This is a genomic window from Caballeronia sp. GAWG2-1, from assembly GCF_023631405.1.
Taxonomy (GTDB): domain Bacteria; phylum Pseudomonadota; class Gammaproteobacteria; order Burkholderiales; family Burkholderiaceae; genus Caballeronia.
In genome coordinates this window covers 1-103,228 of sequence record NZ_JALQDD010000001.1, presented here as the reverse complement: position 1 = coordinate 103,228, position 103,228 = coordinate 1, and the positions used below count along the sequence as shown (strand labels likewise).

The window sequence follows — 103,228 nt, the reverse complement described above, 5'->3', positions numbered from 1 at the left end:
GGGGGGGGGTGGGGCGGCGGGGGTCTATTGGGTTGAGGGAGCGGGGGGGGGGGGCGGCGCGGTCGTGGCGGGCCGGGGGGCCCGGCCCCCCCCCGCCCCAGCGCGGCAACAACGAAGCGTGGATGTTGATGGCGCCGCGCGGCGGAATGTCGAGCACTTCCTGCGGCAGGATGAGCCCGTAAGCGGCGACCACCATCACGTCGTGCGGCGTGGCGCGCAGCAACTCGATGGCATCGGCGGCTTCTTGCGGATACTTCCCCGCGCGCCTGAGCGACGTGGGCTGCGCGACCGTAAGCCCGTGTTCGACGGCAAAACGCTTGACGGGGCTGGCAGTCAGCTTCATGCCACGGCCAGCAGGCCGATCGGGCTGGGTCAGAACCAGCGGCACGGGAAATCCGGCCGCGTGGATAGCCGCGAGCGCGGCGGCGGCAAATTCCGGCGTACCGGCGAAAACGACACGCAGCGATTGAGTCATCGATTGTTACTACCCTTGAGACAACATAAAGCGCTTTACAGCGCCTTTTCGAGCTTCTTCATCTTGCCGCGAATGCGCGTTTGCTTGAGCGTCGAGAGATATTCGACGAACACGTGACCCGCCAAATGATCCATTTCATGCTGGATGCACACGGCAAGCAGGCCATCGCAGTCCAGTTCGTAGCTTTCGCCTTTCTCGTTGAGCGCCTTCACGCGCACCTTGTCCGGCCGTTCGACGAAGTCGTAGATGCCCGGCACCGAGAGGCAGCCTTCTTCCCACTCTTTCTTGACCTCGCTCGCCCAGACGATCTCCGGGTTGATGAAGACGAGCAGTTCGTCGTGTGCATCCGATACGTCGATGACGATTACCCGCTCATGGACGTCCACCTGAGTCGCGGCGAGGCCGACGCCGGGTGCCGCGTACATGGTTTCGGCCATGTCGGCGACGAGCTTGCGAATGCGGTCGTCCACGACGGCGACGGGCTTCGCCACCTTGTGCAGCCGCTTGTCCGGGTAGTTCAGTATCTTGAGCAGAGCCATGATTCGGATTATCTACGCGCGCCGCGACGCGTGTGAAGTCGGCCATTCGGCCAGGTTGCGGGTGGATGGCGGCATGCCGAAGATATGCAGATGAATCCGCTGGATTCAACGCCGCCGGCAAGCGGCCAACCGGCGTCGCTCGGCCTGAACACACGGGCGGGCGACACTTCTTAATTACGTTCCGGGACCAAAAATCTTAACATGACGACCGCCTTACCGCCGACCGAGCCTCAACCGGAGGCGCTCACCACGGACCTCGACGAACTTTCCGCCTGGCTGCGGCTCACGCATGCAAAGGGACTGCGTCCCGCCGCCCTGCGCGCGCTCTTGAGCGCGTTTGGCGGACCGAATGACGTTCTAGCCGAAAGTTTCGCCTCGCTCGCCGAAGTCACCAACACCGATGCCGCGACCGCCGCGCTCGCGCCGCCCGCCGAAGTCGAAGGCGTGCCATTCGGCAACTATATTGAACGCGTGCTGGAATGGGCCGCCGAACCCGGCAATCACATTCTCACTTTCGCCGATACCGCGTATCCGCAAGCGCTCCTCACCATGCCCGATCCGCCCGCGCTCTTGTACGCGAAAGGGCGAACCGACTTGCTGCAAGCGCGCGCGGTGGCGATCGTCGGCAGCCGGAACGCCACGCCGCAAGGACTCGAAGACGCGCGCCGGTTCGCGCGCGCGCTCTCGGACGCCGGCCTTGCCGTGGCATCGGGGCTCGCGCTCGGCATCGATGGCGCGGCGCATCGGGGTGCGCTGGACGGCGCCACAGGCACGATCGCCGTCATCGGGACGGGCGCGGATCTCGTGTATCCGTCGCTGCATCATCAGCTCGCGCACGAAATCGCCCGCGATGGCGTGATCGTGTCCGAATGGCCGCTCGGCACGCCCGCGCGCTCCGCCAACTTTCCGCAGCGCAACCGGCTCATCGCGGGCCTGGTGCAGGGCGTTTTGATCGTCGAGGCGGCAATGCGCTCCGGCTCGCTCATCACCGCGCGGCTTGCCAACGAAATGGGCCGCGATGTTTTCGCCATGCCCGGTTCGATCCACGCGCCGCTGTCGCAGGGTTGTCATCGCATCATCAAGCAGGGCGCGAAGCTCGTGGAGACGCCGGAAGACGTGCTGGAGGAATTCGGCTTTCCCGCCACACCTCGCAAAAAGCGCGGCAAGGCACCGGCTCCGGCAAACGCCTCGTGGGCTTCGGCGCGTCTGCCCGGCAAACCCGAGACCGACGAAGCCGCCCGCGTGCTCGCCGCGCTCGGCCATGCACCCGCGACGCTTGAAAATCTCGCTGCCCGCACCGATCTCGACGGAGCCGCGCTGCAAAGCGCCCTGCTGCAACTCGAATTATCGGGCTTGATCGCGGCCTTGCCGGGCGGACGCGTGACGGCGCTCGAACGCTCGTGAAGTGGCGTCGTGCTACATTCGCGAAAAATGAGTACGACGCCAAACCCCAGACGAAAGGACGCCAGAAACGCCATGTCCGCGCTGAATCTCGATACCGATGCCGATGAGATCGCCGAGCGCATCGCCGTGCCCGGCACCATGTTCGTCGCCTGTCTGTGCGCCGAATGGTGCGGAACCTGCCGCGAATACCGCGAAGGTTTCGACAAACTGGCGGCGGCGCACCCGGAAATCTGCTTCGCGTGGATCGATATCGAAAATCACGCGGACCGTTTCGATGACCTCGATGTCGAGAATTTCCCGACCATTCTCATCGAGGACTCGGTGACGACCCGCTTCTTCGGCACCGTGTTGCCGCAGGCTTCCATCGTCGAACGCATGCTGGTCGATCTGACCGCGCTGCCGAACATGGCGGGCGCGCCGAAACTGCGTCCGGCGCTTGCCACGGCGTAGAAAGTGCGGGTGCGCGGCGTCGCGAACCGAAGCTCGCGGAACTAAACGGCGAGCGTCGCAATTCGTGCTTCGGCGCGCATCGAACAAAGCCTGTGCTATAAAGCGGCGTTAATGCAGTCCAAATCGGACCGCTGCCAAATACCTACTATATTGAGTCATGTCCAAAGCCCTGATCATCGCTGAGAAGCCTTCCGTCGCGAACGACATCGCGCGTGCGCTGGGCGGCTTCACGAAACATGACGAGTATTACGAGAGCGACGACTACGTGCTCTCGTCCGCGGTCGGCCATTTGCTCGAAATCGCGGCCCCGGAGGAATACGACGTCAAGCGCGGGAAGTGGAGCTTCGCCAATCTGCCGGTCATTCCGCCGCATTTCGACCTGAATCCCATCGCGAAAAGCGAATCACGGCTGAAGGTTCTGACGAAGCTGCTCAAGCGCAAGGATGTCGACCGGCTCATCAACGCCTGCGACGCGGGGCGTGAGGGCGAACTGATCTTCCGTCTGATTGCGCAGCACGCGAAGGCGAAGCAGCCGGTCCAGCGCCTGTGGCTGCAGTCGATGACGCCCGCCGCCATCCGCGACGGATTTGCGCATCTGCGTAGCGACGCCGACATGCAACCGCTCGCCGATGCCGCCCGTTGCCGCTCGGAAGCGGACTGGCTCGTCGGCATCAACGGCACGCGCGCGATGACCGCGTTCAACAGCAAGGGCGGCGGCTTCTTCCTGACCACCGTGGGCCGCGTTCAGACGCCAACGTTGTCTATCGTCGTGGAACGCGAGGAAAAGATTCGCCGCTTCGTGCCGCGCGACTACTGGGAAGTGCGCGCCGAATTCGTCGCGGCGAAAGGCATTTACGAAGGCCGCTGGTTCGACCCGAAGTTCAAGCGCGTCGAGAACGATCCCGAACAGCGCGACTCGCGTCTGTGGAGTCTCGCCGCGGCCGAGTCCGTGGTGGCGGCTTGTCGCGACAAGACCGGCACCGTGACGGAAGAATCGAAGCCGTCCACGCAAATGTCGCCGCTGCTCTTCGACCTGACGAGTCTTCAGCGCGAAGCCAACAGCCGCTTCGGCTTTTCGGCGAAGAACACGCTCGGCCTCGCGCAAGCGCTGTATGAAAAGCACAAGGTCCTGACCTATCCGCGTACCGATGCACGCGCGCTGCCGGAAGACTATCTCGGCACGGTCAAGGACACGCTGACCATGCTCAAGGACAGCAACAACTATCTGCCGTTCGCGAAGCAAGTGCTCGACAAGGGCTGGGTGAAGCCGAACAAGCGCATCTTCGACAACTCGAAGATCAGCGATCACTTTGCCATCATCCCCACGCTTCTGGCGCCCAAGGCGTTGTCCGAGCCCGAGCAGAAGCTGTATGACCTCGTGGTCAAGCGCTTCCTCGCCGTGTTCTTCCCGGCGGCGGAATATCTGGTGACGACGCGGATCACCGAAGTCTCGGGGCATCACTTCAAGACCGAGGGCAAGGTGCTCGTCGAGCCGGGCTGGCTGCAGGTCTACGGTCGCGAAGCGGCGGGCGAGGAAGGCAATCTCGTGCCGGTGCAGAAAAACGAACAGGTCGATGTCGACAAGGTCGCCGCTCACGGTCTCGTCACCAAGCCGCCCGCGCGCTACAACGAAGCGTCGTTGCTCTCTGCCATGGAAGGCGCGGGCAAGCTCGTCGAAGACGAAGAGTTGCGCGAAGCGATGGCTGCGAAAGGGCTCGGCACGCCGGCCACGCGCGCGGCGATCATCGAAGGTCTGTTGGGCGAGAAGTACATGGTGCGCGAAGGCCGCGAACTGATTCCGACTGCCAAGGCATTCCAGTTGATGACGCTCCTGCGCGGTCTGGGCGTGGAGGAACTGACGGCGCCGGAACTGACCGGCGAGTGGGAGCACAAGCTGTCGCAAATGGAGCGCGGCAATTTGCATCGCGATGCGTTCATGCAGGAAATCGCCCGCATGACGCAGACCATCGTCAAGCGCGCGAAGGAGTACGACTCCGACACGATCCCAGGCGACTACGCCACGCTCGAAACGCCGTGTCCGCACTGCGAGTCGCAGGTGAAGGAGAACTATCGCCGCTTCGCGTGTACCAAGTGCGAATTTTCCATCTCGAAGATTCCTGGCGGACGTCAGTTCGAGATTCCTGAAGTCGAGGAGTTGTTGCGCGAGAAAACCATCGGACCGCTGTCGGGTTTCCGCAGCAAGATGGGCCGTCCGTTCTCGGCCATCCTGAAGCTCGCTTTCGACGACGAGATCAAGAACTTCAAGCTCGAGTTCGATTTCGGTCAGGACAACGGCGGCGAAGACGGAGAACCGCCCGACTTTTCCGAGCAGACGCCGGTCGGCGCGTGCCCGAAGTGCCAGTCGCGCGTGTACGAGCACGGCATGAGCTACGTCTGCGAGAACTACGTCGCGAATCCGAAGACCTGCGACTTCCGCTCGGGCAAGGTCATCCTGCAGCAGGAAATCGCGCGTGAGCAAATGGAGAAGCTGCTGAACGAAGGACGCACCGACTTGCTGACCAACTTCAAGTCGTCGCGCACGGGCCGCAACTTCAAGGCGTTTCTCGTCAAGCAGCCGGACGGCAAGATCGGCTTCGAATTCGAGAAGAAGGAAGCCAAGCCCGGCGCGAAGACGGCAGCGAAACGCGGCGCGGCAACGGAAGCGCCAGCCGATAACGGCGACGAAGGCGATAGCGATGTCGCCGTAGCCGCCAAGACGACGCGCGCCAAGCCCGCGACCAAGACGGTCGCGGCGAAGAAAGCGCCTGCGAAGAAAGCCGCGGTGAAAAAGACCGCTGCGCGCAAGACGAGCTAGCTTTAGCTCGCGTCGAAAAGAAAAAGCCCCGCGAAGCAATTCGCGGGGCTTTTTGTCATTGGCGGCGCAGCCGTGTTCAGTATGGCGACGCCGCCGGCAAGCGGCCACGCGGACGCGTCGGCTTGGCCAGCTTCGGGCCGAGTTCACTCTGATTCGAACGCGAACGCGACGCCACTTCCTCTTCGGCGCGCCCGTAGTGCGGCGGCGGCGCAGTCGATACCGCGGGCCGGCCCATGCCATCGCGAATCCACTGTTCGCCGAGCTGATGATTCGGCGTCTGGCTGAAATACTCGACGAGGTGATCGATGAACGTGCGCACCTTCGCCGGCAGATGCCGACGGCTCGGATAAGCCACGTTGATCTCCACTTGCGGCAACTGGAAGTCGCCGAGCAGGCGTACGAGCTGGCCGCGCGTCGTATCGTTGCCGATCAGATAGCTCGGCAAAATCGCGATGCCCATGCCGAGCAGCGCAAACTGGCGCAGCATTTCCGTGTTGTTCGCGATGATCACGTTGGTCGGCCGCACCCGCACTTCGCCGTCCGGGCCGGTGAACACGCGTTCATCGCCCCAATACTCGGCGGGCAAGCTCAGACACGGATGCTCGAGCAGATGTTCGGGGCGCGTTGGCGTGCCGTGCGATTCGAGGTAAGCGGGCGTGGCGCAAACGGTCATGCAGCCGGTGGTCAGACGCCGCGTAACGACGCTCGCGCTTTTCACTTGCCGCGCGATCACGATGCCCACATCGAAACCTTCCTCGACCAGATCGACCTGACGATCCACGAGCGTCACGTCGGGTACGACTTTGGGATAGCGCTGTGCATATGTCTGTAACACGGGCGCGAGATTATGCAGACCGAACACCACCGGGGCGACAATTCTCAACGAACCCATTGGCTCGTGATTCCGCGCAACCACCATTTGCTCGACATCTTCCAGTTCATCGAGAATCTGCCGCGCACGCTCCAGATAAACCTGCCCGGACTCCGTGAGCGAAAGGCTGCGCGTCGTGCGGTTTAGCAAACGCGTGCCGAGGCGACCTTCGAGGTCGGCGACATGGCGCGTTGCCACCGCATTGGAGATATCCATCGCGTTCGCCGCGCGGGCGAAGCTGCCGAGATCGGCCACGCGAATGAATACTCTCATCGACTGCAAATGATCCATGGGACAACTCCTGCCGCGAGGCGGCTTTCAATTTCTGCTGAAAAGCTATTCAGAATTATCCTAGGACTAGCGATTTCGTGCAGAAGTTGCGAGGGCGCGGAGTTTTTTCGGAAATTTCCGATGAAAATCATGGCTTACGCGAACGAAAGATCGCCGATTGTTGTCGGCCGCACAACACTCGAACGCACGCGCCACAAGCCGAGATTTTTGGTCAAGCTGGCCGCGCCAATTTTGGCGGGTTAGCGGAAGAAAATGCGAACCGGCATCGGCAGATTCGCATTTAGGGATTGATGCGCTCCGTGAGCGTAATCACGGAGCGCTTGCAACGACGGAAATCAGGCTGCCAGACGCCGTTCGATATCCGCCTTGGCCTCCGGAAGCGCATCCGGCAAGCCTTGATGCAGCTTCGCGAAAAGCTCGTCGTGTAGGGCAAGCTCGTCGCGCCAGGCGGTATCGTTGACGGAAATGACCTGCTCGAATTGCTCGCGCGTAAAGTTCATGCCGCCCCAGTCGATGTCCTCGTAACGCGGCGAGATGCCGAACGCGTGTTCCTCGCCCGCCGCCGTGCCTTCAATACGCCCGACCATCCAGTTCAGCACGCGCATGTTTTCACCGAAGCCGGGCCACGCGAACTTGCCGTCCGCGCCCTTTCTGAACCAGTTCACACAGAAGAACTTCGGCGACCTCGCGTTCATGCCTTCGAGGCGCTCGCCCATCTTGAGCCAGTGATCGAAGTAGTCGCTCATGTTGTAGCCGCAAAACGGCAGCATCGCGAACGGATCGCGGCGCACGACGCCTTGCTGGCCGGCAGCGGCCGCCGTGGTTTCGGAGCCCATGGTCGCGGCCATGTAGACGCCCTCTTTCCAGTCGCGTGCCTCGGTCACGAGCGGCACCGTGTTCGAACGCCGGCCGCCGAAGATGAAGGCATCGATTGCGACGCCTGCTGGATTTTCCCAGTCCGCGTCGATCGACGGACATTGCGATGCCGACACGGTGAAGCGCGCGTTCGGATGCGCGGCTTTAGCGCCGGTTTCCTTCGCGAGTTCCGGCGTCCAGTCGCGGCCTTGCCAGTCGGTGAGATGCGCGGGCGGCTTATCGGTCATGCCTTCCCACCACACGTCGCCGTCATCGGTGAGCGCGACATTGGTGAAGATCACGTTTTCCTTGAGCGTCGCCATTGCGTTGAAGTTGGTCTTCTCGCTCGTGCCCGGCGCGACGCCGAAATAGCCGGCTTCCGGATTGATCGCGTAGAGACGGCCATCGCGGCCGGGCTTGATCCAGGCGATGTCGTCGCCGATGGTCGTCACCTTCCAACCGTTCATGTCTTGCGGCGGAATCAGCATCGCGAAATTGGTCTTGCCGCACGCCGAAGGAAACGCCGCCGCGACGTGGTACTTGCGTCCGGCAGGCGATGTAACGCCGAGGATCAGCATGTGTTCGGCGAGCCAGCCTTCGTCGCGGCCCATCGTCGATGCGATACGCAACGCGAAGCACTTCTTGCCGAGCAGCGCGTTGCCGCCGTATCCCGAGCCGAAGCTCCAAATCTCGCGCGATTCCGGAAAGTGCACGATGTACTTCGTGTCATTGCACGGCCAGGGCACGTCCTTGCGGCCATCCGAAAGCGGCGCGCCGACCGAATGCACGCACGGCACGAACTCGCCGTCGTCGCCGAGCACGTCGTACACTTCGCGGCCCATGCGCGTCATGATCCGCATGTTCGTGACCACATACGGGCTGTCCGACAACTCCACGCCGATGTGCGCGATCGGCGAACCGAGCGGACCCATCGAGAACGGCACGACGTACATCGTGCGGCCACGCATCGAGCCGTCGAAGAGGCCATCGAGCGTCACGCGCATTTCCTGCGGGTCGATCCAGTTGTTCGTGGGACCAGCGTCTTCGGGGCGTTGCGAGCAGATGAACGTGCGGTCTTCGACGCGCGCCACATCCGTGGGATCGGAACAGGCTAGAAAAGAGTTGGGGCGTTTGGCGGGGTTCAGTTTCTTCATCGTGCCGGCGGCGACCATCTGTTCGCAAAGGCGGTCGTATTCCGCTTGCGACCCATCGCACCATTCGATGCGATCCGGCTTCGTGAGGGCCGCGACCTGCTGCACCCAATCGATCAATCTTCGATGTCGTACATAGGCCGGTGCTTCAAGATCTGCGGCGGTTTTGTTGTCTTCGACTACTGCGGGCTGGTTCATCAAGCTTCTCCGTTCTCTGCAATGAAAACCGGTAGCCCAACGACGCTGCATGCGAGAGGCTTTTTGCGACTGAACCGCCGGGCGCTTCATGCGCGTTGGCGCATGAAGAACGGTTCGTGAGCCGTTTGCGCGTCGTGGGCGTGTGTCCCTCAGGCGCTCAAGCGAGCGACTTTGCGCCTTGCGCCTTAAAGGAACAAACTGTTAAAAAGAGATACTAAGTGGCCTGTCTCCTCCTGCCTAACCGCGTTTTCCGCAGTGTGCGCTGTGATTCTTTATTTTTAGCGCATTCGTTCGCGGTCGTTCAAAAATTGGGAGTCAAGCATAACACCGCGTCACACTCCTACCGTGATGCAGCGCGTACATGGATGAAGCGCATATTTATCGGTAGTTACCCGAAGTTAGTGCGTGATTCATTGTCTCGCGAGTTCAATCGAGCAGCACGTTTGATGCCCAACAAAAGCTAATCAATGCACATGAAAATCGCCATTCTCGACGACTACCAGGACGCCGTTCGGAAGCTCGATTGCTTCCATTTGCTCGATGACCATGAGGTGAAGGTCTTCAATAACACGGTGCGCGGGCTCGGACAGTTGGCTAGCAGACTGTCGGAAACAGATGCCCTCGTGCTCATTCGCGAACGCACGCGCATCAGCTCCCAGCTTCTCGACAAGTGCCCGAAGCTGCGCATGATCAGCCAGACCGGGCGCGCGGGCGGCGGACATATCGACATCGACGCTTGTACCGAACGCGGTATCGCCGTACTCGAAGGCACGGGTTCGCCGGTCGCGCCGGCCGAGCTTACTTGGGCGCTCATCATGGCGGCACAGCGGCGCATTCCTCAATACGTCGCGAATCTCAAACAGGGCGCGTGGCAGCAATCTGGATTGAAAACCTCTGCACTGCCGCCGAACTTCGGCTTGGGACAAGTGCTGCGCGGACAGACGCTCGGCATCTGGGGATACGGCAAGATCGGCCAGTTGGTCGCGGGCTACGGCAAGGCGTTCGGCATGAATGTGCTGGTGTTCGGCCGCGAGCATTCGTTGCAGGCAGCACGCGACGATGGCTTCGCCGTCGCCGAAAGCCGCGAAGCGCTCTTCGAACAGAGCGACGTGCTCACCGTCCATCTACGTATGAGCGATGAAACGCGCGGCATCGTTCGAACGGAAGACCTCATGCGCATGAAGCCGACCGCGCTCTTCGTCAACACGAGCCGCGCCGAACTGCTCGAAGAGAACGCGTTGCTCAATTCGCTGCATCACAACCGGCCGGGCATGGTCGCCACCGATGTCTATGAAAGCGAGCCGATTCTGCAAGGCTACGGACTCTTGCGCATGGAGAACGTGATCTGCACGCCGCACATCGGCTACGTCGAGCGCGAGAGTTACGAGCTCTACTTTGGCGCGGCGTTCAGGAACATTCTGGCCTTCGACGCCGGCGACAAGTCGAGCGTGTCGAACCCGGAAGCGTTGCAGCACGCGCGGCGGCGTTGAGCGCAAGAGCGAACGGCCGCGAGGCTTTCGCTAAAGCGTCGATACCTCGATCGAAGGCTCGCATCGAACCGGAAAATTCACCGAGTTCGCGATGAAGCAATAGCGATGCGCGTCTTCATGCAGACGCGCGGCTAACTCGGCGTCGTTCCCCGCGCCGATGGTCACGCGCGGATGCAGCGTCACGTCGATGAAACGGCCGCTGCCGTCCTTGTCTTCCTGCATCGTGCCGATGGCTTCATCGACATATCCAGTCACGACGATCTTGTTGGTCGCGCACAAATGCAAGTACCAGAGCATGTGACACGACGACACCGACGCCACGAATAACTCCTCCGGATTGTGGCGCGCGGGATTGCCGCGAAAGGCTGGATCGCTCGACGCTTCTATCGCGGCCTTGTTCGCGACGCGCACGAGATGGTCGCGCGAATAAGCGTCGTAGGCGGACGTGCCCGAACCGAGATCGCCCGTCCACGCGACGCTGAGCGTATAGGTGTGCTTCTTCGCCACGTTTTGCTCCTTGGCTCTAGTCGAGATGTGAAGCTGCCTCCAGAAGACGCGGCAGATGCGCGAGGAAATCGTCGGCATCGGCGCGGCCCAGATCGTACGCGTGTTGCATCTGCGCGGGGCTCGTATAGTCCCAGCTCGAAATTGGCACCTTGCGCGACGGCTGAACGTAGATGCGTCGCTGCTCGCCATGCGGCACCACGAACATGCGCTCGTGCGGATACAGCCGCGTGACCATGACGAGCACCGTTCCCGGCGATGCATCGAGCGCGGAGACGGGCACGTTATCGACCATGCCGCCATCGAGCACGGGACGACCGTTGCGCCGCAAAATCGGCGTGAAAGGCGGCGTGCTCGACGACTGCAGGATGAGGTCGGCGAGATCCTCCAGCGTCGCGCACTCTTGCGCGGTGACGAACTCCGGATGAAAACCGAGCGCGGTGCCGAGCGTCGGATGCAGCGTCTTGCGCACGTACTTTTCGATGTTATACGCGATGATGCCCGCCGCCACCGCGCTGCGCGCCCCGAGCCAGCGCGGCAGATGCGACACGCCGATGCGAATCTCCGGCGCCGTTTGCAGCGCGCCGAAGCGTTCCGCGAAAATATCGAGCAGCGCCTGACGGTAGATGCGGTAATGCGGGAACACGGACTGACCGCGCAGCACGTTGCCCCAATAGGCGTTCTTCGTGTTGCCGCTCAGGGCTTTTGCGTAGTACTTCATCACCCATTGCGCGTTGTTCGTGTAGAGCATGCAGGCGGTGGCCGCGCCCGCCGAGATGCCCGCGATGATGCGCGGCTTGAGATCGAGTTGCGGCTGGATGACGTCCCAGAAACCTGCCTGCCACCAGCAGCGATTGCCGCCGCCTGCGAATACGACTTGATCGAACATGTCTGCTGCTTAAGCCTTTTGCTGATGCGTCGGGTTGATGAGTGCGTAGGTCGTGGTCGCGTGAGCGGCGAGTTCGCCGTCGTCGCCGCGAAGCTCGATTTCGCCGAAGACGAGATTGCGGCCGCGTCGCTGGATTTTCGCGGTGACGAGGACATCGCCGGACTTGACCGGGCGCATGAAGGTCGTGTTGAGCGAAACGGTGGTCATGGGAACGAAGCCGCCCATTGCATGGGAGATGGCGACGACCATCGCGGTATCGGCGGCGGCCATGAAGACCTGACCGCAGATGACTCCGCCCGCGTGCCGCAGATGATCGGCGTGCGGCAGACGGAGCGTGATCGAATCTTCCGTGGAAGATTGCGGCGCGAGATGCAGTTCGCGGACCCACGGTGCGAGGATCGTGTCCAGCAGATTGCGAATGGCGGAGTCGTCCATGGCTGTGAGTTTTTATGTTGTGTGCGTGATGATACCGGGCGGAACGTTTTTGATTCGCCGGCTGGCCGTTGGTGCGATGCGAAAATTTTCGGGCTAAGGACTTGCGCTTTTCGAAATAACCCCGCTATAATTTCATTTCTGTGTTGGGGGCGTTAGCTCAGTTGGTAGAGCAGCGGACTCTTAATCCGTAGGTCGAGTGTTCGAGTCACTCACGCCCCACCAAAGAATTAATGCAAAAAGCCCGGTCCTCGTGACCGGGCTTTTTGCATTTCGAGCCTTGCGACTCTCTCACTCGCATCCGCAGCGGACGGTCGGCCATGTCTGCCGCTTCCACCTCATCGCGCCAAAAATTAAGAATTTTCGCGCTAGCCCTCGCTTTCAAATCGCTGAACAATCCTTGCCTCTTTCGCTCTCGATGCAACAAGGGCGCTGGTCGATCCGTTACCGTTCACACGAGTCCGCGAACGCAACTGTCGAAACATCGTGACGCGAAAACCCGCGCTGTTCGTCACCGCATCGAATGCGTCCGGCACGCTGTCTCGCAAGGTTCCAATGGTCTTCACAAAACAACACTTAGTAGTCGCCCTCGCTTCCGTTACCGTCCTCCTGAGCGGATGTGCGACGGAAGCATCCAAATCACTGCCCGTTCAGGCGGTCAGCATCGCTCAGACGCCCTATGCGGGCATGCCGGTAGCCGTCGCCGTTGGCAAATTCGACAACCGTTCGAGCTATATGCGCGGCCTTTTCTCCGATGGCGTCGACCGCGTCGGCAGCCAGGCCAAGACCATTCTCGTCACGACGCTGCAACAGAGCCGGCGCTTCTCCGTCCTCGATCGCGAGAACATGAACGAGACCAAGCAGGAAGCCGCCATCGCAAACAAGCAGCAAGCGCTTAAAGCGGCCAACTACGTCATTACCGGCGACGTCACCGAATTCGGGCGCAAGGAAGTCGGCGATCGCGAGTTGTTCGGCATTCTCGGCAGCGGCAAGAGCCAGGTAGCCTACGCCAAGGTGAGCCTGAATATCGTCGATACATCGACCTCCGAAGTCGTCGCGTCGAGCCAGGGCGCCGGCGAGTACAGCCTGTCCAACCGGGAAATCATCGGCTTCGGCGGCACCGCGAGTTATGACTCCACGCTCAACGGCAAGGTGCTCGACCTGGCAATTCAAGAAGCGGTGAACCACCTGTCCGAACAAGTCGACGCGGGCGCGCTACGAGCCTCCAAGTAAGCATCACTCATCAACACTCAGAAGCATGAATCACAAGAAACTTTTCTCGACCGGCATTCTCTTGCCGGTCGCGGCAGCGTGCGCGCTGCTGACCGGTTGTGCCACGCAATCCACGCCGCCGCTTTACCAGTGGGACGCGTATCAACCGCAGGTGTATGCCTTCTTCACGGGCGACAAACCCGTCCCCGAGCAGATCGACGCGCTCGAAAAAGCGCGCCAGCAAATCCTTGCGAAGAATAACGCTCTGCCGCCCGGCTTCCGTGCCCACATCGGCGCACTGTATGCAAGCGTCGGCCGTTCGGATGAAGCCAGAAAGGAACTCGAAGCCGAAAAGAACGCGTTCCCCGAGTCGTCCGCCTACATGAACCTTTTGTTGAGCAAACTTCATTAAACGCCGGCCATGATCAAGTTCCTCTCTCATAAACTCTTCGCGGCGCTGTCGGTTTTGTGCCTGTTGAGCGCGTGCGCTTCCACTCCGCAACAGAGCGACTACACCGCATTTCGCAACAGCAAGCCGCGCACGATTCTCGTGTTGCCGCCGGTCAACGAGACGTCGGATATCAAGGCGACATACGGCATGCTCGCCCAAATGACGATGCCGCTCGCAGAAGCGGGCTACTACGTCGTGCCGGTCGCTGAAATGGACGAGACGTTCAAGCACAACGGCCTGACTACGCCTACGGACATCCAGAATGTCGCGCCGGCCAAGCTGCGCGAGATTTTCGGCGCGGATGCGGCGTTATACACGACGGTCACGAACTACGGCACCAAGTTCGTGGTCTTCGACAGCAGAACCGTCGTCACCGCAAACGCGAAGCTCGTCGATCTGCGCTCAGGCGACGAACTCTGGAAAGGCTCCGCGAGCGCGAATGGCAAGGAAGTGGGCGTAAGCTTGGGCGTAGGTTACGGGCTCATCAGCGCGATTGCGCAGAGTGTCGTGACGCAGGTCGCGCATACCTTAACCGACAAGTCCTTCGACGTGGCAGGCCTCACGAGCCAACGTCTTCTGGCATCGGGCGGCAAGACGACCGTACTCTACGGACCGCACTCGCCTAAATACGGCACGGACTGATCGCATGCTCGCCTGAGCCCCACAGCCCAGGCGAGCTAAATCACCACCGCGCCTCTTTCCGCCAGCAACTCCCGCAGCACCGAACGGTGGCACCGCGACTCGTCCTCGCAATAACATCCGACCGACAAATTCGTCGAACGCGATAACGCCGCAAGCAAGTCCAGCGATCGGCTCGCTTCGGAAACCGCCATCTCCGCCTTGAATTTCCTCACGAACGCGCGCCATTGCTTCTCGTCTTCGGCCGCGAGCGCTTCGGCGACAAGTTCTGCCGACGGCGCCAGATTCGGATACCACACATCGTAAAAGTCGCGGCTCGCGAATTCGGCTTTCGGCACGCCGCGCGGCGGACGCCGAACCGTGCCGATACGCAGCCCTTCGTCCACCGCGCGCGGCGTGCCGAGCCGCACGATTCGAATCGCCATGATCGTTTTCCTTCGAATGTCACCGGCGAAGGATAACCGCGCCGAAGCAACGCGCGATACACGCTGACAACGCTTTGAAAGCTCCCGCGACCGTGGCGAGCGGAATGCGCCGGGTTCCCGTATCGTTTCGGATTATTCCTCTTCCGCTTACATCCGGAACCGCCGACGTGCCCTCCGAAGAACATCCCCAAAACGCGCCCCGTAACCCCGACGCACCCATGTCCTCGCTCGAGCGCCGCGGCATGCTCGCGATCCTGCTGTCCGTCGCGCTCGCCACGCTCGATACCGCCATCGCCAACACGGCGTTGCCGGCCATCGCGGCCGATCTGCATACGACACCCGCCGCGTCGGTCTGGATCATCAACGCGTATCAGCTGGCAATGGTCGCCACGCTGCTGCCGCTTGCCGCGCTCGGCGGCATCCTCGGACACCGGCGCGTGTACCTCGGCGGGCTCGTCGTGTTTCTCGTCGCGTCCGCGGTCTGCGCGTTCTCGTGGTCGCTGCCGACGCTCGTCGCCGCGCGCCTGCTGCAAGGGCTCGGCGCGAGCGCGATCATGAGCGTCAACGCGGCGCTCATCAGCGCGATTTTTCCGCCGCATCGGCTGGGGCGCGGCGTGGGACTCAACGCGCTCGTCGTGGGGATCGCGTTCGCGGTCGGGCCGACGGTCGCATCGATCGTGCTCTCGCTCGGCACGTGGCCGTGGCTTTTCGCCGTGAACTTGCCGATCGGCGTCTTCGCGCTCGCCATCGCGGTGCGGTCGTTGCCGCAGACCAAGCGCGCCGAACACGGCTTCGACCGTGTCGCCGCCTTGCTCAACGTGATCACGTTCGCGTCGCTCATCTTCGCGCTCGGCGAAGCGGCCCAGCGCGCGCCGGCGCATACCGTGCTCGCGTCGTTCGGCGTCACGTTGATTGCGGGCGTTCTGCTTCTGCGACGCGAGCGCGGTCATCCCGCGCCGATGCTACCCGTCGATCTCTTCCGCCGCCCGATGTTCGCGCTCTCCACGATGACCGCGATCTGCTCGTTTGCCGCGCAAGGGCTCGCGTTCGTGTCGTTGCCGTTTTTCTTCGAAAGCGTGCTTGGTCGCAGTCAGGTGGAAACCGGCTTTCTGATGACGCCGTGGTCAGCGCTCGTCGCGTTGATGGCGCCGATCGCCGGACGCTTGTCGGATCGGCACGCGCCGGGTTTGCTGGGCGGCGTCGGGCTCGCGATTCTATGTGTGGGAATGGTGTCGCTCGCGATGCTGCCAGCGCAACCGCATGTGCTCGAAATCTGCATCCGCATGGCGATCTGTGGCGCGGGCTTCGGCTTCTTTCAGTCGCCGAACCTGAAGGCGTTCATGTCGAGCGCGCCGCGCGAACGCGCGGGTGGCGCAAGTGGCACGATCGCGACTTCGCGGCTGATCGGACAGGCCACCGGCGCGGCGCTCGTCGCGTTGTGCTTCAGCATCGCGGGGAAGCATGGTCCGGCGCTCGCGTTGTCGCTTGGAGCGGCGTTCGCGGGCGTGGGAAGTGTGGCGAGCGGATTGCGGCTGGTGACGGCGAGAACGTCGAAGGTGACGTCGTCGGATGGGATTTCAGTCGAGCCGCAGAGGAAGATCTGAGAGTCGAGCACGGCGCCGTTGCACCGCACGTTTGCAGTTGCTTGGAAACCCGCGCGAAGGCCGGGATACGCTGAATCTGCAAAGCTTTCGCGCGCGCGGCTCGCTTCCGTGAATTCGCGGTGCGGCGCTGCGGGGCGCGTCGGGCGGGCTCGCTTGGAGGACAACCCTTCACGCTACATTTCCTTGACTAGCTCGTTGGCGACTCACCGGACTCACATCCGCCGCACCTTGACCTTCCGCCCCTTCAACTTCCCCGCTGCCAGCTTGCGCTCGGCAGCATCGGCGATACCGCGTTGAACGGCCACGTACGTGACCATGTCCATCACGTTGATCTTGCCGATCTCCTCGCCCTTGAAGCCCGCTTCGCCGGTCAGCGCGCCGAGCACATCGCCGGGACGGATCTTGTCCTTGCGGCCGCCGAGGATCTGGAGCGTCGCCATGGGCGGCTTCAGATGCCCAGGTTCCGCCGATGTCAGCTCCGCCAGCGGATACCATTCCACTTCCTTGCGCTGCGCCACTTCGATCGCGCCGACGCGTCCCATCTCGTCCATGCTCGCAAGCGACAGCGCCCAACCTTCCTCGCCCGCACGCCCCGTGCGCCCGATGCGATGCACGTGTACCTCAGGGTCCGGCGTCACATCGACATTGATGACCGCTTCGAGTTGCGTGATGTCCAGCCCGCGCGCGGCGACATCGGTCGCGACCAGCACCGAGCAACTGCGATTGGCGAATTGCACGAGCACCTGATCGCGTTCGCGCTGTTCGAGTTCGCCATGCAGCGTGAGCGCCTCGAAGCCTTGCGCGCGCAGTACGTCGAGCAAGTCGCGGCATTGCTGCTTCGTGTTGCAGAACGCAAGCGTGCTGACGGGACGATAGTGGTCCAGCAGCAAACCCACTGCATGCAGACGCTCGTGATCCTCGACCTGATAGAAGCGTTGTTTGATCTTCGCGTTGCTGTGCTGTTCGGTGAGCTTGATCTCGCGCGGATTGCGCAGGAACTGCTGACTCAATTTCGCGATGCCCTCGGGATACGTCGCCGAAAACAGCAAGGTCTGACGATCTTTCGGACACAGACGCGCGACTGAAGCGATATCGTCGAAAAAGCCCATGTCGAGCATGCGGTCGGCCTCGTCGAGCACGAGCGTGCGTACGCCATCCAGCGAAAGCGTTTCGCGCTGAAGGTGATCCATGATGCGTCCCGGCGTGCCCACGACGATATGCGCGCCGTGTTCGAGACTCGCGATCTGCGGACGCATGGGCGTGCCGCCGCATAGCGTGAGCACCTTCACGTTGTCTTCTGCCCGAGCCAAGCGGCGAATTTCCTGCGTGACCTGATCGGCGAGTTCGCGCGTCGGGCAAAGCACGAGCGCTTGCACGGCGAACTGACGCGCATCGAGTTTGGCGAGCAGCGGCAACGTGAAGGCGGCGGTCTTGCCGCTACCCGTTTTCGCCTGCGCGATGAGATCGTGACCGGCGAGTGCGAGCGGCAGGCTCGCGGCCTGGATCGGCGTCATCGATGTGTAGCCGAGCTGCTGCAGATTCGTCTGCATCGCTTCGTTGAGCGGCAGGCTGCTGAATGAGGTATCGGTCGCCATGGTTATTGCGCGCCTCGCGGCGGGGTTTCGGTGACCTGCTCGTAGGTGATGACGCCATCGGGTGCGTCGTGGCGCGTCACGTAATTGCGCGCGCCGCACATCGGGCAGCGGAACAGCAGGCCCTGACCTTCATTCTTGATGACGACGTCTGAGACGTCCCACGTTGCGTCGCAGGACTGGTTTCGGCAGGTGAACATGTCGGATTTCTCGTTGTTGCGTGATGCACGTAGCCGCGATGGAATGCGGCGAAGTGGTTTTCGGTTCAAACCGAAAGTGTACGCGGGTCTGCGGGTGGCGCGGCGGAACCAGGTCCGTGCGTTTTGGGCGGGGGTATGGCGTTGGCGTTCAATAAAAAAACCGTAAGTGCCAGCGCGTGAGACCTCGCGCGCGGTACTTACGGTTTCGGAGAGATAGCGTCGCGCTACCTACCCCTCAAACATCAATATTCCCCGCCCGCAACGCGTTACTCTCGATAAACGCGCGTCTCGGCTCCACATCGTCGCCCATGAGCGTCGTGAAAATGCCATCGGCCGCAATCGCGTCCTCGATCTGCACACGCAGCAAACGCCGCACGGCCGGGTCCATCGTCGTTTCCCAAAGCTGTCCGGGATTCATCTCGCCCAAGCCCTTGTAACGCTGCTTGCTGACGTTGCGTTCCGCATCCGCGATCAGCCACTTCATCGCGCTCTTGAAGTCCAGCACGGCCATCGAGCGCTCGCCGCGCTTGATCAACGCGCCTTGGCCAATCAAGCCCTTGAAGGTATCGGCAGTGGAAACGAGTTGCTTGTAGTCGGCGGTCAATTGAAGATCTTCATCGAACACCGAAACCTTCACGTTGCCATGGTGACGCCGCTTGATATGCAACGAACGCAGCTCGCGAACCTGATCGTATGCCGCCTCGACCGTCACCTCCGGCTTCAACGGGTCCGAACGCAACTTCGTTTCGAGCGCCTTCGCCGATGCCTCCGCCGCTTCCTGCGTCGACAAATCGATGACCGTGCCATCCATCACCGCTTCGAGCGAGGCGGCATCGTAAATACGGCTGATACGATCGATCACCGCCTGGGCCAGCAAATACGCACGCGCAAGTTCGCCCAAGGCATCGCCCGAAATCGGGTCCGCGCCTTCGCTCGGCACCAGTTCAGAACCCTGCAGCGCGAGCTTCAGCATATGCTGGTTGAGCTCGTGCGCGTCCTTCATATACCGCTCGTCCTTGCCCGCCTTGATCTTGTAAAGCGGCGGCTGCGCGATATAGATGTACCCGCGCTCCACGATCTCCGGCATCTGCCGATAGAAGAACGTCAGCAGAAGCGTGCGGATGTGGGCGCCGTCCACGTCCGCGTCGGTCATGATGATGATGCGGTGATAGCGCAGCTTGTCCAGGTTGTAATCATCCTTGCCGATGCCGCAACCCAGCGCCGTCACGAGCGTCACGATCTGCTCGGATGAAATCAGCTTGTCGAAGCGCGCCTTCTCAACATTCAGCACCTTGCCGCGCAACGGCAGGATTGCCTGGAACTTCCGGTCGCGCCCTTGCTTGGCCGAGCCGCCCGCCGAATCTCCCTCGACGATATAAATTTCCGACTTCGCCGGGTCCTTCTCCTGGCAATCCGCGAGCTTGCCCGGCAAGCCGACGCCGTCGAGCACGCCCTTTCGCCGCGTCATCTCGCGCGCCTTGCGAGCGGCATCGCGCGCACGCGCGGCATCGACGATCTTGCCCGTGATGATCTTCGCGTCGATCGGGGTCTCTTGCAGATAATCTTCCAGCGCCTTCGCGACGATTTCCTCGACCGGCGCGCGCACTTCCGACGACACCAGCTTGTCCTTCGTCTGCGAACTGAACTTCGGCTCAGGCACCTTCACCGACAGCACGCACGACAAGCCTTCGCGCATGTCGTCGCCGCTCGTCTCGACCTTCGCTTTCTTCGCGATGTCGTGGTCGGCGATGTACTTGTTCATCACGCGCGTCATCGCGGCGCGTAAGCCTGTCAGGTGAGTGCCGCCGTCGCGCTGAGGAATGTTGTTGGTGAAGCAGAGCACGCTTTCGTTGTAGCTGTCGTTCCACTGCATGGCCACTTCGACGGTGACGTTTTCACGCTCGCCCGTTGCATGGAACACGTTCGGATGCAGCACCTGCTTCTGCTTGTTGATGTATTCGACAAAGCCCTTCACGCCGCCCGCAAAAGCGAAGTCGTCTTCCTTGCCGGTGCGCAAGTCGGTCAGGCGAATGCGCACGCCGTTGTTCAGGAACGAAAGCTCGCGCATGCGCTTGGCGAGAATGTCGTAGTGGAATTCGACATTGCCGAAGATGGTCGCGTCCGCCAAAAAGTGCACTTCGGTGCCGCGATTCTCGGTGTCGCCGACTACCGGCATGGGCGAATACTGCACGCCGTTCTCTTCGATAAGCTCGCGGTTCTGCACCACGCCGCGCGCGAACTCCATGAAGTGTTTCTTGCCGTCGCGGCGCACGGTGAGGCGCAGCCATTCGGACAGCGCGTTCACGCACGACACGCCCACGCCGTGCAGGCCACCCGACACCTTGTAGCTGTTCTGGTCGAACTTGCCGCCCGCGTGGAGTTCGGTCATCACGATCTCGGCGGCGCTGCGCTTCGGGTCGTGCTTGTCGTCGCGTTTCAGGCCGGTAGGCACGCCACGGCCGTTGTCCGTCACCGAAATGGAGTTGTCCGCGTGAATGGTCACGTGGATGTCGTCGCAATAGCCGGCCAGCGCTTCGTCGATGGAGTTGTCCAGCACTTCGAAAACGAGGTGATGCAAACCGGTGCCATCCGACGTATCGCCGATATACATTCCCGGGCGCTTGCGCACGGCCTCCAGACCTTCGAGGATCTGAATGGACGATGCGCCGTAGCTGTTGTCGGGTTGCGAATTTGTGTTTTCAGTCATGGAATTTTCCGGTTCTGCGTCGCTGCTTCGGTTACTGCTCGAAACTTTTCAAAACACCTTAAAAACGCCAAAGGGGCGAGCCGCCCCTTGGTGTGTTCGTGGTACCTGAACGCGTCAGATGCGCATCGGCATCACGACATACTTGAATTCCTCGTTTTCCGGAATTGTGATGAGCGCGCTGGAGTTGGCGTCGCCAAGGCTCACTTGCAGCGTGTCGACCTTCAGATTCGCAAGCACGTCGAGCAGATACGTGACGTTGAAACCGATGTCGACGGTATCGCCCTGATACGCGATTTCCAGTTCTTCCTGCGCTTCTTCCTGGTCGGCATTGGTCGACATGATCTTGAGCTGACCCGGCTCGACCAGACACCGCACGCCCTTGAACTTGTCCGACGTGAGAATGGCCGCGCGCTGCAGGGAGCGCTGCAGTTCTTCGCGACCGATTTCGAACGTGTTCTTGTGCGCCTTGGGAATCACGCGCTGGAAGTCGGGGAACTTGCCTTCGACGAGCTTCGACACGAGTTCGACTTGGCCAAAACTGAACTTAACCTGCGTCGCGGCGATGTCGATCTTGAGCGTGTCGTCGATGTCTTCGAGCAGACGCTGCAATTCGAGGATGGTCTTGCGCGGGATGATGACTTCCTGACGCGGGAACGTGCCGCCGTCGATCTTCATGGACGAGAACGCGAGACGGTGACCGTCCGTTGCGACGGCCATCAACTGGTCGCCATCCACCACGAGCAACATGCCGTTCAGGTAATAGCGAATGTCCTGCTGGGCCATGGCGAAATACACCATGCCGAGCAACTGGCGAAACGTTTTCTGCGGAACCGAAAGGCTCGCGCCGAAGTCTGTAGCCTGGTTGACGGTAGGAAACTCGTCCGCGGCGAGCGTCTGCAGCGCGAAGCGGCTCTTGCCGGAGCGCACGGTCAGGCGCTTGTCGGACAAGTCGAGCGCAACCTCACCCGGCGGCATGGCGCGCAGAATGTCGAGCAACTTGCGCGCGGCGACCGTGGTGGCGATCTGGTCGCTGCCGACGCCGAAATCGGCGCGGGTGGTGATCTGGAGTTCGAGATCCGTCGAGAGGAACGACACATCGGCGCCGTTCTTGGTGATCAGCAGATTGGCGAGGATCGGCAAGGTATGGCGGCGTTCTACGATACCGCTCACGGTTTGCAGCGGCCTTAGAAGATTGTCTCGTTCGGTCTTGACCAGTTGCATAGAGTTCCTTCGTTGATGTGACGGCCTGTCCGCCGGTTTTGCCACCACTGGTTTTGTCACCAGCGGTTGGTTCGCCGCGCTCGCCGGACAACCTCGTAACACGCGTTGCCGGCCCCCGCCGGTCACTCGCGAATGCTTGACGCCAGCCGCCCAGGCCACGGACAGCTAAACCTATATTGTGCCTTAAAACGGAACCGCCCCCGAAAATTGGGGGCGTTTTTACCAATAAACAGGTCCGGTGGCGCAATAATCGACGCGTTCGCGCCGGCTCAACCCTTCAGCGTTTGTTCGAGCACGTGAAGTTCGTGATTGAGCTGCGCATCCGTGCCGCGTTCGGCCGCGATCTTGCGCACGGCGTGCAGCACGGTGGTGTGATCGCGACCGCCAAAAAGCTCGCCGATCTCGGGCAGACTCTTCTGCGTCAGTTCCTTCGCCAGATACATCGCGATCTGGCGCGGGCGCGCGATATTGGCCGGCCGCTTCTTCGAATACATGTCGGCGACCTTGATGCTGTAAAAATCTGCGACGGTCTTCTGAATGTTCTCTACCGAGATCTGGCGGTTCTGCACCGTCAATAGATCCTTGAGCGCTTCCTTGGTCAGCTCGATGGTGATGTCGCGGCCATGGAACTTCGAATAAGCGAGGATCTTGCGCAGCGCGCCTTCGAGTTCACGCACGTTCGAGCGCAGATGCTTCGCGACGAAGAACGCGACGTCTTCGGACAGACTCACGCCTTCGGACTGCGCCTTTCTCATCAGAATGGCGACGCGCATTTCCAGCTCGGGCGGCTCGATGGCGACCGTCAAACCGGAATCGAAGCGCGAGATCAGACGGTCGTCGATACCGGAGATTTCCTTCGGATACGTGTCGCTCGTGATAATGACTTGCGCCTTGTTCGCGACCAGCGCCTCGAACGCGTAGAAGAACTCTTCCTGCGTACGCGACTTGCCCGAGAAGAACTGAATATCGTCGATCAACAAAAGATCGAGCGAATGGTAGTAACGCTTGAAGTCGTCGAACGCCTTGCGCTGATACGCCTTCACCACGTCGGAAACGTACTGCTCCGCGTGAATGTAGCGGATGCGCGCGCCCGCCTTGTCCATCAGCAACTGATTGCCGATAGCGTGGATCAGATGCGTCTTGCCCAGGCCCACGCCTCCGTAAAGAAAGAGCGGGTTGTACGAGATGCCGGGATTGTCGGCGACCTGAATGGCGGCCGCGCGCGCGAGCTGATTCGCCTTACCGGTGACGAAATTGTCGAAGGTCAGCACGGGGTTGAGCTTCGAACGTTCGTAAGCGGAATCGGTTTCACCGCCGGCCGATGGGTTGCCGCCCGGACGCCACGTGCGCCGGCCAGCGGCGGCTTCGTTGGCGTCGAGGCTCGGCAAGTCGAGATCGGCTTGTTCGTCCTGCATGGCCTGAGCTTGCTGGGCGGCTTCCGCCGCCAGCGCGTTCACGTGCGCGGCAGCGTTCGCGTGCGCGACGACCGAGGGCGCTTGCGGTGCGGCGGCCGGCGCGGGCGGACGCGGCGCGCCGTCGGCGACACCCGCGCCGGCCGCCGGCCGCGGCGCGGCGTTCGGCGCTTGACCGATGGCGCTGCGCGCGGTCGCTTTCGGGTCGAGTACGAACTGGACGTCGATCGTCGCGCTGAAGTATTCGCGCGCCATATCGGCAATGCGTCCCGAGAACTGGCTCTTCACCCAGTCGAGCTTGAAGCGATTGGGAGCGGCTATGCGCAAGGTGCTCGCGTCGGCATCGAAGTCGACCGGGGCCAGCGGCTTGATCCACGTGACGTACTGCTGCGGCGTGAGTTCACGCTCCAGCAATGCCGAACAGTGTTCCCAGAAATCGTTCATCGAATGCGGTCGTTTTATGGTTGGCTCCGCGCTCCTGACGGCCGTGCTTGCCGGATGCGCAAGCGCCTCGGCAAGTCCCGGCACAGCCATGCAGGCATGCTCCGGAGGCTTACGCCGCAAGGGTTTGCGGGCGAACGGCGGGCCGAAGCAGTAGGCGGATATTTGGGAGTAAGGCGAGATTCTAACGCCAAACGGGACCGGCGCGCGAGTTATCCACAGGGTCAAATCAGCGCGTCCGACAGGCTGGAAATGAACATGATGCGAGCATGGCGAGCTTCACTATTACGCTAACCTATTGACGGTCAATAGGAAAACGGTTTAAATAGCGGGTTCCGCGAAAACAGAATTCCTGAACCTCCGGTCGTTGCGCCCGTTGTGCCTCTCGTGCCTGCGGTTATCCACAGTCGGAACACGGTGGCGCCAAAGCCCGCGCGGTCGATCAATACTCAAGTGAGAGCATCATGAAACGTACTTACCAACCTTCCGTGACGCGCCGCAAGCGCACCCATGGCTTCCGCGTTCGCATGAAGACCGCTGGCGGCCGCAAGGTCATCAACGCTCGCCGTGCGAAGGGTCGCAAGCGCCTGGCAATCTAAGGCTTTCCGGTGGCTGGTCGCGCACGCGTGGTACAGGCCGTATCTGTCCTGAAGCCGGGCGCGCATCACGAACCGGCAGGCTGCTTTAGCGCCGCACAGAAGTCTTGAAACAGGACATCGTTCAGTTGCCGGCGCAGGCCGCGTTCCCCAAGGCCGCAAGGCTACTGAAAACGGATGAGTTCTCATCCGTTTTTCGTTTGCGCCCATGGCGACGTTCGCCGCATTTCGTGCTGTACGGGAAACCGACTGGGCAGGAGGCGCGTCTCGGCCTCGTGATCGGCAAGAAGCAAGCGCCGCGTGCAGTCACGCGCAACCTGATCAAGCGGCACGCGCGTGACGCGTTTCGGTTGCGTCGCGAAGCGTTGAGCGGTTTCGATATCCTCGTGCGCTTGCACGCGAAGATCGACCGCAAGGCCATGCCGAGCGCCAGTTCGCCGCCGCTCGGCGCGCTCGTGCGAGGCGAACTTGAAGCATTGCTGGACCGTGCCGTGCGCGAAGTCGCGCGCCGTGCGGCTGAAACCGTGGCGGCGCCGCCTGGCGTGCCCGCCGTAGACGACACCTCCGGCCCTTCCGGGTCATGAAGCGCGGTCTGCGTCTCGAATCGCCGGACACGGCGAACGGGGCGCGCGGCGCGAAGCTTATGCAAACGGCACTAATCGCGTTGTTGCGCTTCTACAAGGTTGCTGTGAGCCCGCTGCTCGGCAGCCGGTGCCGTTTTTATCCCTCCTGTTCCGACTACGCGCGCGAGGCAATCCAGTATCATGGCGCCGCGCATGGCACGTATCTCGCCGCTAAAAGGCTTTGCCGCTGCCATCCGTTCTCGGCGGGCGGCGTCGATCTCGTGCCGCAGCCTTCCGATTCGCGATCAGATTCCACGCGGGTTTCCGAGCCGGCCGCGGAATTCGCTCAAGAAAAGCATTCACCACTAAACGGCGCTGATGCGCTTACCGATCGACACTGAGACAACGCATGGATATCAAACGCACCGTCCTATGGGTCATCTTCTTCGTGTCAGTTGTCATGCTGTTCGACAACTGGCAGCGCGACCATGGGCGCCCGTCGATGTTCTTCCCGAGCGCGACGCAGCCGGCCAAGACCGCCAGCAACCCCGCGCCGGGCACGGCCGCATCGGGCGCGCAGCCTTCCGAATTGCCCAACTCGCCGGCCGGTACCGCCGCGCCGGGTTCGACGACGCCGCCCGCCACGGCGGCCGCGCAACTCGTCAAGTTCACGACGGACGTGTATTCCGGTGAGATCGACACGCGCGGCGGCACGCTTTCGAAGCTCTCGCTCGTGAAGGAAGGCGACGGCAAGCAGCCCGACCTCTACATCACCCTCTTCGATCACACGCCGACCCACACGTATCTCGCGCGCACGGGCCTGCTCGGCGGCGACTTCCCGAACCACAACGACATCTTCACGGCGGTGCCGGGCCAGACGTCCTTGTCGGGCGACGCCAAAACGCTGACGCTCGCGTTCGAATCGCCGGTTAAGGGTGGCGTGAAGGTCGTAAAGACCTACACGTTCACGCGTGGCAGCTACGTGATCAACGTCGATACGAAAATCGAGAACGTCGGTAGCGCGCCGGTCACGCCGAAGCTCTACATGGAACTCGTGCGCGACAACACGCCGGTGGAGACGCCGCGCTTCTCGCATACGTTCATCGGGCCGGCGGTCTACACGGACCAGCATCACTTCCAGAAGATCGACTTCAGCGATATCGACAAGAACAAGGCTACGTTCGCGCCTTCCGCCGACAACGGCTGGATTGCGATGGTGCAGCATTACTTCGCGTCGGCGTGGATTCCGCAGCAGGGCGCGAAGCGTGACATCTACGTGCAGAAGATCGATCCGGATTTGTATCGCGTGGGTGTGCAGCAGGCCGTGCAGACCATTGCGCCGGGACAGACCGCGACCGTCGATGCGCGTCTTTTCGCGGGTCCCGAAGAAGAGCGCATGCTGGAAGGTATCGCGCCGGGGCTCGAGCTCGTGAAGGATTACGGCATGGTGACGATCATCGCCAAGCCGCTTTTCTGGCTGCTCGAAAAGATCCACAGCTATGTCGGCAACTGGGGCTGGGCGATCGTGCTGCTTACGCTGCTCATCAAGGCTGTGTTCTTCCCGCTGTCGGCGGCGAGCTATAAGTCGATGGCGCGCATGAAGGAAATCACGCCGCGCATGCAACAGATTCGCGAGCGCTTCAAGAGCGATCCGCAGAAGATGAACGCGTCGCTGATGGAGCTTTACAAGACCGAGAAGGTGAATCCATTCGGCGGCTGCCTGCCGGTCGTGGTGCAGATTCCGGTGTTTATCTCGCTGTACTGGGTGCTGCTGTCGTCGGTGGAAATGCGCGGTGCACCGTGGATCGGCTGGATTCACGATCTGTCGCAACAAGACCCGTACTTCATCTTGCCGGTGCTGATGGCTGTATCGATGTTCCTGCAGACCAAGCTGAACCCGACGCCGCCGGACCCGGTTCAAGCCAAGATGATGATGTTCATGCCGATCGCGTTTTCGGTCATGTTCTTCTTCTTCCCGGCTGGTCTCGTGCTGTATTACGTCGTGAATAACGTGCTGTCGATCGCGCAGCAGTATTACATCACGCGCATGATGGGACAGCGGAAGAAGAAGGCGGCTTGAGGTTTCTTTAGGTTTGATGTGGAAGTGGACTTGAAAACGCCCGGCATGCCGGGCGTTTTTGTTTGCTGTCGATCTTGTAGGTTCAGGTCAGCTTCACCGCTTCGCCGCCCCATAAAACTGCTGCACGAGCTCCTCGACCAGATACCGATGATGCGGCGACAACGCCTCGATCTTCGACACGAGCTCGAGCGTTTCCCCGGACGCCGGGTATTGCTCATCCCGTACGAGCGGCTTAGGCGTCCCCTGAGCGATACCGCCCGGCGACGGTCCATAGTGCAGCCAGTGCAACTCCACCTTGAACCATTCGGCCAATACTTCCAGCTTGTCGATGGTCGGAATCGAACGCCCGGTGAGCCACTTGTGCGCCGTTTGAGGGGAAACCGCCTCGCCGTGGTAACGAAGACTGAATTTTTTGGCGAGATCGGTCGCGCCGCGCAACTTCTCAGGTGCGCGGGTCATCGAGAACTTAAGCCGCTCGGAGAAATCGGCTTTTTCTTGTGGTGTAGGCATAGTGCAATTGTGCGAGGCAACCGTTGCCTATGCGTCAACCAATCGCGTTAGAAGTGGCGGAAATATTCGTCGTTTTATCTTGCGTAAGCGTTACTGGTCACTGCCAAAAGGCAATCAAACTTCGCTCTCAGACCTTCGTCAGTGCTGCCTAAGCCGCGAATTTGTTGTAGAAAACAGCGTGAGTCGCATGCGTTCGTCCGTATCTCAAATAAGATACGTCAAGAATTTTCCTAAGGCGCGTCTTATCGGCAGCTACGCGTCACAGCGCGATACAATCCCCGGACCCGAAATCCCTGCTTTCCTCACATGCTCAGCAACGACTCCGATCCGATTGTCGCCATCGCCACCGCGCCCGGACGCGGCGGGATTGGCGTCGTGCGGCTGTCGTTCGGACGCGCGGGTGAGCGCGCCGCGCACCTCGCGATGTTCGCGCTGTGCGGCCAATCGTTGAACGCGCGCCACGCCAGCTACGTGCCGTTTCTCGACGGCAACGGCGAGGCGCTCGATCGCGGCATCGCGCTCTACTTTCCCGCGCCGCACTCATACAGCGGCGAATACGTGCTCGAATTGCAGGGTCACGGCGGGCCGATCGTGCTTCAACTCGTGCTGCAACGCGCGCTCGACGTCGGACGCGAGTTCGGCCTGAGACTTGCCGAGCCCGGTGAATTCACGCGACGCGCGTTTCTCAACGACAAGCTCGATCTCGCACAGGCCGAAGCCGTCGCCGATCTGATCGAGGCCAGCACGGAAGCCGCCGCGCGCTCCGCGGGCCGCTCGCTCGAAGGCGCGTTTTCGCGCGAAATCCACGCGCTCGTCGAAGACGTCATCAATTTGCGGATGCTGGTTGAAGCGACTCTGGACTTCCCCGAGGAAGAGATCGACTTCCTGGAAGCAGCGGACGCGCGCGGCAAGCTCGCACGCATTCGCGAGCGCTTGAACACCGTCCTCGCCGATGCCCGGCAGGGCGCCTTGCTGCGGGAAGGCTTATCGGTCGTGCTGGCCGGGCAGCCGAACGTGGGCAAATCGTCGCTGCTGAACGCGCTGGCCGGCGCGGAGCTCGCTATCGTCACGCCGATTGCCGGCACCACGCGCGACAAGGTCGCTCAGACCATTCAAGTGGAAGGCATACCGCTGCATATCATCGATACGGCGGGGCTGCGCGACACCGAAGACGAAGTCGAGCGAATTGGTATCGAGCGGACTTGGGGCGAGATCGAGCGCGCCGACGTCGTGTTGCATTTGCTCGACGCCCGCAGCGGGATGACGAGCGAAGACGACGCGATTGCCGCGCGTTTCCCCGATGGCGTGCCGGTCGTGCGCGTGCTGAACAAAACGGACCTGGCGGGCGCACCAGCCGCAAGCCGCGACGCGGACGGCGACGCGCGCCAAGTCAATCTCTCGGCGAAGACGGGCGAAGGCATCGCGCTCTTGCGAGAAATGCTGCTCAAGATTGCCGGATGGCAGGCAGGCGCGGAGAGCGTGTATTTGGCGCGCGAACGGCATCTCATCGCGTTGCGGGCGGCGCGCGAACATCTGGCGCTGGCGGCCGCCCACGCCGATCAAAACTCACAGGCGCTTGATTTATTCGCTGAAGAGCTGCGCCTCGCTCAAGAAAATCTCAATGCAATCACGGGTGAGTTCAGTTCCGATGATCTGCTGGGCGTGATTTTCAGCCGGTTTTGCATCGGAAAGTAACTCAAGCGAGTTTCGGTTTCCCTATCTCCCGCAACTCGGCGCTCAGTTTGTCGCTTTCCTGCGGCCTTCCATGAAACGCGGCCGGCGTGTTCTGGAACAGCTCGATGCGATACGCCCCGTCGCACATCGACAGAACCATGGTCTGAATCGCGTTCAGACTCGGATCGAGCGCCGCCGTACCCCGTGGCCACATGCCTGCAACCGCACGCAAAAGCAAAGTCTGCCCGCTCGCCATGCGTCTGACTTCCCGCACCTTGGCCACGAAAAGCGGCGTCGGATGCTGCGCGAAAATCGGTTGCAGATGCGCTTCGATGCACGCGCGGCCATCGATCGTGCTGCCGTCGAATCCAACTAGACTGCCGCGCTCGGCGAAACGCGCGGCCATTGCCGCCGCGTCTTGACGATTCCAGTCATCGAGCAAGCCGAAAAATACGCGGCGCGCGCTAGTCGCCCAATCAGCAAATGCGGTCTGAGTCATGTCGCCCTCTTCCATGCAGCCGCGAAGACGCCGGCGCCCATGAGCAGCGCGCCGCCGGTCCGATTCACCGTGCGCTGCACGGAGGGCTTGCGAATTGCCCGACGCGCGCCCGATGCGAGCAACGCGTAAAAGAACGCGTTAGCAGCCGCCAGCCCGACAAAGGTTGCCTCGAACAGCGCGATTTGCGAGACGCTCGCCGCGTGGGGATCGATGAACTGCGGCAGAAACGCGACGAAGAAGATGATGCTCTTCGGGTTGAGCGTGGTTACCGCGTAGGCGTGGGCCAGGATGCGGCCGGTGCGCAGATCGTCGCCGGCCTTGACTGCGTCCGTGTCGATCACCGGCGCGCGCCACAACTTGATGCCCAAGTAAAACAGATACGCCGCGCCCACCCACTTGACCACCATGAACAGTTCCGCCGATGCCGCCAGCAAAACGCCGAGACCGAGCATGGAAGCCGTCATCGACGTGAGGTCGCCGAGCGCCACGCCGAGCGTCGTCGCGAGCGCGTACTTGCGCCCGTGCCCGAACGCGTAGGACACGACCAGCAATACGGTCGGGCCAGGGATTGCAACAAGAATGGCCGATGCGATAGCGAACGGCAGCCACTGAGCAAGCGTCATGGGATGTCTCCTGATTTCGTTGGGATTGATTTATCCATGAACGGCGGCGCGGCGCAATAGGCCGGAAGGCTAGCTAGACATCTCGGCGAAGAATCGATTGCTTGGAAGGTTGGAAAGCGCTCTTGGTCGGGTAATGCGCCGCACAAGAATCGTGTTGAGATAAATCGCTACCATTGGCAAGTAATACCGCTTCAATTTCCTCCAAATAGAGGTTTTTAATGCCTTTCATATCAATACGCTGCGTTCTGACGAACTAACGCAAGCGTGCGACATTCCGGCTTGTTGCAATCGCACACAACTTGTGCTTGCAAACTTTCAAACGTCAATTAGCATGGCTTTTGCATTTAGCGGCTTTTAAATACATAGCTAATTTCGAGACGAATTCGTTTGGAGGCTACTCAATGAAGAAGCGCGCCAGTTTTCTCGTTGCAATGGTAGGGACGTTCGCTATCGCTTGCGCTGCGCAGGCCCAGGACAGCGCGGTTCAAGCCCAACAGACATTCACGTTCCGGCCTAACTCATATGGTTGCCTGTCCAAGGACAAATTCGATTCGGCCGATGAGCATGCGAAAGCTGGCGAGCATCAAAAGATGCAGCAATATTTCGAAGGCTTCGAATGCGTTTCGACGCCGGTCGATTCGCATTTTCGCGTATTGCGCGTAGTCGGACACGACATCGAATTCGTCAATGCGTCGAATAGCGATACGCAGGGAATGTGGACTGCCGACCGGTTTATCGAGCAGAAAGGGCTTTGAGTAATTACGAATGACGGTAGCCGACGCGCATCGAATGAATGCGCGTAGGTAAATCATTGCCGTTGAAAATGGTGCCATCTTCCGTGGCGGCGAACGCTCGCTGCGCGCATCTTATTCTTCCAATTTGTTCCTGAATCACCGCACAATGTCGGTCGCGTGAGCGTCGGCGTGCGGTGTCTTGGTATTTGTTCGCCGCCTCTTCTACTTTCCTTGCCGGTTTTCGACCGGCCTTTTGGTGTTGCATGGCCCTCAAATCGACAATCTACAAGGCGGACCTTCAGATCGCCGACATGGACCGCCACTATTACGGCGACCATTCCCTGACCATCGCGCGTCATCCTTCCGAGACCGACGAACGGATGATGGTGCGCGTCGCCGCTTTTGGCCTATTCGCGAGCGAACGACTGGAGTTTTGCAAAGGACTATCCGACACCGATGAACCCGATCTCTGGCAAAAGGACCTCACTGGTCAGATCGAGACGTGGATCGAGATCGGCCAGCCGGATGAGCGGCGTATCGCGAAAGCGAGCGGTCGCGCGGACCGCGTGGTGGTTATCGCGTATGCGGGCAGGACGAGCGATATCTGGTGGCAAGGTGTGAAGGGCAAGGTCGAGCGTCTACAGAACGTGACGGTGTGGTCGCTTGAGGAGGGCGTCGGCGAGGCGCTTGGCAAGCTGGCCGAACGGACGATGCGGCTGCAGATGACGGTGCAGGATGGTGAGGCGTCGTTGGGGAGCGCGACGGTGGATCCGGTGATGATTCGGAAGGGGGTGTTTAAGGGGGCGGCGGTTTGATGCCGATGCGGGCGGGTTGAACGATGCGCAATGCACGTGTGGGATATCGTCAATGCGAAAAGGCTCAGCCGAATGGCTGAGCCTTTTTGATTTTTCGTGGTGGAGAGGAGGAGGTTCCTTCCCGCGCCGCCAAATCTTCGCGAAATCAATGACTTGAGTCCCTGCTAATCCACGTAGTGTACCGGCCACCGTGTACCAGTCAAGCCTTTTGAAACCAGTTTCAAACCTTACGCTTCCGGCCGCTATCTTCAGGGTAGCCGTAGACCTCACCCAAACCTTTACCGGAGCATTTTCCGATGAGCACTTTTTACTTGTGAGGAAAGCGAAGGCCGGTGTACCTTAGGGGCACCAAAAAAATACGAGGGGGCTGAATGAAATTGTCGAGGGTTCAGATTCATAACTTCCGGGCGACGCACGACGCAGAATTCGCCGTTAAGGATTACGGGTTGTTAGTCGGAGCCAACAATGCGGGAAAGAGTAGCGTAATCGACGCGATTCGCGCTTTCTACGAAAAAGACGGTTTCAAATTTAAAAGCGGAACCGATTTTCCATTGGTCGCAGCAAAAGACGCCGAATCATGGGTTGAATTAACTTTCACTTTATCGGATGAAGAATTCGCGTCGTTAGCGGACGACTATAAAGTTGCCCAGAATTCGCTGCGCGTTCGGAAGTATTTTGTCACTGACCGAAAGACGCACGACGGAAAGCCAGCCTCCGGCACAATCTTCGGATACCGCCAGGATGGCTCTGTATCGGACGAATCGTTTTACGGTGCAAAAAACGTCCAGAGTGGTAAATTTGGGGATTTGATTTATATCCCCGCGATTAGTAAAGTAGACGAACACGCCAAGCTTAGTGGTCCGTCTGCTCTGCGCGACCTTTTGACTGACATCATGAGCGATGTCGTCGAGGGAGGCGCGGCGTACACGGCTTTCTCAAAGAATGTAAAAGCATTCTCGGAAGCTGTGCGGGACGAAAAAACGAGCGACGACAGGTCTCTTGCGGGCTTTGAGTCTGACCTCAATGAAATGTTGAAGCCTTGGGATTCGGAATTTAAGTTGAAATTTCCGACGCCCACTGCGGCGGAAATTATTAAATCAATGTTGGGTTGGGACCTTTTGGACCTGTTTCACGGCAAAGAGCAAGGTATAGATTATTACGGGTCAGGGTTCCAACGACATTTCATATACTCGCTGATTCAGTTGGGAGCCCGTTATGCCGGCAAAAAACCAACGAAAAAGGCGAAAGACTTCTCTCCATCGCTAAATCTCGTCTTGTTTGAAGAGCCAGAAGCGTTTTTGCATCCGCCGCAACAAGAGGTTCTTGCACGGAACCTTGCATCGATAGCAACAGCGCCGAACTGGCAGGTTATGGTGGCAACACATTCTGCAAATTTCGTAAGCAAGAATGCGAGCGATATTCCAGCAATCATCCGATTGCGAAGGAAAGGCGGCGTCACTAGCGCGTATCAAATCGACGAGGAGAGCTGGGCTGCTCTTATTGATGCTAATCAGGTCATCGCCGAAATTGCGAAGAAATATCCCAAGATGGAAAAGCGTCTGCATGATGACGATGCGAAACCGGAAATGGAGGCGATTAAACATTTCCTCTGGCTGAATCCAGACCGTTCTACCATCTTCTTCGCAAATCACGTGCTATTGGTCGAGGGAGCCACAGAGGTCGCCTTCATCAACCGCCTCATCGGGCAAGCGAAAATCAGCGGTGCGGATTGCGGGCTGTACGTGCTCGATTGCCTTGGCAAATACAACATGCATCGATTCATGAATTTGCTTTCTCGGTTGGGCGTACCCCATTCGGTCATTCACGATGACGACAATTCGAAAGGTGAGCACCAAGACCTTAATCAGCTCATCCAAGACTCGGCTCACGCAGAGCTCACGCTCGGGATTACGCCCGTCGCTGGAGACATCGAAACACTCCTTGGTATCCCCAAGGCGGGCTCAGACCACCGGAAGCCTCAGCACGTGCTTTTCCAGCTTGAAACGAACCAGATACCGGACGCGAAGCTTGCGGAATTCTGCAAAATAATCGAAACACTGTTGCCAAAATGAGTCGTGCAACGGGGCAATATATTCCGGCGGGTAATTTTCAACATAATCCGAGCGCAGCTTAATGATGTCAGAAGACACAAGACTAGATGCAGAATGGCTCACCTTAAACGCCGTTCGCGGAATGGCGAAAATCGCGCTCAAGGGTGACCTAAGGAAATCGACCTATGACAACGCTCTGGAACTCGGAGCGGAGTTATACCCCGAAATGCTCGGACCCGAATCGAGCATTCTTAGGCGTGAGCGAGAAAACGATGTCACGACCGAATACCGCCAGCGCGCGAGGCTGAAAAGCCTCAAACAAGGGGTAGCCGTGGAGCCCCTGGAGCTCGTCCGTGTCGACATTGACGAATTGCGGGATTTGCTTGAAGTTGAAAAGCTCACTAAACAAAACAAAGGCCGAGTAGACCAGTTGAAACGACGACTCGGAAACCTTGTGGTAGCAGAAACGGAGCTAAAGCCTGTTCCCCATACTGAGAACCAGCTTATTTTTCGAGACGCAATCGGCGTGGAAAGAACGGTACCCACACACGGGTCGGGACGCGCATATCGCGACTTTGAATTGCCAGACGCAAACATCCTTCGAGTTCGTGTGTTACATCCAGATAGGCCAGAGCACGTAACGGGAGCTGACATCATTTATGAACGACACAGCCCGTCTGAGGAGTCGGCGAGCATCGTTGCCGTTCAGTACAAGATTTGGGACAAAAAATCGATGTATCTCGCTGAGCCACGAATGCAGATACAGCTTGCAAAATTACGTAAATTCACATGTGATAGCGCCGTATGCGAGCAACAACAGGGCTTCAACTCCTACCGGTTTCCCTGTTGCGCCGCTTTTTTAAGACCAACAGATAAACTTCAAAGTGCTAGCCAGGCTTTCGTTTCATCCGGCGAGCACATCCCAATTTGTCGCATTGACGAATGCAAATCGATTGGAGAACGAGGGGCATCGATATTGGAATACAAGAAAATGCGGGGTGTCTCTCTTTCCAGCGAAATGTTCGAAGGATTGTTCAACACTGGAAAAATTGGCTCTAGGCAGCTTGATTACGAAGAACTTACGACCCTGTATGAGGCGCATGAAGTCGCAGCGGGACAGGACACAGTCGTTATCTACCTTCAAGAGTTTTCGGCTAAAGCGCCTGGCGCGTCAGTGACATAACGCGGTGCTCATCACGTAGCCGCTGTCCGTACCCGCATTACGGTTTGTCGGCTCGTCCCGTAAAGTCTTGCAACAGAAGCCACGCTAGCGCCCTCCTCAAGCAATCGAAGCACCTGGGCCCGCTTGGCTTCTGATAAAGCGGAAGGCCTCCCCATTGCCTTTCCCTCGGCCCTTGCGCGAGCAATGCCAGAGTTAGTTCTTTCGATAAGAAGGTCTCGTTCAAACTCCGCGACGGCCCCGAGCACTTGCATAGTCATTCTCCCTGCGGCGCTCGTCAAGTCCACTCCCCCAAGAGCGAGACAATGGACTCGAACTCCTTTGCTCGCCAGGGACTCAACGGTTGTGCGGACGTCCATAGCGTTGCGTCCGAGCCGGTCGAGTTTCGTAACTATCAGTACGTCACCCTCCTCGATTCGGTCTAAAAGCTTTGCGAATCCTGGCCGCTGGTCTGCACTGACGCTCCCCGAAATTGCTTCGCTTATCACTCGCTTCTTATCGACGACGAATCCAGCTGACTCGATTTCGCGAACCTGGTTTTCCGTTCGCTGGTCAGCGGTACTAACACGGACGTAAGCAAAAGTGCGGGGCATGTTGAATGTGTACGAAAGGGATGTCCAAATTCTAAGCTATGTACGAAAATTGTCACCCCTTGTTTCCGGACACATAAAAACAGGATGTTCAAAACTGGTCGTTTTCGGTCACTCGGAACTAGGCACGCTGCTTCCTAGCATCCCCTGAAGTTCGGCGAGTGTGAGGGCCGGGAGAGTGCGGTGAATGACCGCGTGGCAGTTGGCGCAAACTGGACGTAAGTCTTCGATTGGATTCACCACGTAGGACGTTCTAACCTCTGACAGCGGCACGACGTGATGAACGTGAATGAACCCCCTGCCAGCTTCACCATAGGCAAGCTCAAAATCGAAACCGCACGCGACACACTTGATTCCGTAGTGCTCAATACACTTTTTCCTTGCTTGCGGATTTCTCTCGTAGTAGTTCACAAAAATCTTCTTCGTTGCCCCCTCAACGTAGTCTTCGGCTTCCGGCACTTCTTCAATCGCTAAGGATTCCGTTTGGAAATAGCCTGCGGCCATTCGATACTGCCCGTGACCAACCCGAAGAAATTTGCCTTCCTTTTTCGAGGAATCGTACCCCTTCGCCTGCGGGCAATAGTCTTCAATCTTGCGTTGAATTGTTTGGCGAAACGATTTCTGGTCCTGGTAGTTTTCCGGAAAGACGCCGTTGCAAAACATCGCCAGCACCTTGTCTTGAATCTGCTTCGCTTTCGCGTCGCCCCCGAGACTGAGCAAAGCTGTTTCAATGTCCGCAATGTTTATTGTGTACCTGGCCATATCAAGTCTTGTAATCGGTGTATTTTCGTGAGTCGCCTCGCACCTTGTCGGCGGGATACTTCGCGCGGTTGATGTCCATCTTCGCAAGCACGGCTTCAAAGAGGTCGACATCCAATTTGTCTGCGAGGCGAATGAGGTACATCAAAACGTCTGCCATCTCGTGGCGGATACCGTCGAGCTTAGCGTCTCCAAGTTCTCGACTGTCGCCCGAAGCGAGCCACTGGAACGGTTCGAGCAGCTCGCTAGCCTCCACGCTCAGTGCGGTTGCCAAATTTTTCGGGCTGTGAAACTTGTCCCAATCTCGCTCATCGACGAACTGTCGGACAAGGTCCCGCAACTCGGTAAGGTCACTTCGAATTTGAGGCTGCTCCATGGCACGGCCCTGTATAGAAGAGATGTTCGCCCGGCATCAACCAGTTGGCCTTCCAGGCGTGATTGCACCAGCTAGTGCAATGATAAAAACACGCGACCGCCATAGCGATTTTGCACCCTAACCTGCGAGCGCGGGCCTAGCAATGCCTTAACCTATCGACGTCGACTCTGGCGGGAGCACTTCAAGAGGAGTGAATCTCGTTGGAGCTGACAGTTGCATCTGTTCCTGCGTCAATTTCAATTGTTTGAGCTTGGTCAGCGTGATTGCGTTTTTATTATCTCGCTCTGACCGTCGAGACGCGGCAAGGACGGGCGCGAATGGACCAAAATACAGTTCCGTCCAAGTTCCATCATCAGCAACGCTGAGGACCAGTAGGAAATCCGCATTGCCACGAAAACCAATCTGGCTTGCCGCAAAGTTCGCTTTGATTTGTACTGTTCGGCCGTCCGGAAGTAAGGCGTCGTGGCCGTCTGTGCCCGACGGCGCTCGGATAAGTCCGTATGCCTCGATTGCCATCAACTCGCCAAAGTCACCGAGAAGGTTGCCAAGTCCGGACCACTTGAACTCTGGTGCGAGAACTTTAAGAGTTCGCTGCGATGCGAAGATGCTCGCCAATACGTGTTGAATCGCCTGCACTTTCTCAGATGGGACTGTCTTACTCATTGAACCCCCGATATCTTGCGCACAACCGCTAGCTGAATGTGTATTCTCTGCCGAGACAAGGCGCTTACTTGGAAGCCCTAAATCCCTGCACCACGCCCAAGTTGCGAGCCTAGGGCTAGATGCACTACGACAATGGTCAGAGACGGCCCTATGGCCCCTCCTAAGCCGCCTGGCCGCAGCATGTGTCCTCGACTTAGTCACACGCGAGCGTGGTCTATCCGCAGTAACTCGCGCGTGCGAGCCAAACGTCTTAACTTCTACACCAAAGAGGCTCATGTCTCCAATCGAAGTTCTGCCGCTGCGCCTTGCTACTCCATTCACAAAGCGACGTTCGCCACCTGCAACCCGTTTCAAAATTTCGTGAAAAGTTGTCTACGCTACGCAGCATTCTTAAACCGAGATGCCTGTATAGCGTTAGAAGAGCTCGCGGACGTATCTACTTCTACGACTCACCGAACGATTCAAATAATTGCTGAAAGCGCACAGCGAGCGGATAGAGATTGCCAGTGGTAGAAGGAGACCCTACGCGCGCAGCGTCGACAACGTTGAATCGCACCAGCGCTCGTGCCTCGCTTGTGGATAGTTGAAACCCCTCGCCCGTCCGCACGCCGCCGCGAGTGAGCAGGAGGCGCAGTACGTCTTCCACTCGGCGCGGATTGGTCGCATATACGGCCGTTAGGAGCGCAACGAGCTCGCAAAGCATTTCGACATCCCCTCCGACCTGCGGCGCGTCTGCACGCTCCGAAACTCTGCGCAGAATTGCGTCACGCCCATCATTTGCTCTAAGCAAAGCATCGTCTGCAATCTCGCGCATCCTTCCCGCTAACGTCAATTGTGAACCGCCACGCGGCTTTTTGTTGTATCGGACTTCCAGCCGAATCCTATCGATACCCTTGACGTAAAGCGCCAGGCGAATTGAAGCGGTCAATCGCATTGAGTAGGAAATGAGCTCATCGTCATCGTCGACCGACCAAGCCCTTTCTTGAATGTCGTTGCATATAGACCATATGGTTGACCGCAACTGCCGTGTGTATCGAACAGCGTTACCGTGCCCAAACTCCCAATAGACCTCTGCTTGTCGAACGGTCCAAACGTTTCGGGTCGCTGAAAGTCGAGCGGCCGGCCGTCCCTGCGCTCGCTCGCTGCTGGAGTCAACCAGATGCAAGAGCATCGCATCAACCGCGTCAACGATGGCCTGAACTTCCATTGTGGTTTGGTCAATGGAAACGCGAACTCGATATGCGTTTGACGGAAGCAAGTTGTCATGAAACATATTGACCGACTCGTTGCGCACTAGCTCATGGGTTTGCGCGTCGGAAGTAAGCAAGTCGCGCCAATGCGCAGTTCCAGGAACAAGCGCGCGTCGGAACCCATGCGCCGAGACACGAGTCGGGCTCACGACCAATGCAACCTTGACCGAAATATCGGGACGAAGTCCATCATCAAGAAACTCGACCTGTCGACGCACCGCCCGAAATTCGATGTCGAGCGAAATCAACCATCTGCGTTCGCCGAAGACTCTCCCCAACTGAAGCTTGATTTCGCCGTTTCCGCGCCCGCTTTGGTACTTGGTAAAAGCTCCGCAGCACTCATCCAATAAAACCGCGCCGCCAGTGAGACTGTGATGGTCATCAACAATTATCCGCGCGAGCTCGTAGCCGGATTCGTAGTCGCGAGGAACGTCGGTTAGTAAATATTCCTGAGCGAGGTCGAGCTTATCGAAACGGGCTGCGTCAAGTTCGAGTGGTCGTTGCGTATCAAATCGCGGTAAAAATTGTGTGATGCGGGAGCGACGTCGCACCGTTGAACCATTTGTTCCCGGCCTATACGTTGCCATGCCGCTCGCTTCGATTTTTCTTCATGTTGTTGTTTGTGCTTCCTGACCGTCGATTCCCGTCTCCTTCGATGCCTCGTTTACCACCTGTAGGGCAGGCAGCAGTGCTTCAACGAAAAGAAAACGAATTTTTCCTAATTCTTCGACTAGATGTTGCAGCGGTGCACCAAGTCCATAGCCGCTTTCGACCGCGTCTCCCTTGGACCAACCAGCGATTCGAACGGCGTCCTCAGTCGTAACCTTCATAGCGCGGCACGCGTCGCGGAAACCATGGCGGAAAGAATGAAAGTCGACCAATCGACTGTCTACGCCTTGACGCTTTCGATATCGATAGAACCATTTCGAAAAATTGTCGGAGTAGTAGCCCGTGCTCGCGAGCGTTAGGTCGGAGAACAACCGGTCCCGCCGCAGTTCTTTCGTCGCCCGAACGTAGTCAATGAACCCAAGATAATGAAAAATCGGATGCAACGGAATGGTGCGATGAGAGCTCTTCGTCTTCAACTGCTTTTTCCCACCGGTTGAGCTTTGGTCGGTGATTTTAATGCACCAAATCCCTTCGACCATCCGTACGTCGTCGGTGTCCAACTGGCAAAGCTCGTTCATGCGTGCACCATGATAGAGGGCGAGAAGGGGTACCCAATATCGACCGGGGCAAGCGCTACCAACTAGCGCGTATGGTTGCTGATACAGCCTATTCGAGAACAGTTGCGCAAGTTCAGCGGGCGAGTACGGTCGACGGTTTTCGTCAATTCCATGTGCCTTTTGTAGAGGCTTCAAGTCTACGAAAGGCGAAACCTTGATTAGGTGCTCCGCCATTGCCCAATTGAAAAACGAGCTCAGTGTCGACAGAACATTCTTCGCGGTCGTACTCGAAATGGCAGGTAATTGCGCGCTTTTTGCGTGCGCCACTGCCTCTATTAGGCTCATGTTCGAAAACCGCTTCGAAGCATTCGGCGGAAGGTGCTCAAGCAACGCCTGAACCTCACGAGCATGAGCCCGACTTACCGACGTAAGAGGCATAGAGCCGCCCACGACCTCACGGAGCAACTTGAAACCGGTTGCATATCCGGCAGCGTTTTTTTGGCTCAAATTTGCTCGCTGCGGGTCGCGGGTAAATAGGGCAATTGCTTGATTGACGGACTTGGCAGCGCCAGCGTCAACTAGCACACGCGAATCCGATGAACGCTCCGCTTTCGCGGCGGCGGGCACGTCAACGGAAGCAGCGCGGCCGTCGAAGCCATTCAATGAGGTAAACAAGTTGTCGCGAAGAGCGTGGCTGGTGTCTCCTTCATAATGCCGCAGACACGCACCAAAAATATCGATGTCGCCCCTTCGCAGGAAATTAGCGAGCACCTCTTTGCTGGTCGAATCCGCATCTTCAAGACCAGCAGCGGTAAGCGCCTGCTCTGCCGCCCAGAGAAAGCCGTGATACACCTCCTCCGCATTGCCTCGAAGCAAATCAAGTTCAATGCGAAGCAAACGAACCGGGTCATCCTCGCTCCTGAACGTTGTATGCGGCTTCCACAGCTCAAGCTCCTCGGCTTGCCACCGTGTGCGAACGCGTTCCAGTGCTATAGCTTGGAGGCGACTGACCGGCACGACCTGAGGCGACGCAACGGTGTTCGGCGCGTTTATCGATGCCGCCGCCACTTGAGCGTGAAAATCAAGGATAGCCGCGTCATAGAGGCGGCGCGCTTCCTGGGGGTCTTTGGTGTGTAAGCTGACCTTGAACTGACTTTTTTTCAAAGCCTCGGCGGCGTGCACCGGAAAACGACGGCGCACTATATACATCCCGTCCCGCCGAACAAGCCCCGGTCTATTTTTCATTGCTTCATCGCCCTCTGTGTACCAGTTATCGTGGTCCAGAGATTCAGAAGCCTTTGATTTTTCTAGTTTTTCCAAGGCGTTCAAACACTTGGCGATTCGTGGTGGAGAGGAGGAGGATCGAACTCCCGACCTTCGCATTGCGAATACGAACAAGTCGAGATTTCTTTAGATAGATCAACATACACCAATTTCCATAAATCATTGTATTTTAACGAACATTTTTAAATCGGCCATTCCTCCACATTGATCTATATACCTTCATTACCGCATAATCCGGTTACACAGCGGTTACACGGGATTGCCGACTAACAAGGAGGCTCGGTGGCGAAGGTCAATTTCACTGCGGCGCGGGTAGAAGCCCATCGCTGCACCGAAGGCAAGTCACAGTCATTTCTCTGGGACAGCAAGACTCCGGGGCTGGGTTTGCGTGCCACAGCTGGCGGCGCCAAAGCTTACATTTTCCAAGGGAAGATACATGGTTCGACGGTGCGGATCACGATCGGCGATCCGAGGAGTTGGACGATCGATGCGGCGCAGGAGCGAGCACGTAGCCTCCAGACGCTCATCGACGGCGGCATCGATCCGCGGGAACAGGAGGCTGAGCAGAAGGCAGCGCACGAGGCTCGACAGACAGCAAAGCGCCGTCAGGATGTGACCGTTGGCGAAGCGTGGGAACAGTACCTGGAGCATCTGCGAACGAAAATTTCACCCAAGACGAAGAAGCCTCGGTCGGAGAGGTACATTGTCGACCATATAAACCTTTCCTCGCCCGGCGGCGGCATCGCAAAACGCGGCGGCAGGGAAAAGGTGCGGGGGCCGTTGGCTCCGCTCATGCAATGCAAGATGTCGGAAGTAACGGCAACGAGCATGGCCGAGTGGCTCGAAGTGGAGATCGCGCGAGGACCGACAAACGCCGCTCATGCATTTGGTCTGTTTAAGGCATTCATTCGGTGGTGTGATACGCACGAAACGTACGCAGGCACTGTATCCCACGACGCCTACGCGTCGCCAAAGGTAAAGGGGATTCTGCCTCGTAGCGTCGCGAAAGACGACTGTCTGCAGCGCGAGCAGCTGAATGTTTGGTTTGGCGCCGTACGTTGCATCGCGAATCCTGTCATCAGTGCATACCTGCAAGGCCTTCTGATCACAGGCGCTCGTCGGGAAGAGCTAGCCGCATTGCGCTGGGAAGATGTGGACTTCCGCTGGCGCAGCTTGACCATGAACGACAAAATTGAGGGTACCGGCGGCAGAACCATCCCGCTGTCCCCGTATTTGGCGAGTCTATTGGTGAATCTGAAGCGACTGAACGAGATTCCCCCCAACAACCGGCAAGCCACGCGTCTCGCCCAAAATGGCGAGAAGTGGGCGCCGTCCGAGTGGGTATTCGCCAGTAAAACGGCATCCGATGGGAAGATTGCCGAACCGCGGCACGCACACAACCGCGCATTAGCCCCGACAGGCCTGCCACACATATCACTGCACGGCTTGCGCCGTTCGTTTGGAACGCTGTCGGAATGGGTCGAGGTTCCTGTCGGAGTTGTTGCCCAGATCCAGGGACATAAGCCGTCGGCAATAGCGGAGAAACACTATCGACGCCGCCCGCTCGATCTGCTGAGGATGTGGCATGACAAGATCGAGACTTGGATGCTCGAGCAAGCGCAGATCAAGTTTCAGCCACCGAAGTGATGCCACGCGGACTGTGCGCCTATTCACTCCAGTTCCCGTGGAGCAGGTAAGCCAACGCGGCGGGGAGTGGGATCGAGGTGGTCTGCAACCGTCAATGCCCATTGGCGCCAGGCGGTATACTCTTCTGCGGGGTGACCTCCACTGATTAAGCGGCTGTCCAACAAGCAGAGATATGCTCGGATCAATTCTGCTCGCCGCCAATCTTCGATCTCTGAAATCAATGCTCGGCGCCGCTGACTCTCCTCTTCGGCCCTTCCCTGCGCCTCCCTTCGTTGTCGCTCTTCTTTGTGCCGAGCGATTTCACTCTCCTCCCATTGCCGCTCGCGTTCGGCCCATTCGGCGACTCTCTGAACAGAAACCTTATGCCGATATCCGATAGCCGCAAAAACACGTTCGAACTGGTTCTCCAGCGGTTGGTCTGGGAGATCGGCGAGTTCGGTATGTCCGGCGCCTTGCTGCTCGACGAATAGCACAAGCTTCCCCGTTGGCGTCAGCGTCCGAACTGGTGCACGAGACTTGTTCCAGCTATTCACACGGTACCGGGTACCTCGGGTCAGCTTCTCGGTTATGCGAACCTCGACATAAGCGCCCTCTTTCGATAACCTCAACCGCTCGTAAGCCTTCACCATGTCGACGACATACCCACCGTGCTCCGCCGAGCGGCAAATGACGTTGAGCAACGAGAGCCCACGCTTATAGCTAGCCAACGACAAACGTGCAACAAGCTTCTGGTGCGTCGTAGTCAGCAGGAGTTGTCCGGCATCACAAAAATACTCCCAGCACCCATACGCAGCGTCTGCGTCCGGCGGGCATCGCTTCCCAGGATGGGTTTGCTCCCCGTCATGTTTCTTTTTCAGGCGATCAGCCCGAGCGGCGTCGCTTTCCATTCGTTGGCGTAGGCCGTCAAGAGCGCGATGCCAACCTCTCTGCCCTTTTTGCACCGTCCCGACGACCTTGCCAGCACGGCGTCGCGCTGGCGCGCCGGCCAATTCACCAGGACGCCGCTTTGGACGATCGACTTCAGCTTCGGTCGCTGAAGCGAGTGCTTTCAACACTTCCGGGGGCGACATAGGTGGTAGCGCGGGTCGCTCTACGGGCGCCCTAGCTCAACGCGTGTCCAATGCCCCGGCGCAGGCACAGGTACCTGAAGGGCGTCACATATGCGCCGAACCTCGGTTCCGGAAATGCCGTATCTCTCGCCAACATGCGCCATTGGAGCCGCCCACACCTCTTCGAAGAGCTGGTCACGGTCGAATGAATTCACACTACGGTGGTCAGGCATTGACGTTCCCCCTGCATCATCCTGCGAACTATGTTCGCGCTCGGTCAAAGAGGTCGCAACGGCAGACGAATGCAGCGAGTTCTAACATGGTTCCCACGATACCGCATCACAACTAGCCAACATAATCATTTTGATGATATAAAGCGCTCACATCAAAACGAACAATGATGAATTCCGCAGAGACCACCGATATTGCGCACAACAACTCCACAGTGGCCGCACTGTCTCACACGCAGCGTGAGCGGTTGGCCTACATTGAGTTTCGTCTCTATTTCACCGGCACCGTAGGGCGACCCGACTTGATCAACCGTTTCGGTGTGGCACCTGCCGCTGCCACCCGCGATTTGGCTCTGTATCGGGAATTAGCACCAAACAACCTCCGCTTCGATGGCAGCGCCAAAGTTTATCGCCTAGGTGTGGCCTTCGTTCCTTTGTTCCTGCACTCGCCGCAGCGTGCTCTAACTGCCCTTTCACAAGGCTTTGGCGAAGGCCACGACGTCGAACCCGCACCCCTAGTGGCCTGCGAAACACCCGCATTGCTGTGTCCACCGCCGGTCGACACCCTGGCCGCCCTCTGTCGTGCAATTAACGCGCGGCAGCCTCTGGACATCCGCTACACCGCCATGAGCAGCGGACCGTCCAAACGGGTCATAGTGCCCTTCGCTCTGGTTGATACCGGCCTGCGCTGGCATGTCCGCGCCTTCGATCGCAATCGCCAGTCCTTCCGCGACTTCGTGCTCACCCGCATTGACGCGCTCGATGCAATTGAAGAATCTGCGCTGCCTCACGAGCGCCCGGAGCACGACATTCAATGGAGCCGCATTCTCGAACTGGAGCTGGTGCCCCACCCACGCCTTAATCGCCCCGAGATCGTCGCTCGCGATTACGGCATGACCGACGGCGCGCTGCGTGTCCGCGTACGTGCCGCCGTGGCCGGCTACATGCTGCTGCGTTGGGGCGTGGATAGCTCAGCCGACCACCACCTCAGCGACGAACAGTACCGCCTTTGGCTGCGCGATCCGCTGACACTTTACGGCGTCGAGAACGCCCGGCTGGCGCCCGGCTATCAAGAGCCCGCGCACCATACCACTTCCTGACAGGCATTTCGCTCATGCAATTGATTCAAGCCCCTGCTCCCGGCGCCCGCGCCCTGATCCGTGACGAGGAGTGGATCATCCAGAGTGCCGACCAATGCAGCCTAGGCGGATGGCAGCTGTCCTGCATCGGCGTATCGGAAACCGTGCGCAACCGCCACGCGCTGTTCCTCAGCCAGCTTGAAGACGTTACGCTGATCGACCCGGCCAAGACCGAGCTGGTGCACGACGATTCCCCAACCTACATTGCCGCGCGTTTGTTCATTGAAGCGCGCCTGCGCCAGTCGGCGCTCCAAAGTGAGGCAGTGGTGCTTGGCCATCAGGGCGTGATGGATGCCTTGCCCTTCCAGCTCGCGCCCGCGCATCGGGTAATGCAGCAATTGCGCCCGCGCCTACTAATCGCCGACACGGTGGGCTTGGGTAAAACGCTCGAAGCCGGCATTTTAACCACCGAGCTCATGCGCCGAGGTAAGGGCCGCCGCATCTTGGTGGTGACGACCAAAAGCATGATGCGCCAGTTCCAACAGGAGTTCTGGAATCGCTTCACCATCCCTTTGACCCGGCTTGACTCTGCCGGCATCCAACGCATCCGTCGTGACATTCCGGCCAACCACAACCCCTTCAGCTATTACGACCGTACCATCATCTCGGTTGATACTCTGAAGCGCGACAGCGAGTACCGGCACTACTTAGAAAGCGCCTGGTGGGATCTGATCATCATCGACGAAGCCCATAACGTCTCCTACAAGGGCAACCGCACCCAGAGTAACCGCCTTGCCGAACTACTGGCGCAACGCTCCGACGCACTGATCTTGCTCACGGCCACCCCGCACAACGGCAGGAAGGACAGCTTCGCCAGCTTGATGCACATGCTCGATCCTACTGTGTTGCCGCCGGGCGCCGATTACACCCGCGACGACGTGGCCCATCTATTCGTCCGTCGTTTTAAGAAAGATGTACGCGAGCAGATGAAACAGGATTTCCCCGAGCGTGAGGTGTTCCGCTTGCCCTGTAGCGCCAGTCCGGCGGAAAACCTCGCTTTTGATGCCTTAGCCGAGCTCAGACTGGCCAGCGATGGGACGGGCGCCCGCGACGGTGCCATGCTGTTTCGCACTGTGCTGGAGAAAGCCCTGTTTTCCTCGCCTGCTGCCTGCCTGCAAACTCTGAAAGAGCGCCTACGCAAGCTGGAAAGCAAAGATCCCAGCCATCCTGACCTGCCAAACCTGCGCGACCTGCAAGGCCTGGTGCAAGCCATCAGCCCAGACCGGTTCAGCAAGTTCCAGCATCTCGTCCACCAGTTCAACAGCGGCCAGCATTGGCGCTGGGACGGCAAAGATTCGAGCGACCGCCTGGTGATCTTCACCGAGCGCGTGGAAACCCTGAAATTCCTGCAGCAAGAGCTGCCCAAGGCTCTTGGCCTGAAAGATGACGCCGTGGCCATTCTGCATGGCCAGTTGCCCGATCAGCAAATTCAAGAAACTGTCGAAAACTTTGGCAAGACCCACTCGCCGCTGCGTCTGCTGATCGCCTCCGACGTCGCTTCTGAAGGCCTCAACCTGCACTATCAAGCGCACCGGCTGATCCACTTCGACATCCCTTGGTCGCTGATGGTCTTTCAGCAGCGCAATGGCCGTGTTGACCGATATGGTCAGAGCCGCACGCCGAAAATCGGCTACCTGCTCACAGAGCCGAGCAACGAGCGCCTCCGAGGCGACCTGCGTTACCTCGAGATCCTCATCGACAAGGATGAGCAAGCCGCCAAAAACATTGGCGATCCCTCGGCTTTCATGGGCCTGTACGACGAAGAGCTGGAGACCGTCGAAGTCGCCAAGGCCATCGAAGGTAACAGCACCGCCGAGGCCTTTGCAGCGCTGCTGGCGAACGCGGATATCGATCCGTTTGATGCACTTTGGGGGGGCGTAGATGCGGCGCTGGACATTACTCCTGCCGAACCGGCCCCAGTCAGCGCGCCCACCGTCCAGCTCACGAGCCTGTTTTCCGATAGCTACCGTTACGCCCGTGATGCCCTGCGTTTGCTCAGTCAGCGGGCACCAAGGGAGCACCGGCCAGTGCAGGCCGACGACGCTCGTCGCACCTTGAGCTTTCAGCCCAGTCGCGACTTGGCCCAAGTGCTGGGGCGTGATCTGGCAGAGGAAATGTGGCCGAAGGACAACACCTTCGCCCTGAGCGCAGACAAGGCAGTGGTCGAAACTGCGATCAAGCATGCCCGCGATACCAACGCTTGGCCCCAGGTGCATTATCTCTGGCCGCTGCACCCGATTGCGCAGTGGCTCGACTACAAGCTTATGGCCCTGTTCGGCCGTCAGCGAGCTCCGCTCATTCGTGTGGCGGATGGCATTGCCAAGGAAGAGGGCATCGTTCTGGTCCTCGCGCAGGTGCCTAACCGCCGCGGTCAGGCTGTGTTGGCAGAATGGTTCGGTGTACAGGTCAATGCCGCCGGGGAAGTACAGGGTGTACTAACGCTGGAGCAAGCCCTGCAACGCACCGGACTATCAAGTGATTTCGCCCACACCCTAGTCAATGACGGCCAAGCGCCGAATAGTTCCAACTTGCAACAGGCACTCCCGGCAGTAATCCAGGCCGCTCAAGCGTATATCAAGCCGATCAAGCAGGCCTTTGACGCCGATTGCAGAGCGCGACTGGATCGCGAATTGTGCAAACTGAAAACGCTGCAAGACAAACACCTGCACCAGCTAGAGCTGGACTTCAGTCACGGCATCGAGCAGGTCAACGCCGCTCGCCGCAGGCAGAAAGAAAACGCCACAGCCGACCTGTTCAACGACTACCAGCAATGGATTCGCGACACGCTGCAACTGGACGACCGCGCCCAGTTCACCATCGTCGCTGTCCTGACGGCGTAAAGAAGGAAAATCGAGATGAGCTTTACCATTCCCGGCCTAACCAACGCCAACGAGTTTTACAGCCAGCACTACCTGGACGAAATCCTCGAAAAGGACCTGAAGCCGCTATTCGAACGCTGGAAAGAACAGGGCAGTGACAGCCCTGTAGCCCGCCTACGCGCAGCTAGTGGTGCTAACGGCTACTTTCGCGCCCGCGAGCGTTTCCTGGTCGAGAAAAAAGCCGATGACCGCGCCGCGCTGTTCATCGATCTGGTCGAACCGCTATTGCAGGCGCTGGGTTATGCCATCAATCCGCAAACACTGGCATTGGCCACCGGCGACCTGCCAGTGCTGGCCGTCTATCGTGACGCCAAACACCACCCGCAGATGTTGATTGCTGCAGCCATTGCAAAGCCCGGCGACGAAGACAGCAGCGCGCTGCAGCTGGCGCCGCCGCACAGCACGGCAGTTGTCGGCAATCGCAGCATCAAAAGCCCCAGCGACTGGGAAGAGACCCTTAGCAAAGATGTCTTTGCCGACGACCATCCACCGCGCTGGGTGCTCCTGCTGCACCATGAACAATGGCTGCTCATCGAGCGCAGCAAATGGAGTCGCAAGGCGCTGCTGCGCTTCGACTTGTCTGAGCTTTTTGGACCTCGCGACGACCGCCAGTTCCGCGCCATGGCGGCATTGGCCGGCGCCGAATCAGTGCTTCCCACAGAAGGCGGCGTGGCGCTGCTCGATAGCCTTGACGACAGTTCACACAAGCACGCTTTTGAAGTTTCCACCGACCTCAAATACGCGCTGCGCGAATGCATCGAGCTGATCGCCAACGAGGCTATTCGCTACAAGCGGGAAGTGGCCAAGGAAAAAGTCTTTGACCGCAATGACACTGACCTAGCCGACCAGCTTAGCCGCGAAAGCCTGCGCTATATGTACCGGCTACTGTTCCTATTCTATATCGAGTCGCGCCCCGAATTGGGCTACGCCCCGATTGATGCCGAGGCGTACCTCAAAGGCTACAGCGTCGAACATCTGCGCCAACTGGAGCAGACTCCACTCACGATCCCCGAGGCACAGAACGGCTTCTACTTCCATGACAGCCTCAAGCAACTGTTCAACCTGATCTGGCAGGGCTTCCCCGCCCGCGATGCCAACAGCAGTCAGCTTGACTTGGCCGCTGATCACGATCGCTCGCTCGATACCGGCTTCACCATCGCCCCGCTGCAAGGGCACCTGTTCGACCCGGCACGCACACCACTCCTTGGTAGCGTCAAGCTGCGCAACCGTATACTGCAACGGGTAATTGAGCTGATGTCGCTTTCCCGTAGCGGTAGCAGAGGCGGCCGTGGCCGCATTAGCTACGGCACCCTAGGCATCAATCAACTCGGTGCGGTGTATGAAGCCCTGCTGTCGTTCCGCGGCTTTTTCGCGGAGGAAGATCTCTTCGAGGTGCGCCCCGACCCCAAAGGCAACAAAGCCGCAAAGGCGGACGATGAAGCCGCAGAGAGCGATGAAGCGGACGGGGCAGACGAGTTCGACATGCCCAGCGCCGCCGACAGGAAAAAAGACGCCGAGCTCGACCCGCTGGAGGCCGCCTACTTCGTGCCGGCTAGCAGCATTGCTCAATACACCGACACGGAGCGTCTGTTTGGCGGTGAGCCACGCCTGTATAAGAAGGGCACCTTCATCTACCGTTTGGCCGGCCGTGCGCGGGAGAAATCCGCCAGTTACTACACCCCCGAGGTGCTCACCCAATGTTTGGTGGAGCACGCGCTGAAAGAGGTCCTGTCCGGCAAAAGCGCCGACGAGATCCTTAAGCTCACCGTATGCGAGCCCGCGATGGGGAGCGCGGCATTCTTGAATGAAGCCGTGAACCAACTATCCGAGGCCTATCTGCAGGCCAAGCAGAGAGAGCTGGGCCAGAGTATCGCCCACGAAGACTATGCGGAAGAAAAACAGCGGGTAAAAATGTACATTGCCGACAGCAACGTGTTCGGAGTGGACCTGAACCCGGTGGCGGTAGAACTGGCCGAAGTCTCGCTGTGGCTCAACGCCATTTTCAAGGGCAGCCACGTACCTTGGTTTGGCATGCAGCTGGTCAACGGAAACTCCCTGGTGGGAGCACGGCGCGACGTGTTCAGCACCGCCCAGCTCAGCACTGGCAAGGGTGAAAATGGCCAAGCCGAGCGCGACTGGCGCGCTGCCGTACCTCGCACGATTGCGCTGGCCCAAACCCCGACCGGCACCGACATCTTCCACTTCCTGCTGCCTGCAGACGGCATGGGCAGTATCAGCGACAAGGTAGTGAAGACACTCGAACCAGCAGCGTTCGAGCAGTTCAAGCAATGGCGCAAGACTTTTTGCGCGCCGCTTGTCCGCGACGAAGTTGAGCGGGTAAAAAAACTCTCCCGGGCAGTCGAAGACCTGTGGCAACAGCATGCCGAGGAACTGGCCCGCGTGCGCCTCGCAACCTGCGACGATTTGCATGTGTGGCCTGACCCAACCGCCAACCACGCACCAACCTCCACGGCACAGAAGGATGTCGCGTACCAGCGCGAAATGCTGAGCGAGCAGCAGAAAAATGCCAGCCCCTACCGCCGGCTGAAACTCGTGATGGACTTTTGGTGTGCGCTGTGGTTTTGGCCGCTGGGCCAGGCCGATAAATTACCAACCCGCGACCACTGGTGGTTTGTGCTGGAAACCGTGCTGCTCGGCAATGCTAGTCTGGCCTCTACTGCGCTGGCCAGCGATCTATTCCCGCATTCGGTAATCCAGCAGGGGTTGGATTTTGCCCCGGAGCGCGACCGCTACGGCCACGTGGATATCGAAGCGCTGATAGGCGCGCTGCCCGAAATGCAGGTCGCGCAAGCTGTGGCCGCACAGCAGCATTTTATGCACTGGCAGTTGGAGTTCGCCGACCTGTTCAAGCAGCGCGGCGGCTTTGATGTGGTCCTCGGGAATCCGCCGTGGATCAAGGTGGAGTGGAACGAGCAAGGACTGCTATCGGACTTCGACCCGCGCTTCGCGATTCGGAAGCTCAGTGCTAAACAGGCCACTGACCAGCGCGACGCTGTGTTTGTGGCGCAACCGGAGGCCAAGACTGACTACTTGGCTGAGTGTGTTGCTACAGAGGGCATGGGCCAGTTTTTGAACGCCAGACAGAATTACGGTCTACTCGAAGGGCAGAAAGCCAATCTATACAAATGCTTCTTGCCTCTGGCATGGCGCATTGGTTGCGGAGTGCAAGCATTGCTACATCCCGAAGGTCCATATGAAGACCCTAAGGGGGGCAAGCTCCGAGAGGCAATATATAGCCGCCTGCGCGCGCATTATCAGTTTCAGAATGAACTGAAGCTTTTTGCAGAAATCGGTAACAGAGTGAAGTACAGCATCAACATCTACGGAAATGAACAGGCGGCCGCCTTCAGAACGATGGCGAACGTGATGCACCCGCAAACTACGTTTTCCTCCCTAGCACATCCCGGCGGCGGTGCAACACCTGGCATCAAAAGCGAAGCAGGCAACTGGGACTTCACCGGTCACCGAAACCGCATTATCGAGGTCGATGCTTCGTTGCTTTCTACCTTCGCCTTGCTCTACGACGAGCCTGGCACCCCATCTATGCAAGCACGTCTCCCAGCAGTGCATAGTCGCGAATTAGTTTCGGTGTTAGAAAAATTCGCACGTGTGCCTCGTAGGCTTGGCGATTTGAACGATCGCGAATTCACCGCTGTTTGGTTTTTCGATGAAACCGCTGCGCAGCGTGACAAAATAATTATGCGCCATACGGAATTTCCCAATTCACCGTCTAGCCTTGTCCTTTCGGGTCCACATTTTTATGTGGGAAATCCGCTGAACAAGACACCCAAGCGAGTGTGCGAAACACATAAGGCTTACGATTCTCTTGATCTGGAATTTCTGCCAGATGATTACTTGTCACGTAGCAATTATCGACCTGCTTGTGGGATGGACGTATATATCAAGCGGGTTCCGCTAGTCAATTGGGTTGAGGACGATGAAAAGAAGAGCAGACCGGTAACAGACTATTACCGGCATATCAACCGAGAAATGATTAGCACCTCCATGGAAAGATCTTTGATATCTGCGATCATTCCAAATGGGGTTGGACATATTCACGCCTGCATAAGCACAACGTTCCGTCTACTAAGTGATTTGCTCGATTTTCACTCGATGACCCTGTCTCTGCCTTTAGATTTTTTTATGAAATCTACTGGGTCTGGACACGCAAACTTGGCCTATTTGAGTCGATTGCCGATGCTCGGGGAGGAGTTCTCGTCAAGCTTGCGAAACCAAATGCATTTAAGGGCGTTGGTGCTAAGTTGCCTTACCAGTCACTATGCCGAACTTTGGCGCAACACTTGGCAACCTAGCTTCCAACATGAACGCTGGGCCAGCGGCGATCCTCGATTGCCTTCCGATTTTTTTGTTCGACTTACGCCCGAATGGCAACGTCGCTGCGCTTTGCGCAGCGACTACGCTCGACGCCAGGCGTTGTTAGAGATAGACGTGCTGGCCGCGCAAGCGCTGGGGCTGACATTGGACGAACTGCTGACCAGCTATCGCGTACAGTTTCCCGTGATGCGCCAGAACGAGCATGACACTTGGTACGATGCCTATGGTCGAATTGTATTCACAACCAGCATGGGATTGGGCGGCGTAGGCCTGCCGCGAAGGGCAGGAAAGCGCGATGCCGAATGTACGCTCGTCTATCCGGATGACCGCCGGCACACGCGCCGAATTGGTTGGGAAGATGTGCAGCCAAAGGACGGGCAATCACAAATTCCCGACGGCACTGTGATTGAGCGCCCCATCCTGGACGATACGTTGCCAGGTGGTTCGGTGCAGCGCCTTATCCGATACGTCGCCCCCTTCAATCTTGCCGACCGCGAAGGCGATTATCGCGTTGCATGGACGCATTTTGAGTCGCAAGTCGCGCAGGAAGCATAAGCGAGCCGGGTTCTGCACGTGGGCATTGGTGTCACGGTGTTCGGCGGTAAGCAGAACAAGAACTTTTGACAAACTGTGTTCGAGACTGGCAAGAGTCCACAAGGCGTAGAGGTGATGGCGCAGGACATCAGCCTAGTTAAAATGACTAAGTAAGGATACGCACCGTATGCAGCCGCTGATCGTCGCCCAGCAAGTAACCACGGGGGTTGCGGATTTTTTGCGCGCGGCCTTTCCGTCGACCACGCCCGGGTTTGTTGGGTTATTGGAGCGCTTTCTAGCCGAGCGCAACAATATCCTCAAAGGCCCATATCTGACGGTGCCACTACCGTTTCGCAAACAAGCCAACGCCGGCCAGGCACCGTTTAGCTGGTTGCCAGCTAGCTTCGTGCCACATGCACACCAAGCCCGTGCCTTTGCACGACTGGGTGGAGACGATGCTCAGTCGACGCTGGTAGCCACCGGTACCGGGTCGGGCAAGACTGAATGTTTTCTTTATCCAATTCTGGAGCATTGCCGAGTGGCCCGCGCTGAGGGCCGGCGCGGCGTCAAGGCGATCATTCTCTACCCGATGAATGCGTTGGCTGGCGACCAGGCCGGGCGTGTGGCCAAAGAGATAGTCCAGGCCACCGGGCTGAATGGCATTCGCGCCGGGCTGTATGTGGGCGATGCGCCGGCGGTGGATTCGGATGTGGTGCAGCAGTTGAATGAAAAGACCTTTACCGTCATTACTGACCGCAATGCGCTGCGCAGTAACCCGCCGGACATCCTGCTGACCAACTACAAGATGCTGGATTTTCTGCTAATCCGCGCGGCTGATGCGCCGCTGTGGGCGCACCAGCAACCGGATACCTTGCGCTATCTGGTGGTCGATGAGCTGCATACCTTTGACGGCGCGCAGGGTACTGATCTTGCCTGCCTGATCCGTCGGTTGAAAGGTCGGCTGAATTGTCCGCCCGGGCAAGTGGTATGCGTGGGCACATCGGCCACCTTGGGCGATGAGGGTGTTGGAGATTTGCTGTCGTTCGCCGGAGATGTGTTTGGCGAATCCCTTGATGAGCAGGCTGTCATCGGCGAGGACCGCGAGTCTGTGGGTGCCTACCTGGCCGAGGCGGTGGTGGAGTTCACTCAAAGCCCGCAGCCAACAGATATTGCATCCCTGGCGCCGGAGAATTTCGACGATATGCCGGCTTACCTGGCAGCACAGGCAGCCCTGTGGTTCGCCCGGCCATGCTCGGCAGAGCAGGTGCAGGACTTTGCCTGGCGCTGCGCGTTGGGTGAGCGTCTGAAATCCCACTTTGCCTTCCAAAACCTGCTGCGTGATTTGGAGCGATCAGGGCCGAAATCGGTACTGCTGGATGATCTGCTCACGCTGCTGAAGCGGCGTCTACCGGTCTGCGAGGAGGAGCGCTATCCGCTGTTGTGGCTATCTAGCTTGCTCGCATTGGTGGCCCATGCGCGAAAGCTGGGGCCTCAGGATTTCTTCCTGCAGGTGAAGGTCGAAATCTGGCTGCGCGAGTTGCGCCGCATGGTGGCAGCACTGGACGCGCAGCCGCTGCTCAAACACCACGATGATTTGGGCAAGACTGATCAGGGTCAGGTTTATTTGCCAGTCGTGCACTGTCGCGACTGCAACGCGACAGGCTGGGGCGCCACCCTGACGAAAACCAGCCCCAACCAGTTGGGCGCCGATCTGCGTGCGTTCTATAGCGCATTCTTTGCTGAGGACGTAACGACGCGCTTTCTATTTCCAGCGACCGATAGTGCAGATCCGAGGGTGTTCGAGCGCAAACGGGTTTGCCCCAAGTGTGGCACTTTGCATCAGTTAGCACAGCTCGAATGCTCGCATTGCGGGCATCAGGCTTTGCTCGCAGTGGACATGACGGCCAATCTGCGTGAAGTCACACGCAATGGGGCCAAGCTTACCAAGTCAAACCACGACTGCCCGTACTGTGCGGGTTACCACTCGCTGACCATTGTCGGTTCGCAAGCGGCCAGCCTGGCCGCAGTAATGCTGGGACAGTTGTTTGCGTCGCGCTTTAACACAGACAAAAAGCTGATCGCCTTCTCCGACTCAGTTCAAGATGCAGCGCATCGCGCCGGGTTCCTCGCCGCGCGGACCTGGCGCTTGAACCTGCGCCCAGCGTTGGCACAGGTGATCGCAGCAGCGCAAGAGGCTGGCCAGCCGCTGACCTTGGCCGACTTGCCAAAAGCGTTCGAACAGCGCTGGCGTGAGGCGAGCGGTGATGGCCATTACATTGCCAATTTCCTGCCGCCGCAGCTTCATTGGTTGCATGATTTCGAAGCCCTGATGAGTGAGGGTGTACTACCCGAAAACAGCGATCTGCCACGTTTGCTGGGGCGAGTACTGCCTTGGGTAGTCAACGCCGAGTTCGGCCAGGATGCGCATGTTGGCCGCACCCTGGTGGCCACTGGAACGGCCAGTGTCCTGCCGATTGAAGGCGCGCTGGAAGCTGCCGTCGACTGGCTGTTGCCACGCCTGCGCGAGCAGCTTAACGAGTTGGCCGGCACCTCTGCACGGGACGCTTTGGTGTTCTTGCGTGGTTTGCTGGAAGAGATGCAGCGCTTTGGTGCCTGGCGTGATGATGGCTTGAGATTTTATGCGCGCATGGGTTGTAGTCCTTGGGTGTACAAGAAGAATCCGGTCGAGTCGAAGATGATCTCTGGCCCACGGCCGCCACGCTTTATCACGCTGCCAGAGTACCAGCGCTGCGTTAGCATCGGCGGCAGCCACGTGCAGGCGTTCCGCACTTGGGCCTTCAAGGTCCTTCCAGCCTTGCATGATCTCGCGCTGGGAGCGGATGCGCTGATAATGCCGTTGTACCGGCTGGCACTGGAAGCGCTCACGGAAGTACGGTTGGCTGGCTTCGAGCAGGCCGATGAACACAAGCACGACATCCGTGTTTGGGGACTGGAGCCAGCGGCCTTTTATGTCACGCTGGGTGGGCGGAAATGGCGCTGCGACTGTTGCCACTCACAACTTCTTTCCGGGCCAACTGAGGAGCTTGCCGGGCAGCCCTGCCGCCGGGGGGATTGTCGAGGGATGCTGGAGCCCGGCGATTCCTCGGGAGATTTCTATCGTAAGCTCTATCTGCACGCTGATATTCAGCGGGTTGTAGCCCATGAGCACACCGGCCTGCTGCCACGCGAAACCCGTGAAGCGGTGGAACGCAACTTCAAGGCTAACAGCGGTCGCCCTGATGAACTGAACGTATTATCGGCCACGCCGACTCTGGAAATGGGTATCGACATCGGCGATCTGTCCAGTGTGTTGCAGTGCTCGGTACCGCCGCAGCAGGCCAACTATATTCAGCGCGGTGGCCGCGCCGGCCGCAGCACGGGTAACGCGTTGCTGATGACCATGGCCACCAGCAAGCCGCATGATCTGTATTTTTGGGATGACCCGAAAAACATGATTGCGGGCGCGGTTCAAGCGCCCGGGGTATTTCTCAATGCCTCTGCAGTACTGGAGCGGCAGTTGACCGCGTTCACCCTGGATTGTTGGGTACAAGAGGTAGGGCGCGCGGCGCAGATTCCTGCGGAAGTTCGCGCTGTGTTCAGCGCTATCGAGAATCAGACAACCAGTCGTTTTCCATATCCCTGGTTGGACTATGTCGAGCAAAATCGAGGAATACTGCAGGATCGCTTCCTGCGTTTGTTCAACCAAGGCGCGCAAATGCCTTTGAGTGAAAGCACGCAGAAATGGCTGACCAAGTTTGTCGATGGGGGAGCCGACGCTCCCGGGTCATTACCTTGGAAGATTGTTCATCGCTTGCAAGGCATTGCTAAGGATGTGGCAGAACTCAAGCGCCAGCGCGAACGCACCGTCAAAGAAGTCGACAAGCTACAGGCCCTGGCCGTGCGTGGAGAAGAGCAGGAAGCAGAACTCGCGCGCTTGCTCCAGGAGCGCAACGCACTATCGCGGCTGATCGGCAGCGTTGAGGGCAAAGCTACGCTGAACGTGCTTACCGATGAAGGTTTGTTGCCCAACTATGCCTTTCCGGAGCAGGGGGTCTTGCTGCGCTCGATCATCGTGCGCGAGTCCAAGACGGCCGGCAACGCGGCAGCTCCGCTCACGTTTGAATACGAGCGTCCCGCATCATCTGCGATCACAGAGCTGGCACCAAACAATACCTTTTATGCCGAAGGGCGGCGGGTGGTGGTCAACCAGGTGGACGTTTCCAAGATCAAGCCCGAGGCTTGGCGCTTCTGCCGGCAATGCGCCTATGCCGAGCCGCTCACTTCGGGCGATCACCATGCGCATTGCCCGCGCTGCGGTGACACCCTTTGGCGCGACAGTGGCCGGGTGCGCGAGATGCTGCGCCTAACCACAGTGTTTGCACGCACCTTGGACCGTGACAGTCGCATCGCCGACGACTCGGACGAGCGTCAACGCGGCTTCTATGTCCGCCAGGCCTTGGTGGACAGTCCGCCGGATGCCGTGCGTCAGGCCTTTGTGATCGACAAGCCGGAGTTTCCCTTTGGCTTCGAGTTCCTCGATCGAGTGACCTTCCGCGAAGTGAACTTCGGTGAACAATCGCCGGATGCATTACCCATGCAAATCGCCGGGGAAGAGTTGAATCGACCAGGTTTCACGATTTGCCCTGAGTGCGGCACGTTGCAACGCAAGCGCAAAGCTGAGGAGCTGTATCGTAACCATGCGGCCTGGTGTTCACGGCGCAAGAACCCAGAGGCGAGCACGCAGCAATGCATTTTCCTCTACCGCGAATTTTCCAGCGAGGGTATCCGAGTCTTTTTGCCGGACGTAGGCTTTGCTGATACGAAAGAGTCGCTGATGAGCTTTGTGGCGGCTTTGGAGTTGGGGCTGGCACGCCGCTTCAGGGGAGCTGTCGATCACCTGCGCATTGCACTAGATATGCGCATGGCCGCTGGTTCGGACACACCGCGCACCTATCTGGTTATTTACGACAGCGTACCCGGGGGCACGGGCTATCTGAAAGACTTAATGCGCGCCCCCGAGCCATTGCTGGAAGTGTTCGAGCTTGCCTTGCAAGCACTTAACGCGTGTGGTTGCAATCAGGATAACGACGCCGACGGCTGCTACCGCTGCGTGTATCGATATCACAACAGCTACGACCGCAAGCTTATTTCTCGCCGCATCGCACAGAAATTGCTGAATGACGTTACGCAGTTCAAGGGAAGCTTGCGGCCTGTCACTCATCTGGCAGGGCTTGCCCCCAGCAATCACCTGTTGGAAAGCGCGCTGGAAAAACGCTTGGTCGAGGCGTTGCGCCATGACCTTGCCGGGCTGAAGTTTCAACTGAGCGATGTGCTGTTCAAGGGCAAACCCGGCTACCAGGTCCAGGCAGGCACGCGGCGTTGGCGTTTGGAGCTGCAGGTGACCCTTGGACAGTCCAACGCAGTGGTAGTGCCCTGCAAACCGGACTTCGTGTTCTGGCCTGACGATGCCACTGATGACTTGCCGGTGGCAGTGTTCGTGGATGGCTGGCAGTACCACAAGGACATTGTGCTAACGGATCTGGCCAAGCGCATGGCGCTTGCCAAGAGCGGGAAGTTTACCGTGTGGACGTTGACTTGGGATGACCTAGACGCTGTGTTACAAGACAAGTTGGCGGCAACTTCATCGCTCTGGCCGTCGTTGCTGGATGAAAGTGCGGCCCCTGTGCTTCAAAAACTATGTGCGGCACAGGACATCGAGGCGCTGCAGGACTTCAAGACACGGTCGCCATTTGCTCAGTTGCATCAGCGTCTGGCCAGCGGCTCGCAAGCAGCGTTGCAAAAGCTAGCGGTGGCATTGGCGGCGAGCCTGATGGTTCCTGTTGGGGATACAACTGTCTTGCAAAGCATGCGTAACGGGGACTTTTGGAAACGGCTGGATGATCTGAATTTGCTACCCGACCTGAGCCAAAGCCGATTTGGCGTGCGCCAGCTCGGCACGGCCCTGACACTGGCAGTTGCCATCCACCCGGATCAGCTCAGGCAGATCATCACCGGCAAGGCTAGCGTTGAGTCTGAGCCCAGTGTGGTGGGGTACTGGCAAGATGCTGGTCTCCCGGATGCCGAGCGGCTCTTACGTTGGCAACAGCTATGGCAGTTGTTGAACCTGTTGCTGCCGTTGCGAGGCTTATGGGTTGGTGCGGCCGAGATGCCCGGCCTGCCAGCGATGCAGGATTGTCCGGTGCTCAATAACCATTCCTCCGGGCTTTCTTCGGCTTGGCTGGAGGCGTTGGAGTTTGCAGCCGAAGAGGCGCAAGACTGGGCCATGGCGTTGGCCGAGCTGGCCATAGATGCACCCAAACCTGGTTATGAATTGATGGGCGATAAAAACCGCGTTCTCGCGGAAGCCGAGCTAGCCTGGCCGGATGGACGTATTGCCGTGCTGCTACCTGATATGAATGCGGATGCCAAAGCGTTTACGGCGCAAGGATGGCAAGTTTTCGTTATTGATGGCGGGGCGCTGCCCGTCGATCTGAAAAATCTTTTGCTAGAGGCTAAGGCATGACGCTGGCACCCAAGATTGCAATGTCTGATGACTTCCTGAAAGCGTTCGCGGCTGTCCCTCGCTCTCAGCAGCAGGCGGTACTGACCTTTGTGGCCAAGTTCCGCCAGAACCCGATGGCAAGCGGGATCAACTATGAGCGCATCCATGACGCCGCCGATCCGAACATGCGATCGGTAAGGATCAACGACAACATGCGCGGCATCGTTCTGAAGCCGGATGTCGGCAACGTCTATTGCCTGTTATGGGTGGACCAGCATGACGATGCCTATCATTGGGCACGGCGCCATCGGGTAGCCGTTCACCCGGATGTGGGCAGCATCCAGATTTACGCAGTGCAGGAAGCAGAGTCAATCCAGTACGAGGCCCCAGTCACGACCAGCGCGCCAGGCTTGTTCGATAGGCTCAAGGATCGGGAGATCCGCCGGTTCGGCGTGCCAGACGATATGGTGGCGGCGGTGCGCGCCGTCACCACGGAAACGGAACTTGAGGCATTGGAGCGACAACTGCCGGATGATGCCTTTGAGGGACTCTATCTATTTGCTGCAGGGGAGTCCATTGACAAGATTCTCGCTGCTCAGGATGCACCAGGCACGGTTGACACCGCCGACTTCAGCGCAGCGCTCGAGCGTGACAGCACGCGCCGACACTTTGTAGTGTTGACCGATGACAGCGATCTCGAAGCCTTGCTGGCCGCGCCGCTCGAGCGCTGGCGGGTGTTCTTGCATCCCAGCCAGCGTAAGCTGGTCGAGCGCGAATGGAATGGACCGGTGAAGGTGACCGGCGGGGCTGGAACCGGCAAGACGGTGGTGGCTATGCATCGTGCCGCGCGATTGGCCCGTCAGTACGCCACGATGCCTGGACGGCCTGTGGTATTCACCACGTTCACTAAAACGCTGGCGGAGGATATTCGCCAGCATCTGGCTCTGCTGTGCACACCGCAGGAGCTGGAGAAGATTCAAGTGGTTAACATCGACCAATGGGCGTCTGGCTTGCTGCGACGCTTCGGCTACCCGCATAGTCTGCTATACAACGAAGCGGATCGCCGCCGGTTATGGCAGGCGGCTATGTCCGCGCTCCCGACGACGGTCGATCTGTCAGCTCAGTTTCTGCGCGCCGAATATGAGCGGGTGGTACTGCCACTCGGATGCGAGACCGCCGACGACTACATGCGTGCGAGTCGAGTCGGACGTGGCGGCCAACTGAGCCGGCCAACGCGAAAGGCCATCTGGCCGGTATTTGCAGAATATCGATTCCAGCTGAATGCAACCAACCAACGCGAGCCGGAAGAAGCCTTCCGCGAGGCCTGCCAGTTGTTGCGCCGGGAAAAGCCGGAACTCGGCATTCGCGCCATGGTAGTGGACGAGGCTCAGGACATCAGCAGCGCTGCTTTCGAGCTGATCCGTGCCGCCGTAGAGCCTTCCGCCAATGACTTGTTTATCGTCGGCGACGCGCATCAGCGCATCTATCGGCACAAGGTGGTGCTCAGCAGGGCGGGCATTGAGGCGCGGGGCCGCAGCCGAAGTTTGAAAGTGAATTACCGCACGACCGACGAGATTCGTCAGTGGGCCTGCGCTCAGCTTGAAGGCTGCGAGGTCGATGACCTAGATGGCAACCTCGATACCCTTCGAGGGTATCGTTCCCTAACCCACGGTGACGCGCCCGATGTCATCGAGTCGGCATCTCAGCAAGAGGACGTCGTCCATATCCAAGCGCTACTGAAACAGTTACAGGACGATGACATGGAGTTGCGCCAAGTGTGCATTGTCTCGCGCACGAATGACGATCTGGTCAGCATAGCCAGCGCGTTGCAGCAGGCCGGCATAGCCTGCATGAAGCTAGACAACTCCACCGCCGACGATTCTTCCGTGCTGGGTGTTCGCTTGGCGACAATGCACCGCGTCAAGGGACTTGAGTTCAGCGTGGTGATCGTTGCTGGTTACCAAGGCGCGACGCGCTATGCAGAACAGTTCAGCCGCGATGACGATGCCGGCGTGGCCGAGGACACTGAGATCGCAGAACGCTGCCTATTGCATGTTGCCGCCACGCGGGCCAAGCGGAATCTGTTTCTGCTGCTGCGCCCGGTATAACCCGGCTGGCGCAATCGTGACCAACTGATCGGCAGCTCCTAGCCGTGTTCGGAGCTGCCACAGTACATGCAAGGTTCGGAAGCGCCCAGCGGTTCTGCACGTAGCGCGGCAAGACAGGCACTGCCTCATGCGCATTGCATCACGCACCAATCGCGCGTTTCGGTACTATGGGAGAGGTCTCAGTTGTCGACTTCCGCCGCATATGCCGCTTGAGACTTGGGCACGCAGCCGCATTTTCTAATCCAATCAACTGAACTACCCAATCGAACTGGTGCTCCCACACCTGCATCCTCGCGATTCGCAGCGCTTGGTACGTTGCGTCAGCTAGTACTTGATGCCCTATGGCATCTCGAACAGATTCATACGCAAGAATGTCGACGGTTGTGAGAAGCTTCAGAGATCCAAAGCGCGCGCCGGCAATCCGGGTCGCCTTCTTCTCGTCTATCGCCGCAGAGAATCCATTGCAGTGTGCAAGAGCAAGCGTTGCGGCCTCCCCATCGCCAAGCGATGTCGATGTGCTACCAGAGACAACGTCGAAGAAACTCTCCAGCGACAGCGCAGAAAGCTCGGTGACTTTCAGTACCTGTTCATCGGTCAACTTGGATAGCAGATCGAACTCCCGGCGACTATTGGCTGCACCTCGACCAATCTCGCGTACAACGTGTTCGGTGACGAGAAGTCGAGCGTGTAGTGCGTTTAAGATCCCGCGTGCATGGCCCGTCGCCAGCAAATTGATGATGACGCTGGCATCGAGGACAAGAACCTCGTCCTGATCAGTGAGGCAACTTGAAAAGGTCATCTATTTCGTCCTCTTCCGCCTCATCAAGCAGTTCGCGAACATTTTCCCGGTCGAGTTTCAGCATTTCCGACATCTGGCCCTCGCTGATTAGATCTTTCTTCCACGCCTCGATGGCCAGCAGGAAGAGCCGCGATGATTGCGTCCCGTCGGTGACCGCCGGATCATCCGCCGCCGAACCGAGGACTTGACGGGCCTGTTCATCCGTAATACCGCCATTGTCTACGAACCAATCCCACGTCCCCTTCTTCGTAAGGCCAAGCTCTTCAAGGCGAAGCACCATCGCTTGGCGTGATACACCGAAGTAATTGGCAAGAAGGATGATATGCCTTCGCGTCAGATGGGTCGAGCCAATGGTTAACTCCTTGAACTTCTCCATGACAGCACGCGCAGGGGCCAGAAACGCACTCGCGAACGCATTCGCGTAGCGTTCTTCTCGAGAGTTTTCATACTTCTCGTCTTGATATATTTCCGGCCGACGCCGCGTTGCCATGAAGTGGCCGAGCTCGTGGGCACCAGTCTGCGCGCGGCGATCCGTTCGATGGCTTGCGTTAATCAGAACACAGGCACCAACTGCATCATCGAAGGCAAACAGACCCGAGACTTTAGCGTCGAGCTTCCTAGCATAGACTCGTATGCCGAGTTGCAATTCAAGGAGCGCGATCAGATTCTGCACCGGCCCCTCGCCTAGTCCCATCCAATTGCGTAGGCTTTGCGCGTCGTGCTCAGCTTGCTTTCGGACATCTCCAGGCAGGATAGTCTTTTCTGCTGGGTAGTTGTTGAGCCTCTGCACACCTAAGATGTTTTCAAGTTCAACCTCAGCCTTGACAAGATCATTAAGCATCCGCGCTGCTTGCTCAACACCCGAGTCACTCGTTTCAGGAAGCGATCGAAAGCGTGGGACAAGGTCTACGTGCACTGCATCCCGACGCAGCAGAGAGTTAGCGGATACACCGTAGAAACGGCTTAGCGTTTGAATTTCTTCGAGTCTGGCAGCCCGTTGGCCTTTTTCAATAGAGACAAGCGTAGTACGGGCGATGCCCGCTGCTTTGGCAGCAGCATCCTGGGTAATGTTGGCCGTCTCTCGTACAACCTTCAATCTTTCGCCCAGCGCCACTGGACTCAATTTAAAATTTACTTTGGTCATGATGCTTCATCTATCCATTGCCTCACAAACGACTTCGGCCCAAGATCGTCAGTGAATACCGACCATTCTGCGGAATGTTGCTGCAAAAGTCGGTCGAGGTTTCGCTCCACATCCAGCGGCGAGATCGATAGCGAACGAGCTAGTTCGTTCGTCCGCCGTCGCTTAATCAACTCATATTGAACGGATTCTTGAAGTTCCGATAGATGCTCAAAGTGAAGCACACCGGCAATCGCATACTCTCGCAAAGCCTGCGTGAAACGATTGAAACTTCTTGCAGCCCCCGCTTCCCAAGTGGGGGCCTTCAAAGACTCCCATACATACGTCTCCGGCCGCTCACTTAAGCCCGCGGCATGCACACTAAGTCGACGAAGTATGCAAGCCGCACACACTCCACATTGACGCCTTTTGTCCGAAACGGCTACTTGGCGGGACTGCTGCCAACACGACCTGGTCGTTTTCCAACGAATACCACTATCGCAGTTGTCAACGAACTCGCGCAGCGTCTCCCCCTTGGTTGCCCACAACCGAGGAAACTTGTACTGAAGTCGGTACCCGAGCAGAGCATGAACGAAACGCTCCATCAACGTCATGAATGCAGGATGATTTCGGTAGTCCTCGTAGCCGTGGGCGACAGGAAGAAAGACAGGGGCTAACGCCCCCTGACCACTTTCGGGCACAATAATCGACGGTGCATCGATCAAGTATGCCGCCATTGCCGACACCGCGCTGAATTTGAAACCCCGGCTGCGCGCGCTATTTTCAGCATTTCTTCCATTCTCGAGCTTGACTTCATAGGGAAGCGCCGTGAAAGGAATTCGCTGACGTTCCTTTCCCGAAATGTCACTTTGCTTGCCGCCAACTCGTACGCGCACGAGATGATTGCCCAGACGCTTGCCCTCCAGTCCAGCGACAGCGCACGAGTCCATCCCATCGCTATATGCGATAACAGCTTCTGCATTAGAAGGAAACCGCATGTGATCTTGGCGCGGAGGCTCAATAGATTTCTTACGCGGGCGAAACTGGAACTGCCAATCATCTCCCGTAAGAAGATTCAAAGCCCCTACCAACGTTTGCATTACAGCCCTGTCTGACCACTTAGTGTGGTCATGTACCGGAACATGTACGATAAATTTCCGCCCCCAGTTCACCGTACTGCGGGCTAGGCTACGATCGCAGAATTCCACAGCAGCAGCTACCACAAGCACGTCATACACCGCTGGCTGCCACTTACGCGAAGAAAAGGACTCCAAGGCTTCGAGATCGAACGTGATATTTCGACCGAGTCGGCAGGCGACCATACCTTTGCGTCGGCGGGTGCCCGGTTCGACAACATCGACAGTGAGTTCCTTCAGAGATAGTGCACTCAACACAGTGGAACTCCTTCGTCGATTTGCGTCTTCTTCGATGACCGCGGGGTTCTGGTAGATTCCGGAGCCGCAAGTATCAAGCCCAGCTGGCCATCAGAGAGGCTGGAAATCGCGTTATAGAGCCGCTTGCCTACGTAATCAGCGCGTCGATGGTTCGATTCCCGAAGGTAGTGCTCTTCGACCGATCGTACGTTTGCGAAACCACGCATCTTGCCCGCAAGGCCTATCGCTTCATGAAACGCATCCAGGCCGAATCTGCCGTCGTTGATGAGTTCAGCGCTCCACGCGACCGCATTCATCCCAAAGACGGAGCCGGCAGCCAAGACCTTCGCGTTTTCCAGTTCTTGAAGTGCGATCTCTGACAACATCAAAGAGTTGTCACGCCCAGTGAAGATAGCTTTCAGGCTATCAATCACCGACCACTTGACCTCGCTCTTGAAATCGCTGGCGAGCGCGTTCGTTGCGGCCTCTACCACCTGGTCGACATCGTAGACGCTCTGATCTCCTCGCTTGGCCAACTCTTTCCACGGCTTTCGCATCGGCAGACTTCTATGTGGTCCATCGCTCATAGCCTGACCTCCGGTTTGTCAGATTCTACGAGAAAAAATATAACAATGTCAAAAATTTTGTGAACAACGCTTGATGCACGCTTGGGCCTTAACGCGAGCCCACCGCTCAGCCATGAGTCACATCAAGCATCCAGTACGGCAGTGCGCTCCGAAGAGTTCAGAAACCTGAACCGAACCTGCGAAGTCTCAAGTAGGACCTACCCCAGAAAATCTCAGCGATATATCACTTCATCGAGCATCTACCCAGAATGCCTTGGCAACCCCGCGTTGCCACGAATCCTCATGAGGCTGATATGAATCATTTCCTTTCTTGTCCCCGCTGCAACTCCGCCCGCATCACCACTCGGGATTACGGTCGCAAGGCCGGTGGCGCCGTTGGCGCGGCGGCCGGCGCTGCCGGTAGCGCCGCTGCTGCGCTCGGGGGAGCCGAAGCCGGAGCAGCTCTTGGCATGGTCGCTGGCCCCGTCGGCTCAATCTTCGGCGGCCTCGCTGGCGCGCTCATGGGTGCGCTGTTCGGGGGTGCCGCTGGTTGTGCCGCTGGCTCCGCCATCGGCGAGCAGATCGACACACACGTGCTCGACAACTACGAGTGCCAGGGATGCGGCCATACCTTCAGCATGCAACGCACATCCTGACGTTCGCCAGCTCTATCGTTTTACCCCTTTCATTCTTTGACACGCGATGCCTACAGCCCCTGCGGGCTGTAGGCATTTTTGCTGCCTGTTTCTCTCACACCTCTATCAGGAAGATCAATCATGCATCTCGTTCAATCCATGGCCTATGTCAACGAAACGCCCTGGCACGGCCTGGGAAATCAGCTTGCGGCCAACCAGCCGCTTGAAGTCTGGGCCCGTCAGGCTGGCATGGACTGGCGCATAGAGGAAACCGAAGTGCGCTTTGTCTCCGGCAGTGCCGGTTCCAGCCTAGGTTCGATCCACGCCTTTCCCGAACAGAAAGTTCTCTACCGGTCCGATACCAAAATGCCGTTGTCTGTCGTCTCATCCAGATACAACGTGGTGCAACCTGAAACTATTCTCGAATTTTATCGGGACCTCGTTGAAGTGGGGGGCTATCAGCTAGAGACGGCTGGGGTACTGCGCGACGGCAAAAAACTGTGGGCTCTGGCCCGCACCGGCCAGAACGCTACCCTCAAGGGCCGTGACCGCGTAAATGGCTATTTGCTGCTGGCGACAGCATGTGATGGCAGTCTTGCGACAACCGCCCAGTTCACGAGCGTTCGCGTCGTCTGCAATAACACGCTCGCCATTGCGCTCGGCGACAGCACCGGTGCCGTCAAGGTGCCGCACCGCAGCCAGTTCGATGCGCAAGCCGTGAAGCGCCAACTCGGCATTGCGATCTCTTCGTGGGACGGCTTTATCGTCCGCATGAAGGCGTTGAGCGAATGCAAGGTCAACGATACCGCAGCCGAAACCTTCTTCCGCCGCGTGCTGACCTATCCCGCTACCAGCGCCAGCACGCCGGTTCCGGCGACCAACGACAGCGCGATCAAATCTGTTCAGGAACTGTTCGCCGGTCGTGGCAAGGGCGCGGACATGGCATCGGCGGCGGGTACGGCATGGGGGCTGCTGAATTCGGTCACAGAATTCGTCGATCACCAGCGTCGCGCGCGCAGCGACGACCACCGCAGGGAAGCCGCCTGGTTCGGAACCGGTGCTGCCCTCAAGCAAAAGGCATGGGACGAAGCCATCAGGCTGATCGCATGAGTCCCATCCATCACCCACGTCATGCCCGGCCGGGATCGCTCCCGCTGGGCATTGCTATTTCTGGAGGTTGAAATGCCTTTGCCTGAACCCGCCGAACATCATCGCAGCCGTCCGGCATTGCGGCTCGTGGAAACGAAGGACATGCCGCGTGCCGACTGGCTGGAGGTGCGGAAATTGGGAATCGGTGGCTCCGATGCGGCCGCTGCCGTGGGGCTTTCTCCCTATCAGTCGCAGCTTGAACTCTGGCTTGCGAAGAGGGGACGCGACGCGAACCTGCCAAAGCTCGATCCGGACGATACGACCGAGCCGGTCTACTGGGGAACGTTGTTGGAGCCGATTGTCGCGGCGGCTTACACGAAGCAGACGGGCAACCGCGTGCGACGCGTCAACGCGATTCTTCAGCATCCGACGATTCCATGGATGCTCGCCAACTTGGATCGAGAAGTCGTCGGCAACCGCGACGTGCAACTGCTCGAATGCAAGACGGCGGGAGAGTTCGGTGCGCGGCTTTGGCGAGACGGAGTTCCCGAATACGTGCAGTTGCAGGTGATGCATCAGTTGGCCGTGACGGGCAAGCAGGCGGCCGACGTGGCCGTGCTGCTGTGCGGCCAGAAGCTCGACGTGCATCGCATCGAGCGCGACGACGCGCTGATCGCCCGGCTGATCGAACTGGAAGCGGCGTTCTGGCGGTACGTCGAAACCGATACGCTACCGCCAGCGGACGGCTCGGAATCGGCAGATCGCGCACTACGCTGTCTGTACCCCGGCACTGGTGGCACGGTCGATTTCACCGGTGACCGTCGGCTGTCGTCGGCCTTTGCCGATCTGGTCGCGGTACGGGCCGACATCGAGGCTCGCCAACAGGTCGAGACGCAGCTCAAGCAGACGATTCAGCAAGCAATGGCCGAGGCCGATCGGGCCATGTTCGAGACGGGTTCAGTTTCGTTCAAACGCAGCAGAGATAGTTCTGGCATCGATCTCAAACGCCTGCTTGCGGATCACCCTGACTTCTCATCGCAATACGCGCTCACCAAACCCGGCTCACGCCGGTTTCTCGTCTCCGCCTGATTTCCCCTTATTCCTCTTTGTTCACCTACAGGAGCATCGTCATGCTGAAAGGCCTCAGTATCACGCCGCCAGTTGTCGGTCGTATCTCGATAGGTCGCGTCGTCGAGAAGAACGGCAAGCGCCTCCCGGAAAAAGACGACCAGTTCACATTGACAACCCAGGTACACACCCGGGACGGCTGGCTCTTACACCCATTGAACGAATCGCTGCGCAAGGCGACCACCGGCAAACTGCGCGCAATTCCCGTCCGGTTCCTGTTCAACGATCCGGACCTTAACCTGCGTGCGGAGTATTCGTGTTTTGACCGTGGTACCGGCCGCCCGGTATGCGTCGGAAACGGCGAAACTTGCCGGCGCGCCAGTGATTCGGGTATCGAGGAACTACCATGTCCGTCGCCGGACGGCTGTGCGTTTGGACAGGCGGCCAACTGCAAACCCTATGGCCGATTGAACGTCGTGATCGGTGACGAAGATGAGCTCGGCAGTTTCATCTTCAGAACCACGTCGTATAACAGCATCAGGACGCTCTCCGCGCGCCTGCATTACTTCAGTGCGGTATCAGGCAATCTCCTCGCGCGCCTACCACTGGAACTGAAGCTGCGTGGCAAGTCCACCACGCAGAGCTATCGCTCGGCCATTTACTACGTGGACATCGGCGTGCGGAGTGGCAGTACGATGGAAGACGCCATCCTTCACGCGCGTGAACTGGATGCACGGCGGAAAGCTGCTGGCTTCGATCAGGCAGCACTTGATTCGGCCGCGCGCGCCGGGTTCAGTAACGGCGCGTTCGAGGACAGCATCGAGGATAGCGCAGCAGTCGTCGATGAGTTCTATCCGGCGGAAGCTGGTAACGACGGCAGTCAGGCTGGCCCACCGGCCGCGCCCGTCAAGACCTCCAGCCTGAAAGGCCGGATGGACCAGCGGGCGGCACAGTTTGGTGGAGAGGCTGCGTGATCCGGGTCCGTCCAGCACTCGTGCTGGCCGTCGCGGCAACCGGAACAGCTGTCTGCATGTCGATACTCGCTGGCTGGCAACGCGGCGGATGGACAACCGAACGGCTCGTGTGGATTGCGACAGGCGTTGTACTGGTGGCGGGTGCACACCTGTTGCCCACGCTCTGCCGGTCGGCCCCGCTCGCTGTACGCAGCGTCGGTGCGGTACTGTGGCTGGGTTGCATGGTGGCGGCTTCATACGGACATGCGACGTTCTTCCTTCTGTCGCAGTCGCACGCAGGAATGCTGCGAGAGCAGTCAATACAGATCGGCAACACGCAGTCTTATCGCAGTCTCACAGCAGTCGTGGCGGACCAGGCGACGGTAACGGCCGAACTGGCCGTGGCGGAAAGCCGGCGCTGCAGCGGAGGTTGTCCGTCGCTGCAGGCACGTCGCGTTTCGCTGGCCGCGAGACGCAATGCACTCGAAGTCGAAGCGGCGGAGGTGCGGCGTCTACAGTCAGTCGCTGACAGTAACGCCGCGCGTCGCGCCGAGGCTTATGACGACCCGGTCGCAGCACGGCTGGCAGCGCTCTGCGCGATGGCGGTACCGAAGCTCGACTTGGTCGCCGGGCTGGGATTTGCCGCGATACTCGAAGGCGTCGCCTGCCTGCTTTGGTGGATCGCATTGCTGCCTATGGCTCGTCACGCCCCGATCACGACTGAAACAGATGTTGACTCTCGTGTTGGGTCCGGTGCCGAGCCGCAGCTTCCGGCCGAACCGGAAACCGAACTCGACAGACTGAACCGCGACATTGCTGCCGGACTCGTGCCCCCGACAGTCTCAGGCATTCGCAAACACCTCCGCTGCTCACAAACCAGGGCAGTTTCCCTACGACGGCAGCTCGACGACGCCACGACGTAGTCGCGCGCGCCCTGCGCCCGGTCCTTTTCTAATTACTTAAGCGATCATGCATCCGGTTGATTCCGGAGGCCTGTGCTCGCCCTCATTCTGGAGAAACTTCCGTGAAACAGACTTCTCGTCTCAAACCACTTTTCAATCCGGGGCGGCTACTCGTCGCGTCCGCTGCACTTGAGGCACTGCGTGCAAGTGGCATACCCGTCGTCAGCGTCTTGCTGCGACACGTTGCTGGCGATTGGGGAACCGTGTCAAACGAAGACTGCCAGCAGAACAACCTGTCAATCGCAACTGGCCTCCGCTTGATCTCGCTTTACGGTTTGCCGGACCAGACTCGCATTCTGGTGATCACCGAGTGGGATCGCTCGAACACGACCATCGAACGCCTTGAGGATGCCGTGCTCGCTCGCGACTCACGCCACAGTCGATCCGTGAATCGGTGCTATCCGTCGTGGCCTTCCTCCCGCTACGTGCATGAGGCGTACGCATGAGCCGCTATGCAAAAGGCGCGCGCTTTCCGATGGGACGCCCGGTCATCACGCCGGCCGCACAGGCCATACTCGATGAGGTCGACATATCGGGGGTCTTGCTGCTCGTCCGTCATATCCATGGCGATTGGGGTGATCTTTCGATCGAAGACCGGACCTCGAACGAGCTGGCGCTGCTAAGGGGCAAACGCCTGCTGTCGAGCTATGAGCTGCCCGGCGACAGGAAGGTCTGGATCATCACCGAAGCCGACCGTTCGGCCACGACGATCCTGTTACCTAACGACTACTGACCGGCATCAACGCTTCGCGAGTCGTCCAGCGAGCCGCTCAACGATCTCAACCACCATCGTGCGGTCGCTGCCGCCGAGCTTCGCCAGAAGCTGAGCGACGTGCTTCGCCTGATCGCTGGTGCGGCTGCTGGCTTCCGTCAGCAGGTCGGCCGCGTTGCATTCGAACAGGTCGGCCAGTTCCACTAGTCTCGCCACGGTAGGCATCACGATCCCGCGTTCCATACGCGAAACCGCCTCATTGCCGATTCCCAGCGCTTCGGCCACCTGTTCCTGCGTGAAGCCGCTTGCCACGCGATGTTTCGCGATCGCCCGGCCAATTACTACGGCGAGCTGTTCCTGATCGACTTGAGTCATGCACCCTCCATTCAACCTGAATGGTTGAGCCACGCCCCATTTAACGTAAGGACTTTTTGAGTTGAAACTAAACTTATAAAGATGAATGCCGTTATCTTTCCTGACAGACTCCCTTCGTCAACCACCTTAAAAGGAATTACACAGTGAAAAAAGAACAATGCAATACGAAGATCGCCAGACTCGCGCTTGGCGCGTCCATGTGCGCAGCGCTTGTCGCTTGCGGCGGAGGCGGCGGCAGTTCGACGTCCGCTGGCAGCGGCACCGCTTCGGTCAACACGGCAGGCACGGCGGCGATTGGCTCGCCGATCATCGGCGGGACAGTCGAGCTGAAATGCGCATCGGGCACGACGACTTCGACCACGACCGGTACGGACGGTAGCTGGAACGTCGCTCTCAAGGCCACGGATTACCCATGCGTCGCGCGCGTGACGGGCGGCACTGCGAATGGCGTGGCTCTGACATCGACGCTACATTCCGTTGCTGCGGCTCCCGGCACGGCCAATATCACACCGCTGACCGACATCATCGTCGGCGTGCTCGGCAAGCAGGACCCGGACGCCTGGTTCAACAGCGCAAAGAGCGGCGATCTAACCGGTACCATCACGACCGACAACCTGAACGGTGCGCTGGCGAAGCTAGTGACGGCCCTAGCTACCCTGCCGGGCAAGCCGACGCTGCCGGATGGATTCAACCCCCTCAGTACGAGCTTCAAGGCTCAGAAGGGGGATGTGGGCGACGGGCTGCTTGAAACTTATGGCGCTGCGCTGACGGCTTCCGGCCTGTCGCAGTCGGATGCCGCCACGAAGACAGCAAGCGGTCAGCCGCTGACCCAGACTGCTTATGTCGCAACGGCGTTCACCACGCCGGGCCTCACGTCAATTCAGATGGGCTCGTCCATCGATCTGGACGGTACGTTTGCTATTGCCATTGCCGATCCGAGTCGCGGACAGTTCGCCGCCAAGGCCGCAATCGATACCGATGGCAACGTGACCTCCTTTGCGGACGCTGGCCAATTCACCGCCGTCGTGAGTCGCCTGGGCAATCGGGTCGGCCAGTTGTGTACGGCAAATGGCGTCGGCGGTGTCGTAGCGGCGCAACCTGGCCAGTATGTGTACGTGTCCAGTGATCTCACGGAGGTCACGGACCTGACTGAGCTGAACGGGAAGACCTTCGACGAGTACGAGGACTGCACGCAGTCGGGCACGACAACTTTCGCGAACGGTACCGCGACGTTTACCGACAACCAAGGCAATCAAGACGCCCCGAATACCAATGTCGCTCAAGCGCTCACGGCGATCGGACTACCCGATACGGCTAACCATTCGGTTGAACATGCGAAGGTCTATAAGTACACCGACGCCACGTCCGGTGTCACAAAGTACGCCTATATCACTGTCAACAGCACGACCGGAACTGACGATCCGCTCACGTTCGACATTGATACCAAGTACGTAACCATCGGCCTGTCGCAGTAACCGTTCTTGCCGTGCCGCATCCGCCAGACGGATGTCGGCACATTTCCTTGGCGCAGGTGCGGGGCATTCCAGCCTGCTGCGCCTTTTTCCATCTGGCGGGCACTGCACAATCCATAAGCGATACACTGATCTCGATCCAACATCTTTTGCTTGTGAGAATGGAATCAATGTGCTTTGCATCAGCCGCCATCCTGAGCCTGGCGCAGACGGGCCGCAGTCATTCCGAAGTAGATATGATTAGGACGGCAAGACTGCTATGACGCCAAGCTGAAGGGCATAGGGAAGAAGCGCTCGTTAGTAACGACATGATGACCGAACGGCGCGGTCAGTGGGGACTACCGTCGACGTGAGTCATTCATCTAGCCAGCAGGAAGAGCGAATGCTGCGCCTCTACGGGCGCGCATTCATTGGCGAATCTGACTCAAGAAATCATTTTTTTTGGGCCGTGACCGTTTCCGGCGTGCACGCTGATAGCCCGGCGACGCAATCTGGCCCAGGAGCAGTCATTGGCAAACTTCCATGGAATGACTGCTCTAGGCTGGATTGAGCCCCCAAGTCGCGCGCGAACGACTTCAATCTGCCAATTTTGTTGAAAAACTTCGTGACCGTGCTTTTGAGCATGTTTTCGGGGGTGCTTCACCACTTCTCACGAGTGAGATCGTCGATCCTGCAGCGATCTAAGAGGTCGATTTTCTCTTGCAACACGTCGTGTTCGGAAGCTATCGAGTTTTTCAAAAGAGTATGCCGAGAACAGCCACGCCTCGAGTGGTTGCACAGCTCAGTATGGCAACAATTCGCTGCGCCGCTCAATGCATGTCCAAACAACGCCAGCAAGGTTGGTCAGCTTTTCACGAGGGAGCTTCCTGCCCATTCCCGCGAGGATAGACACCGAGATGCTACGCCCCCCAGCTTGGCCAATCTTTTGGCACCAACGCCGGCGGATCCATCCACGGCTCTTCGATGAGTGCCTCTTGGAACCAGTCCTCAGCGAAGTTGGCGTGTTCCGTGACGATGAGCTGGAAGCCGGGTACGAGTACCTTGGTGTAGTTCAACAGCGTCTCGAAGAGCCGCTTGGCTGCAGCCAAATCGACATCGACGGTTCGCACTCGCTTGGCATCGCCCGCGACCGACTCATAGGCAGTCTGCGAGGGGAAGTACACCTGCGTCGGCTGGTCCAGCATGAGGAACCGAGGAATCGGTACGTTGTTCTTCCAGGCGTAGTGGTGCAGCGCAAGCAAAGCGGAGATGTGATACGCCAGCCAGTTCGCGCCGCCACCGGTGCGAATCATGGGAACGGGGTTGCCGGGCCGCTGAACCACGACGGTGAGATTGCGCATATCCAGCCTAAACGGGAACTCTGAGAAGTAGGCTTTGAACTCGCGTACAAGCGCGCTCATCGTCGCCGAGATGTGCGTGATGACTGACTCCATCCGTGCGTCCGCGTCGTCGTCTGAGCCGGTCTGTTGAGTGAGTTGATCCAGCTTCGCCTGCAGCCGTTCGACCTTGAGCTTGAGAGTGCTGATCGTGTTGACGGGCGTGAGACTCTCCAGATAGAAGCTGACGCGTCCTTGTATCTTGGCAGCCTGGATGTTAGCGTCTTCTTGAGCCGCAGCCTTCTCTTCGGCGAGCACAGCAGCGTTGAGGTCGACCTCGATCCCGTAAATCTCTTCCCTCAGACGACTAGCCTTGTCGGTCAGTTGGGCTAGGTGCTGGTCTAGCCGGGGACGCGCCCCGCCAACGTTCTCGAGATCCTTGTCCAAGCTGGACAGCTCCTCCAGCAAGACTTGGGCGATCCCGTCCATGCGTGCGTCGGCCTCGCTGAGGAAGGGCCACTGCCAGGCCCCGCTAGGGGAGCGCGGCAGGGCGTTGATGGACTCCAGGCGCGAACGTTGCTCTTGCACCTCAGTCTCAAAGTCTGACGCGCCCTTGACGTACCGCTGCGCGGCAGCGATTTGGTCCTGAACCTGCCGTCGTTCCGCGCGCAGTCTCGAACGACGTGCCTGCAGCTTGGCCATCTCGCTGTCGGCTAGAAGGGGAATCTGGCCAGGTCGCCACGTCAACACCTCCCGGAGCGAGGCCACCAGATCGCTCTCGGCACCGTTTTCGCTCCACGCATTATTGCCAGCGGAGCTGCTGAACGGGATGCCTGCTGCCCGTGCCTCAGCCAGCAGCCCGAGGCCTCGCGTGTCCCGCGCGTCTTCCGTCTCCTGAGCCACCCGTAGCTCCCTTTGTGCAATCTTCAACTCGCGTTGCATTGCGCGCCGGTTAGCCTCTGCCTCCATGTCGCCCACATTGGCGATGCGGAACAGCACGGCGAAAGTATCGCGAATGGCCTGAGGAAGATGCTCTTCCGCCTGCCGGTAAAACAACAGATCTTTGCTAGCAACCAGTCCCTGCTTTTGGAACAAGTAGAAAGTCGTGTGTTTTACGTTGACTGAGTAACCCGTGCGGCTGCTCCGCTCTGGCACCGGCGTCTTGGCCTCCGGAATACCTAGAAGGGACGATAGAACCTCGTGGACAAGCTCATCACCGCCATTGTGCTTTAGCGCTTCGAAGTCGGGCGTTCGAATCTCTCTGCCGCGCAGGACCATCGCCAGTGAGCACTGGACCTTCCCTGGTTTGGGGTTGGGCTTGGCGACGAACACCTGTTCGTGCGGAAATTGGAACGTCACCGCGAACCAGGACACCGTCTCGCGGATGAACCCTTCCGCAATTTTGCAATTGTCTTCACCCATGCAGTATTCGACAATGTCCGATAGCGACGATTTGCCTGTCGAAGCTAGGCCCGTGATGATATTTAGCCCGTCGGGATTCAAAGGGAGGTCGCGCCTACGGCCGTCATGGCTGTAGATGTGGATTGATGCAATCTTCATGGTCGGATGGACAGGCTTGTGTAGATCGTCACGCGGTCATTGATCTGGCCGAAGTCTCGCCCCAGGACCGTGGCTGCGTTGCGGCACATCTCGGCATCGTCGGTGCCCAGTGCCTGAGGGGAGACTCTTCTAGGGATAAGGCGGATGCCCCCGTCATCGGAAACCTCTATGCAGCCCTTGCTGGCGAGTAAAGCGAATGCTTCGGTGGCGTACTGAACGAGCGACCTAGCCCGCTCAGCGAAGTCGACCAGTAGGTCGGGCTGGAGCGCAACGATCCGCAATACCGAGAGCTTCTTGCTGGCGAGAATTTGATCGCGTGCTGCCTGATGCAGACACAGCGGCAGGACGAGGAGCGTCAGCGAATAAGGCATCGGTTTTCCGGCGACCCGCTCGTATTCGCGAATTGCTGCGGCAAGGATCAGCGCGCAGAAAGCTGGGTTGAAGAGGTTTCGCTCTTCAAATGGGCGTATGGACCAATCAATCATGCTGGCATCTTCAAGGCGGCCTTCAGGTTCTCGAGGAACTTGGGGTGCCAGTGAACTCGCGGCTCAGGCTTCTCATCCGCTAGGATGTGGAGGCTCCCACGGCGTATGAAGTCCTCCGTGACTTGCTTCCGAATCTGAAGGCCCCTCGACTGGTTCTCTGCCCAGTCATACATCCGCCTGCCGGCCTCTTGAAGCTGTTCTTCGTTGTCCGTCTCACTAACCTTGACCCATGCCTTGGCACGCTTCCACTCCTCAACGAGGCGGCGTTCAAACTTCTTCATCTCTCCTCCGACCAGCACGTTCACCCTAGCCCAATGCGCACGCTGGGAGAACGCCCGGTAGAAGTCGAGAATGGCCAACTCGAGACTGTCCGTCGGCATGCCGATGGCACGCAACTGTTGGACGAATTGGCGCGGGTCCTTCAACGGGTCGATGCCCTCGGGCGGGTACTCATCCTCGAAGGTAATGGGGAGGCGTTCATCGTAGTACTCGCTGTTGATGCTGGCGAACTTCGCCCACACCTCCGCACCTGTGATGGGGTCCCGGTCGCCTTGAATGACTTCGATGGCCTGGCTCAACCACCAGCCCTCCATGCGCTCCCGCACATCCACGCGGAACTTTTGGGCAACGGACCGCATGAGAGGCTCGAAAGCTGAATCCAGCTCCTTGATGCGCAGAGAGCTGTCAGCAACCACGATGCGTTCAAAGAAATCGCGTTGCTCGTCACCAGACAACAAGGCGAGGGTAGCGTTCACCTGAGCACTGAGGTCGGTCTTCGAACCCTCGAGCTCAGCAATCAACTGCGAAGCAAAGTCTGCCGGCTTCGGCGCAGAGCCTTCCTGGAAGTACTTCAGCATCGAGCCTGGACCGACGCGTGCGGTCGTTGCCATGCAATACGAATGCTCGCAAGCGAGCTTGCCGTCTCTGACGTAGCGATCGAGCCAGATTCGGACTGACTTCCAGAAATCGATCGATAGCGTCCCGACAGTTTCTCCCGCCTGCTTGTGTTTCAGCGAGATGAGTGTCTTTCGGCCTTCGATGTCTCGGAGCTCGACATCATCGTCCGCCTCAATAAGGAGCGACTGGCCCTCGTCCTGCTTCATCAGATGCGCAAGCGCGAAGCGAATCTGGTAGACGTAACCCAATCCCTGCTCACCGGCAGCGTATTTGTCGGTTTTCGTTGCCACTTGTTCTCCGTGGTTTTATCCGCGACCATGCCTACAGTCGTCAAAAGGCGGTCAGCGTCATGCATCTTCTTTGCGGAACGTGGTTAGCTGAATATTACACGCTCAAGGCGACAAACAGTGTGAGACGGCAATGCGAGGAAAGCCGCAAGTTCACCGCGCACCCGTAAATGGGAGTAACCGCTGCATAGCAAACATCAGCGTCCGGCGCTTAAATGACTGAGCAGGTTCGATGACAGCCGATCGCGCTAATTTTTAAGTTTGCACGACGGCCATGAGTAGCGTAATGCGTATTCATAAGCTGACGGGTTTAATTGGACCGGCGTCGGCAAGTTGCCGTGTGTTTCAAAGCAGCGACTATTGGATCTTCCTTCGGAAGACGAGCAAGGACTCGGCAATTCGAGGTGCAGACAACTGACAATGGCCAAAAGTGGGCCGGTCGGCGTGTCTGCCTACTCGACCGCTTTGTTGGTGCTGGGCACATTGCCAGATCCGAGGAGTCAGGCTGTTTAGTCACTCCAGATCGATCTGGGGCCCGTAGGCGATGACGTCAATAAGTTTCAGAGCCTTTCGCGCGGCGGACTGTGCGGGAACGAGGTCGCCCTGGCGGTGAATTTGCACGAGCATGTCGCGGTCTTCAAGGTCTGTCGATGACTCGGCAAGCAGCCGCGTCCAGTAGCGCTTCGCTTCCAGGCTGTCCGACGCCATGACGGAATCAAAAGCCTGCGCCGCGATGAATTCGCCCTCGGATACTCGGCGGAGGATTGCATCCGCATCTGGCTCTGCTTGACGATTCGTGCCACGGCTGCGTTCGACAGCCGCAGCAAGCGCCTCTCTGCCGCGCTCCGCAGCCGCGAACGCCCCCTTGGCAAACTCGGCCAATGGCGCCGGCGGCTCGAGCGGCCGACGGTTACGGAGGGCATCCAGCGCCGCAAGCGTCGCGGCCTCTTGTTGTCGCAGTTGTGCACGGCGCGCGACCGCGAATGCTCGCCGCAGTTGCGCGACAAGCTGCCCCAGGTCGTCAGTCAGCGACGCAAGGAACCAGAACGGGCGAATGGTGCCCTGAACCGACAACGCTGTGATGATGAATGGCCACACGTCGTGAGCAGTGAGCTGCTGTCGGTTCAAGGCTTGGCTTAGTTGGGCAGGCCCCAGAACGCATAAGTCCAGCAAAAAGCTTTCAGGCGGCACGTCAAGATGCCCATCATTGAGGCGGCCATTGGCCGCTCCTACGTATGCTTCGAACTGCCCAAGCACATCGCCAAACGCCCGCCGAAGGTGATGCTGGGCGATTGGCATTGCATTTGGGTCCTGCTGCCGGACTGCAACGGGCAAGCCTTGCCCAGCGGCATTTAGGCGATGAAATCTGACAGGGGCTGCGCGCTCAAGAGTCTGCAGCAGGAGGTTGATGTCCTCGTGCGTGGGCGCAACTGCTGATCGATCAAAGGCATCCAACCATTCCGGCGCCACCTCGGGCACCTCGGGTAGGACAAGGAATAGCGATCTCAGTGCCGCACTTCGATCTCCAAGCGTCTCAGCCTCAGCGAATCGCCTCGCCAGTTCGTCTACTAGGACATCCCCGTCCACTTTGGCGTCAGGAGGCCGCGGCAACTGCTCCAGGTACGGGCGGATTCGGCTGGATTGCGCTAAGAGGTCGTAGAAAGCCAGCACTTTCTGCGCCTGTAGCATAGACACCGCCCGTGAAGGTCCAAGCCCAGCATGCAGGCCGGCCGCACGTTCACCGATGATAAGCACGAAGCCTTCTGTGGCTTTGTGCAGGCCCTCCCGGTGCGCGGCTGCGTCGGCCACCCCTACCGTGAGGAAGGAGGCTCTCGGCACGGGCGCCTTTAGCAGCGTTCGTACGTCCCTCAGGACCTCTCGAGCACTCTTGAAATGGTTGGGAGCAGACATAAGCGCCTCTTCCCCAAGCACTTGCACCAGTATCGCAGACAGGGCTTGTTCTGCTGCCGCACCAATGAGCCCAGCCGGAGCCGCGAACTGGGCGGACGCCACTCGAAGGTCGTGACGAACAGGCATGCCAAGACCCAAAAAGGCCAAGTTCAACGCCTCTTGACTGGCTTCGAGCAGTCGCACGCTACTTGTTCGGAGGTATTGCGGCATTGACGGGTGTGTTTTACAAGGATTGTCGAATCGTACGCTATTCAAGATCGACGATCGCTACCGTTTGGTCGCTTGGCGTGCGTGGCGGAGGACCGCCGAAGCACAGACAGCGGGTCAACGAACAAATCTGACCGAAATGTCGAAAGCCACCAACACCAGCGTTACGGTGGACAAAGCTAAACCGCCGTATAGCACCTTCCTGATCGCACTGCCCTGCCCATAAACCGAAACCAGCGACGTCTCGATGGCCGAAAACCGCGCTTCAGCAAGGCTCTGATTTTTCTGCTGTTTCTGTTCAAGCCGATCGATTTGCAGGCCTGTGCATTGCGTGAGGCCGACGTAGCGCGCTTCGAGCCGGCTCATCTGCTCGGCAAGCTGGATCGCCTGACCGACACTCGCCTTGCGCGCTTCATCGAGTGCCGCGTTCAGCGCCTGATGTTCCTGCGCAATAAGGCGTTGCGTCTCGCTAAGCGCACGCTGCTCGTCGTTCAGCGAAGTCAGCCCCGGCGACAATTTTGAAGCGATGGCGGCCGGCCCCTGCTCTATTGTCGCCAAGGCTTTGCCGCTGAACTCATCGAGCTTGTCGTCGACATCTTCCGCAAACCTTTCCTGGTTCTGCCCGATCTTGTCGATTTTTTGCGCAAGGTTGTCGGTGGCCACTCTGGTCGCCTTGTTGATGGTAAAGCCGAGGCCTCCCAACGCGCTGTCCAGCTTTTCGATCAATGGCTTGTTGATCATGGTCGCGAGCAACTCGCGCAAGTCCGCCTCGGCGGCAATGGTTTCATCGTCCCGTGTATTCAATCGTTGACCCCATTCATCATTTTTTCGTATTCCGGCTCGATCAGATGTCTGAACGCTAGAAGATAGAATTGCCTCGCCGCATTGGTTTCGTTGCGAAAGCGCCGCTCGACCGCGCTCAGTCCATCGAGGTGCGCCTGCTTCATGTGCGAGCGAAAGCGGTTTCCGTGTTCGATGCTGTGCTTCATCCGCTGTTCGAATGCTTCGCCGGCGAGGCGCACGCCTTCAAGTTCCACCTGTTTTTCATCGAGCGACGCCCGTAGGGAATCGCATTGGAAGTCGAGAGCGGCCTGGTTTCTGGCAAGCCTAGCGGCTTCTTTGCGTGCTTCTGCGCGCTCGCTTTCCCACTGCGCGACGACCGATTTTCTGGCCGCGCTGATATAACTTCCCCGCGCCAGCTCAATCGTCTTTTCCAGGAACGCAAAGTCCTTCTCGAAGCCTGACAGTCCTGGGATATACCCGATCCAATAACCGTTCAGCCGGTCGATGTAGTCAGTGACACCTCTCAATGACGGAGCATTGCCGAGGGAGGGCCATTGATCGGCCACTTCGCTCTCTTCGTCGGCGTGATCCTGCCTCGCCGGTTCCACGGCCACGGCTGGTTCTTGTTGCCCATACGGGAAATTGCCCCACAGTTTCTGCAACTCACAGTAGCATCTTTGCGCTTCCGCGACGAGTTCTGAAGCAGTCCGTTCAGAAGGTCTCGATGGTACGCTTTCGGAACCTCCAAAGGCTCGCTTCAAAACCGCGTCCAAAGAGTTTCCCGTCAGGTGGTCTGTGAGGTGTGCATCTATATCGGCCAGCTTGTCGGCGCGTTCTTTCGCGGACCGTCTCGCTGCTTCGTAGGTGCACAACTGATCATTGTATTCACGGATCGCCTCGCTCAATTGCTCAATGATCGCGTCATTTCGCTCTCTGAAGGCGCGTATCTTTCCGTCCGCGATCTTCTGTAGATCGAACACCATCTGCATGCGGGAGTAACGGTTCGCGGCCTTGCTGATACCTTCGATAAAATCCGCTCGCAATTCCTTCACTACCTGTTGCGCCCGTTCGAAATAATCTTCACGCGCGCGCTTCAGATCGTTCCACGACGCGCCGAACTCCAGCGGATAAATAAATTGCTGCAACTCAGGCGGCAGTGGATAGTCGTGAGTCTTCAACTGTTTCATCAGACGCGCCTTGACCTCATCGGCGCTTCGATGGCCTTCGCCGAACCATTCGCGGAAACTGGCCGACGAGAACGAATATGTGCAGACAATCCGGAATCGCCGTGGGTAAATCGCCCAGTCCTGCAGCTCGGGCAATTGGAGCGCGACAGGATTGATGAAACCCAGATCGTCGGCCCGTCCGACGAGCACGATCAGATCGGCGAACGGCACGTATTGCTGTGCGACCCGTCTAACGTACTCGACCTCGTTCTGGTTGGTGGCATTCAGCCCCGGCAGATCGAGCAGCCGTATGTCGAGTTTTAGCGCGTCAGCCTGATCGGAGAAGAACTGGCGTGGCACATAGACGTCGAGTACGTCCGGAATCTCCCGGCGGCCCGCTTCCACATCGGCGCGCACGCGACCAAAAAAGGATTCGACGTCGTCGTCCCTCAGCCCCAGCTCCGCGTCACCGATACGCCAAAATTCGTCGTCGGACTTGCGATAACGCAACGCGGTGGCGGTCGACGATTTGCCGACTGAGCGGCCGCCCCGCAGCACACGACTCACGGCAGGCAGATGCTCGTCAGCGATGCCGAGCATGTCTAGGATGAGCGTGGTTTTGCCCACCTGAGTCGAACCGTACAACGCGACCGTCACCTGGTCGGAGCGTTGGTAGTCTGCCTTCAATTCGGCATCGATATTCTCGACGAAACTCGAATAAGCGTCATACGCCCAAGTATGACGATCCCTATGCAGATCACACCAGAACTTGTCGATCACGCACGTCGCCCATCAGGTTCAATCGTGCGCGTTCGACAGCGGCGAGGCCGCGCAGCAAGGTGTCTTTGTAGCCGAGAGAAACGTCGAGCCGGTAGGCCGCTCCGAGGGAGCGTTGCATCCTTTCGAGCACCGACTCCATCACTTCGTCGAAGACCTCGAGTTGCAGATCCACGTGCGCGCTGGCCAGTTGATCCATGACGGTGTTGATGTAGCCACGCTTGGCCGCATCGTACTGATGGATCTCTTTGACACCGCGATAGGCGAGGAAGCCTCCGGCCACCACGCCGGAGGCCACCAGCGACAGCATCGCGCCGACCCCGGCCGGAGCGGCCACGACGCCGAAGATCGCATTGAACAGGCTCGGGATGGTGTCGATGCTGCCGTCGATCGCGACGTCGACCGCCAGAATGCAGGCCACAGTACGCAGCACGTTCTTCATCGTGTCATTGAAATCGTGCCCGGTCACGATGTTTTGCGCGTCCTTGCCGAACGCTTCAACGCTCGCGTAGGTGCTACCCGTATTCGTCAGCAGCATACCCTGGCTGATGCGGATGAACTCCATGGTCACGGCCGGGATTAGCGCCACGAGGCGCTGCAGCGCTTCAGGGTTTCCAGGCTGCACGGCGCTGCCGTCGTCTTGCTCGGTCGACACAGACGGCGCCGCGAGCAGCCGCTTCAGCTCGGTGAGTACGACCGGGTCGGCGAGAATCGATGTCGGTGCGTTCGAATGGTCGGAGTCGTATCCGAGCATGACGGGTAGCGTCGTGCCCGCCTTCGTGTCGACCTTTTCCGGCGCCGCGATTTTCAGATGCGAGCCGGATAATTTCGACAGAACCTCGAAATTAGTTTCCAGCGGGCTCCTGGAGCCTTTCCCGTCATCAACCTTGATCCAGCAATCAACAATACGGTCGATATGTGCTTTTTCCCGTTCACCGGAGCGCAACTGGAAAAACTCTTTCGTGTGGCGCAACTTGTTTTTAAAACCGACCTCTTCCTCGGTATAGCGCTCGTCCGCTATCTTGCGGGCGCGCGCGGCATAGCCACGGATCTGTCGGCGCAATTCCTTTTCATAGCCGCGCCGATACTTCGCGACGGCGTCGGAAAACTTGTCGACGATCTCCGCGCGCTGCCGTTCGCCGACGCTGTTGCCTGCGTCGTGGCTCGTTATTGCATCGTTTAGCGCGCCCTGGATTCTCGGCAGATCGCTGTCGAGCAGATCCAACATGTCCTTGATCCGTGCCTCGGCCGAATCGGTCGCATTGATCGCATAAAGGTTCATCGCCTCGATCAACGATTGCGACCATGCCGCCACGTAATCTGGATCGTCGACGCCGGAACAAATGATCCGGTTGTGTTCGTTGGCCGGCACATTGAAGACATCGGCGACGCGCGCTTCGAGTTCGGCGCGCTTAGCCACGTCGACCGACTCGGTTTTGCTCACCACAATCACCGGCTTGCGTGTAGCCAGATAGGACGATGCCAGGTCCTCGAGGATGACCGTCTGGCTACTTTCGGCCAGCCGTACCGGGTCGGTTACGAGAATCGTACCGAGCGACATGTTCAGCGTGCGGCGCATCAACTGCTGCCAAGCCGAGTTGTGCTGGTTTTCGATTTCATAGCCGGGTAGCAGCACGAAACCCACATTACTGCCACTAAAGAACTTGCGCGGCACGTAGAGCTTGGGCAGCAGATCACAACTGGTTTCGCTCCAGCTGGTGGTCAGGTCCCTGAAATCCTTCGCTTCGAGTCGTTTCTCCACAACCTCGCCGTTTTCGACGCTTTGGACCGCCCCGTACGGCGCGTCTATCGAATCGTCTTCGATGATGAAAACGGGAACACGCTCGCCGCGCCCTTGGTCGTCGAATAGCCAGTCTTTACCGAGGTTGTACAGCTCGCGCATCAGGCGCGTTTTGCCGGCGCTCTGGCTGCCAGTCACCGCGATGTAGTAGCGGTCACTGAGCTCGCGTGCAATGCGCAGCTTGCGCAGCACGTCGATAATGGCATTGGCGGAATCATGCGTGTCTCTGATGCCGTGACCCGCTCGCAAGACGCGGGTCAATGCCTGCTCTACCTGACCGATAAGGTTCGAGTTGAATGCCATGTTATATCCCTGTCGTGTCGCATTTTCGCTACGATGCATTATTCACGCGCTTCGAGACAAATCGTGTCCCGTCGTCATCTCGCACCGCTGATAGTTCGCTCTCTCGCATCATGCTATCGGCAGACAACAGGAAAACCTGAGGTTTTCTTTCCGGGAGGAAACGTCTGGCGTCTCGTCATTTCGTATCGGACATGGTTTGACTCGACGCTCCGGCACACTGTGAATCCTGACAACGACCGGGGATGTTTTACGCACATGGCTAAACCGACCAGCACGAGCGGCATAGACGCCACGCAAACCGATCGAAATTTACGCAGTAACGGGCCGGCGCTGTGCCTTGCGTTGCGTTGCGTTGCGTTGCGTTGCGGCTTTGGGGATACGAAGAGTCGGAGGTTCAATCGTGGATCGACGAGCTGCACGCACTGCATAGCGCCGCAAGGTGGTGGATCTCGCGGGAGAGAACGGCGCACGGCGCGGACTTGGTCGTGCACCTCGTCAAGCCATCGCGCATGCGAGGCGGCGCGTTCTGCTGGAATTGCGCAGGGGCCAACTACGCGCTAGCGCAATCGCCGGCACGCGCGATTGAAATGGTCGTGTTCGAAGGCCTAGAGGATCAATTGCCGAGCGTGCGCGTCGGTCATTGGGCGGCCGCCGGCGCATTGTCGCCGCAGGCCGCGCTCGCCCGTCTCGGCCACCTGGTCGCGGCGGCCTCGACGTTTCGCTCCGGCCGGCGTGCTGTCGTGCGGCGCAACCTGCTCTGCATGATCACGCGGCAACTCGATGCAGCGTAATGCGCGCATTAGCTCGCACTCTCAAGCAACAATTTCGCGGCCCGTTCCGACATCACGACTATCAGCTTCATCGTCGCGCGCGTCGCGCCGACGAAAAGGCGCCGGAACGCAGCGTCGTCAAACCGCTCGAAGTCGACCTCGGTCAGGATCACACACGGCGCACTCTGTCCTTTGAAGCGATAGACGGTCTCCACCAGAATGTCGCCCCCGCGGTAAATGGGCGCGCCGTGTCCGTCGTACGAACCTGTGAAGCTGCGCAAGGCGTGAGCGCCGAGCCGATCGAGCACGGCCAGCGGCGATTTGTCCCGACCATTGAAGCTGAGCAGCGCGATATCCGTAGGAGCAAAGCCCGCGGATATGGCCTGATCGAGCGCGTCGCTTGTCGCCTGCGTCGCGCTGCCGTCGGCATGCGCGATCAGCGTGACGTCAGACTCGGTAAACGGCCCCGCCGCTTCGATCGCCATGGGGGCACCCGCCAGCATGCCGAGAAAACGCACCACGTCGTGCGGGCTGCGATGATTGGCCATCGCGCGCACTTCGACCCAGCCCGGCAATTCGACGCTCTTACGCAAATACAGGTTCTGCATCGGATCTTCGAGCCACCAGAAGCGACCGTTCTTGCGCAACAGCCGCTCTATCGGCGGCACCCATTCCTGACGGAAGTCCTGGCCTTCGTCGACGATCACCGTATCGAAGCACTCGGCCTCCTCCGGCTGCGAGGCCATCAAGCCGTGCTCGAGCGTAGCGAAGACGCTCTCGTCGGTGAAGTCGATCGCGTGCCCCATACGAGCAGCCGCCTGCTGACAAAGCTGGGGGTACGTGAGCACCGTCGAACCGGCTGGCGCGATGCGCCGAAGATGATCCGCAAGCGGCCGATTGAAGCAAAGATAGAGCGCACGCACGGCCAGTTGTGTTTTGCCCGACCCCGCCGTGCCTACCACTCGCAACCTGAACGGCTGAAACTCGATCGAACGCGCCCAAGTGGCGAGTCCGCCCGAGACGCGCGTTACGAGTTTGGTGACTTCGCCGATCATCGCTCGCACATCCGGCGTCAGCGACAGTTCGTCGGCAAGAAAGGCATGCAGGCGGTTACAACATGGCAGCGGCGGCTCGCCAGCTGGCAAGATGGTCTCGATGATCGCGACGAGCTGGTCGCCGCGCGCGGCATCGACGATCCGCGCGGGATTGACACCGGAGATCGCCGGCCATTCTACCCGGTAGTCTGGGCAGTACAACATCTCCTCAAGCTTGTAGTTCCGCGCGCCGAATGCCGCCTGGAAACGACCATGCATGCCGGCGATGGTTCACGCGATCTGCGCGGACACGCTCTTGTTCTTGCCCGCATAGAGTTTGGCGAGACCATCGGGCGTCTCTTCTAGGCGGCCCGACTTCTGTTCGATTACAAGCACGCGGCCGGCGGGGCTAACTACCACGAAGTCGGCCTCGCCGAAAATCGAAAAGCCTTTGTTCAATTGCGTCCAGTGAACGCCGTGATAGACGATGTACGAATCGGGCAAATCGCGTTGCAGAATGCCGAGCGTTTCGATTTCACGCTGCGCGCCACCCCGCACCAACGGGTCGTTCCAGCTGGCGGGAAATATCTGAGCCATGCTTCCTTCTCGCGCGGCGCTTACTTGCCGTAGATGGTCGCCAGCTTGCCAGCTTCTTCGGCAAGCTCGGCACGTAGGCTCGCGGGTCCGATCACCTCGACATTTGGCCCGAACGAGCGCAGCCACCAGCGCAGGCGCTGGCTTAGCAACACGGTTCCCTGAACGTGCAGCGCGTCGCCTCGGCGCGTGCTTTGCTGGTCCTTCGACATAGGCGCTTCCAGCAGATGTTCGCCCGCTCCGCCGACGAACTTCAGTTCAAGCGGCATCTCCTTCTCGACCATGAAATCGAAGCTGCGTTGCTGTTTCACGTACGAGTCGAGCGAAAAGGAGGCAGGATATTCAAACGATTCGAGCATGGCCTCCGCTCGCGTCATGCGATCCAGCCGATACATTGTAGGTTTGGCCTTACCTTCCATACCCGCCACGAGATATACGAGACCACCTACTTCGACAAGCCCGAACGGCAACACGACCTTCGCGCGATCATTATCGACGTTGTGACGCGGCCGGTAGACGATCTCCAGCTTGAGTTCCTCGAATAGCGATCTCGATACCGTGGCGAACAGTTCGCGGTCGATCGCGGGATAGTGCAGAGCGAAGCCGCCGCTCTCCACCGCGACCTTACCTGTCCAACGGGAGTATTTGCGCTCGGTTTGGTTGTTGCTACGTCGAAGTTGCGTGTCCGCCATGTCGAACAGCGACGAAAGCGACTCCACCACCATTTCCGGGATCTGCCGGGACGAAAAGCGCTTGAGCGTCTGCAATGCCAGCGCTTCGTCGAAATTCATGGTGCCACTGCCTTTGAGCACAATGCCGGCCGCCCCTGCTTTCTTGCGCCACATGGTCGAGGTTCCGCGCTGCTCCGACTCGACGAGATCACGCTCTTGGAGCCTAGTTAGACGCCGGTGGATCGTCTTCGACGACGGCATGTTCTGTACGCTTCGGCTCAGCCGCTCATAGATATCGGTGGTGCTCAGGTAGTCGCTTTGAGTGGCCGCGTCGGGAAGCACGTGCATGATTTCGCGGTCGATGTCGAACATTGAACGATGAGGTCGCGTGGAGGGAAGATCTCGGGTCTATCGGCAGTTCTTCTGGTTTTCTTGAGTCCGTCTGGCGGGCCGGACCGGTGCCCTGCCTCGCGACACTTGACCGGGCACCGGACCATCCCGCCCCCTGCGCTACCGAGGATCGAGATCTTGGCCGTCTCGTCCGACGCCGAGTCGATTGCGGAAATATTCGAAGCCATCGCCGTAGAACCGATGGAATAGCTCCGTCGGCCAGTTCCTTTCGTCAAGCAAACCAAAGTGTCGGCCAACACTCCGGCCAACCGACAACAGTGTGTTAGCCGACTGCTCCGTGCCCGCAAACTGCTTTCTGATAAGGCGCGCGTTAGACGATTCCGCTGCCGACGCTATCAGTCGGCAGTAGCCCGCGAGACCAGCATCGACGAAGCAAACCTGTTCGCGCTCGTCTCCTGCAACGAATTCGAGCTCACCGTAGGTCAAGACGTCCAACCCTTTTGTACCGCCGTGTTCGATCGCCTGAACCTCCTCCAGCGAACGGTCGACAAGGTTGAGCTCGGTCTCCCGCAAAGGATAGCGATAGCTCGAAAACGAAGTCCTAAAACTAGAGTACCCATCGGCCTGCGGTGACTTTTCCAGCCAATGCTTGAGACTCGCCAGACCGGGATCCGTAGGCAAGGTCTCGCGGAATTCACGATACGCCCTCAACACCGTCGAAAAAGTATGCCCGGCGGGCACCCAGTTCAGACTCGCCCGTGGATTAGGAGCGGCGTTACGTGCGGTGGCACCGACGAGAACTTCCTCGCCGCTTTCTACCAGACTCCGTAGGTCGTACCCGACCATGAAAAGCGCTGCCTCAAACGCATGGCAACGCACCGCGCTATGGCTCACAGTTTCACTGGCAGCTTCGGCGGTGAATAACTGCGTCCGTTCGACCACCGCGCGAATGATCCAGCCCGCGCTCAGTTGCCAACGCGCCCACACCTCGCGCTTGATCGCTGGCGTATGGAACTGCGGCGACGCCTTAAAACCCAGCTCGCCGGGGTCGCGAATCTGCCGGCCACGCGGCTGCCCAGATGGAAAGCCCAGCCAGTCGTGCTGAACGCCGTGGCCCGCGGTATCGTGCCTGAACAGCTCGTAAAGCATCGCCAATGCTGCGCCGACGCGACTGTCGTAGATCGGCGAACCCGTCGTGTCGAGCAGCGAGTGAATCTTGGTCAAGCCGGAGTCGAAGCGTTGCACATTGCCCGCGTGCAGCGCTTCGAGAGTCTGTTCGCCGTCGAGCGCGAAGAGCGGCGCAAGCTCTTTCAGATACGCGCACCACGCGTTCTGCCGAACCTTCGACTCGATAAAGGGAATGGCACCGCGCACGCCGCCCCAGCGCAGCACCTCACGCGCGGCGGCGCCCGCCGCAAGTTCGTTGCCGTCCGCCACGCTCTCGCGCAACCACGTGCTTAATCGTTCGAGCGACGCGCGCGTCGTTGCCCAATCATCGGACTCGACCAGCCTGCCGGTGCGTGGATCGCACCACTGGGCGCGCCAACAGTAGTGCGCCAGCACCGCTTCGATACCCCACACCGACGTGTCGATTCCGCCCGGAACAAACTTGCTGCTCGCAAAGCGCAAGCGCACGGGTAGCGTCGGCAACCGCTCAACGAGCCACGCCACGAAAGCCGCCGCGCCGGGTTGTGCAAGAAACGAATTACGGTCCATCAATCCATGCTCCTTTGCGCGAAGTCTACAGAACATCGCCAGCTTCACGATCCACACACGTAAAATATCGCTCTCACTGTGTCCGCGCATCGAGCGCTAAGAGCGTCGCGAGCGCGCCGCCGAGAATGCCAACGCCCTTAACCGGATCTATTTGCGGCTCGCGTGCGTTGATGCGGATGACACGTGGCCCATGTCGCTCGCTGAACCGGCGGATGGTCGACAAGGTAGTGCCCGCACCGATCTCAACGATCACCGGGCGCACAACCGACGCAAGCCACGATTGCAGACGCGCTTCCTGCTGATCCGTGCGCCTCGCCAGCCAGCCGTAGTCGCCGAACATAAGGACATTGGGACGCGCGAGTGCACCGCATTGCGGACAACGCGGCAATGCGCCTACAAGACGGCACGCCTCCTCGTCGATCCACGGCTCGAAGCCGGCGGCGGGCCAGATTCGCGAGCAGCACGGCACCATGCACTGCATGTGATGAATCGTGCCGTGGCATTCCACGACACGGTCCTCGGCGAAACCCGCTCGCTGAAATTGACCGTCGACGTTGCTGGTGTAGACAAAGGCACCGCGTGGAATACGTTCGCCCCAGCGTTTGAGAATGGCGAAGCCGGCGTGCGGCTCGATCTCGCGATACAGCTTCAGACGATGACCGTAAAACCCCCATGCAAGCGTAGGGTCGTCATGGAATGACGCGGGATTGGCCATCGATTCGAAGCCGATCCGCGCGGCCCCGAGCGCGGGATAAGCACGCCATAGCCCTTCATTGCCGCGAAAGTCAGGCAGCCCCGAATCCACGCCCATACCCGCGCCGGCTGTCACGAGCAAGCCGTCCGCATCGCGCAGCCAAGTCACGGCCTGCTCTATTGCCTGCTGTTGTTCCATAAGCTTCTGCCCTCGTCTAAATGTGCGCGTATAGCGTGCTGCCGCCTATCGATGAGTCAGGCGGTGCAATGCCGTTCTACGGCTTTCCGCGGGAGCCGCCCTTGAGACGGCGCGAGATCAGCTCGGTCAATTCTGCCAATGCTGCAGCACCATCAAGCAAGCCCGGCCTGGTTCGCTCGACGTCTTCGCTGCCGCATGCCGAGCATTCGCTAGGCAGCATCACGACATCGCTGTGCTGCGGATACACATGACGCCACCCGCACGAGCGGCACGTCAGTTTGATTGGAGAAATGGGAACGGGCATGACAGGAGCACAATGGAAGGAAGATGCGACATTGGGCGCGGCGAATCACGCCGCGCGCGACACGGCGTCGTACGCCGCGTTGTAGGCATCGCGGCGCACCTTTTCGATATACTTACCGAGCGCAATCGTCGACAGAATTCCAGTAGCAAAGACTATTGCAAAGGCCGCGAGGTTCTCAAGTGGTGAATTGGTGTTCAGCATATCGGTCTGTTCTCGGTTGGCTCGGCGCGTAGACGTCGCCGCATGTCGCTCATATCGCCTTGTGCCGCTTCCTCCGGCCAATTTGCCGGCTGGGCATGTTCAACTGACTTCTGGCAACCAGTTTGCATGATGCCTTGGACAAAACATGTCCCAAATGCGGTGAAATAGAGTTGGGTAGTCTTCCAAGCCATCCTTGACAATCCCGGTCATCGGCTATGAACGCCTCTCATAGCGCTACGCCGCTTCTCGAAAATCCCCGCGTGCTCTCATTCGACGCCTTCCCGCCATGAGTGATCGATCAAACTTCCACGAGCTATTGAACGGCGAGTTTCGCTGGCGGCGCCGTGGAGATCTGCCATTCATTCGGTCGACGCGGCAACAGGACAACGCCTGTATGGAGTCACATCTGCACAGCCGCTTGGTCATGGTGATGACCAGCTACAGGAAGGCGGCGGACCTGACGGTCGAACGAGCAACCGCTGACTGATCCAACCGCTCCCGCGCCTACAGCGACAAATCGACCTTGAACCAACGCGCTAGCTCTTCCGGCAAGCAGGGAGGGGGCGTCTCGAGCGTCAAATCCTGATCGATCACGGCTTCGAGCACGTCGCCCTGCTCCTTCTCGTTCAGTTCCTCTTCGTCCATCGCATCCACGGCGAAATCCGGCTTTCCGAGCAGCACCTCGAAACGCTGCGCGCGCGCCAACAGCACGCTGAACTGAAAACGCTCATAACTCTGCTGCTGGAAAGGTATCCCAACCTGCACGAGTCCCGAACCTGGTTGATCGGTCCTGCTTGCTTCCGCGAGACTGCCCACACGATCGACGCGACCGATGCGCTGTTCGAGACGCGCAGGGTTCCACGGCAGATCGTGATGGATTACTTCGGCACATTCGCGGTGCAGATCGATGCCCTCCGAGCCGATCGACGTGCAGATCAGAATGTCCGGCGCCAACGGCGAATTGAAGGCCGCACATAGAACGATGCGGCCGTCGTGTTTCATCGATCCGTCGAGCGTGCGCACCGCGTAATCGTCGTCCGCGTTAGCGTCGTTACTCACTTCATCATCATGCTTCACGCCAACGCGGCTTCGCTGTAGGTTGACCCCGCGCCACAAGCTGCGGCGGCGCGTGTTGGTGTGGTCGTCGGTATTCATGGAGCCGTTCGCTTCGCACAGATTCGACAGGAAACGCACCATACGCCGCCACATCGATTCACCCATGCCGCGTGGCGCACGCACCCCGTCATACACTGCGCGGATAATCTTCGCCATGCTTGGGTCGTCCGGCGTGTTCGCGAGCAAAGGGCCGAGATACGTACGGAACAGGTCCGGCCGCAACAGCACCTTGCGCAGCCCCTTCTGAAGATCCAGCACCGTGTCAAAAAAGCCTGGCGCAACGAGGCTCTTGTCGATCCCATCATCCACGAGCAGGCTCGCTTCCGATTCCACCAGCGCCCAAAGATTTTCAGCGAACGAACCAGTGTCGTCTCCGTCCCATAGATTCAGCGGACACTCGAAGAATGTTTTCGCATGACGGTTCACCAGTTCCTGAACGTTTTCCGCAGATTCAGTACTTACGCCTTCCGCAGCGAGGAACGATGTGGTGAGCCAGCGTTGGTTATCGTCATCCGACATCGCCATTTCGCGCAGCAGTTTGAACAGCTCTATCGCGGGCGTTCTAACGCGTCGTGTGCGGCCAAGTTGATTCAGCAGCCACAGATCGAGCAGACGGAACACTCGCCGCTCGGTCACGCTCACGCGGCTGCGTGACAGGCAGTCGAGTGCAAATGCGACCGCCTTGGGGCGCCATTCGATTAGCAGATTCTCCATCTGGCTCGCCTCGAGTTGCGAGGCTCTCGCGAAGATGCGCGCCAGCGGCAAGTCCACGAACGCAGCCTCCTCGAGCATATTCTTGCGCTTCGCGCGCAAGTCGAGTTCTGTGGCTTCAGTCGGATTGATGCGCGACTGCAGCATCGAACCGATTTCGTTGAGCGTTTCCACGCGCTCACAGAAGATCAACGTCTTGCGGCCATTCTGATAGTTGGTCAAAGCCCGGGCCACGGTCGCGCGAACTTTCGGGTGTTCGCTCGTGCTGAGCACACGCTGGAACATCGCCATGTACTTCGTCGTCTCAGCGCCAAAGACACGCCTCTGCTGGGCCTTCACGGCCGCGCTGCTTTCGAACGCCTTCACGCTAGACGTTAGCCCGCTCATCAGACGCGCATTGGCCACATCGCGCTTGCCGTCCGCCGCGCGGGTCTGCTGATCGAGCCGCATCGCCAAAAAATGAATGAATGCATCGCTGTCGCGCGACATGCCTTCCACGTCGTACAGCATCGTGCGCTGTGTCGCCGGACCGGCGTCGAAGTCTCGGCCAGCATGAAAAGAGCGATGTCCGCGCGGCTTCAGATGGCGAATCACAATCCTGCGCTGCAAGGCCGAGAGTTCATCCACGGCCTTGCGATAGGCCACGGCGGCATGGCTGAAAGCGCGCAACGCCGGACGCGTGCCCGGGTCAGCGATCAGATCGGCAAGCACCTCTTCGACAGCGGCGGGGCTCGCGGCCTCGCACAGTGCATTCAGGCGGGCCGCACTTTCGTCGTCGCTGGCGAGTGCGTCCCACGCTTTCTGAAAGATTTTGTTAGCGCTCAGGCATGTGGCGACGACGCCGTTCACGCGATAAATATCATCCAGTACGCGATGCGTTGCACCGTTCCTGTCCGTCGCGAAGTCGAACACGGTACGCATTTCGCGCTCTTCGAGTTGGAAAGGTGTGGCTGAAAGCAGCAGCTTGTTGGAGATCGATGGTGAGAAAGTTTTGCTGAATGCCTTCGCGCCGTGTTTGCCACCCTTCCAGTTGTGTACTTCGTCCACCACGGCCAGTTCGATTCCGGACTCGCGCAGCTTCTGCTGAACAACCGCGTTCATCAGATCCTTGAAGAAGTCCCTGATCGAATTGTCGTCCGCCCCGGCACGCAATGACAACCAACGTGCCTTGAGATCCGGATCGTCGTCGCGCGCCTTGATGACACAATCGTAGGTGCGATACAGATCGCTTGACGCTAGCTCCTTAAGCGACTCCTTGGTGGCGTTGGGCAGCAGGATGTTGGTCTTGCGGAGCGAACGCAGCAGCGCATCACGAGTGGGCGCGTGCAGGCCCGTCACCAGCACACCAAGCACGAAGGTGCTGAAGCGCCGCGTATCGGCCTGGTCGGTTCGCGGCCGGTCGAGCGACGACATGCCCAGAATCAGCACATTGGGCAAGTACCGTTCCTGCTTGGCCGCGAACGCCTTGAATCCGTCCTTGAACCAGTTGCAGGAATCCTGGCTGTCGTCCGTGCGGAGCGCGGCGAGATGCGCGCGCATAGCCTGATCCTGCGTGGCCTTCAGTTCGTCGAGGTAACTGAACCAACCGGTCTGCGAATATTCGGAGGCGAATTCCAGCGCCTTCTTCGAGCTTTCATCGAAGCCCTCCAGGCGCTTGAACGCGCTACGCCGGGACAGGTACTTATTCCGGCACGCCCACTCGTAGACCGATTGCAAAATGCAGCACGTCGTTTCCTCCGAGATACGGCTGATGATAGTGTTCTTGTAAGCGTGAAGACACGCGATCAGTTCCCAGTAACTATGCACGACGAGCGGACGCAACGTACGCTTGCGCGCTCGATCCTGCCCGTTCACATAGAACGCCGAAAAGCTGCGTAACTCTTGCTCCCACTTCGCGCGTAGCACCGCGCTCGACGGTGTGATCAGCAACGCGCGCGCATCAGCGCGGCTGGCGCCCAGCAGCCGCGCGGCGATCACGCCCATCGCGACGTACGTCTTGCCCATGCCCACCTCGTCGGCGAGCAACTGCGTGTCGAAGCCTTTCTCGAAGCGGGTGAGAAACTCTCGCGCCGTGTTGCGCTGGCGGTCCCAATCCTTTTGGAAGCTCGGGCGTTCGGCCTCCGCGCGAATAACCGTATCGAATCGTTGCGAACTCAAGATCAGAGACCCTCACGGCAGAAGCTGAGATATTCCATGACCGCCACGTCTGGGTGTTGCGCGGGCAGCTTAGCCTTGATGCGCATCCATAGCGCGTGGCCGGCCTTCGAACCGGCAGCGAGCTCGCGAGCGAACAAAACCAGTTCGCCAAGCCTGAACAACGAATCCGCGCCGGATTGCGACCGGCCCTTTGCGTCGCGCGAGAGAACGTCCGCGAAGGTGGTCAGCGGTTCCGCCACCTCTTCCTGCCACCTGCGCAGCTGCTCGGGCAATGGCGCTTCCAAGCATTGCGCCGCACGTTTGCGAAAGGCATCCTGCACGCGCACGAATAAATTCAGATGCTGCTGCATCCCGATTACGATGTTGCGTTCGCGCGTGGCATGAATCGCAGCGGCGGGATCGTCGTCGACGATGTTCGGATCGCCCGGCACGAATTCATCCGTGTCGCGGTCAAGCGGCAACTTCTCCTTGAGGTAATGCAGCATCCAGTCTTCCGCGGTGGACAGCACATAGCGCTCGCGCTGCTGGAACAGCGCGGCCGCATGCCGGAACGGCAGGTAGTAGACACGTTCGGGCGCGCCGCGATGCACGAACTTCAGGTTGCGGCCGCCGATGATCCGGCCAATCAACTGCGATTGGTCGATCGGATTCGAGTGTCCATGGGTGAAATGAAGCGGCAAGTCCCCCCAACTCACATCGTAGTCCGCTAGCTGCATAATTTCGAGCGGCTCGGCACGTACGTGGAATGCCATCAGATCTGAATCCGGCATTTCGACGAGCTCAATGCCTTGGACGAATTCGGGGTATCCGGGCTGTTCCTGGTAATCATCCTCGGACTCGGGCATCTCGCCCGGCGTGTTGGACGGCAGATCATGATAACGGTCGATCTGCTCAGCGCTCAGGCCGTTGCAAATCGCGCCGAACAACTTGTCGACCGAACCGCGATGCACGCGCACCACGCCCATTTCGTGATTAGCGCCACACCATGCCTTGCGAGTAAAGTTGGCGCTACCCAAATAAACGAGCGCTTCGCTGCCGCGCGCGAGCACCAGAACCTTGGCGTGGAGCTTGCGCGTGATCGCGAGCGCGGCGAGGTCGTCCGGTTGATTAGCCTGCGCGATACGCTCGCGCTCGCGCTCGGTGACGGTTTCGGGGATTAGAAACAATCGTGTGTTCGGCAGCGCGCGAAAATGATCGCGGCAAAGATGCTGGGCGACCGGCGCATCTGTCACGATGTCGAACGCTGTGAGAGAAGGGAACGTTCGCTTCAGATCCTGAGCGACCACCGCGCCCTGCGCGCTGCGATCGAAGAACGGCGAAACGGCGATCGCGCGCTCCGGCAACGCATCACCGAATGCATTGCGCCACGCGCGAGCGAGCGCTTCCAGACCGGTGACGCCGTCGTAGCCCTGATGGACCAGCATTGCACTTTCCTTGTCTTCCGGCGCGTCCCAACGGTCCAGCCGCTGCTGGACCGACTCTATCGCCGCAGCCAGTGGCCTCGAATCGAACGACGCGTAGCCGCGCGCAAGCACCCCGATGAACTCGCGCAATACGGCGAGGTCTGCCCTTTCGCCCTTTCCGGTGTCGCTCCACGTAAACGTCTCGAAGACCTCTCGATTGGCAAAGAGACCCGTGCGAGTCAAGTTCATCGAACCCAGCGCGAGATGCACCTGACGCTGAGAGACCACGAGATAGGCTTTCGCGTGATGGCAGGTCCAGGGCTGCGCGCGCACCGGCAGCAGCTCCATGAAATGGGGCAACTGGTTGTGCTCACGCGTTTTACGCGCGTCGTAGATCATGACCGGCACGATGCGCAGCATGTGCGCGATGTCTGACGTGCTCGCCTGAAGCGCGGCGCTCAGCGAACGCCGCAGAGCGAGGTTCAACACCTGCTGATCGTCGAACTCATAGCTGAGCACCACGACGTGCTGCAACGCGTTGGCGCCTTCGCTGCACGATTCGAAGATGCTCGTGAAATACTCGCGTAGCGATTCAATCTGCTCCGTCATTGCGCGGCCTCCGTCTGCGTGAATGCCCAGTCGTACCAGCGGCGACATTTTTCGAAGTGCCATTGGCGACGATAGAGGTATTGCAGGCCATCGAGTTGAGCGCCCGAATCGTCCGAAGCGTTGTCAAAAATCGCCAAGGCTTCTTTCAGCGTGGCTGGATTCACGCGACCGTTCACGAGCAATTCGTCATGGTTCACGATGGGCGAAGTGCCCTTCGCCGTTTGATGATCGATGTGGTGATCAACCACGCAACCCGTCAAGGTTCTGAAATCTCCGGCGGCGTGCGCAACGCTAGCGAACAAGCGGCGTGAATCGTGGAATGCAGGCGCGGCGGCGTAGTCGGCGGCGAGCGCCGTGACTATCGCGGCAAACGCCTCCGCGCCTTGAGGCAGCACGTTGCGGAACGTGTCGCCGTATTCAAGCGAAGCGATGCGCAAATCGAGCACGAACTGCGTGGCGGCCGCGAGCCGCTCAAAGCGTTCAATGGCCGTGAGCTCCGTGGCGAGGCCCTCGTACTGCTGCCGAGCACTGGTCCAAAACGCCCGATAGGCCGAGGCGTTGGCAAAGCCTTCCTGGAGCGCCTGCCATTCCGGCGGCGCGCTCCACAACGGTCCGACGCGGGGATTCTTTTTACACCAGATCTCAATGAGGTTACGCCAGATTTCGCTTTCCTTGCGGGAAGCCGATGCATCGACGCCATAATGCTCACCGGCTCTTTCGAAATCGGCGTGCGAGATTGCGTGATTGCTCCGCCAGTTTGTTAGCGCGTCGCTAAACCGCAGTGTCCGATTGCGCGACGAGAACGCATCCGCAAGATCACGGCCGAGCGGGCACAGCGTACGTCCGTTCGGTTCGACGAGGCCCCAGCGAAGCGCGGAGCTGCTGTAGTGACCGAGCGTTCCGTAAGAGAGACGCTGATAGATCGGATGCCGCTTCGGAATAGCGTCTAGGTTGACTTGCTGGCCCCGCAGCCGCTGATATTTCGTGACGTTGATGATCGACGCGTCGACCGAAGCGTTGGCGATGCCCCAATAGATTTCGAGCGCACGGAAGCGCTGCGACAGCTGGCGCGGTTCGAACGGCTCGTCGGCGAGCTTGTCGAGAATGCTGCACAGCGAGCTCAGATAAACGGGGCGAATCGTCAGCACCGTGAACTGCGGGAACAACATGTCCTGCAAGGCGCTGGCTGGCCGGCGAAATCCCAATGGGTCGATTGCCTTGTCAGCGCTTTCCAGTACCACATACTCGGTAAATCGCATTCCTTGCGCACTCCTGGAACTTTATTTTTTTCACATTTCTCAAGCATGACATAGGCCGGCCTCGCTCCCCTCTCGGAAGCGTCCACATCGTGGCAGGAGTCGATATCGCGGTATTGAGCGCGTCATTCGCACGGCGCTCTGAACAAAATGCCCGATCACTGAATATCGGCAATCTCGCCGCGCACTTTAGCGTTCGACGATGCTAACGGCGAGACGGGACATTTCGTGTCCCGTCTCGCCAAATCCCTATGACCAGAAAGAGTCTGAAAGCGCAGCTGGCGCGCCCCCTTTCACTGACGAAGGGCCGATACGGCGCCACAACGCCTCGGGCAAGAACTGCTCAATCACCTGTTCGAAAATTTCTACCGACCGGCCATGTAGTTCTTGATGAGCAGTCGCAGAGAGACACCCTTCGAGTCACGGTTTCGACTGTCTCGGCGCCTCCGGTCGCGGAACAGTCGGAATGGCAACAGAGTTTAATAAGGAAGCGTTTGGAGTCGGACCGCTGATAAGGCCGTCCGCCACATTTGCCGCTTTAGCTGGCTAAAGGCTTACACCCATAGGTTGCGTCGCCCCCCCTTAAACCTATGACCAGCGGGGCTTCCAGCCATGTAGGGTGGCTTTCATGCGAGGACAGTTCGCTTCCGATTCCAACCCCCAAACCGATCTCACCGAAAGCGCTCAAGGCTTTTAGTCAAGTCGTGACGCGTTCTGCTACAGCACGTTGCATGGCCCCTCGGACTCGCGATGCTCCGTCTCCCTGCTGATTACCTGCTGCTGCGCTATCACGCTCTCGCTGTATTTCGGTGAGCCAGTTCTTGAACGTGACCGGCGCGACACCCAAGCCCATTTTTTTCAGCTTCTTGATTATCGCCGCATTCGATACCCCTCCTGTAATCAACTCCTGAATGGTGTCGTACATGTTGCGAAAACGTTGCTTTCGAGGGTCTGCATGACGGTCAGACAGCAGCTTGCGTAGCTCTTCGATATCGGCTTGCAGGTCGTATTGCGCAGAGGCTTTTGATGCACTGGATGCTCGGTTCATATTCGGTTGCATAGGGACTTCCATCTACATTCAAACTGGATATACGGATCGTTTTCGCTCAACTTGCGAAATTACGATTTCCGCAACAAACTCGCAAAATTTCACCCGTCTGACGCTTATCCCGAACAATCCTCCAAGTGCGCACGTACCTTGCGGATTGTTCGGGATATGGCGCGCGCGGACTGCGTCATTTTTTTCGCGCATTTATTTCAAATCTCGGAAGAATCGCCCGGTGAAGATTCAACGCCTCGGGTACGGGGGCGACCACGTTTTGGTCCCGTTAGCTCCTTAATCTTGCCGTGCAGGAACATCTTTAACTTGCCTGCATGCTTGATGCGAACCAGCTGCGTAGCTTTCGCAAAATAGCTCAACGCCGTCCACAGATGCTTGCGCTTCTCGGTATCGTAGTGATCGATCATGCCAACACCAACGTTGCGATACCCTCCCCGAGCAGCCTTCAGGTTGCAGCTGAACGCGTACCCACGTCCTTCCGTAATAACGTCCTTCCAGTACTTCGCGATCTTGAGCGAATACCCCACATGGTCCTGCACCTCCGAGCCATCAAATATGAAGCATATGTGCAGGTGATGCCCGCCGTCTCGTGAATACTCAATGCGGCCCACATGGCCGACGAGGTGCTTGAATATCGAGCGCTTGCCTTTCATGTTCCCGTACAGACGCTCCCAGTCAACTTTGAGCTCGACGAGGCTGATCCATCGAGGGTTCTCTTCGTGGTGCTCGGTGCCGTTCATGAAGGCTTCATGTTCACGTTCAGCACGACCTTGCATGGCATCACGACGCTCTATCGCTTCGGTAACATCGGCACATGCGGTCTTGCGGTATTCGAGCACCATGTCAACGAACAGCAGCCTTGCATACCTCTCGAACAGGTGGCCCAGGTAACGGCGAAGGTACGCGAGATTGTGCTTGCCGTTACTTTTCCAATCGCTAATGCGCTTCTTGAGCTTGACCCTCCGCGTCTCTACAAGCATCGTCGCTATGAAGTCAATCGCCATCTCCGCATGCTGCGGGTCGAGACCATGACCATCCTCATCCGTCCAATCCACATGTGCGTAGTTGCTGATCTCGTGCTGACGGTACCATTCAAAGAAGAACTCCAGATCTGGTGAATACGATAGAGACGGGTCATGAATGCGAGCATACGCTGGCAGTCTCTTGATGTCGTCTGCCATCTTCAACACCGCTACGCTCCCATCTCTCCTGTACCTGTAGGGTAGCGAGCTACCACGGAGCAACGTCTCCATGAAGTCGATCAGGGAATGCAGGTCTGCTGCATTTAGCCGATAGGACTGCCCATCTGTACTTCGCACCTGATTGACGACTGCTGACACAGTCGTCATGGTCGACCTCATGTCATCGTCATGCTCATCTGAACGATTGATTACTGCATGATGATCCTGTCGATCATCATCCTCATCATAGGGATGATAGTCATTCATATTTAATTATCCTAACCGTTTTATAGATATGTAGAGTTAGTTATTAACCCTGTTCATATACCAGAATTATTCCGACGCAATGAAGCAGAGGACTCGCCGACGATACATCGACAAACTCCTTGCTTTCATTGTGTTTTCAGGCTGTTTGAGGATATCCCCAAACATGCCGACTTCGTCATAGCAGAAGGATAGTCAGCGCACGCCTCCTCGCCCGAGAAGATGCCCTACGCTGTCGCGTCGATTCAGATGAACCATGCCGTCCTTGGCGCACACTTCCTCTTGGGCGCAGAGCTTCGCCAATGCCTTCTTGAACTGCCCTTGAGTCGCCATGCCGATATTGAAAGCCCGCTCACGCAGAACATCCTCCGGGATCTTGTCACGCACACTCAGGTCACGGAATAGGAGCTCGTGCAGTCGATCTGCATCCTCATCGGTCCTCGAGAGAGCTTGTACCTCCGAGTTGATCAGCCGCGAGAAATTTTCATAGCTCCACAGGGCAATTTCTTCCGCACATTCGACCCGTTCCGCCGTAATGGGGCCCTCTTCGCCCTCAAACTCGTGGTGCCTCGCCGCGTGGCGGATAATCTGCTCATGGAGCTTGTTGAGGCTGGCCATCTCACTCGAACTCGCTCCCTCCCACCGGATACTTCCGATACGACGATCGGCGCTCTCAAGTGCGCGGCCGGCTCGGGGCGAGAACGTCAGGATCTTTTGCCCCTCCGAGCCCACTTGTTGCAAACGTATCTGCTCGCGGAAGTAGTGTTCACAGCGTCCGAGAAACGCCTGCATTTCGGCAAGCGCGAGGACATCAGGCAGGTCCGTAGGTGCAGGCTCAACTATTGATCGATCCGCGAAATACCAGAGAAAACGGGCAAACAGGCCGATTTCGAGTGCATGCCTTCCCTGAGGTGTGCGCAAAAAGGCTAACAGTCGGTCTGGCTGAATTGGCACGACCATCGTAATCTTCGGATCGACCATCGTTATGCCCGTGCCGCGACGCGAGAAACTGATCGGGATGCCACTCCAACTCGAGCACAGCAAACCGATCAGATCCTTCCCCAACTCAGGCAAGAAGGCACTCCCCTCATCCGGGGCGATCAAAAACGCGCGGTTCTGATCTGTCTGCTCTTTCACGGCAACAAACGTAAACCGCTCAAGGGTGCGAGGCGGTGACGGCGGGGCTTTAGGGCGACTTTGTTCAAGCTCGACCAACCGACTGGCAAAAGCATCGTTAGGGGGAAGCCCCTTGCTTGCTAGCTTGCCAATTGCCCTCTGGGTGCCCGCATACTCGGCGTGCCACGCCGTCATGCGGCCTTTGTGTTCCTGCCATGCAGCGAGCGTCTCCGTATCGTGCGCAGCAATGAGGGCGCGGCGGTGATTCATGGCCGGCTCCGCTGCTGGAGACTTTCCAACACCGGAGGCACCGCCGATTCCAATGTAGGCCGCAAGCCCGATTTGCCGACCGTTCCATTTGGCCTTGGCGCATGGAGCAACAGCGTTCGCGGTATGTGTATCAAGAACGCCTGCGAACATCGTAGCGAACGTAGCGGTGCGAGCCACAGCCTCGACCAAACCACGTTGCTTCCTCGATAGCGCATGTAGTGGAACAGAATTGCCTGACATCACGCGGCCCCCTGTCCATCGAGGAGGACTACCATGTAGACTTTGTTGGTGGCAATGCCGATCATTGCGCCACCTCGCTATTGCTGGTGTTGACAAATGCGTCATAGGCAGCCACTACACCATCGCGCTTGGTAACGATCACGGCAGGCCAGCGAAGACGGCCATTCGCATGCTTCTGCGGCACTACACCGAAGTAGCTACCCGTCTGGCAGTAGCGCTTGCGGGCGGTTTGCTCTTCGATATGGTTGTGCGCGGCAAACGTCTTGGTTTGCCACGGATACGCGGTGTGTTCGACTGAACGATTTTGAGTATTGGACATCTCTGTTCCTCATCGGCCGGAATGCGGGCCTGTGCGCCACGTTGATCAAACGCGATCAACGTAACGCCATGATCCGATTCGAGAAACAGATGCTGAACCAGAGCGTCGGGGGGGGGGGGGGGGGGGGGGGGTGGGGGGGGGGGGGTGGGGGGGGGGGGGGGGGGGGGGCCGTTTAAAAATCCGCTCGGGTGGTCGGTGTGAACTAAACCATCGCGGCGCCCCCCGACCCCCAGACCCCGGCCAACAAAAGT

The 103,228-nt window shown here is 59.0% G+C and carries 78 protein-coding genes, 1 tRNA gene and 1 pseudogene; 32 read left to right on the top strand and 48 right to left on the bottom strand.

The features are described from left to right. A partial coding sequence (locus NCR98_RS00400) for a methionyl-tRNA formyltransferase (RefSeq protein ID WP_284503735.1) occupies positions 1-475 on the bottom strand: 475 nt, incomplete at its 3' end. A 35-nt stretch (positions 476-510) separates the two neighbouring features. Continuing rightward, positions 511-1,014 carry a peptide deformylase gene (gene def / locus NCR98_RS00395; RefSeq protein ID WP_244826728.1) on the bottom strand — a complete coding sequence of 168 codons (504 nt, stop codon included), beginning with the start codon at positions 1,012-1,014 and terminating at the stop codon, positions 511-513. 201 nt (positions 1,015-1,215) lie between these two features. On the opposite strand from def, the gene dprA reads away from it, so the two are divergent. The 3 genes from dprA (at position 1,216) to NCR98_RS00380 (ending at position 5,683) form a co-directional block, all read left to right on the top strand. Further along, the gene (gene dprA, locus NCR98_RS00390) at positions 1,216-2,418 is read left to right on the top strand and encodes a DNA-processing protein DprA (protein WP_250525262.1); all 1,203 of its coding nucleotides are present in this window, start codon (positions 1,216-1,218) and stop codon (positions 2,416-2,418) included. A 72-nt stretch (positions 2,419-2,490) separates the two neighbouring features. After that, the gene (locus NCR98_RS00385; RefSeq protein ID WP_250525261.1) at positions 2,491-2,868 is read left to right on the top strand and encodes a thioredoxin family protein; all 378 of its coding nucleotides are present in this window, start codon (positions 2,491-2,493) and stop codon (positions 2,866-2,868) included. A 157-nt stretch (positions 2,869-3,025) separates the two neighbouring features. Continuing rightward, positions 3,026-5,683, top strand: coding sequence for a DNA topoisomerase III (locus tag NCR98_RS00380; protein WP_250462546.1), 2,658 nt, complete (start codon positions 3,026-3,028; stop codon positions 5,681-5,683). A 76-nt stretch (positions 5,684-5,759) separates the two neighbouring features. On the opposite strand, the gene NCR98_RS00375 is transcribed toward NCR98_RS00380, so the two are convergent. Further along, a complete protein-coding gene (locus tag NCR98_RS00375; RefSeq protein ID WP_244826724.1) occupies positions 5,760-6,845 on the bottom strand; it encodes a transcriptional regulator GvmR in 1,086 nt (361 codons plus the stop codon). A 335-nt stretch (positions 6,846-7,180) separates the two neighbouring features. Continuing rightward, a complete protein-coding gene (locus NCR98_RS00370; RefSeq protein ID WP_250525260.1) occupies positions 7,181-9,049 on the bottom strand; it encodes a phosphoenolpyruvate carboxykinase (GTP) in 1,869 nt (622 codons plus the stop codon). Between the two features lie 473 nt (positions 9,050-9,522). On the opposite strand from NCR98_RS00370, the gene NCR98_RS00365 reads away from it, so the two are divergent. Next, the gene (locus tag NCR98_RS00365) at positions 9,523-10,539 is read left to right on the top strand and encodes a D-2-hydroxyacid dehydrogenase family protein (RefSeq protein WP_244826722.1); all 1,017 of its coding nucleotides are present in this window, start codon (positions 9,523-9,525) and stop codon (positions 10,537-10,539) included. Positions 10,540-10,569: 30 nt separating this feature from the next. On the opposite strand, the gene NCR98_RS00360 is transcribed toward NCR98_RS00365, so the two are convergent. The 3 genes from NCR98_RS00360 to NCR98_RS00350 are packed head-to-tail and all read right to left on the bottom strand — an operon-like array spanning position 10,570 to position 12,367. Beyond that, the gene (locus NCR98_RS00360) at positions 10,570-11,046 is read right to left on the bottom strand and encodes an OsmC family protein (RefSeq protein ID WP_250508438.1); all 477 of its coding nucleotides are present in this window, start codon (positions 11,044-11,046) and stop codon (positions 10,570-10,572) included. A gap of 16 nt (positions 11,047-11,062) precedes the next feature. After that, entirely contained in the window at positions 11,063-11,932 is an 870-nt protein-coding gene (locus NCR98_RS00355) for a patatin-like phospholipase family protein (RefSeq protein WP_250525259.1), read from the bottom strand. A gap of 9 nt (positions 11,933-11,941) precedes the next feature. Next, on the bottom strand, positions 11,942-12,367 hold the full coding sequence (locus NCR98_RS00350; RefSeq protein WP_250508436.1) for a PaaI family thioesterase: 426 nt from the start codon (positions 12,365-12,367) through the stop codon (positions 11,942-11,944). A gap of 146 nt (positions 12,368-12,513) precedes the next feature. On the opposite strand from NCR98_RS00350, the gene NCR98_RS00345 reads away from it, so the two are divergent. The 4 genes from NCR98_RS00345 (at position 12,514) to NCR98_RS00330 (ending at position 14,669) form a co-directional block, all read left to right on the top strand. Further along, a tRNA-Lys gene (locus NCR98_RS00345) sits at positions 12,514-12,589 on the top strand. Between the two features lie 330 nt (positions 12,590-12,919). Continuing rightward, complete coding sequence (locus NCR98_RS00340; protein WP_250525265.1) at positions 12,920-13,597, top strand: CsgG/HfaB family protein; 678 nt, start codon at positions 12,920-12,922, stop codon at positions 13,595-13,597. A gap of 25 nt (positions 13,598-13,622) precedes the next feature. Further along, positions 13,623-13,988 (top strand): DUF4810 domain-containing protein, encoded by a 366-nt coding sequence (locus tag NCR98_RS00335; RefSeq protein ID WP_244826718.1) that lies wholly within the window; start codon positions 13,623-13,625, stop codon positions 13,986-13,988. Positions 13,989-13,997: 9 nt separating this feature from the next. Next, positions 13,998-14,669, top strand: coding sequence for a DUF799 domain-containing protein (locus tag NCR98_RS00330; protein WP_250525258.1), 672 nt, complete (start codon positions 13,998-14,000; stop codon positions 14,667-14,669). A gap of 35 nt (positions 14,670-14,704) precedes the next feature. On the opposite strand, the gene NCR98_RS00325 is transcribed toward NCR98_RS00330, so the two are convergent. Further along, positions 14,705-15,091, bottom strand: coding sequence for a DUF488 domain-containing protein (locus NCR98_RS00325; RefSeq protein WP_250525257.1), 387 nt, complete (start codon positions 15,089-15,091; stop codon positions 14,705-14,707). A 218-nt stretch (positions 15,092-15,309) separates the two neighbouring features. Here NCR98_RS00325 and NCR98_RS00320 point away from each other — a divergent pair, with 218 nt between their 5' ends. Beyond that, positions 15,310-16,695 carry an MFS transporter gene (locus NCR98_RS00320; RefSeq protein WP_250462446.1) on the top strand — a complete coding sequence of 462 codons (1,386 nt, stop codon included), beginning with the start codon at positions 15,310-15,312 and terminating at the stop codon, positions 16,693-16,695. A gap of 212 nt (positions 16,696-16,907) precedes the next feature. Here NCR98_RS00320 and dbpA read toward each other — a convergent pair whose 3' ends face one another. The 5 genes from dbpA to dnaA form a co-directional block, all read right to left on the bottom strand. Next, entirely contained in the window at positions 16,908-18,296 is a 1,389-nt protein-coding gene (dbpA, locus tag NCR98_RS00315) for an ATP-dependent RNA helicase DbpA (protein WP_250525264.1), read from the bottom strand. Next, positions 18,293-18,487, bottom strand: coding sequence for a hypothetical protein (locus NCR98_RS00310; protein WP_250462444.1), 195 nt, complete (start codon positions 18,485-18,487; stop codon positions 18,293-18,295). Before NCR98_RS00310 ends, dbpA begins: the two co-directional genes overlap by 4 nt. Positions 18,488-18,722: 235 nt before the next feature. After that, positions 18,723-21,194, bottom strand: coding sequence for a DNA topoisomerase (ATP-hydrolyzing) subunit B (gyrB, locus tag NCR98_RS00305; RefSeq protein WP_244826712.1), 2,472 nt, complete (start codon positions 21,192-21,194; stop codon positions 18,723-18,725). Positions 21,195-21,308: 114 nt separating this feature from the next. Next, positions 21,309-22,415, bottom strand: coding sequence for a DNA polymerase III subunit beta (dnaN, locus tag NCR98_RS00300; RefSeq protein WP_244826711.1), 1,107 nt, complete (start codon positions 22,413-22,415; stop codon positions 21,309-21,311). A gap of 269 nt (positions 22,416-22,684) precedes the next feature. After that, entirely contained in the window at positions 22,685-24,271 is a 1,587-nt protein-coding gene (gene dnaA, locus NCR98_RS00295) for a chromosomal replication initiator protein DnaA (protein WP_244826710.1), read from the bottom strand. A 461-nt stretch (positions 24,272-24,732) separates the two neighbouring features. On the opposite strand from dnaA, the gene rpmH reads away from it, so the two are divergent. From rpmH to yidC, 4 genes are all read left to right on the top strand, one after another. Further along, on the top strand, positions 24,733-24,867 hold the full coding sequence (gene rpmH, locus NCR98_RS00290; RefSeq protein WP_004198824.1) for a 50S ribosomal protein L34: 135 nt from the start codon (positions 24,733-24,735) through the stop codon (positions 24,865-24,867). Between the two features lie 104 nt (positions 24,868-24,971). Then, a complete protein-coding gene (gene rnpA / locus NCR98_RS00285; protein WP_244826709.1) occupies positions 24,972-25,448 on the top strand; it encodes a ribonuclease P protein component in 477 nt (158 codons plus the stop codon). 59 nt (positions 25,449-25,507) lie between these two features. After that, positions 25,508-25,828 carry a membrane protein insertion efficiency factor YidD gene (gene yidD, locus NCR98_RS00280; RefSeq protein ID WP_244826708.1) on the top strand — a complete coding sequence of 107 codons (321 nt, stop codon included), beginning with the start codon at positions 25,508-25,510 and terminating at the stop codon, positions 25,826-25,828. An 8-nt stretch (positions 25,829-25,836) separates the two neighbouring features. Beyond that, positions 25,837-27,507, top strand: a complete 1,671-nt coding sequence (gene yidC / locus NCR98_RS00275; RefSeq protein WP_250462440.1) for a membrane protein insertase YidC — start codon at positions 25,837-25,839, stop codon at positions 27,505-27,507. A gap of 93 nt (positions 27,508-27,600) precedes the next feature. Here yidC and NCR98_RS00270 read toward each other — a convergent pair whose 3' ends face one another. After that, positions 27,601-28,017 carry a helix-turn-helix domain-containing protein gene (locus tag NCR98_RS00270; RefSeq protein ID WP_244826705.1) on the bottom strand — a complete coding sequence of 139 codons (417 nt, stop codon included), beginning with the start codon at positions 28,015-28,017 and terminating at the stop codon, positions 27,601-27,603. A 306-nt stretch (positions 28,018-28,323) separates the two neighbouring features. Between NCR98_RS00270 and mnmE the strand changes: the two genes are divergently transcribed. Next, positions 28,324-29,712 (top strand): tRNA uridine-5-carboxymethylaminomethyl(34) synthesis GTPase MnmE, encoded by a 1,389-nt coding sequence (gene mnmE / locus NCR98_RS00265; protein ID WP_250525256.1) that lies wholly within the window; start codon positions 28,324-28,326, stop codon positions 29,710-29,712. A gap of 1 nt (position 29,713) precedes the next feature. Here mnmE and NCR98_RS00260 read toward each other — a convergent pair whose 3' ends face one another. Continuing rightward, the gene (locus NCR98_RS00260) at positions 29,714-30,190 is read right to left on the bottom strand and encodes an SgcJ/EcaC family oxidoreductase (protein ID WP_250525255.1); all 477 of its coding nucleotides are present in this window, start codon (positions 30,188-30,190) and stop codon (positions 29,714-29,716) included. Continuing rightward, a complete protein-coding gene (locus NCR98_RS00255; RefSeq protein ID WP_250525254.1) occupies positions 30,187-30,813 on the bottom strand; it encodes a LysE family translocator in 627 nt (208 codons plus the stop codon). Before NCR98_RS00255 ends, NCR98_RS00260 begins: the two co-directional genes overlap by 4 nt. Before the next feature lie 401 nt (positions 30,814-31,214). Here NCR98_RS00255 and sap1 point away from each other — a divergent pair, with 401 nt between their 5' ends. Further along, positions 31,215-31,568 carry a surface attachment protein Sap1 gene (gene sap1, locus NCR98_RS00250; protein WP_244826701.1) on the top strand — a complete coding sequence of 118 codons (354 nt, stop codon included), beginning with the start codon at positions 31,215-31,217 and terminating at the stop codon, positions 31,566-31,568. A 4-nt stretch (positions 31,569-31,572) separates the two neighbouring features. On the opposite strand, the gene NCR98_RS00245 is transcribed toward sap1, so the two are convergent. Continuing rightward, the gene (locus tag NCR98_RS00245) at positions 31,573-31,812 is read right to left on the bottom strand and encodes a hypothetical protein (protein WP_244826700.1); all 240 of its coding nucleotides are present in this window, start codon (positions 31,810-31,812) and stop codon (positions 31,573-31,575) included. On the opposite strand from NCR98_RS00245, the gene NCR98_RS00240 reads away from it, so the two are divergent. The 3 genes from NCR98_RS00240 (at position 31,811) to NCR98_RS00230 (ending at position 35,596) form a co-directional block, all read left to right on the top strand. Continuing rightward, a complete protein-coding gene (locus tag NCR98_RS00240; RefSeq protein WP_250462431.1) occupies positions 31,811-32,362 on the top strand; it encodes a YaeQ family protein in 552 nt (183 codons plus the stop codon). The genes NCR98_RS00245 and NCR98_RS00240 overlap by 2 nt on opposite strands. A gap of 371 nt (positions 32,363-32,733) precedes the next feature. After that, the gene (locus tag NCR98_RS00235; RefSeq protein WP_250525253.1) at positions 32,734-34,434 is read left to right on the top strand and encodes an ATP-dependent nuclease; all 1,701 of its coding nucleotides are present in this window, start codon (positions 32,734-32,736) and stop codon (positions 34,432-34,434) included. A 61-nt stretch (positions 34,435-34,495) separates the two neighbouring features. Beyond that, entirely contained in the window at positions 34,496-35,596 is a 1,101-nt protein-coding gene (locus tag NCR98_RS00230) for a hypothetical protein (RefSeq protein ID WP_250525252.1), read from the top strand. An 11-nt stretch (positions 35,597-35,607) separates the two neighbouring features. Here the strand turns inward: NCR98_RS00230 and NCR98_RS00225 are convergent, their stop codons facing one another. The 6 genes from NCR98_RS00225 to NCR98_RS00200 form a co-directional block, all read right to left on the bottom strand. Further along, on the bottom strand, positions 35,608-36,186 hold the full coding sequence (locus NCR98_RS00225; protein ID WP_250525251.1) for a recombinase family protein: 579 nt from the start codon (positions 36,184-36,186) through the stop codon (positions 35,608-35,610). 108 nt (positions 36,187-36,294) lie between these two features. Next, a complete protein-coding gene (locus NCR98_RS00220; protein ID WP_250525250.1) occupies positions 36,295-36,945 on the bottom strand; it encodes an HNH endonuclease in 651 nt (216 codons plus the stop codon). A gap of 1 nt (position 36,946) precedes the next feature. Further along, entirely contained in the window at positions 36,947-37,318 is a 372-nt protein-coding gene (locus NCR98_RS00215; RefSeq protein WP_250525249.1) for a nucleotide pyrophosphohydrolase, read from the bottom strand. A gap of 147 nt (positions 37,319-37,465) precedes the next feature. Next, positions 37,466-37,981, bottom strand: coding sequence for a DUF6998 domain-containing protein (locus NCR98_RS00210; RefSeq protein ID WP_250525248.1), 516 nt, complete (start codon positions 37,979-37,981; stop codon positions 37,466-37,468). A 442-nt stretch (positions 37,982-38,423) separates the two neighbouring features. After that, positions 38,424-39,818, bottom strand: a complete 1,395-nt coding sequence (locus tag NCR98_RS00205) for a hypothetical protein (RefSeq protein WP_250525247.1) — start codon at positions 39,816-39,818, stop codon at positions 38,424-38,426. 21 nt (positions 39,819-39,839) lie between these two features. Further along, on the bottom strand, positions 39,840-41,726 hold the full coding sequence (locus NCR98_RS00200) for a site-specific integrase (protein ID WP_250525246.1): 1,887 nt from the start codon (positions 41,724-41,726) through the stop codon (positions 39,840-39,842). A 237-nt stretch (positions 41,727-41,963) separates the two neighbouring features. On the opposite strand from NCR98_RS00200, the gene NCR98_RS00195 reads away from it, so the two are divergent. Beyond that, positions 41,964-43,328, top strand: a complete 1,365-nt coding sequence (locus tag NCR98_RS00195) for a tyrosine-type recombinase/integrase (protein ID WP_250525245.1) — start codon at positions 41,964-41,966, stop codon at positions 43,326-43,328. 23 nt (positions 43,329-43,351) lie between these two features. Here the strand turns inward: NCR98_RS00195 and NCR98_RS00190 are convergent, their stop codons facing one another. Beyond that, positions 43,352-44,398, bottom strand: a complete 1,047-nt coding sequence (locus NCR98_RS00190; RefSeq protein WP_250525244.1) for a hypothetical protein — start codon at positions 44,396-44,398, stop codon at positions 43,352-43,354. A 376-nt stretch (positions 44,399-44,774) separates the two neighbouring features. Here NCR98_RS00190 and NCR98_RS00185 point away from each other — a divergent pair, with 376 nt between their 5' ends. The 5 genes from NCR98_RS00185 (at position 44,775) to NCR98_RS00165 (ending at position 62,125) form a co-directional block, all read left to right on the top strand. Then, entirely contained in the window at positions 44,775-45,707 is a 933-nt protein-coding gene (locus tag NCR98_RS00185) for a WYL domain-containing protein (RefSeq protein ID WP_250525243.1), read from the top strand. A 14-nt stretch (positions 45,708-45,721) separates the two neighbouring features. Beyond that, positions 45,722-48,586: a DEAD/DEAH box helicase gene (locus NCR98_RS00180; RefSeq protein ID WP_250525242.1), complete on the top strand. Its 2,865-nt coding sequence runs from the start codon at positions 45,722-45,724 to the stop codon at positions 48,584-48,586. A gap of 15 nt (positions 48,587-48,601) precedes the next feature. Then, positions 48,602-53,536, top strand: a complete 4,935-nt coding sequence (locus NCR98_RS00175; RefSeq protein WP_250525241.1) for an Eco57I restriction-modification methylase domain-containing protein — start codon at positions 48,602-48,604, stop codon at positions 53,534-53,536. 166 nt (positions 53,537-53,702) lie between these two features. After that, a complete protein-coding gene (locus NCR98_RS00170) occupies positions 53,703-60,038 on the top strand; it encodes a DEAD/DEAH box helicase family protein (protein ID WP_250525240.1) in 6,336 nt (2,111 codons plus the stop codon). Continuing rightward, a complete protein-coding gene (locus NCR98_RS00165; protein ID WP_250525239.1) occupies positions 60,035-62,125 on the top strand; it encodes a UvrD-helicase domain-containing protein in 2,091 nt (696 codons plus the stop codon). Before NCR98_RS00170 ends, NCR98_RS00165 begins: the two co-directional genes overlap by 4 nt. 139 nt (positions 62,126-62,264) lie before the next feature. Here the strand turns inward: NCR98_RS00165 and NCR98_RS00160 are convergent, their stop codons facing one another. From NCR98_RS00160 to NCR98_RS00145, 4 genes are read right to left on the bottom strand one after another with little or no spacing between them, the layout of a single operon-like run. Beyond that, positions 62,265-62,924 carry a PIN domain-containing protein gene (locus NCR98_RS00160; RefSeq protein ID WP_250525238.1) on the bottom strand — a complete coding sequence of 220 codons (660 nt, stop codon included), beginning with the start codon at positions 62,922-62,924 and terminating at the stop codon, positions 62,265-62,267. Beyond that, positions 62,899-64,068 (bottom strand): XRE family transcriptional regulator, encoded by a 1,170-nt coding sequence (locus tag NCR98_RS00155; protein WP_250525237.1) that lies wholly within the window; start codon positions 64,066-64,068, stop codon positions 62,899-62,901. The genes NCR98_RS00160 and NCR98_RS00155 overlap by 26 nt, the downstream gene beginning before the upstream one ends. After that, entirely contained in the window at positions 64,065-65,435 is a 1,371-nt protein-coding gene (locus NCR98_RS00150; protein WP_250525236.1) for a 7-cyano-7-deazaguanine synthase, read from the bottom strand. Before NCR98_RS00150 ends, NCR98_RS00155 begins: the two co-directional genes overlap by 4 nt. After that, complete coding sequence (locus NCR98_RS00145) at positions 65,432-66,004, bottom strand: hypothetical protein (protein ID WP_250525235.1); 573 nt, start codon at positions 66,002-66,004, stop codon at positions 65,432-65,434. Before NCR98_RS00145 ends, NCR98_RS00150 begins: the two co-directional genes overlap by 4 nt. Before the next feature lie 449 nt (positions 66,005-66,453). Between NCR98_RS00145 and NCR98_RS00140 the strand changes: the two genes are divergently transcribed. The 6 genes from NCR98_RS00140 (at position 66,454) to NCR98_RS00115 (ending at position 71,423) form a co-directional block, all read left to right on the top strand. Beyond that, positions 66,454-66,639 carry a hypothetical protein gene (locus tag NCR98_RS00140; RefSeq protein ID WP_250525234.1) on the top strand — a complete coding sequence of 62 codons (186 nt, stop codon included), beginning with the start codon at positions 66,454-66,456 and terminating at the stop codon, positions 66,637-66,639. Positions 66,640-66,759: 120 nt separating this feature from the next. Beyond that, complete coding sequence (locus NCR98_RS00135) at positions 66,760-67,728, top strand: DUF932 domain-containing protein (protein ID WP_250525233.1); 969 nt, start codon at positions 66,760-66,762, stop codon at positions 67,726-67,728. A 72-nt stretch (positions 67,729-67,800) separates the two neighbouring features. After that, entirely contained in the window at positions 67,801-68,796 is a 996-nt protein-coding gene (locus NCR98_RS00130; RefSeq protein WP_250525263.1) for a YqaJ viral recombinase family nuclease, read from the top strand. A 41-nt stretch (positions 68,797-68,837) separates the two neighbouring features. After that, the gene (locus NCR98_RS00125) at positions 68,838-69,749 is read left to right on the top strand and encodes a recombination directionality factor (protein WP_250525232.1); all 912 of its coding nucleotides are present in this window, start codon (positions 68,838-68,840) and stop codon (positions 69,747-69,749) included. Between the two features lie 56 nt (positions 69,750-69,805). Further along, on the top strand, positions 69,806-70,651 hold the full coding sequence (locus NCR98_RS00120; protein ID WP_250525231.1) for a hypothetical protein: 846 nt from the start codon (positions 69,806-69,808) through the stop codon (positions 70,649-70,651). 481 nt (positions 70,652-71,132) lie between these two features. Further along, positions 71,133-71,423 (top strand): hypothetical protein, encoded by a 291-nt coding sequence (locus NCR98_RS00115; RefSeq protein WP_250525230.1) that lies wholly within the window; start codon positions 71,133-71,135, stop codon positions 71,421-71,423. A gap of 6 nt (positions 71,424-71,429) precedes the next feature. On the opposite strand, the gene NCR98_RS00110 is transcribed toward NCR98_RS00115, so the two are convergent. After that, the gene (locus NCR98_RS00110; RefSeq protein ID WP_250525229.1) at positions 71,430-71,777 is read right to left on the bottom strand and encodes a helix-turn-helix domain-containing protein; all 348 of its coding nucleotides are present in this window, start codon (positions 71,775-71,777) and stop codon (positions 71,430-71,432) included. A 143-nt stretch (positions 71,778-71,920) separates the two neighbouring features. Between NCR98_RS00110 and NCR98_RS00105 the strand changes: the two genes are divergently transcribed. Next, positions 71,921-73,252, top strand: coding sequence for a hypothetical protein (locus tag NCR98_RS00105; RefSeq protein ID WP_250525228.1), 1,332 nt, complete (start codon positions 71,921-71,923; stop codon positions 73,250-73,252). A gap of 896 nt (positions 73,253-74,148) precedes the next feature. On the opposite strand, the gene NCR98_RS00100 is transcribed toward NCR98_RS00105, so the two are convergent. From NCR98_RS00100 to NCR98_RS00070, 7 genes are all read right to left on the bottom strand, one after another. Then, complete coding sequence (locus NCR98_RS00100) at positions 74,149-76,125, bottom strand: DUF3732 domain-containing protein (protein WP_250525227.1); 1,977 nt, start codon at positions 76,123-76,125, stop codon at positions 74,149-74,151. Further along, the gene (locus NCR98_RS00095; RefSeq protein ID WP_250525226.1) at positions 76,122-76,610 is read right to left on the bottom strand and encodes a three component ABC system middle component; all 489 of its coding nucleotides are present in this window, start codon (positions 76,608-76,610) and stop codon (positions 76,122-76,124) included. The genes NCR98_RS00100 and NCR98_RS00095 overlap by 4 nt, the downstream gene beginning before the upstream one ends. Continuing rightward, complete coding sequence (locus NCR98_RS00090; RefSeq protein ID WP_250525225.1) at positions 76,607-77,797, bottom strand: ABC-three component system protein; 1,191 nt, start codon at positions 77,795-77,797, stop codon at positions 76,607-76,609. Before NCR98_RS00090 ends, NCR98_RS00095 begins: the two co-directional genes overlap by 4 nt. Before the next feature lie 510 nt (positions 77,798-78,307). After that, the gene (locus NCR98_RS00085; protein ID WP_250525224.1) at positions 78,308-79,888 is read right to left on the bottom strand and encodes a hypothetical protein; all 1,581 of its coding nucleotides are present in this window, start codon (positions 79,886-79,888) and stop codon (positions 78,308-78,310) included. A gap of 141 nt (positions 79,889-80,029) precedes the next feature. After that, positions 80,030-80,716, bottom strand: a complete 687-nt coding sequence (locus NCR98_RS00080; protein ID WP_250525223.1) for a hypothetical protein — start codon at positions 80,714-80,716, stop codon at positions 80,030-80,032. Then, the gene (locus NCR98_RS00075; protein ID WP_250525222.1) at positions 80,713-82,641 is read right to left on the bottom strand and encodes a GTPase family protein; all 1,929 of its coding nucleotides are present in this window, start codon (positions 82,639-82,641) and stop codon (positions 80,713-80,715) included. The genes NCR98_RS00080 and NCR98_RS00075 overlap by 4 nt, the downstream gene beginning before the upstream one ends. Next, positions 82,619-84,742 (bottom strand): hypothetical protein, encoded by a 2,124-nt coding sequence (locus tag NCR98_RS00070; protein ID WP_250525221.1) that lies wholly within the window; start codon positions 84,740-84,742, stop codon positions 82,619-82,621. Before NCR98_RS00070 ends, NCR98_RS00075 begins: the two co-directional genes overlap by 23 nt. Positions 84,743-85,221: 479 nt before the next feature. Here NCR98_RS00070 and NCR98_RS00065 point away from each other — a divergent pair, with 479 nt between their 5' ends. Next, entirely contained in the window at positions 85,222-85,533 is a 312-nt protein-coding gene (locus NCR98_RS00065; protein WP_250525220.1) for a hypothetical protein, read from the top strand. A gap of 8 nt (positions 85,534-85,541) precedes the next feature. On the opposite strand, the pseudogene NCR98_RS00060 reads toward NCR98_RS00065, so the two are convergent. From NCR98_RS00060 to NCR98_RS00005, 12 genes and pseudogenes are all read right to left on the bottom strand, one after another. After that, positions 85,542-87,143 (bottom strand): annotated as a pseudogene (locus NCR98_RS00060) (ATP-binding domain-containing protein). A 20-nt stretch (positions 87,144-87,163) separates the two neighbouring features. Further along, positions 87,164-88,183, bottom strand: a complete 1,020-nt coding sequence (locus NCR98_RS00055; RefSeq protein ID WP_250525219.1) for a helix-turn-helix transcriptional regulator — start codon at positions 88,181-88,183, stop codon at positions 87,164-87,166. 138 nt (positions 88,184-88,321) lie between these two features. After that, complete coding sequence (locus NCR98_RS00050) at positions 88,322-89,926, bottom strand: hypothetical protein (RefSeq protein WP_250525218.1); 1,605 nt, start codon at positions 89,924-89,926, stop codon at positions 88,322-88,324. 25 nt (positions 89,927-89,951) lie between these two features. Next, positions 89,952-90,770 (bottom strand): SIR2 family NAD-dependent protein deacylase, encoded by an 819-nt coding sequence (locus NCR98_RS00045; RefSeq protein ID WP_250525217.1) that lies wholly within the window; start codon positions 90,768-90,770, stop codon positions 89,952-89,954. Between the two features lie 349 nt (positions 90,771-91,119). Next, complete coding sequence (locus NCR98_RS00040; protein ID WP_250525216.1) at positions 91,120-91,275, bottom strand: hypothetical protein; 156 nt, start codon at positions 91,273-91,275, stop codon at positions 91,120-91,122. A 504-nt stretch (positions 91,276-91,779) separates the two neighbouring features. After that, positions 91,780-95,259 carry a DEAD/DEAH box helicase gene (locus NCR98_RS00035; RefSeq protein WP_250525215.1) on the bottom strand — a complete coding sequence of 1,160 codons (3,480 nt, stop codon included), beginning with the start codon at positions 95,257-95,259 and terminating at the stop codon, positions 91,780-91,782. 2 nt (positions 95,260-95,261) lie between these two features. Beyond that, the gene (locus tag NCR98_RS00030) at positions 95,262-97,271 is read right to left on the bottom strand and encodes a phospholipase D-like domain-containing protein (RefSeq protein ID WP_250525214.1); all 2,010 of its coding nucleotides are present in this window, start codon (positions 97,269-97,271) and stop codon (positions 95,262-95,264) included. Continuing rightward, positions 97,268-98,530, bottom strand: a complete 1,263-nt coding sequence (locus tag NCR98_RS00025; protein ID WP_250525213.1) for a hypothetical protein — start codon at positions 98,528-98,530, stop codon at positions 97,268-97,270. The genes NCR98_RS00030 and NCR98_RS00025 overlap by 4 nt, the downstream gene beginning before the upstream one ends. Positions 98,531-99,224: 694 nt before the next feature. Then, positions 99,225-99,587 carry a hypothetical protein gene (locus tag NCR98_RS00020; protein ID WP_250525212.1) on the bottom strand — a complete coding sequence of 121 codons (363 nt, stop codon included), beginning with the start codon at positions 99,585-99,587 and terminating at the stop codon, positions 99,225-99,227. Positions 99,588-99,784: 197 nt separating this feature from the next. Then, positions 99,785-101,035 (bottom strand): YagK/YfjJ domain-containing protein, encoded by a 1,251-nt coding sequence (locus tag NCR98_RS00015; protein ID WP_250525211.1) that lies wholly within the window; start codon positions 101,033-101,035, stop codon positions 99,785-99,787. A 192-nt stretch (positions 101,036-101,227) separates the two neighbouring features. Next, positions 101,228-102,568, bottom strand: a complete 1,341-nt coding sequence (locus NCR98_RS00010; protein WP_250525210.1) for a DUF3987 domain-containing protein — start codon at positions 102,566-102,568, stop codon at positions 101,228-101,230. Positions 102,569-102,719: 151 nt separating this feature from the next. Then, positions 102,720-102,977, bottom strand: a complete 258-nt coding sequence (locus NCR98_RS00005) for a hypothetical protein (protein ID WP_250525209.1) — start codon at positions 102,975-102,977, stop codon at positions 102,720-102,722. Positions 102,978-103,228: the final 251 nt, after the last annotated feature.

Excerpts from the sequence above, each read along its gene's own strand:
- def (WP_244826728.1), bottom strand. The coding sequence starts at position 1,014 with ATGGCTCTGCTCAAGATACTGAACTACCCGGACAAGCGGCTGCACAAG.
- dprA (WP_250525262.1), top strand. The coding sequence starts at position 1,216 with ATGACGACCGCCTTACCGCCGACCGAGCCTCAACCGGAGGCGCTCACC.
- NCR98_RS00385 (WP_250525261.1), top strand. The coding sequence starts at position 2,491 with ATGTCCGCGCTGAATCTCGATACCGATGCCGATGAGATCGCCGAGCGC.
- NCR98_RS00380 (WP_250462546.1), top strand. The coding sequence starts at position 3,026 with ATGTCCAAAGCCCTGATCATCGCTGAGAAGCCTTCCGTCGCGAACGAC.
- NCR98_RS00375 (WP_244826724.1), bottom strand. The coding sequence starts at position 6,845 with ATGGATCATTTGCAGTCGATGAGAGTATTCATTCGCGTGGCCGATCTC.
- NCR98_RS00370 (WP_250525260.1), bottom strand. The coding sequence starts at position 9,049 with ATGAACCAGCCCGCAGTAGTCGAAGACAACAAAACCGCCGCAGATCTT.
- NCR98_RS00365 (WP_244826722.1), top strand. The coding sequence starts at position 9,523 with ATGAAAATCGCCATTCTCGACGACTACCAGGACGCCGTTCGGAAGCTC.
- NCR98_RS00355 (WP_250525259.1), bottom strand. The coding sequence starts at position 11,932 with ATGTTCGATCAAGTCGTATTCGCAGGCGGCGGCAATCGCTGCTGGTGG.
- NCR98_RS00350 (WP_250508436.1), bottom strand. The coding sequence starts at position 12,367 with ATGGACGACTCCGCCATTCGCAATCTGCTGGACACGATCCTCGCACCG.
- NCR98_RS00340 (WP_250525265.1), top strand. The coding sequence starts at position 12,920 with ATGGTCTTCACAAAACAACACTTAGTAGTCGCCCTCGCTTCCGTTACC.
- NCR98_RS00335 (WP_244826718.1), top strand. The coding sequence starts at position 13,623 with ATGAATCACAAGAAACTTTTCTCGACCGGCATTCTCTTGCCGGTCGCG.
- NCR98_RS00330 (WP_250525258.1), top strand. The coding sequence starts at position 13,998 with ATGATCAAGTTCCTCTCTCATAAACTCTTCGCGGCGCTGTCGGTTTTG.
- NCR98_RS00325 (WP_250525257.1), bottom strand. The coding sequence starts at position 15,091 with ATGGCGATTCGAATCGTGCGGCTCGGCACGCCGCGCGCGGTGGACGAA.
- NCR98_RS00320 (WP_250462446.1), top strand. The coding sequence starts at position 15,310 with ATGTCCTCGCTCGAGCGCCGCGGCATGCTCGCGATCCTGCTGTCCGTC.
- NCR98_RS00310 (WP_250462444.1), bottom strand. The coding sequence starts at position 18,487 with ATGTTCACCTGCCGAAACCAGTCCTGCGACGCAACGTGGGACGTCTCA.
- gyrB (WP_244826712.1), bottom strand. The coding sequence starts at position 21,194 with ATGACTGAAAACACAAATTCGCAACCCGACAACAGCTACGGCGCATCG.
- dnaN (WP_244826711.1), bottom strand. The coding sequence starts at position 22,415 with ATGCAACTGGTCAAGACCGAACGAGACAATCTTCTAAGGCCGCTGCAA.
- dnaA (WP_244826710.1), bottom strand. The coding sequence starts at position 24,271 with ATGAACGATTTCTGGGAACACTGTTCGGCATTGCTGGAGCGTGAACTC.
- rpmH (WP_004198824.1), top strand. The coding sequence starts at position 24,733 with ATGAAACGTACTTACCAACCTTCCGTGACGCGCCGCAAGCGCACCCAT.
- yidD (WP_244826708.1), top strand. The coding sequence starts at position 25,508 with ATGCAAACGGCACTAATCGCGTTGTTGCGCTTCTACAAGGTTGCTGTG.
- yidC (WP_250462440.1), top strand. The coding sequence starts at position 25,837 with ATGGATATCAAACGCACCGTCCTATGGGTCATCTTCTTCGTGTCAGTT.
- NCR98_RS00270 (WP_244826705.1), bottom strand. The coding sequence starts at position 28,017 with ATGCCTACACCACAAGAAAAAGCCGATTTCTCCGAGCGGCTTAAGTTC.
- mnmE (WP_250525256.1), top strand. The coding sequence starts at position 28,324 with ATGCTCAGCAACGACTCCGATCCGATTGTCGCCATCGCCACCGCGCCC.
- NCR98_RS00260 (WP_250525255.1), bottom strand. The coding sequence starts at position 30,190 with ATGACTCAGACCGCATTTGCTGATTGGGCGACTAGCGCGCGCCGCGTA.
- NCR98_RS00255 (WP_250525254.1), bottom strand. The coding sequence starts at position 30,813 with ATGACGCTTGCTCAGTGGCTGCCGTTCGCTATCGCATCGGCCATTCTT.
- sap1 (WP_244826701.1), top strand. The coding sequence starts at position 31,215 with ATGAAGAAGCGCGCCAGTTTTCTCGTTGCAATGGTAGGGACGTTCGCT.
- NCR98_RS00240 (WP_250462431.1), top strand. The coding sequence starts at position 31,811 with ATGGCCCTCAAATCGACAATCTACAAGGCGGACCTTCAGATCGCCGAC.
- NCR98_RS00245 (WP_244826700.1), bottom strand. The coding sequence starts at position 31,812 with ATGCAACACCAAAAGGCCGGTCGAAAACCGGCAAGGAAAGTAGAAGAG.
- NCR98_RS00235 (WP_250525253.1), top strand. The coding sequence starts at position 32,734 with ATGAAATTGTCGAGGGTTCAGATTCATAACTTCCGGGCGACGCACGAC.
- NCR98_RS00230 (WP_250525252.1), top strand. The coding sequence starts at position 34,496 with ATGATGTCAGAAGACACAAGACTAGATGCAGAATGGCTCACCTTAAAC.
- NCR98_RS00225 (WP_250525251.1), bottom strand. The coding sequence starts at position 36,186 with ATGCCCCGCACTTTTGCTTACGTCCGTGTTAGTACCGCTGACCAGCGA.
- NCR98_RS00220 (WP_250525250.1), bottom strand. The coding sequence starts at position 36,945 with ATGGCCAGGTACACAATAAACATTGCGGACATTGAAACAGCTTTGCTC.
- NCR98_RS00215 (WP_250525249.1), bottom strand. The coding sequence starts at position 37,318 with ATGGAGCAGCCTCAAATTCGAAGTGACCTTACCGAGTTGCGGGACCTT.
- NCR98_RS00210 (WP_250525248.1), bottom strand. The coding sequence starts at position 37,981 with ATGAGTAAGACAGTCCCATCTGAGAAAGTGCAGGCGATTCAACACGTA.
- NCR98_RS00205 (WP_250525247.1), bottom strand. The coding sequence starts at position 39,818 with ATGGCAACGTATAGGCCGGGAACAAATGGTTCAACGGTGCGACGTCGC.
- NCR98_RS00190 (WP_250525244.1), bottom strand. The coding sequence starts at position 44,398 with ATGTCGCCCCCGGAAGTGTTGAAAGCACTCGCTTCAGCGACCGAAGCT.
- NCR98_RS00185 (WP_250525243.1), top strand. The coding sequence starts at position 44,775 with ATGATGAATTCCGCAGAGACCACCGATATTGCGCACAACAACTCCACA.
- NCR98_RS00180 (WP_250525242.1), top strand. The coding sequence starts at position 45,722 with ATGCAATTGATTCAAGCCCCTGCTCCCGGCGCCCGCGCCCTGATCCGT.
- NCR98_RS00175 (WP_250525241.1), top strand. The coding sequence starts at position 48,602 with ATGAGCTTTACCATTCCCGGCCTAACCAACGCCAACGAGTTTTACAGC.
- NCR98_RS00170 (WP_250525240.1), top strand. The coding sequence starts at position 53,703 with ATGCAGCCGCTGATCGTCGCCCAGCAAGTAACCACGGGGGTTGCGGAT.
- NCR98_RS00165 (WP_250525239.1), top strand. The coding sequence starts at position 60,035 with ATGACGCTGGCACCCAAGATTGCAATGTCTGATGACTTCCTGAAAGCG.
- NCR98_RS00160 (WP_250525238.1), bottom strand. The coding sequence starts at position 62,924 with ATGACCTTTTCAAGTTGCCTCACTGATCAGGACGAGGTTCTTGTCCTC.
- NCR98_RS00155 (WP_250525237.1), bottom strand. The coding sequence starts at position 64,068 with ATGACCAAAGTAAATTTTAAATTGAGTCCAGTGGCGCTGGGCGAAAGA.
- NCR98_RS00145 (WP_250525235.1), bottom strand. The coding sequence starts at position 66,004 with ATGAGCGATGGACCACATAGAAGTCTGCCGATGCGAAAGCCGTGGAAA.
- NCR98_RS00140 (WP_250525234.1), top strand. The coding sequence starts at position 66,454 with ATGGTCGCTGGCCCCGTCGGCTCAATCTTCGGCGGCCTCGCTGGCGCG.
- NCR98_RS00135 (WP_250525233.1), top strand. The coding sequence starts at position 66,760 with ATGCATCTCGTTCAATCCATGGCCTATGTCAACGAAACGCCCTGGCAC.
- NCR98_RS00130 (WP_250525263.1), top strand. The coding sequence starts at position 67,801 with ATGCCTTTGCCTGAACCCGCCGAACATCATCGCAGCCGTCCGGCATTG.
- NCR98_RS00125 (WP_250525232.1), top strand. The coding sequence starts at position 68,838 with ATGCTGAAAGGCCTCAGTATCACGCCGCCAGTTGTCGGTCGTATCTCG.
- NCR98_RS00120 (WP_250525231.1), top strand. The coding sequence starts at position 69,806 with ATGTCGATACTCGCTGGCTGGCAACGCGGCGGATGGACAACCGAACGG.
- NCR98_RS00115 (WP_250525230.1), top strand. The coding sequence starts at position 71,133 with ATGAGCCGCTATGCAAAAGGCGCGCGCTTTCCGATGGGACGCCCGGTC.
- NCR98_RS00110 (WP_250525229.1), bottom strand. The coding sequence starts at position 71,777 with ATGACTCAAGTCGATCAGGAACAGCTCGCCGTAGTAATTGGCCGGGCG.
- NCR98_RS00100 (WP_250525227.1), bottom strand. The coding sequence starts at position 76,125 with ATGAAGATTGCATCAATCCACATCTACAGCCATGACGGCCGTAGGCGC.
- NCR98_RS00095 (WP_250525226.1), bottom strand. The coding sequence starts at position 76,610 with ATGATTGATTGGTCCATACGCCCATTTGAAGAGCGAAACCTCTTCAAC.
- NCR98_RS00070 (WP_250525221.1), bottom strand. The coding sequence starts at position 84,742 with ATGGCATTCAACTCGAACCTTATCGGTCAGGTAGAGCAGGCATTGACC.
- NCR98_RS00055 (WP_250525219.1), bottom strand. The coding sequence starts at position 88,183 with ATGTTCGACATCGACCGCGAAATCATGCACGTGCTTCCCGACGCGGCC.
- NCR98_RS00045 (WP_250525217.1), bottom strand. The coding sequence starts at position 90,770 with ATGGAACAACAGCAGGCAATAGAGCAGGCCGTGACTTGGCTGCGCGAT.
- NCR98_RS00040 (WP_250525216.1), bottom strand. The coding sequence starts at position 91,275 with ATGCTGAACACCAATTCACCACTTGAGAACCTCGCGGCCTTTGCAATA.
- NCR98_RS00030 (WP_250525214.1), bottom strand. The coding sequence starts at position 97,271 with ATGACGGAGCAGATTGAATCGCTACGCGAGTATTTCACGAGCATCTTC.
- NCR98_RS00025 (WP_250525213.1), bottom strand. The coding sequence starts at position 98,530 with ATGCGATTTACCGAGTATGTGGTACTGGAAAGCGCTGACAAGGCAATC.
- NCR98_RS00020 (WP_250525212.1), bottom strand. The coding sequence starts at position 99,587 with ATGCAACCGAATATGAACCGAGCATCCAGTGCATCAAAAGCCTCTGCG.
- NCR98_RS00015 (WP_250525211.1), bottom strand. The coding sequence starts at position 101,035 with ATGAATGACTATCATCCCTATGATGAGGATGATGATCGACAGGATCAT.
- NCR98_RS00010 (WP_250525210.1), bottom strand. The coding sequence starts at position 102,568 with ATGTTCGCAGGCGTTCTTGATACACATACCGCGAACGCTGTTGCTCCA.
- NCR98_RS00005 (WP_250525209.1), bottom strand. The coding sequence starts at position 102,977 with ATGTCCAATACTCAAAATCGTTCAGTCGAACACACCGCGTATCCGTGG.